The sequence below is a fragment of the Psychrobacter sp. JCM 18901 genome, from assembly GCF_000586435.1.
Lineage (GTDB): Bacteria > Pseudomonadota > Gammaproteobacteria > Pseudomonadales > Moraxellaceae > Psychrobacter.
The window spans coordinates 1-81,802 of record NZ_BAWH01000016.1 but is presented as its reverse complement, the minus strand read 5'-3'; the positions used below and the strand labels follow the sequence as shown (position 1 = coordinate 81,802).

Sequence of the window (81,802 nt, the reverse complement as noted above, 5' to 3'; positions counted from 1 at the left end):
GTTTTGGTTAGTCATTGCTTATTCTCCGGTTAGTGGATTATAAGCAGTTACACAGTTTTTAGGAAACTCCCCTTTATTGCAAAGGAATTTTCTTTTTACAGACTTCCACATCAAGCTGATAATCACTATCGGCTTTCATTCGACCTAAAATATCCAAGCGTTCGCTCAGTAACTCCACCATTATGCTGATATTGGCTTGCTGTTTTTTAACCTGTTCTAGTTTTTGCTGTGTTAGTACAAGCTGCGAATCAATATCCAAGTGACCATCGTAATAGTCGTTTAAGCTGTTTTTGATTTCAGTAAGGGTGAAGCCAATAGCTTGCGCGCTTTTGATCAGCTCTATGCGTTCGATACATTCTGGATGAAATTCGGTATATAGACGTGAGCCTGCCTGACGCTTGCGAGATTTTAGTAGGCCTAATTGCTCGTAATGGCGAACCGTATCTTTGGTCGTATTGGCTTTTGCTGCTAGCTCTCCAATCAATAGAAACGATGTATCAAGTGCCATAATAACCTCTTATTTTTTTCGCTATGACAATCATAACTCTAGTTGCCACGGCGATTCGCTATCTAGTAACGATACCGCTAACGGTTTATGAGAGTGCTTTTGCCATGGCACAGACTGGCTGCCAATCAGGTTGTCTAGCTGAGCTAGGAAATCAGCACGCGGTAAAGTAGTCGCACCTAAACTCATTAAATGATCGTTCGGTAGCTGACAGTCAACGAGTGCGACATCACTTTGCTCACACAGGCGCATCAGACCCCAAAACGCTAGCTTTGATGCATTAGATGCTCGATGAAACATTGATTCACCAAAATAGATGCCGTTTATTTTTAACCCGTATAATCCGCCAATCAGTTGACCTGCCTCGTCCCAAACTTCAATGCTATGAGCAAAGCCTTGCGCATGCAATTTGGTATAAGCTTCGATCATCTCATCATGAATCCAAGTATGCTCACCTTCGGGATGATTGTCATTAAGGCCATCACTGCGCGGTAAGCTACAGGCATGTATGACATCGTCAAAAGCTTGATTAAGCGTCACTTGCCAACGTTCGCGATTTGCTTGCTTACGTAGAGACTTGCTCGGTTGATAGGCAGAGGGGACAATCACGCAACGCGGCTCAGGACACCACCAAGCAATAGGCTCATCTTCGTTAAACCAAGGAAATAGTCCTTGAGCATAGGCTGATATCAGCGTTTCAGGCGCTAAATCACCCCCCATAGCGACAATGCCAATACCATCAGGATCTATGGAAATGGGATCAGGAAAGTCATAACGCCCAAGACTTTTTAAAGTCTCAGGCGTAATGTATTTATCGTGTTGTTGAGTAAAGTTGCCCATTTAGGCTTCTTTATCTGCAGTTAGGGTTGAATCGTAAGTGTGATCACGAGCGACGATTTTGCCCAGTGCGTCCAAGTACTTTTCAGCATCTAGCGCAGCCATACAGCCAGTGCCAGCAGAAGTGATGGCTTGACGGTAAACGTGATCGGCTACGTCACCTGCGGCAAACACACCTTCAATACTGGTCTGAGTGGCATTACCATTCAAGCCACTATTAACAATCAGATAGCCATCTTTCATGTCTAATTGACCTTTGAACAAGTCAGTATTTGGCTTATGACCAATAGCGACAAACATACCCATTGTGTCTAGTTGTTTGGTGCTGCCATCAATCATTGATTCGATGATGACGCCATTGACGCCCATGTCATCACCGACTACTTCTTTTACTTGGTGGTTCCATTCGATTTTGACATTACCATTCTTGGCTTTTTCAAATAGCTTGTCTTGCAGGATCTTTTCAGAGCGTAGGCTGTCACGGCGATGTACTAAGGTCACTTCAGACGCAATATTAGATAAGTACAAAGCTTCCTCAACCGCTGTATTACCACCACCAATCACCGCAACTTTTTGGTTTTTATAAAAGAAACCATCACAAGTGGCACAGGCTGATACACCAAGCCCTCTGAATTTGGTTTCTGACTCTAGTCCCAAGTACTGTGCAGAGGCACCAGTTGAGATAATGAGCGCATCACAAGTATAGCTACCGTTGTTACCTGTCAATTGAAAAGGACGCTCATTTAGGTTTACTTCATTGATGTGATCGTAGACCAGTTCAGTACCGAAGCGTTCTGCATGTGCTTTCATACGTTCCATCAATGCAGGACCTGTCAAATCATGCGCATCGCCTGGCCAGTTGTCGACTTCGGTAGTGGTGGTTAATTGTCCACCGACTTCCATACCAGTAACCATAACTGGCTTAAGGTTAGCGCGTGCTGCATAAACTGCCGCAGAGTAGCCAGCAGGGCCTGAGCCTAAAATAATGAGCTTTTCGTGACGTGGAGCAGTAGTGTCAGTTGCCATGAGTTGTTCCTTGCTAAATATACGAATTAAAAATGTAAGTTATAAATATAATAAAAGACGAATATCAAAAATGACTACGAATATGCTTCTTCTAATTGCTGTGTGATAATAACATAAGGGCACAGCGCACAAAGTGCAAGTTTGCTAAAACAAACACAGGTATCATTAGAATCAAAGAATAAATAACTTTGGAACATAAGTGCAAAAGCAGAGACTAGTTTATAGAATTTAGGCAATACAGCTAGCCATATTTTGCCACTCGTGTTTCGCTAACCAGCTGTTTTCTTACGCAAAGTGTCTACTGATTTACTTTCTTACACGCTTTCTTGATAAGACTGTCGCCACTGCACCTATGTATTTGTTATTATAAGAAGTTATGCCAAGTGTAGTAGGAGCCAAGCGATAACGGTTGTTTCAAGGCTCTATGATCGGCACATGCCAAACAAACACTTCGCTCGGTACATTTATGTCAACACTTTATGTCAGCATGATTAGGCTTAGTCATGCATTGGCGACCATTTAGTATTAATAACAAGGCAGATCTTACGTGATATCAGCACCGCTTATTGAGTATTTAAAAAAAGGGAATGTTTACCCTCCTTGGGTTAATACTGGCCGTTTATCTGTTTGTCATTTTGATGACTTATACAGGCAACGATCCTAGCTGGTCGCACATCAGTAGTGATATGACCACGATTAATAATATGGGCGGCGAGGCAGGCGCATGGTTATCCGATTTGCTTTATAGCTTTTTTTGGGTTTGGTGCTTGGTGGTTTTTGGCATTTGTGGTTTATGAATCTATCCTAATTTGGTGGGAAAACAAGCCAACGTTTTGGCTCATGCGATTGGTCGCTTATGTGTTTTTACTATTAAGTGCTAGCGCATTGTTTGCACAATTGGTCTCTCTAGTTCAACAAGTCACGAACCCTGACGCCATCGGCCTCGAAGGCGTCGCTGGTGGTATCATCGGGCTAGAACTACAAGCGCGTTTGGCACAGCTACTATCTCAGTGGGGGAGTGTGGTTTTCTTAGCAGTATTTGTTGTGATTACCGCTACGTTTGCCTTTAATATCCATTGGATGACGATATATCAAAAGGTTCGTGCGCTGTCGTGGCTTGGTTCAGGTGTAAAAAGTCAGGATGCTATCGACGCTACTGAACCGAGCACTGCATCACAAGATGATACCCAGAGCTTAGATGAGTCGGTAGATAAAAAAGTAGAGCATGAGCAACTGCCACTTGAGTTACAGTCTGCGGAAAATAATAGCGGTACTCAAGACGTCAGCAGTAGTGGGCGTTTCGGTAGTGTCTTGTCAGACTTTTTGGCAACATCAGGATTGGCAGATAGTGTCAAAGCCTCTGTCATCGCAGCAAAAGCAGCGGCGACATCCAATAGCTCAAAAGGTGATCAGGTAGATATCGATACAGGCTCGATTAATAACTCTACTGACAATACGGTCAACAATACAGTTCAGCCATTAGCCTCAAACTTGACTGCACCTATTGCTCGCAAAGTTGAGCCAAGCTTTGCGTGGAATGATGCCAATACGGTCGATGATTTACTTGCAAGTGAGCAGATGGCTTACAGTGCTAATGGCATGGACAGCTCGGCTATGCCTGTACCCAACTATTCCCAAACGGTACTAGTACCACAGCATCGTTAGAGAAAGCAGTACCTGCTACTATAGTAACTACCACGAAGGAAGCGGCTGCTCAACCAGTTATATATGATAAAGAACTACTAGCTCAGTCATCAGTTGATGAGTCAGTGAGTAGTAATTTAGCCAGTCAGCCAGTCATTGAATCTGCTGAGCCTAAAATCTCTACGACACATGAAACTGCGGAAGTAGATAAGTTGGCAGAAGCATGGTTGGCAGAGCATGCTGATATATCAGAACCTACAGAATCTGTTGTAGAAACGTATGAAGACTCTAAGCCTGTGCAGGAAACCGTAGCAGCTGAGCCAATAGTACAAGAGAAGACTCCAGAACCTATCGTAGAAGAGCCTATTAGCTTTGCACAGGATTTAACCAATCAATCGTCTGATACGCCTGTAGAGTTGCCACATACTGAAAAAATAGCAGTAGCCCCTGAGTCTGAAGTTGCTCCGATAACAGTAGAGACTGAGCCTGCATTACCAGATGTGTCAGATGTGTCAGACATGACACCAACCAATACGCCTCCTGCCAATCCAAAAGCAGCGCCAACGGTGGAAGTAACTAGCCCAGTCTCAAATGTACAGCCTGATCAGAAAGCGCCTGTGCAACCATCTGTTAGTTTTGCTGTCCCAGAGGGCGATAGCAGCAACCATATCACTGATATGATGCCAGAGGACGACAGTGATGACGACACCAATGTACCGGTCATGCCGCATATTAGTGATGACGCAGCCTTCAGTCAGAAATCACGCTCGATGCAAACAGCAGCTTATCGCAGCAGTCTAACACCTATTCCAGAAGTGTCTATATTGGATAAGCCTGATCCTGACCGCAAGCCTAGCTACACTGTGGCTGAGCTTGAAAAACTGTCTGAGTTGCTAGAAATTAAGCTACAAGAATTTAATGTAAAGGCCTCTGTGGTTAATGCTATCCCAGGGCCTGTCGTCACCCGTTTTGAAGTAGAGCTGGCTGCTGGAGTGAAGGCTAGTAAAGTGACAGGCATCTCACGTGATTTAGCGCGTTCACTATCGATGGCTTCTTTGCGTGTGGTCGAAGTGATTCCAGGCAAGCCTTACATCGGTATCGAAGTACCTAACAAGAAACGTGAAATGGTACGTTTGATTGAACTGCTCAACACCGAAACGTTCAAAGACCCTAAAGCGCAGATTAGCATGGCAATGGGTAAAGACATCGGTGGTAACCCAATCATTACTGACCTTGCACGTGCGCCGCATATGCTGGTCGCTGGTACCACAGGCTCTGGTAAATCAGTATTGGTCAACTCGATGCTATTGTCGATGCTACTTAAATATACGCCCAATGAGCTTCGTCTTATTTTGATTGATCCAAAGCAGTTAGAGCTTGCTAACTATAATGATATTCCGCATCTGTTAACGCCAGTAGTTACCGATATGACGGAAGCGGCCAGTAGCTTGTCATGGTGTGTGGCCGAGATGGAACGTCGCTATCAGCTAATGAGTTTGCTAAAGGTTCGTAAGCTCAATGAGTTTAATAAGAAAGTCATCGCGGCGGAGAAATCAGGCAATCCTATGCTCGACCCTCTATGGCGACCAAATGACAGCGTAAGTATTAGCCAAGCACCCAAGCTAAAAACACTACCCATGATTGTCATTGTCGCGGATGAGTTCGCCGATATGATTATGCAGGTCGGTAAACAGGCCGAAGAGCTCATCACACGTTTGGCGCAGAAATCGCGCGCTGCTGGTATTCATTTAATGCTAGCTACTCAGCGTCCATCAGTCGATGTCATTACAGGTTTGATTAAAGCAAACATTCCTGTACGTGCGGCACTACGAGTCAACTCAAAAGTCGATTCACGTACGATTTTGGATAGTGGCGGTGCAGAGGATATGCTGGGTAACGGCGATATGTTGTTCTTAGGGCCAGGGCAAATCGAGCCAGATCGTGTGCATGGGGCTTACGTTAGTGACGAAGAAGTTAACCGTGTCTGTGACGCTTGGCGTGAGCGCGGCGCCCCTGACTATATTGATAATATGGCAGGTAACTTTGAATTATCTAGCCCAGGCGGTGGTAGTACAGCCAATGCCTCTGGTGAAGATGATGATTTATATAATGATGCCGTGGCCTTTATCATGGAAACACGTAAAGTGTCTGCCTCAAGCATTCAACGTAAATTCAGCATCGGCTATAACCGTGCTGCGCGTATCGTCGACTCTATGGAAGAAGCTGGATTGGTTAGCTCGATGGGCAAAAGTGGCAAACGTGAACTATTAATGTAGGATTAATTCTTAAGTTGATAACGAAAAAGCGAGTCATGAGAATGGCTCGTTTTTTTTATGGAAGAAACTTAATAATACTTTTATAAATTGTGGGTTTAGAAGTAAGCTCTTATTATTCAGTATGTTCTAGGGCTCGAAGAGTAGATTCGTATATTGGCTCATTAATTACTTAAACCATCCAGATGACTAACGAGTCCGTTTATCAAATATCAGGCACGGTTTTTTTATACTAAACTGACAGGAGTTTATGAAAAAATAGTCATTAGTTTTAGAAAGTATGCGTGCTACATAGTCTTAATAAAATTACTCTCCAAGGAAGGTTGGTTATGTTTAAAGAATATACTCAGTATGATGGGTTAGCCTTAGCGGCATTGGTCAATTCAGGTGAGGTCAGCGCGAAGGAGTTGCTAGACGCTGCTGTCCATCAAGCCAATCAAATCAACCCTAAGCTAAATGCCATCGTGCATCGTTTTGATGAGCGCGCTTACAATGCCGCGCAGGCAGGTTTGCCTTCAGGTGTATTTACTGGGGTGCCATATTTACTAAAAGATTTGTCATTTAGCTTTGCCGACGAGCCCATTACGATGGGCAGTCGCAGCGTCAATATCATTTCAGAAAAAGACAGCGAAATCGTCAAGCGGATGAAAGCGACAGGCGTTAATACCTTTGGCAAGACGAATACGCCTGAGTTTGGTTTGATTATCACCACTGAGCCAAAAGCGCATGGCGCTACTCACAATCCTTTTAAAAAAAGGCTACAGCTCTGGCGGCTCGTCAGGGGGCAGTGCAGCAGCAGTTGCGAGCGGTATTGTCCCGATGGCAGGCGGCGGTGATGGTGGCGGCTCGATACGTTTTCCATCTGCTTGGTGCGGTACGTTTGGGTTAAAGCCAAGCCGCGGACGTAATCCAATGGGCCTAATCTTGGTGAAGGCTGGGAGGGGGCCGTGGCTGACCATGTGATTACGCGTTCAGTGCGCGATAGTGCGGCGATGCTAGATGCCACTAGCGGAGCAGAGATTGGTGCCCCTTACGTTATAGCTCCGCCAGACGGTACTTTTTTTGCAAGCGGCAATGCGTGCACCGCGAAAGCTAAAAATTGCTTTGCATCAGCAGCCTTTGATAGCCAATACGACAGTGGACAAAGAGGTGTTGGCGGTACTTGTGCAAACGGCTAAACAATTAGAGTCTATGGGTCATGAAGTAGTACCAGCCGAGCCAAAAATCAATATCGAGCAGTTTTGGCATGACTTTATCGTTGTGGTCTGCGCGCATACTGCTTTTACGATTGATAACATCGAGCGTGAATTTGGGGCTGACCAGATCAAAAACCTAGAGCCACAAACCTATAATATGGCACTGCTTGGGCGCTCACTGTCAGCGGTTGATTTGGCACATGCTAAACATGGCTGGCATCATAGCCAGTATCAAACGGGTCTATTACTAGAAGACTACGATATGATTTTGTGCCCGACCGTTCCTACGCCTGCGGTAAAGCATGGTGTGCTACCGCCTAGCCGTATGGATGAGATAATGATGCGTAGCGCCGATGTGCTTAACAAGGGCTTTAATATGGGTAGATATGCCTTTAGCTCAGGCATGATTGAGAAGCTCAGTGCCCCTGTACTAGGTAAAATGGGTTTTACGCTATTGGGTAATGTTACGGGGTTACCTGCGATGTCAGTACCCGTTGGTATGAGCAAAAAAAGGCCTACCGATTGGTATGCAGTTAATCGGGCGCATGAATGATGAAGCGACATTATTCAGTGTGGCGGGCGAGATGGAGCGTGCAGGTTTATTTACCAAACACGCTTTTGAGAAGTAGGATTGAATTCTATGGTTTGGATTGTTAGCACTCAATCAAAGCGATAGATGTCCATACCCAAACTATGATGAGCCATACTTTGATGAACGACAGAGACACGCTGACCAGTACCTAATGCAAAAAACAGCGGTAGCAAGTGCTCATCACTTGGATGAATGTCCTTGTAGTCTGGGTATTGCTGCCAGTCGAGCGCCGTGGGAATGTCTATTTTGAGCTGCTGCAACAACCATTGCTTAAACGTTTTGGCTGCTTGATCGATGCTGTCAGCTTCCCAGCGCAATGCTTGCAAATTATGCGTAATGTTACCTGAGCCAATGACGAGAATTTGCTCATCACGTAGATGTGCCAATTGTGCGCCTAATTGATAGCAGGCAATACTGTCATAATGCTGTGGCAGTGATATCTGTACGATAGGTACATCGGCTTCTGGATACAGATGTCTGAGCGGCGCCCAAACACCATGGTCACAGGCACGTACTGGATTGACACTACAAGTAATGCCACGTGCGGTCAGCTGCTGAGCAAGTGTCTCAGCCAGCGCTGGCTGGCCTATAGCAGGATACTGAATGTCGTAAAGTTCAGGCGAAAATCCTGAAAAGTCATGCCACGTCTTTGGCTGTGGATTACTACTAATCTCTAGCTTTGCTGACTGCCAGTGCGCTGACATAATGACGATGGCTCGTGGCTTAGGTAGGTTTTGACCGATACGTGCCAGTGCACTGGTCGTCGCAGACTGCTCAATTGCAAGCGTAGGCGCGCCATGCGAGATAAATAGCGCTGGTAGCTAGATGTATTCGTCGCTACATCAGACGTATTTTCCCATGCGGCAGCCGCTGTGATAGGCGTCTGCACACTATGATGGTCATCACGTTGATGAGTGGGCTTAGAGGCGTTAGGTGTCGCACGTTTTGGATATTTCATGTTGCATTTATTAGGGCGTGCGCCAGTTTTTCAATCTATTTTCGGGTTGATGTTTTAAATCAAAAAAATAGCTTAGTATTTTATTTAATTACCACGGTGATAAGGGTGATTATTGTTGATACTCATCGCGCGATACAGTTGTTCCATGAGTACGACGCGTACTAGCGGATGCGGCAATGTCAGTGCTGATAGTGATAACTTTGCATCGGCCTTTACCAATACTTCTGGTGAGACGCCATCTGCGCCGCCGATGACCAAAGCGATATCATCGCCTTGTAGCATGCCATCAGCGAGCTTATCAGCCAGTCCTTCGGTCGAAATCATCTTGCCTTTGACATCTAGCACCCATAATTGCTCACGGCTTGATGCATTATGAGCGGCTAATATAGCCTGACCTTCTTGCTCACGGTACTGTGCCAAATTAGCATCTGAAGGATTTTTTGCCCGCTTGGCTGCCGCAATCTCGACAATTTCTGTGCTTAGCATCGGTTGAATGCGTTTGTAATATTCGTCAAAACCCGTCTGTACCCAGCTAGGCATTTTATTGCCAACGGTCAAAATCCTTACTTTCATAATGCTTACATCTCGATAATTGAATTCAAGCTTATTAGGCCGTGTTCTTAATAGTTGTATCGCTCGTTCTTCATTGTCTGCAATTTACATCAGAGGATTAATCGTCTCTGATACGTTGCTACTTGCGCTTTGATCATCGTCGCTCTTATCACTTTGGCTTGGCTTTGGAATGACAGTCAGCTTTGCATCAGACTCAAAGACAATGGCTTCGACATCATCAAAGCTATTAATCCCTTCAGTACGCATGGCACATTCGATTTCTTGTCGCGTCAAGCGCTCATCACGCATGGCATCTGGCAAAAACTGCCCTTGATAAAAAACGATACGCGGCTCTGATAAAATAAAGTTACTAAATTGCGGTGAAACAGACGCATATTTGGTCACCACAAATTGCAATAGGTACAATACTAAAATAGACGATACCCCTTCAACAAAGGGAATGTCCTTGAGCAGAATTGTACTGGCACCCAACGAGCCGATCATGACCGTCACGATCCAATCGAAGTTATTGAGCTGCGACGTCGAGCGTTTGCCAGAGACTTTGGTGACTGTCACGATCAACACGTAAACCATAACAGTCGTCAAAACAATACGACCAAGCTTGTCTATGTTGTCAAAAAAGATCATGTCCATAATGTTCGCTCCTATTATAAAGGTAAAACAAGTCATCGCTAAAATACTACTTACTAGGGCGCGTCTTACTTTGTCTCATTTTTAGTACTATTCTTAAAATAATGACGCGCCCTAAACTTAGCCTAACGGATTTTACGCATTAGCAGGGGAAAACTTTGTAGCACCTTGTAGATGATGGTTTGTACTTACGTTGATTTGCGTATAGGGTCTAATAATCGATTGATAGACCATAGGCTGATTCGCGCACTGACCAGAGTGAGAACCAGCATCAGCATTAGTGATGAAAGCAGGGGCAGTGGACGCTGCATCGCCATCTCAAACAGTACCTCACGGCTTATCGTATCAAACAGCCAAAACCAGATAGCTGAAAAATAAATGACCGTAAGCATCCAGACAATCACAACCCCACCAAACATCAATTTATTAATCTCATCTCTTGCTAATGCTCGCTTCTGATGTTTGATAAATTTACTGACAGCGATATAAGCACCCACAAGAATAGAAACCACCATGACCAGTTGTGGATTGAGCGCAAGCTTGGTCTGTATCATCATAAATATGGTACTGGCAAGCATGTATCCAATCGCAAAAAAAACCAACATATCGAGCCAGTTTAGGCTGCACTTGTACAAGTGTCTGGGGTTTGTTGAGACTGGTTGTCTGGCGTAACATAAGCTAACCTTTATAAAGGTAAAAAATAGAGTATGGATGATACAACGTCTTAAAGCGTTAAAATCAGCGCTGTGCCGTCCAGTCGAGCATGGCATCTAACACGGGACGCGCTGCATAAGGATTTAATGCTTGATTAGTATTAATTATACCGACGACAACGTAATCCTGTCCTGACAGTCCTTTGACATAACCTGCCATTGAAGTGACGTTATTTAACGTGCCAGTTTTTATCCATGCGCGGCCAGTGGCTGTTGATTCAGGCAAGCGATCGCTATGGGCGGCAATAGTACCACTAACCCCAGCGACCCCTAACGAGTCGACATAGGCATCAAAATTTGGTCGACTATAAGCGTAAGTCAGTAGCTCGCTTAGGTTGGCGGCGGTGATAGTACACTCGCGGCAAAGTCCTGAGCCGTTGGTCAAATGTGGCGGTGGCGTACTGAGGTTGGTTTGCCACCATTGATTGATGGTTTGTAAGGCTGCAGGATAGTCTGTCGTAGTAGGTTTGCCAAACTGATATAAGCTATCAGTCTTTTTGCCACTAGATTTAACAGCCGCTACTTTATTATCCATCTCATTACTAGCTTTGACTTCATTACTAGCTTTGACTTCATGACTGCTTGGACTAGTCGCAGTTGTGCTAGAAGGTATTGGATGAGTCAGCCTTCCTTTATCGTAAGCGCCTATAGATAGCGCCACTTGCTCAGCCATGACATTGTTTGAGAAGTGGTTAATGTCATGAATCTGCTCGGTTAAATTCAACGACGGATAGCTGACCATAGGTAGAGGCGACATCGCGATAGCCGTAAGCCCGTGTGCTCGTTTCGTGGTCTTGGTAATCTCGTAAGGGGTTTCTTGCGAGATTACCTGCCCACTCAAAGTATTCCCCAACGCTTGCCATTTGGCAGCGATGACGTGTGCCGCAAACTCTTTGGCATTGGGATACGCCACGTAAAAAAACATGCTCGCCGCAGCTCTCTGGCAGACTGGCATTTAACACAAGCTGCGTATTTTGCCACTGCGGCGCTAGGCTATAGCTTGCTTGCCCACAACTGGCTGCACGGGTATTGATTGTAGCAGGCAGCTGATAGTCTGCTAACCGCGGCTTATAGGTCACACTTGCTTGACCATTATTTGAGGGTAAGTTTTGATACCAATGGTGCTAAAATTAACCAAAAACCCATCTGGGCTGGCGTTATAGGGACGTAGCGGTGAGTTGTCGAAGGCGGCAGGATCTTTACTAACATTATTAAAAACCGTGCTGTCAATGATGATGTCACCATCGATATGATGAATACCTGATGCTTGCACTTTATACAGTAACTGCTTTAAGCGCTCGTGGGTCATTTTTGGGTCGCCACTTCCTTGAATAATCAAGTCACCATGTAGACGGTTGCCGATGACAATACCTGTGTGATAAACCCGTGTATACCATACAAAATCCGCTCCTAAAGTGTCTAATGCGATAAAGCTAGGCACGAGTTTCATGGTACTGGCAGGCGTACGAGGATGTCAGACTGGTGATCTAGCAAAGGCGAAAATGAAATCTTTATAGAGGTTTTATTATTGCTTGCCGTATCTTGGGCTTTGGCATTCTGATCAAGTGTATGCTGAGGTTCGTCAGGGATAACCGTTGGAATGCTCTCTACGCTCTGATAAGTATAAGGGTCATCGGTATAGGTATGTATCTTTCGCTCGTGCTTCTCAATAGTGCGCTGCTCTATGGTAATTAAGACGTTCTGGTGGCTCGGGTCGCTGGTACTTGTATCCGTAGAGGCGTTCGTAACTGGGTGTTCAGATATTATAGTAGCTGCAGATTGGCTGTCAGGTTCATCACTATCAATGACTTGAATAGGAGTAGGCAGACGGCTGGCAGTCTTGTCACCTACAGGTGTAATCACGATGCTGATATCCGCTTCTGTCAGGTCGGCACGTGCCAAGGCTTTTTGAATGGCTGCTGGCAATGCTGCTTGTGCCTGTATTGGTGCGACTATAACCGCTGCCAATAACGCTAACCTAGATAGACGTTTATTAGGTTGGTTCAGCGGTCGCAAATGACGACAAAGCGTGGTGATTTTGGTTGCAGCAGTAGAGTAATAACGGCGTTTAGAAGGGTATCGCATGAGCATCTTTCATCAGGTGGCAAAAACAGCCTATGGTAACATGAGTTGCTGTTTTCGCACACGATGTCAGCAGTACAATTTTAGCAATAACAACGCCCTTATTTAGATAACTAACTCTAACTATCGATTGAACTGAGAGCATGACTTGCTGCTAACGCACATGCAAAAAAGCCATCGCCGTCATGACAGCATCGTTATAAGCATCATGCGCGCCCAGTTCAGGAATATTGTAATGGGCTAATATGCGATTTAGATGTTGGGCTTGTCCAGAAAGCCCTTGTGTGTGACCACTGATACGCCGACTGTACAGGTGCCGCAAGTCTATGACTTCGTTTGGTAGCGAGGTTCCCATATAGCGTTTGACCAATGGATTTAAAAAAGCCATGTCTAGCTGTGTGCAGAATCCAACGATTGGTCGATTACCTATGAATGGTAGTAGTAGTGCCAACATGTCATCGTAACTCATGCCATGTTCAACATCGGCGGTACGCAAGCCATGAATGACAATAGTGTCGCGGTCTGGCATGACAGGAGGTCTGCAAACTAAATGCATGCCATTACCCGTGTCGATGATATTGCCATTAATATGTATCGCTGCTACAGACAGCAGGTGATGCTTCTTGGGGTTCAATCCTGTCATTTCGCAGTCAATCGCTACCCACTGCTCAGCCGAAGGTGTCGTAAACATTGAGGCAAGCTCTGGACGCTGTAATTGCGTCTTTTGCCAAGCGCAAGATAACTGCTGTAACCAGCTCATATTAGTCGTTCATCCATATATGCTATTTTTATACTTGAGACTTTTCTGTATTTATTAAGCCTCTGTGTTAAGACTGCCACATTTATGCGATTTCTAGTTGATAGTGTTGACGCAATTGATTCTTAAAGCTTTTGACTACGGCTAGACACTCTTTTAGCAGGTCACGTTCAAGTGCAGTCAAAGTCGTTGGATCCACTTGCCGTGCATGCTTATCATCGGTTGAGATCGCCACAGATAAGCGTTGAGCCATAAAAAAACTCTAAGGCTTCAAGCAAAGTATCGGCGCGTTCTTGAGTCATAGCATTAATCTGCACCAATGCCTTTAAACGCGCTTGGTACTAGGCACGTCGAGCACATTGTTTTCTAATGCTAAAGTGCGGATGCCATGAACCAAGGGAAAGATACCGGCTTTTTTTAGGTCAATATCAGATGATGCTGATTTGCCGCCTAGTAAAGGGACAAACTTTTGCCACCATTGATTAACATCGCCAAACTGTAGCGCTGCCCGCGCAAACTGCCTGACAAACATAGGATCTGCTTGTTGATGAGCAAGCTTTAAATGCTGACGTACTTGAGTAAGCAGTGACTCATCGCCACAGACGTATTCAGCATCTAATATCGCAGACAAGTAAATACCATGCATTGGATCTGAATTTCTAAACCATAGGTTAATTTGTGCAGTGAATGGCTTGAGCGGTTGTCGCCACATAGGATTGGTCATCATAATATTACCATCACACAGTGGGTAGCCAAGCGTTGCTAAATAGCTATTAAAAGTATCAGCGAACTGTGCTAGGTCAGGGTGTGTATAGCCATCGCGAATGATGAGCGCATTGTCTTGATCGGTACGCATGATTTGCTCACCGCGCCCTTCTGAACCCATAACGATAAGGCAGGTATTGGCCATCACTTCATCAGGTACGATCAGCTGCCAGAGTTTGGTAAATACTTGCGCATTTAGCGTCTGTACCATACGACTGATATTGCCGATTTTGACACCATTGTGATGCTGTGCCCGAATATAGCGGCCGATCAGCTCAACAGCGGTATCTAGCTGATAAGTCCTGCGCCTGTTCGATTTGAATACTAATGAGCTGTGAGTGATGACCAATGTGAGCGAGCATATCGCTTTGCCCAAGCACACCAACGACATCGCCACTCTTATCAATGACTGGTAGTCTATGAATCCGGTAGCGAGTCATGGTCAGCAGCGCATCGCTAATCTCATCACTGGCTTTGATCGTACGCAGATTAAAATTAGCATAGCGCTGGCAAGGAGTAGTAGCAGGATCTTGTTTATCACTTACCGCGCGACAAATATCAGTATCGGTCAAAATCCCTAAGAGTAATCTTGTCTCAAGTTGCGCTGTTTGTGAGCTATCTAAATCATTTGAACTATTTACATCATTTAAACCCTCTAAGCTATGTATCGGTCTGACCAGCACATGTTTTAATCCAGCTTTGGTCATGATACGGGCCGCTTCGTACAAGCTGCTATTGGCATCGACGATATGCACTGGTAACAGATGAACATTTATCACTGGTTGCAGCATGATTTGCTGTACTTCTTGTTGGTTGGTATAGCTTGCAGGATCTAGCGTTTTGTTATGACGTCGTTGGCGCAATGCTTTTAATCGTTCAGGCAGTTTGTCTGATAGCATTTGGCGTACCAGATGATTTTGCGCGCTGATTTTATCGATAGCATCACCAGCGACTTGGAGCAGTAACGTCTCTTCACTGGCTCGGAACTGATAGGGTTGTATAGGTGTACTTTCAGGCTCTAACTGATTGTCCTTGGTAAGTGATTCAGGCAGGCGGCGACTATCAAACCAATCATTATTGTTCAGACCGTCAGCGTGATTGCTACCGACATAGGACGCGACAAATTCACAATCTAGTGACTGCTCAATCTGTCCTTTGATGACCACATACAGACATTGCAGCTCTTCTGCAGGCAAGCTCTCGCTTTTAGCAAGGTAGCGTATTTGGGTGTTTTTTTCTAATGCTTTGACGCTCGGCTAAGCTCAATACATCGAAAGGCGGTTGGCTAAAATCAAGATGGGGCATGGCATCATCCTTGATGGCATATTTTCGGTAGAGGCTTTACTATAGCATTAATAAACCAGAAAGCCTCCAATAACCACAATATAAATAGGGTTATTGGAGGCTTTTTGCTACTGCGACATTTATTCCAGCTACATTAGATTTTTCTAATTAGCTTTAAGCACCTAATAATTTGCGGATACGACTGATTGCTTCTCGGCTCTCATCGACACTCGCGACCAAAGCGATACGCACATAACCTTGTCCAGGATTATGACCATCAACTTCACGTGACAAATAACGTCCTGCCAATGCATGAATATTGGCTTGCTCATACAGCGCTTTGACAAAGATTTCATCATCACCATCGAACTGCTCAGGCACTTTGACCCAAAAGTAAAACCCAGCATCAGCATACGTAACTCTAGCAATTCCCCAAGCTCAGACATCCATAGGGCAAACTTTTCTTGGTATAGCGCGCGATTATGAGCGACGTGTTTTTCGTCTTGCCACGCAGCGATAGAGGCGAGCTGATGTGGTATCGGCATCGCACAACCTTGGTAAGTACGATATTGCAAATAAGCCTGCAAAATTTTGGCATCACCGGCCACAAATCCAGAGCGCAAACCCGGTAGGTTTGAACGTTTGGATAGAGAGTGGAACACGATACAGTTTTTGAAATCACGGCGACCAAGGGCCGCACAGGCTTGGAGCAATCCAATCGGAGCTGTATCAAAATACAGCTCGCTATAACACTCGTCACTGGCAATAATAAAACCGTACTGATCTGACAGACGAATAAGGTATTCCCAGTCATCCATTGTCATGACGGCGCCTGTTGGATTGTTTGGACTACAGACAAACAATAGCTGCGTACGCATCCAAACGTCTTTTGGCACCGCGCGATAGTCACCTTTATAGCCATTATCTGATGTACAAGGGACAAAGTAAGGCGTTGCCTGTGCCAGTATCGCTGCGCCTTCATATATCTGATAAAACGGGTTGGGCATGATAACCGTAGGCGATGTATCAGACGCTAAAGAATTGCTCTCTTTGTCAGCTACATCATGATCAACGACCGCTTGTACAAAGCTAAAAATCGCTTCACGTGTGCCCATTACTGGTAATACTTGAGTATTGGCATCAACGTGATTTAGAAAAAACCGTTTCTCTAACCAGTGGGCGATGGTTTGGCGCAGCTCAAACATACCGTTTGTAGTCGGATAACGACTTATTTTGTCCAAGTTTTCGCGTAGGACGTCCAGCACAAATGCAGAGGGCTCATGTTTTGGCTCACCGATACCGAGCTTTATTTCACTGTAACCGTTGGCAGGCTTGCTATCGGCAAGTAATGTTGCCATCTTGGCGAATGGATAAGGATGTAGATGCTTTAAGTTGTGATTCATAAGTGTGATAACTATAATAGACAATTAATAATAAAGTTATAAAGAAAATTTACATTAGAGCAGTGTAGCACTTCTCTAATTTTTTGTCCTTTTCTTCTTATATCGTGAATAGGCATTTACCAAGCGTAAGCTTTTTATTGTATGACTACCAAATAGGTAGTCGCTCAAAAGTCTTTTGAACCTTTCATAATTTATAACCTATAACAATATAAAAAAATGACTACATCACAAACGTGGTAGATCGTTTTAAGGATAGTTTGATATGTCTAGTGTGCTAAATAATGATGATCTCATCGCTAAAGATATCAATAATGAAAAACTTGATAACAGTTTGCAGCGCTCGAACCTGTATAAGCTGCTCAAAGAGCGTGAACAGAGCTGGTGGCAAGCGCGCCAACAACTGATCGAACGTCAAGAAAAGAAAATGTTCTGGTATGGTGAAAACAGCCTCATTATGTGGCTATTATGGCAATTGGTCGGCTACGTAGTAGTGGCAATGGCCTTGATGCTGCTCAATAATATATTTGGTATTTCATTACCGCTATGGCAATACGTCTCTTTATTTGTGATACAGACCATATTTTTTTGTCAGTGCACTTGCTGCTAAAGGCCAATTGGAAAACAAACTCCAGCGCAAAATAGACAACGACGAGCTAATGCGCGAAGAGGCGCTCAATGAGATGATTATTCTGGCAGAGGATAGCCTGTATCCTGATGTACATGCCAAGTCGCCTATCTCTTTGGAAGCGTTAGATGATTATCTAGACGGACAGTTTCACCTAGCAAGCTTGCAATGTCTGCTACAAAAAGAAGTCGACGCTGGACGATTAATCATGGAGCAGCAACCACCTGAAGTAGGTGTTTTGCCGCCAGAGCTTGCTGATGATGAACTGAATGAACATGCTAGCGAGATAACTTATAGAAGTACGCTATAGAAGCCCATGACAAATAAAAGCACGTCCTAAAACGTGCTTTTATAATACCTACCAAATAAGTTTCTAAAGCTTATAACTATCTAAAAATAGCTATTTAACTCCCCTCAACTATAAGCTAAGCTGTTATTGTCTTTCTGAACGGTAAGACTCGCTAATAGTGCTGCCTTTAATGCTTCAAGTCTATCAGGTGAGAGTGGCTTGTCGTTTTGATCACTGATATAAAACATATCCTCAGCACGCTCACCTAGAGTAGTAATACGCGCAGCATGAACTTCGATTTGCTCTTGCAAAAACACTTGTCCAACTCGCGCCAATAGCCCCGGCTGATCAAGCGTTTCTAAGCTCATGATGTGCTGGTCTGATGCTTCATTGAACTCGAAGTTAATCACCGTTTTTACTTCAAAGTGTTTTAACTGACGCGGCATACGCTTGTTCGTCAGTTTAAGTACAGTAGGGTCTTTGAATGAGTCAATTAAGCGTTGTTTTAGCTCTTGTTGACTGTCTTCATCAACAACAATGTGCCACTAGGATCTAGCAATACATAAGAATCCAAAGCAAAGTCACGGGTCGCTGTGATAATGCGTGCATCTAAAACGTCGAGATTCATCTGATCAAATACTGCCATGGTAACGGCAAACAGGTTCATCTGATCTTGGGTGTAAACAAAGACCTGTACCGCATCAAGCGCCAATTCGCGATGCTCACGCAAAACGACCAATGGTGGACTGTCAGCATTAGAAGCCAATCCAATTGGTGGGTGATTTAAAATAGCTTCAGTATGCCATAAGATATCTTCTGCAATCTCTCGCAAGAAATACTCATCGCCCAAGTCATCCCATAGACGCAATACTTCATCGCGGTTCATATGTTGGTTATTGACATTATCTAGCATCGTCAACGTTTGCTTGCGTGTGGCGCTAATCATATCTTGACGATTGGTGGGCGCATCGATATCAGCGCGCAAGATGCGCCGCGTTTGTGAGTATAGCTGTTTCATGAGAGTCGCCCGCCAGCTGTTCCATAGCTGTGGGTTGGTCGCATTCATATCAGCCACCGTCAGTACATATAGATGGTTTAGATGAGTCACATTACCAATGAGATCAGAGAAAATAGTGACTACTTCAGGGTCTGAGATATCTTTTTTTCTGTGCAGTAATCGACATGAGAAGGTGATAGCGTGTGAGCCAGCCTACTAAGTTTGCATCCGCCAAGCTCATACCATGCGATAAGCAAAACTCAATCGATTCGGTTTGACCAAGTTCACTATGGTCACCGCCACGGCCTTTAGCAATATCATGGAACATCGCTGCCAGCACCAAAATCTCTTTACGCTCGATACGCTGAAAGATAGAGCTGACTAGAGGGAACTCTTCATGGAAGGTTGGATCTGTAAATCGATGCAAGATTCTAATTAAAAATAAAGTATGCGCGTCTACCGTATAACGATGGAACAAGTCATATTGCATAAGGCCAGTAACTTGCGCAAACGCAGGAATATAGTTACCCAATACCCCATAGCGATTCATGGTACGTAGACGATGAAACAGGTAGTTTTGTTCTTTTAAATTCGATAAAAACAACGCTTTGTGCGTAGGGTTGTCTCTATATATCTGATCGATGCCGCGTGCGGCAATTTTGAGTGCGCGCAAAGTATGGGTGCGAACTTTATCGATGCCATGCTGACCCATCAATAAAAACATCTCTAAGATAGACTCAGGGTGCTGTGCAAACACTCGATGATGGGCGATGGCAATCTGGTTGCCAATACGGTTGAATCGTGCATTTATAGGCTGTTTTTTTGGCCGTTCATCGTCAGGCAGCTGCGGCTCTATGATCGTTTCATAATAATGATTGGTCAGCATCTCAGACAGTGTTGATATCTGCATCGCACAGCGATAATAGTCACGCATAAACCGTTCGACCGCAGCATTAGGCTGGTCATCAGGCTGGGTCTCGTAGCCCATTAGCTGAGCAATCTCGCGTTGATAATCGAACAACAGCTTGTTTTCATTACGGCCCGTCAGTACATGTAAGTAATGACGAATTTGCATAAGTAGCCTTCGGCAAAACTTAACTCATCAAATTCTTTTTCGGTCAAAAAAGTTCTGTTGCACTAAATCATATAGCTTGCTCACGCGAAAATAACGCTTAGTGACCCAGCCGATGATATGGATATCACGTAGCCCACCTGGCGCTGTTTTGATATTGGGCTCAAGGTTGTACTCGGTGGCATTGTGCTGCAAGTAACGCGCTTTGGACTCTTCCATTTTCACATCAAAAAAATGCGCGCGGAGACCACTGTTTATTGACGATTTGAGCGGGCATGTCTTGCAATGCTTCATTACCAATTAGGAGTCGAGCCTCTAGCTGAGCACTGGCAATCGTATGATCAAGCGCGGCCTCTAGCGCATCATTGACACTACGTACAGAGAGCGCAGGCTCTAGTCCTATATCCCATAGTAGAGCGACCAGTTTGTCGATTTTACTACTGGCATCAGTACCTATTTCACCAGGAGCCAGGAGCAAAATATCGATGTCTGAGTAGAGCGATAGTTCACCGCGCCCGTAGCCACCAGTCGCAAAAAAATGCCAAATCAGTTTTATCCAACTCAAACCATTTGAATAATGCAATCAATAGGCTGTCGATAGCGCAAGCGCGTGCTGCAACCAGTTGGCGAATATTGGTGCCGCGTTCTAGTGAGCGGCTGATATCGTCGTTGATCTGGGCCAACCATTCAGGAATGCCAAGTAGATTCTTGTCTGTCACATTTTTGGCTGATAGTGGGGATGAGTCTGTCGCCACCTCACTTGGTAGTATCGGTAAAGGCGTCAAATCAACAGAGGCGATATCACAATTAAACATGAGTGTTATCCAGTTAAGAGTTTAGAAATAGAACGTTTGAGCTGAGCGCTATTGGGCATCTAATGTACTGATGGCTAATAAAAGTCACGAATAGCAATTATCAATAAAGGTGCTGATAAATATATCAATAGAAGTTATCAGGTCATCTGAGTATAAAGACAAAGCGCCTATAAGCACAATACTCAATATGGACTAGGGCGTGTTTGATATTCACAAATAGGCACTGCTGATTGCTAAAACTGTTTTAGACAAGGCGTAAAACGACGGTAATGCTTGTGCCTTAACTAGGTTTACAACGCAGTATGGGGCAGTTTTAGCCTCAGCTCCAATATTAGTAGAAGGAGACAGGGCTATTTTTTTTGCCATTTCATTGTTAAAAATCGACGGTTAGAATGGCTAAACTTACTATTTTTAACGTCGAACTGTCTAAAAAATAGTCTCTGTCAGTGCCATGGTTGAATATCAAACACGCCCTAATTAAAGACCAAAAAAAGACCGCCTAAGCGATCTTTGATTGTACTACTGCGTCAAAAAAACTTAAATCTTCTTCGGGGCGAGTAGTAAATACCTCACAGCCATTGTCTGTTACGACCATGGTGTGCTCCCATTGAGCAGACAATTTGCGGTCTTTAGTAATCGCCGTCCACTCATCTGGCAAAATCTTAGTCTGCCACGTGCCTTGGTTAATCATAGGCTCGATGGTAAACGTCATACCTGTTTTTAGCTCAAAACCAGTGCCTTTTTGCCATAGTGCATGACTTGTGGCTCATGGTGGAATTCATCACTGATACCATGACCACAGAACTCGCGAACGATACTAAAGCGCTCAGGCTCGACAACGGCCTGAATAGCAGCGCCGACATCACCTAGGCGTGCACCGTTTTTGACCACGCTCATACCTGCGTAAAGGGCGTCTTGTGCCACTTTGCAAATACGCTGTGCCATGATAGAGCCGTTGCCGACGATCCACATTTTTGAGGTATCGCCATAGTAACCGTCTTTAATGACAGTCACGTCGATGTTGATAATATCACCATCTTTCAGCAGCTTGCTTTCAGTTGGGATACCGTGACAGACAACATGGTTGACTGAGGTACAGATAGATTTCGGAAAACCATTATAATTAAGTGGGGCAGGGATAGCCTGCTGCACATTAACAATATAGTCATGGGCAATCTGATTAAGTGCTTCGGTACTGACGCCCACTTTGACATGCTCGTCGAGCATGACAAGGACATCACTAGCGAGTTTACCGGCCACACGCATTTTTTTCTATGGCTTCTGGAGACTGGATAAGGGATTTTTTTAGTCATCATCGTATATCTTATAATTATGGGTTCATTGTAGATAGATTATACCATAAACGTACTAGTGACACTTTTACGTTAAGTGATAGTGTACCTATCATTATCATTGAAAATAATTGCTTTACAGCTTGGTAAGGGCTTATATGACTCATTAGTCAGACTAATATATTCATATTTTGACAAATTAGTTGAATGTTGCAGGATATATAAGTAATGTAATTTTGCCTGCTAACGGAATTAGCAGCAATTTTTACTGTAGTTGTGCAGTAAAAATAACCAAATCAATGATAACAAGGATGTTGTTATGACGCTTTCTTTGTACATTCGTGCAGCTCTCACACCAAAGACATTGTTACCAATACTGGGTTCAATCAGTGCTGGTGTGCTTCTAATGACCATGCAAACCACTTCTGCTCAAGCTGCAGGACAATACTATAATTGTGCCAATGCTAACGGTTGCAAGTTGGTGGACAGTAAATATTTCACTTCTAGTTACACTAAAACTCAATATCCGGTCGTCTTAGCACACGGGCTTGGCGGCTTCACAACGCTATTTGGAGTCATTGATTATTTCAACGGTATTCCAGAAGACTTGATGAAAGGTGGCTCAGAGGTATATACCACCAAAACGTCAGCGGTCAATAACAGCGAAGTTCGAGGTGAGCAACTGCTACAACAGGTCAAGACCATTGCCGCGATTTCAGGTGAATCTAAAGTCAATTTGTTTGGACACAGTCAGGGCGGTATAGATATCCGTTATGTCGCTGGCGTCGCGCCAAAGTACGTGGCTTCAGTAACCGCGGTATCAAGTCCAGAGCAAGGATCAAAAACCGCTGATTTTGTTAAAGATGTCCTTGAGCCAAATAATACTTCTGGACAGCCATCTAATGTCACCACCCAGCTAGTATCAGGCGTGTTTAATCTGATTGGTGGCTTTACAGATATTGGTTCTGGTATAAGTTTCAATCAAATTCAACAACAAGATGGCTGGCAAGCGCTCGTGGCTCTATCGACCGATGGTGCTGCTAAGTTCAATGCCAAATTTCCTGCAGCAATGCCCAAAAACTACTGTGGTCAACCGACTAGTACGGCGGTCAATGGCATCAAATACTATTCGTTTAGTGGTGTTGGGCAAATAACGAGTGCACTTGACCCTAGCGATTACCTATTGGCCGCGACGGGCGTACCGTTTGCAGGTGAGTCTAATGATGGATTGGTATCTGCTTGCTCAAGTCGTCTTGGCTATGTGATTCGTGATAATTATAGAATGAACCATTTGGATTCCGCTGATCAAGTCTTGGGTCTGACGGCATGGGGAGAGTCTGAGCCAAAATCTATCTATCGTACCCAGGTAAACCGTCTGAAAAACGCCAACCTATAAGCTGAACTACAAAACAAGAATGTTCATTGATTGAGAAATATCGTTTATGTCAAATAACCGCCGTCCAGCCTATGCAACAATTGCTATCATCGCCGTGGTTATCATTGCCACAGCGGCGGTTATTTTGTGGTTCAAGCCTAGTAACGATGTAAATTCAACTTCAACCAAACCGTCCGTCTCTGATAATGAGAGTAGCGAGTCAGTGATAACTGAGTTGGCTGCGGGACAAGTCGTAAAAGCGACAATGACACCCAGCCAGTCTCAATTTGTCACAGGATTAGAAAATTTACCACGCTCATTAAAGGGCACCCAAATTGATGGTGAAATCATCATCGATGAAAATAAACAGTTAGTCGTCACTGAAGGTCTGCGGCGTTTGTTTGATTATTTTTTATCAGCCCTAGGTGAGGAAGAAGAAGCGGTTATATTTGCCCGTGTGGAGAGTTATATTCGCCATCACACACCAGAGCCTGCCGCTAGCCAAGCGGTCACTATTTTTAATCAATATGTTGCTTATCTTAAAGCACTTCCTGAGATAGAAAAGCGCTACGGTAATCTGCAATTACAGGCGACCAAAAGTGGTGAGCTGGACTTGAACGCAGTTGCTCAGCAAAAACAAGACATCGCTAATTTACGTCAGCAGTACTTTGATAAGCCAACCATCACAGCATTTTTTTTGGCGCAGAGGATGACTACGATAACTATAGTATAGAGATGGTCAGAATTGACCAAAATAAGCAGATGTCTGACGCACAGAAACAAGCTACCCGTCAGGACTATATCAGTCGATTGCCAGAGAATGCTACTAAAAGCAATATCATGCAACAAGCCAATATTAGCGAGTTGATGACTCGCACTGAACAGATGAAAGCTCGCGGTGCAACGGCCGAGGAGTTATATAATATGCGCCGAGAGCTAGTGGGCGCACCAGCAGCAGAAAGGCTGGCACAAGTAGATCAAGAAGACGCTAATTTTAACCAACGCTTCACCCAGTATGAAACTCAAAAGAATCGCTTATTAAGTCAAGGTGTCGATGCCGCCCAAGCGCAAATTCAAATCAATCAGCTTGAACAGCAACTATTTAATGACACTGAGCGTAAGCGTTTGGATGGTTATGCGGCATTGCAACGACAGCAAGCTGTCAATAATCCCTAATTACTGTCACTAGCTATCGTCAATAACCATCAATAATCATCGTTGATACGGATAGATAGAGTGAGCAAGATTATAGTTAGCAGCTCACTTAGGTACTGGCAAGGGCAAGTAGCAAGATATTAGCAAAGTAGTACAAAATGCATTCCGAATAACTACCCAGTTTATGATGACACCTCCCTGTGAGTCATGCACAATATTGTCATTGTTTAGAGCATTAAATAAAACAATAAATGAATCATAATAAATCTGAGCTTTTACTATGTTTATTAGAGCTTATCGCCTGTCTATTAGCGCTGATGGCGCATGCAGATAGTGTGTTTAGTAAAAGTATCGGATGCAATAAAGCGAGGAGTTGATATGAAGAACACGACTAAAGTAATGATGGCCGCGACATTGGCAGTTGGTACACTTGCTGCGGGTTGTCAGACGACGAATTTGTCTGCGCCAGTCAGTCAACCAATCACTGCAGATGTCTTGCAAGCACACAACTGGCAACTAGTTGATGCCAAACGCAGCAATGGTGATAAAGTAACGCAATTATTTTTTGACCCAGCCAAGCCTTTGACGTTAAGTTTCATGAATGATAACGGTAGAGATTACGTGGCATTTATGAATACCTGCAATAACATGGGTGCTGGATATAGTGTTGCAAATGGTGAAGTCGAGATTAAAAACGGCATCAGTACTATGATGGCATGTCCTAAACCGCAAGCTAGCTTTGATACTGCTGCCTTAGCTACTGTAAAAGGTAAATATAGCCTTAGTAAGAATGTCAACAATGTGCCTATTTTGACCATTAAAAATGATGCTCAAGTCGCTTATTTTAAAGCCGTTGCGAAGTAGCTTAATAATTGAGTAAACAGTTTGACTGGTTCGTAAACTTAAACAATTGTAACTACTTTTCTAGAGTTGCTCGTCTGAAGTTACTTATTTAAAGTTACTTATTTAAAGCTACTCTTCTTGAAACGCAAAATGCCTCGCTATCAAGTGGGGCATTTTTTTTATCCAAAATTTAGTCCAGTTTAGGTTACACTAGAGTAATGTTTCTGTAATATCTTTGATTTTTTTAAATTGATGGTGGTGTCTCTGAATTTATGTCGATAACGATCGCTTTTTTTTAGATATTTATAAGACTTTTATCATCAAGCTCTGTTGGATATGACGCTATGCTGAAAACTGCCATAAATAAAACAACCATATGTAAAGGGAGTCTATCTAAATCAAACATAGATAGACTAATGATAAAAGCACCTATTGCCATCGGCGTATTTGCCGTCCTCACTGGCTGTCAGACATTACCCAATACATCAGTAAAAAAGCCAACCAGTACAGTCGAGACCAATCCGCTGACTGTACGTATGCCAGCGATTGATCGCCGAGGATATATTGCCTATGTAGAAGAGCAGGGCGCAGGTACGGCCAAAGTATCGACACTCTATAGCATTCGTCCTGACGGTAGCGATCGTCAGCTCATCGATCAGCTTAATGGCTATATCTATGCGCCAGCGTGGTCGGCAGATGGACAACTGCTTGCCTATAGCAAACAAGCCCCGCGTGAGCATCCCAAAATTTATATTTATGATCGTAGTAGCAATACGCGCAATCTAGTGGTAAATGCTGAAGGCAGCAATATGTCAGCGTCATTCTCACCCGATGGTCAAGATTTGCTTTATAGCTCTACTGTCGGTGGTAATGCTGATATCTATAAGATGCGTCTGAGTGATGGCAGTACCCAGCAGTTAACGACTCTGCCGAGTACAGAGGTACAGCCAAGTTATGCTGCGATGGTAAGAGCTTTGTCTATACCAGTGATAAAGTCCGTGCTGGACGACCGCGAATTTATCGTTATGACTTCGCTACGGGCAATGCGACAACTGTATCAACAAATGGGTATGTGGCCAGTCCTCAGCTTAGCTTAGATGGTCAGCGTATGGCTTATCTAAATGGTCGCAAGGCGGCTGTCATGACCTTGATGACTGGGCAAGTGGTCAACTTGGCAGAAACAGGGCTTGATGAACCCGCACGTCTATCTCCCTCTGGCAATTATGCCGTCTATCCAACTCGCCGTTTGAATGTGGCGGGCAAGTAGCAAGCCAAAATGGTGGTAGTCTAGTTATCCATTTGCTGTCAGGTAATATCAGCTATGCCATTAGCGGTCAAAATGGTGGAGTCGTACGCTCACCGATATGGGGTCGTTAGAGAAGTATATCTTATGCCGTGATATGTATATAAACTTATTTGTAAAACAACATAAGTTTATAAATATTAAGTGAAGAGCCTTAGCTTTTGTAGTAGGTTATTACAAATAGAAGATTAGGTTCACAAAGGGAGAACCCGCGTAATGCAAGAGGCTTTTTTTTCGTGTTCATCACCAAAATAAGTTTATATCCAACGATTGTTTTCACCGGTCTTGTGATGTTCGTTACTCTATATTGGGTGGTATCTTTACTCGGCATGGCAGATATGGACAGCGTGGATTTTGGAGAGTCAGGTAGTGATGCTGCTGTCTCTGATTTATCATTGACCGGTTTTTTTACAGGCCTCATGCTGAAGTTTGGTCTCTACGGTGTGCCTCTAGTCATTATATTAAGCTTAGTTAGTTTAATTGGTTGGTTATTGAGCTATTTGTATACCAGTTTCTTACATCAAAATTTTGACTCTGGTGTTCTGTATTACGTATTTGGCACAGGGGCACTAATATTCGTATTGGTCGTTTCTATGTGGCTGACAGGCATGATCATTTCACCCATCCGCAAAAACATTGCCAGAATCCCCAAACGTAATTCTGCTAATAATGTAGGCAAAATCGCGATTGTGCGTACACTTAGTGTGACGGACAAGCACGGTGAGGCAGAGTTGAATGATGGCGGTGCAGGTTTGATACTCAAGGTTCGTTCAGACAACAGCACTAGCTTACTGAAAAAGGGCGATAGAGTGATGTTGGTAGCATATTTAGAAGAAACAAATACCTATCGAGTCGCTCGTATCGATAAATAATTATAAATTATTTAGTCGATACGACTTTCTATCATCGCTTTTAGCATAGAGTAAACTCGAAAATTAGATAAGCGCTGATAAATAATAAACAGCCATTGAGCTAAAAAAATCTCTATTTTTTACATCATACGAACGGTTTTAAATTTAGTTATTGTTGGTTCAACTAGTTTAGATATGAGAAAGGCAAGTGAAACTGCTACATAGAGTAGTTGAGCAAACCGGACCGAACATCTGATAGATGTAGAACTGACTATAGAATGTTTCAATTAAAGGAATAAACATGGACATACTCATTATCGTCGGCGTGGTTGTGGTGCTGGCGTTTGTTTTCATTATGGCAGCACTGTTGATGCTCAAAGCCTTTTACTTCAAGGTTGAGCAGGGCAAAGCACTAATTATCAACGGTGTGAGCAAAATAGCCGTACGTTTTGATGGTGGCTTTGTTTGGCCAGTTATTAATAAAAAAAGAGCTGATGAGAATCTCGCTCATCACGTTAGAAGTTGATAGACGCGGTAAAGAAGGACTAATTTGCGCCGATAATATGCGTGCTGATATTACAGTCGCATTTTATCTACGTGTCAATGAAACCGAAGAAGATGTATTAAAAGTTGCCAAATCGGTTGGAGTTGAGAGAGCATCAGATAAAGTCGCTGTTAATGAGCTGTTTAATGCCAAGTTTTCAGAAGCGCTAAAAACAGTTGGTAAGCAAATAGATTTCGTTAAATTGTTTGAAAACCGCAGCGAGTTTCGTGACAGTATCGTTCAAGAAATCGGTAACGATCTAAACGGCTATGTTTTAGAAGATGTCGCAATCGATTATCTAGAGCAAACACCGAAAGTGTCATTGGACTCAAGTAATATCCTAGATGCTGAAGGTATCAAAAAGATTACTCAACTAACGGCTTTTCAAAACGTTATTACCAATGAGCTTGAGCGTGATGAAGAGCTAGCGGTTAAGAAAAAGAACGTTGAAACCAGAGAAGCGATGCTAGAGCTTGAGCGTCAACAAGCCGATGCTGAAGCCAAGCAAAAGCGTGAAATATCGTCAGTGATTGCCCGTGAAATGGCTGAAACTCGTAAGATTGAAGAAGAAGAGCGTAAGAAGTCAGAAACAGCCGTCATCATGGTTGAGCAGGACTTAGCGATTCAGCGAGAGAATCAGCAACGTGAAATTGAAGTAGCAGGTCAAAATCGTCTGCGTGCAGTTGTCATCGAAGAAGAGAAGGTTACGCGTGCCCGTGACTTAGAAATCGTCTCTCGTGAGCGTGAAGTTGACTTGCAACGTATCGAGGCTGAACGTGCGATTGAACTTGAGAAAAAAAAGAAATCGCCAATGTTATCCGCGAGCGTATTGCGGTCGATAAAACAGTGGCGCAAGAAGAAGAGCGTATCAAAGAAGTTCGCGAAGTTAGTGAAGCGCAGCGTTCTAAGCAAACACGCGTGCTAGCTGCTGAAGCGGATGCTGAAGAAATCAAAGTGCGTCAGGTGAAAAAAAGCCGAAGCCGAAGAGCTGTCAGCCAAGCATAAAGCCGTTGAAATCACTACGCTTGCTACGGCTAACCTTGAAGCCTCTGCCAAAGAGTCAGAAGCCAAAATCAGAATGGCTGAAGGTATTAAAGCCGAAGAGTCTGCACATGGCTTTGCTGAAGCTGCTATTCAAGAAGCCAAGTCGGTCTCTATGGAAAAAGAAGGCATTGCGAAAGCCAATGTTATCAAAGCGACTGGACAAGCTGAAGCGCAATCAGATCGTGAAAAAGGCATGGCAGATGCTGAGGTTATCGCGGCTCGTGGTGAATCTACCGCCAGAGCTGAACGTGAAAAAGGTATGGCAGATGCTCAAATCATCGCGGCTCGCGGTGAGTCAAATGCCAAAGCAGAACGCGAAGTTGGACTGGCAAAAGCCGAAGTCACTCGCGCACACTTCCAAGCCGAAGCAGATGGTCTGGTCGAGAAATTCAATGCAATGGGTAGCATGAATAAAGAAGCGCGTGAGCACGAAGAGTTCCGCATGAGTCTTGAGACAGCCTTGCAAGAAGCACTGGCATCGATCGACGCAGGTAAAGAGATTGCCAAAGAAAACGCTGAAGTATTGGCAGTGGCACTACAAAAAGCCAAAATTGATATTGTTGGCGGCGAAGCGCATTTCTTTGATAACTTTGCCAAGTCACTATCCATCGGCAAAGCATCGATGGCCTAGCGGGCAAGTCAGACACATTGAGCGGTATCATCAATGGTGTGATGGCCAGTCAAGCCATGAAATCAAACCAGAAAAATGATGATAAAACGACTTATTAATAGGGTCTAAATGACTAGCCTTAATGTGCAAGTATTAGTAAGCAAGTTTTTATCTAACAGTATGAATAAGTAATATTCTCTGAAATACAAAATCTGTCGTGTAGGCGGCAGATTTTTTGGCTAACTCAAGGTGATTCAGAACGACGAATTATGATGAGTTGGCTAATCTAAAAAAATAGCAGTGACCACTCGTTTTTTTAGATTAGCCAAGTGCTTCTTTACTTTCAATGATTCTTTATTGCCCAAAATTCTCTTATAGTGGATTCAATTTGAAAGAGATACAAGGCAACCGAGTGCAGATGTATATGTGATACTTCAAGCGAGGTTAACGCTGTAGCTCTTCTATAAAGGATTGACTATATTATGTAAAAACAGAAACGGACGAGTAACGATGGCGGACACGCAAAACCTAACCACTCCAGATAGCAATGACAACCCTAATGCTAGTCAAGCAAGCCAAACTGATCAGGCGGTTGCCTCGGGCAATGCTTACGAGCTCATCAAAAAAACGTTTGATAGAACAAGGTGCTCGTTTAGAGCAACAGACGGCCACGCTAAATACTGCACGCCTTGAAGAGTTCGGCAGTACTCAAATGCAAGTCATCGCCCGTACGCGTATCCGTACCGAACATAACTGTGTGGCGCAGGATATGGTGCAAGTAGGCGAATATCTACTGTTTGGCTACAACGTTTTTATGGGACTCAAACGTGCAAGCAATGTTAAGGATGTATTGTCGCTATATCGTTTGATTGAGCCAGTCGAAAGTGAAGAAGAGTACCAACTTGAAGAGGTCGATTTAACAGGCACTTTTTTTTGGGTCAAGATGCCTTTGTCCAAGACTTCAATGAGCTGTACCGATATTATAAGCAAACGCGCTTAATTCAAATAACGGTGAAAGATAGCAAATTGCTATTGGCGTTTCAGATTGGAGAGCGTATCACTGATATTCGAGTGTTCCGTTTCGCGCTAGATTTTAGCCAAGGCACACCAGAGTCTGCTCAAGTCGCTTACGTCGACAATCGTGGCGAGCGTGACATTGAACTGCCGCCTGCCTATGATTTTGACTGGATAGAAACCACACGCGATCAGATGATCAACGGCAAATATCCGCATATGAATATCTTGGATACGATATTTGTAGAGACGGTCGGTGGAGATCTGACCATCAAGATTGAGGATAATACGCAATCAGGGCAGGGTATCTATAGTGAGCCGGTCGAAGATCGTACTCAGTCGTTGACCGATGCCGAGATTGCTTATGCCAAAGTTGGCAGTTTAATCCTGCTCAAAATATTGCCCTATCGTGAAGAGGACTACCGTTATTTTGTTTATAACACCTTGACCGAAGCGGTATTACGTTTGGATGCGATTGGACAATCGTGTGTGCAGCTGCCAGAAGACCACGGCATCATATTTCCGGGTGGCTACTATCTGCAAACGGGCGAATATAAGCTGTTTGATGCCAATAACGTGGACGCCAAAGACTTAAAATTCAAACGCAAAATCATATCGCCAAATGGTGAAGATGTTCTATTTTTATTTTATGACAGAGACTTGGGTATCACGGGGCTGTTTCCTTATAATTTGATTAAAAAGCAATTGGCAAATCCTATCTATTGCAACGGTATGGCCTTGGCTGAGAATGGGCGTTTGGTACTGTTCAGTGACCAAAGTGAGCCATCTCGTATTCACCCGATGCAGATATGGCATACCCCTTATGCCTCACACGAGTATGTGAGTGAGCTGCCAGAAAGCACGAGCTTCTATGGCAAAATTGGCAATAAAGAACTGGTGCGTGGTATCTCAGACCTGTATAGCATTACTCGCCTGATTGACAATCAAAGCGTCTCTCAAAAGCTCTATGAAGAGTTGGCTGACAATACCAGTCGTCTCTTTGACAGCTATTATTGCTGTCTGAGCCTGAGCTGAGCGAAGTCGCCAGTAGTATTAAGGAAGTGACGGCCACGGCTGAGCTTGTCATCGATGAGTTCGCTAAAGTACAAAGTATCCAAAAGCAAACCCAAACTGCGCTAGCCGATGCTGATACGCAGCAAAGTGAGATTTTGCGGCAGATACGCGTTACTAGCTTTGAGTCTGCCAGTGATTATGTCGATCAGCTGTCAGCATTAAGACGCCAAAAAGGCCGTTTGGTTAACTTGGAGGATTTGCGCTATCTAGATGCTGATAAGTTACAAGCGCTGCAAAAGCAATTAGAAGAGGCAGAAAGCGAGCTGGCTGAAAAAAACGGTATTGTTTTTAAGTGGTGAAGAGGCACTATCAAGCTACGAAGGCATATTGGTCGATGTCAGTGAGCGCTTAAACACCGCAGAAACCAATGCTGAGCTAAAACCCGTACTAGAAAAAAATTGATGAAACAGCGCAAGGGTTAGATTTATTGACCGAGTTGCTAGGGACGCTAGATGTAGCTGATGCCACAGTGCGTACGCAAATCATCGATGACACATCGACCATTTATGCGAGCCTAAATCAGAGCAAAGCCAAGCTCAACCATAAGCGTAAAAACTTAGGTTCAGCGGAGGCCGTCGCGCAATTTGGCGCGCAGTTTAAGCTGTTTGGTCAGTCCATTGCCAACGCCTTATCCATTGCCAATACCCCTGAGAAATCAGATGAGCAAATGGCAAAACTGCTGGTACAGTTAGAAGAATTGGAAAGTCAGTTCGCTGATCCAGAGACCAATAGTGGCGATCAGTTTTTAGCCGATATCATCAGCAAGCGTGAAGAGATTTACGAAACCTTTGAAAACCATAAGCAGCAATTGCTTGATGCTCGCAACCGTAAAGCACAAAACTTGGGTGATGGCGCGCTGCGGATGCTTGAGAGTATTAAAAAACGCACGCAAAGCACAGGTGTCACAGGCTTTACAGAAGAGGAAGCGCTCAATACTTACTTTGCGGCTGATGGTCTGGTACAAAAAGTGCGCAACATCGCAAAAGAGCTGCAAGCAATGGCTTTAGCGTCAAAGCCGATGACATCGACGCACGCCTAAAAGCCATCCAAATCGAAAGCTATAAGAGTCTAAAAGACAAGTCGGACTTGTTTGAAGATGGTGGCCAAATCATCAAACTGGGCAAGCATCGTTTTTCGGTTAATACTCAGCCATTAGATTTAACCTTATTAAGTCGTCAGCAGTCAGACGGCAAGCGTGTGCTGAATTTGCATTTAACGGGTACAGATTATTATGAAGTGCTTAATAATGCTGAGCTAAACGCCTTGCGCCCGTATTGGGACATGAATATCGCCTCCGAGTCTGACAAGGTGTATCGTGCCGAGTACTTGGCCTATAGCATTATCGAAAGTGCTAAAAACAGCCAGGAGGGTTTGACTGAAGCGCGCCTATATCAAGCATACGATGCGACTGTCATTACGCTCGATGTTAATGGCGATATTGATAATGACAGTCCATTGTCCAAACTGGTCAAAGCTTATGCCACCCCTCGCTATCAGCTTGGTTATGACAAAGGCATTCATGACCATGATGCCACGCTATTATTGATGCAAATATTGCCGACACTGCGTGAAGCAGGGCTACTGATTTATACCCCGCAAGTACGAGCATTGGCGCAATTATTCTATTGGCAGTTAAAGATCGTGCAAGCGCTTGGTTTAGACAGTCTGCGTCAATTTGGTTATGAAAAATGGCTGAATGAATCAGTGCTGACACGCGCAAATAACTGCAGATAGAGCCGCGACCGCCGAGCAACTGCGCCGTACATTGGGCAGCGATACTGCGAAGTCTCTATTGGTCGAGGACATGAGCCAAGTGATGCGTCATTTTGTTATGGCTCATAATGATGACAGTCTTAGCGCTGATAAAGATGGTAGCGTTGATAAAGGCGCCCACATCTTCAAACCAAGCTACGTTCAGCTTGCGTGTGAATACTTGGTGAGCGTCATGGGACAGTCGGCTGAATCGAATGCAGGTGCATATAACACAATAAAATGGCAAACCAGCCAACAAGCACAGCAGTTGTGTGATCAACTAAGCCAAACGCTAAATAGTGCCTCAGGCAGCACGCAAAATACGGCCAGTTTTGACCAACTACAATCTTCTATCGGCAAGCTGGGTTTTCAACCAAATCAGCCTATGAGTTACTAGCCACATGGTTCCATGCACTACTTGATAAGACTTATGGTGGGACAGAATCGGTTAACGTAGCGACTGATGGCACGGATGAGGCAGGCGAGGCACTCAGTGAAGAGCAGCTTGCCGAGATTGAAACACAAAACGCGCTACGCAAGCAGCAATTAGAAAGTGGCCGTCATTATGTGCCTGAAGCCATTGCCGTCTTGCTTACCCAATTAAATGATGCCCAGCGTGAAGCTTTGGTGCAACGACTCACTGATTCAGGTGCTACTTTTAATAAAGGGGCTTTTAATAAAGGGCTAAGTGCTAAAGGATTGGGCAATCAAGGTTTAAACAGTACAGGCGCAAGTGGCACACCATCGGCCTTGTCATTTTCTGCAATCACCTCGTCGGCTACGTCATCGACTACATCATTGACCAGTATTAATAATCCGCTTAATCAAGTGCAAAGTTTTGAACGTAGCACGGGTAAAGTATCGCTTGAGATACAAGTCAATAACCTGCTGGGTGAGCATATACGTATTCATCAGCAGACCTTAACCTTTGCCGTCGATGATTTCTTAAATCGTTTGCATCATCATGATACCCAAGTTATCCCTGCCTATAGACGTTATCTGGCCATGCGCTCAGAGATATTGCATGACTCAAAAGAGACGTTGCGACTGGACGAATTTATGCCGCGTCCACTGTCTTCGTTTGTGCGTAACCGTCTGATTAACGAGAGCTATCTGCCACTTATCGGTGACAATCTTGCCAAACAGATGGGCACGGTCGGCGAGGATAAGCGTACCGATTTGATGGGTATTCTCATGATGATATCGCCGCCAGGTTATGGTAAAACCACCTTGATGGAATACGTGGCAAATCGTCTTGGCCTTATCTTTATGAAGATTAACTGTCCGTCACTTGGTCATGACGTCACCTCATTAGATCCAGAAAAAGCACCAAATGCTACCGCCCGAGAAGAGCTGAATAAAATCAACTTGGCATTTGAGATGGGCAATAACGTCATGCTCTATCTCGATGATATTCAGCATACCCATGCGGAATTTTTGCAAAAGTTTATCTCATTGGGTGATGGTACACGCCGTATCGATGGTGTCTGGCAAGGAAAAACCAAGACCTATGACATGCGTGGCAAAAAGTTCTGCGTGGTCATGGCAGGTAACCCATATACCGAAAGCGGCGAAGCTTTAAAGTGCCAGACATGCTCGCCAACCGTGCCGATATCTATAACTTAGGCGATATCATGAGTGGCATGGAAGAAGTGTTTGCGCTTAGTTATATCGAAAACTCGCTGACTTCCAATAGTGTCCTCGCGCCACTGGCCAATCGCGACTTAAGCGATGTGCATCGCTTGATCAAAATGGCAAAAACGGACAACGCCAACCTCGCCCAAGCGCAAAGCAGCGATCTAACGTATCCATATAGCACCTCAGAGATTAACGAGATTATTGCGATCTTGCGTCATATGTTTCGAGTGCAAGCAGTCATTTTGGACGTCAACCAAGCTTATATTGCTTCCGCCTCGCAAGATGATAAATATCGTGTTGAGCCGATATTTAAGCTACAAGGCAGTTATCGTAATATGAATAAGATGACCGAAAAGCTGTCGGCGGTCATGAATGAGAATGAGCTAAACCAGCTGATAGACGATCACTATTTGGGCGAGTCGCAGCTATTGACCCAAGGCGCAGAGAGCAACTTGCTCAAGCTTGGCGAGATGCGCGGCACCTTAACCGAGGAAGAAAAAGAGCGTTGGGCGCAAATCAAAGCGGACTTCTTACGTAATAAAGCCATGGGCGGTGAAGATGGTGATACTGGCGCACGTATCGTCGCCCAGTTGGTCGATTTGGCCAGTGGCTTCAATGCCATCAGTAGCCAGTTTGAGACATACTTAACGAAAAACGACCCAGAGCGAATCGCTCGCTTACGAGAAGCAGGACAACAAGCGCAACTCGATGCCCAGCTAAACGCCCAATTAGAAGCACAGAAAATACTTGCCGATAGCGTCGTTAATAATGCCAAAGTCGTCAGCGATAGCATCGATAACGGCTTTGAAAAAAAGTCTGAATCAGCTGATGCAAATATACAAGCATGATCACAACGCTGAGAAGGCAGAAGGCGAGTATCTCAAGCAAAACCAATATGCACAAAAACAGCTCATGGTGCAGCTGGTCAATGCCGTTGAACAACTGGCGCAAAAAATGGCGGATAGCCTGGTTAGCAATAATGAGAATCAAACAGCCGATAGCGATATCCCTGATATTCATCAGCAGACCGCATTGATGGCAACTGCCCTCAAGCAAGCGTTAGAGCCATTGACGATGCGGATGGATGAGAAGCTGGCGATTGATACCAGTACCGATCAATCTGGTAAGTTAATCGTTAATAGTCTCAACAGGCTTAATAAAATCTTTGACGACTATGATTAGTAGACTATAGTGACCAGTGACTAATGTAGTAAACAAACCAATGAGAAAATTATGGCGCACAAAAAGAAGAACGTCCGCAAAAAACTTTGCCCTGTCTGCGAGCGCGAGTTTAGTTGGACTAAAAAGCTGGATAAAAACTGGGAGAGCATGGTCTATTGCTCCGACCAATGCCGACGGGTAAAAAAATATGAAGGGTTAGATCATCAAAAAGAAGATAAATAGACAGTAAACATTAACCATAGATATTAGATATACGGCAGAAGGGAGCAAATAATGGCACATAAAAAAGTAAACTTACCGCAAAAAACCTGCCCCGTCTGCCAGCGTCCATTTACGTGGCGTAAAAAGTGGGAGAAGGACTGGGAGCAGGTGATTTACTGTTCTGAGCGGTGTCGGCGGGGTAAAAAGCATGGTTGACTTGAAATTCTAATTGCATGATTTAGCTACAAACTATGATTTGTATAAGGTGTGCAGCCTAAAAAGATTTGCTTACTAAACTAAAAAAAATAGCCATTGTAATCTACTTGCATAAGCCATGTACCTACTGTAGTTTTGGCTAAATTACATATTTGATACAATGGTAACAGGCTATTCAAATGTTAAAGTCCTAGCATGGATTTTTTTGAAATGAGGGACGTGGTTTAGAGTTCAAATATTGACGCAAGTTGAATATTTTCAGTTAGTTAAGTAGAGGAGTGACTTGAGTTTATTTATATTAATCTTATATATACATATCCTAATTCTGATAGAATAGCTTGGGTACTCAAGTTATAAGCGAAGAAATTCATTAAACAGGAAGTTTCTTGAGTAACTTTATCTTAGTATATATCAAACTTACACCCTACTAGCAATGCGGCTAGAGAGTTTATATTTAGATGGAAAAATCTATGAGTTTTAAGGATCTTAATCTAAGATTGTCTGATTTAGACAGTTGTATGGATGAATATTGTGAAGAGCAAAATATAAAATACAAATTAAAAAAACCAAACTAGCTCGAAAAAAAATTATGAGATTTTAAGACCAGGTCAAGAACCTGCTATGTTAACACTTCACCTTTCAAAAAAAGGTACAACTACACTGCAATACAATCAGGGGAAGAATCCTGAACTTAGCTTGCAAGTTGCCGAGCACATACGTAGAAAGCTTTGTGATTTAGAAATATCAATTCTAAATATGAGTATAGCAGGTATTGATGAAACCCTAATTGAATTTATGAAAGAACGAATAGAAGAAGTTAGAGAGTCAAATAATATAACTATTGAAGAAAAAAAATATAAATGGTGGCATTCAGTTAGTATTGGAATCACAGGTTTATAAAGATAAATTAACGATTTCTTATTATAATAATACTAAAAAACTACAAATTCAGGGAAGACCTTTATCTTGTTACAAGGAAGTTGCCTATGCATTGACTTTACAGCTTGACCTAGAAACTCTGAGTAAAGTACTTTACAAAAAAGATGAAGCTGACTGTAACATTATTAGACCTGAAATGGCGGTGGAATTAGTCAAAAGTCGCTTGCCTAATGCGTATGATAAATTACCAAAACTTATTCAAAACTTATTGGTATCTAGTAACTGTATTAGATCTGCTTCTCCAGATTTAACTGAATACTCATTATTGACCTATGCTGAATTAAGGTCTTTGGAAGGTGTAATTAAAACACATCTTTCGGAAAACGGAATCGTGCAACAGCCTAGACATTTAGGTGAAGTATTTGAGTTAAATAAGGGAAAAAAAGGCAATTGGACTGAGTGAAAATTACAAGAGCTTACATTCAGGTGAGAAGTTGAATGAGGTGCTCAATGCTTACTCTTACTATTACAAAAGAAGACATTCACTTTTCCATATTGAGCAGTTTGCAGATTCAACATTAACTGTATCTACACTTGAAGGAGCAATAAATATTTGCAATAAAGTCTATGAGCTTATTGAGGATATTTATAGTTAAAATATGTTTAAATTAGCGTTTTACAGAACAAGAGAAAATAACGACATAGTCATCTGTTCAGGAGACGACTATGTTAATCTTTTTTCATTATTGAATAATATTAAAGCAGAATGGGATTCTATATCTAGAGGCGTTCCCAAGAGATTTCTTTTCGACTTATTTTTGACTAATGGTGACGATTCAAATCGTTTTGCATACTTGGACTATGATGGTCAAAAGTTTATTCATAATAGTTACAGAGTTGTTAACCCTGAAGAACTAGACTCCGAATTATTAGAAATGCAAAATAATAAATATGTTGATTATATTTAAAGATTGGATTTCACAAAAAGACTATTTTAAATTCACAGTCTTTTTTTTGCTAAATAACTATAGTATGGATCCTGCCAATTAGTGGAATTAACTGAATTAAACGATTCCAAAAGCTATTTTATAATTTTGGCTCTAACTATGTCTTAACTACTTTTATATCCCAATTTTTATACTCAATATAACCTTCTAGTTAAACTCAACTATTTTACCAACACTAAAATATCTACCATTAAGCTTTAAGTGATAAATTTAACGCTTACTTCGCATCTCTCTTAGCAAAAATATTCGCAACCAACGCACCACTAAAGTTATGCCACACACTAAATATCGCACTCGGTAAGGCAGCGACAGGGTTAAAATAAGTCGCGGCAAGGGCAGCGCCTAGACCAGAGTTTTGCATACCCACTTCTATCATAATCGCGCGACGTTGTTTCTCCGTAAAGCCAGACAGGCGAGCGATTACATATCCCAAGGTATAACCCGTCATATTGTGCAAGGCAACCACGATAAACACGATAGCACCGCTGTCTAAAATAGTCGCTTTAGACACTGCGACCACTGCCGCGATGATAATTGAGATACCCAATACCGATATCATCGGCAATACCTCAGTGACGAACTCTATCTTTTTACCCAGAAACTTATGAAAGATAACACCGAGTAATATCGGTAGGATGACGATTTTCGTAATGGTTATCATCATACTGGCTAGGTCGATATCGATCAGCTGACCGGCAAAAATGTTTAATAGAATCGGGGTCAAAAAAGGCGCAAGCAGGGTAGAGATAGAGGTAATCGCCACACTCAATGCCACATCACCTTTTGCCAAAAATGTAATCACGTTACTAGACGTACCGCCAGGACAGCAACCAACCAAGATAACACCGACTGCTATTAAAGGATCGAGGTTGAAAATGACCGTTAATAGGTAAGCGATCAAAGGCATGAGCGTGAACTGTGCTAATAGCCCTACCAGTACAGGCTTTGGTCGTTTGACAATTTCTAGGAAATCTTCCGTTTTGAGTGTCATGCCCATCCCAAACATAATGATGCCAAGTATGGGAACGATTAAAAAAGCCAACGAGGCAAAAAATTCAGGAAAAATAAATCCCAAAACAGCACTGACCAATGCCCAAATTGCAAAAGTTTTGCCAATCCAACTAGAAAGTAATGCAATCTGATTCATAGCCTGTCTCAAAATAATAAAGTAGACAATAATCTAGCATGGTTCTTGTCAGTAAATGATAAAAGTATTTTGCTATGAACGTAGCGATAAGTTTGCTGATAACAAATAAAGGATGCGCCATAAAAAAATGGCTTACCCATATTAAATAAGTAAGCCAAAAAAATAACTATCAGGTTCTATAACTTTACTAGCCAATCGACTATAAATTTGGATTTAACCACTTCTCAGCTGTTTTCATATCCCAGCCTTTACGCTCAGCATAACTCTCTAACTGATCACGACTGATTTTTCCGACGTTGAAGTATTCACTGTAGGATGCGAGTAATAGAATCCGCTGACCGATGACGCAGGCCACATCGCATAGCTTTCGGTTAGCGTTGTACCAATTGCATCTACCGTACCGAGCCAGTCAAACAATTTACCTTTTTCCGTATGCTCAGGGCAAGCAGGGTAGCCAGGTGCAGGGCGGATACCGACGTATTTTTCTTTAATCATCTCATCATTGGTAAGTGATTCGGTTGGTTGGTAGCCCCAGTACTCTTTACGTATTAGCTCATGTAAATGTTCGGCAAATGCTTCAGCTAAGCGGTCAGACAGCGCCTGTACCATAATGGCATTATAGTCATCGCCTGCTGCTTTGTATTGCTCAGCCAGTGCTTCTGTACCGACGATAGAAACAGTAAAGCCGCCCAAGTGATCAGTGTGGGTGTCTGATGGTGAGATAAAGTCTGCCAAGCTAAAGTTAGGCTTGCCGCTTGCCTTGTCGCTTTGCTGACGTAAGTGCTCAACTGGTAGGTCGGTTTACCACCATTTTGTGGGTCATTGTCATATACAGTGACGGTATCTGCGCCAGTACGGCGCGCTGGCATCAGTTTAAACACACCTTTCGCTACGATTGATTTTTCATCAATCATCTTTTGTAGTAGCTCTTCTGCATTTTCAAACAAATCGCGAGCCGCTTCACCAACCACATCATCTTGCAATATTTTCGGGTATTTACCGGTCAGACCCCAAGAGATGAAGAATGGTGTCCAGTCAATATAAGGCAGCAGATTCGCGATTGGATAGTCATCCAATATCACTTGTCCTAGTTTATTTGGCACTGGTGGCACATAGGTTTCCCAATCATACTGAAAGCCAATCTTGACTGATTCGGCATAGGTGACTTTGGCAGCTTTTGGTTGACGCTTAGCCAGACGCTCACGCACTTTGACATACTCTTCGCGTGTCTCATCGATGAGCGCTTGACGGTGTTCTTTTGATAGTAATTTGGTCACCACACCGACTGAGCGCGAAGCATCCGATACATAGATGACGCCATCGTTTTGATATTGCGGCTCGACCTTGACGGCAGTATGCGCTTTCGACGTCGTTGCACCGCCGATCATCAATGGTAGTGTCATGCCGCGCTCTTGCATTTGCTTGGCGACATAGACCATCTCATCGAGACTTGGGGTAATCAGACCAGACAGACCGATGATATCAACTTTTTCTGCGATGGCAGTATCGAGGATTTTTTTCACATGGCACCATGACGCCCAAATCGACGATATCATAGCCGTTACAGCCAAGCACCACACCGACGATGTTTTTGCCGATATCATGCACGTCGCCTTTGACGGTTGCCATTAGGATTTTACCTTTGACTTCGCCTTCGACTTTTTCCGCTTCGATATATGGGTTTAGCCACGCAACAGACTGCTTCATCACGCGGGCAGATTTTACGACTTGCGGTAGGAACATTTTACCAGCACCGAATAGGTCACCGACGATATTCATACCGTCCATGAGCGGCCCTTCGATGACTTCTAGCGGTTTAGGGTACTTCTCCCATGCTTCTTTGGTATCCGCTTCGATAAAGGTCGTCACGCCCTTGACCAGTGCGTGGGCGATACGTTCTTCTACCGTGCCTTCGCGCCAGCTCATATCGACGGTACTGTCTTTTTTCTTACCGCCATCTTGGTAGTTTTCAGCGACCGTCATTAGACGTTCAGTCGCATCTTGACCAGTTTCACCTTGATTGCGATTGAGCATGACGTCTTCGATAGCGTCACGGGCTTCCTTTGGAATATCATCGTACAGCTCAAGCATGGCTGGGTTGACGATACCCATGGTCAGGCCGTTTTTGATCGCGTGGTATAAGAATACGGAGTTGATCGCTTCACGGATTGGGTTACCACGGAAACTAAACGATACGTTGGATACGCCACCCGAGACCATGGCATTTGGCAGGTTTTCCGTAATCCAGCGTGTGGCATTTATAAAGTCAGCACCGTAGTTATTATGTTCGGTGATACCCGTGGCAACGGCAAAGATATTTGGGTCAAAGATAATGTCCTCGCTAGGGAAGCCCACTTCGTTGACCAGCACATCATAGCTACGCTTTGATATCTCAATTTTGCGCTCGTAAGTATCAGCTTGTCCATCTTCATCGAATGCCATAACGATAATCGCGGCACCATAACGCATGCATAATTTGGCACGTTCAACGAACTCAGCATGACCTTCTTTTAATGAGATAGAGTTGACGACAGATTTACCCTGTGTACGTTTAAGGCCTTCTTCGATAATGTCCCATTTAGACGAGTCAATCATCAGTGGCACACGGCTGATATCTGGTTCGCCTGAGACCAAGTTGACGAAATGAATCATCGCTTGCTTGGAGTCGAGCATGCCTTCGTCCATATTGATATCGACGATTTGCGCGCCGCCTTCGACCTGATCGCGAGCGACATCGAGTGCTTCGGTATAGGCTTCTGTTTTGATCAAACGTAGGAATTTTTTTGGAGCCTGTGACATTGGTACGCTCACCAACATTGACAAACAAGCTATCAGAGTTGATGGTAAATGGCTCTAGACCTGATAGTCGGCAGGCAGGCGCTATCTCAGGAATGACACGCGGTGGATAGTTTGCCACGACTTTAGCGATTTGACGGATATGCTCAGGTGTCGTACCACAGCAGCCGCCGACGATGTTTAAAATACCAGCTTTGGCAAAACCTTCGAGCAGAGCAGCCGTTTCTTCAGCGGTTTCGTCATACTCACCAAACTCATTGGGCAGACCAGCGTTTGGATGCGCAGAGACAAAGGTATCAGCGATGTTTGACAATGTCTGAATATGGGGACGTAGCGCATCAGCACCTAGCGCACAGTTAAAGCCAACAGATAGAGGCTTGGCATGGCGGATAGAGTTATAAAACGCTTCAGCCGTTTGACCTGATAGCGTGCGACCTGACGCGTCGGTAATCGTACCTGAAATCATGATTGGCAACTCAAAGCCAATATCATCGAATACACCAGTGATTGCAAATATCGCCGCTTTGGCATTGAGCGTATCAAAGATCGTCTCAATCAAAATAATATCGACACCGCCTTCTATCAGGCACAAGGTCGCTTCACGGTAGTTTAGGACCAGCTCATCAAAGGTAATGTTACGAAAGGCAGGGTCATTGACATCAGGTGATATGGAGCACGTGCGTGAGGTCGGTCCCACAACACCAGCGACAAAGCGCGGTTTTTCAGGCGTCTTGGCGGTAAATTCATCAGCCGCCTCGCGCGCAATTTTGGCTGCTGTCTTATTCAGTTCAGGCACCAAGTACTGCATGTCGTAGTCAGCCATCGATAGACGCGTACCATTAAAGGTATTGGTCTCGATGATATCCGCACCAGCCAACAGATGATCGTGATGAATATCTTTAATCATGTGCGGCTGGGTCAGCACCAGCAAATCATTATTACCGCGCACATCTTGGTCGATATCGGCAAAACGCTCACCACGATAATCTGATTCTTCTAGTTTATAGGTCTGAATCTGCGTACCCATTGCCCCATCTAACATCAAAATGCGTGATGCCATCTGCTCAGTGATACGGGCGCGCGCGGTGAGCTGCTGCTCCTTATAAGGAAAGACAGCAGGTGGCGTCAAGATAAAGTCATCAGCAGATGATGCGTCAGAAGTAGTATCAGAGTGAGAAGAGGTCGGTGAGGTCATCGTTTGAGTCATAGGTGCGCTGCTTATATCATCAATATTGTAAAAGGAAGGAATAACAAACCAATAGAGTACAAAGTCTTATAAAGGAAATCGTCAAATTTGAATTATTCTAGCATGAAAAATATAGCACTTATGGATACTGCCCATTCTACTTTTACCATAGACAAGCAGATACCTATTCACTGAGCTGCTGAGCATAGCGTTAGATTGTATTTCATAAAGAATATGTGCACAAATGAATATCATTTCGCTAAGGGGTTACATAAAGCTTTTCTTTTGCAAATGAAAGCCTACGGTAATGCTCAGAAGTCAGACAGAATTTACACCCGCACCACAAAAAATTGCGCAAAGGCAGGTTGATAAAGATTGCTTACATGTTAATTTAATTTCAGAAATACAAGGTCTTAGTAAGTCCTACTTATAAATATAGGCTCATTTATTAGCAATAACTGGTACTAAGAGTATCAGTGTTAGCAGTACATTATGGTGAGCAAATGGCATTAGCAGGCAGGATGATCTGTAAGACAGTAATACCATAGTTGAAACAATACCAACGTCGAAGAAATTCAAATCATTAAGGAAAATGTTATGAAACTTACTAAAATTGCCACCATTGGTACATTGGCTATCTCAATCGCAGGTCTAAGTGCTTGTAATAATATGATGCCAGCAAAGACGGGCGATATGAAAGCACCGATGCACAGTCAGAGTATGGCTAAGATGAATGTTGTACAAATTGCCCAAAGCAATCCTGATTTTTCAGTATTGGTAGAAGCGGTACAAGCAGCAGGCCTAGTCGATATGTTGTCTGATCCTAATGCTCACTATACGGTATTTGCACCGACCAACGCCGCCTTTATGCAAGCATTGCAAGAAACAGGTATGACCAAAGCACAGTTATTTGCCAATAAGCCATTATTGACCAAAGTATTGGGTTATCACGTAATCGCGGGTGATATGGCGATGTATGCCAAAGATGTGAAGCCTGGCCACGTAATGACCGCTAGCAAAGACACGCTAATGGTGACCAAAGAAGGCAAACTAATGGATGAGAATGGTCGCACGACGAATATTGTGAAGACCGATATCGCTGCCAACAATGGTGTCGTCCATGTAATCGATAGAGTATTGTTGCCTAAATAAGTATTAACTGAGGCATACCAACTGTATTTATTATAAGACTAAGCAGCCATTGTTTATGATGATTTCATTATCAGACAATGGCTGTTTTAGACTTTAGAGCTTTATCTGTATAAGTTTCTATTTAGGTTTAAATTTTAAAACAGACATCTAAAAGTAGTCAATCAACGGCATTCTATCTCAAACGTCGCAATAACTGATATACAAGCAAACAATGCTATATACGTGATTGATACAGTGTTGCTACCTAAGTAAATACCATTTAAAAATTAAACAGTTAGACTGAGAACTATCAATATAACGGACTAAATAGTATGACTAAGTAATTGATACATTTATCAATCATTGGTCATCATTATATTTATCGAAAGTTATTAATTTAAATAAATCCCTTAATCAATTATTTATCCAAAAAGGAATTACCTATGTTAAAGAAGAACTTGTTATCTATCGCAGTTGTAACCGCAGCCATGTCACTAGCAGCGTGTAACGATACAGAGACTGTTGCAGAGCCAACTGAACCAGAAGCGACTGAAGAAATGGCAGTTGAGCCAGTTGCTGAGACAGAAGCTGTTGAAGCTGAGCCAATGGCCGAAATGGACATAGAAGCGACTCAAACTATCGCTGAAATTGCAGCAGAGAACGAAAACCTAACTATCTTAACCGCTGCGCTACAGGCTGCTGGTCTTGATACTATGCTAATGGAAGAAACTAAGCATACTGTATTTGCCCCAACTGATGATGCGTTTGCGCCAGTACTAGAAAAACTAGGCGTGACTAAAGAAGAGTTGTTGGCCAATACAGATTTGCTAAAAACGGTTCTTCCTTACCATGTACTAGCAATGGAAGTTAAAGCAGCTGATATCCCATACGGTACTGAGATCGAAACAGCGAATGGCAAAACCATTACTATCAGTGAAGATAATGTGATTACTGATGCTACTGGTAATACAGCGAATATCACTGGTACAGATATTATGGCAACCAATGGTGTGGTTCACACTATCGATGCAGTATTAATGCCTGAATAAGCTGTCTATTGACGCGTAGATTCGTAATCTACAAGTTATTTAAAGAAAGCCTAGCCATCGTGCTAGGTTTTTTTATGTCTATGAATTAAAAATAGGGGAACTGTGGTTTACCTATACTGGTACGACGACTTAATTAATATAAAGTAGTTTAATGCTAAAGCGAGCTCTATAAAGAAGACAGGCAAAATACAAAATAACAGTCAGATGTTATTTCGAATACAGATTAATTTTGAGAATAAAAGGGCAGTTTTAAGGTGTTAAATCAGTTCTTATGAACGTGGGCTTCGATGTTTTCCAGTAAGCTATTCTGTAGCGTTTTAGAAAAATATTCAAACAAAAAAGCCCGAGAACATGGTCTCGGGCTTTTTTTTATTCAATAAGATTAAATAGCAATCCTATTAAATCAACTTACACTTTATCTTTACGTAATGGGTCAGCGTTCATGCTTTTTTTGCTGTGCTAGATGACGCTCTTCCCAATACGGTGCGTTTTTGATACCAAATTTAGCAGGATCAAAACTATAGCGAGTTACGCCAGCTTTACACTGAGCTTCATAGTCTTTAAGCATAGTAAGTGTTGGACGAGCCACGATGAAGATGACAAGAATACCAACAATGTTAAGCCAAGCCATAAGACCAACACCGATATCACCAATTGCCCAGATATAACCAGCTGAGTTTAGACCACCATAAGCAACCATCGCCATGATAAGCACTTTCACTAGGAATAAACCAGTTCTGTTCGCACTACGACCGAGGAAGCGTGTTAAGTAAGCCACGTTTACTTCAGCGATGTAGTAGTAAGCCAGAATTGTTGTAAAGGCAAAGAAGAATACAGCGATTGCGATAAAGGCATTACCAAACGTACCGTATACAGATTCCATTGCCATTTGCGTGAACGCAGGAGCATTGATTTCAGTAGTAGCAGCAACGTTCTGTACGATGAACTGACCATCTGGTAGCGTACCTTGAATGTTGTACATACCAGTAGACAAGATCATGAATGCAGTAGCAGAACATACTAGTAGTGTATCAACATATACTGAGAATGCCTGAACGAGACCCTGCTGTGATGGATGCTCAACTTCAGCAGCAGCAGCAGCGTGAGGACCTGTACCCTGACCAGCTTCGTTAGAGTAGATACCACGTTTCACACCCCAACCGATCGCAGCACCAAAACCTGCTTGGGCAGTGAATGCATCACCAACGATCATACCAAACACATCTGGAATCAAGCTGAAGTTGCTGAACATGATGATTAGCGCTAGAGCAATATAACCTAATGCCATGAAAGGTACTGCAAACTCAGTAAAGGTTGCAATACGCTTAATACCACCAAAGATGATGATACCTAGCACCACTAAGATGATAGCCAAGCCGACCAAACGCATAGAGCCAACTTCTAGGCCTGCAACGTTCATGATCGTACCTTCGCCCATTACCTGTGCAAATGCACTGATAACACCGTTCGCCTGTACACCAGGTAAGAACATACCACATGATAAAATAGAAGCGATTGCGAAAAGGATACCGTACCACTTTTGACCAAGGGCACGTTCAAAGTAATAAGCTGGGCCACCGCGATATTCGCCAGTTACCACATCTTTTTCTTTGTAAATCTGAGCAAGAGTAGATTCGACATAGGCTGTAGATGCGCCTAGAAAGGCTACGATCCACATCCAGAAAACAGCACCTGGGCCACCGAAGCCGATAGCAGCAGCTACCCCAGCGATGTTACCCATACCCACACGACCAGCGAGTGAGACGGCAAGTGCCTGAAATGATGAGATACCTTGTGCACTAGATTTACCAGTGAATAGGAGTTTGATCATCTCACCGAATAGACGTACTTGTACAAAGCGCGTCATAATGGAATAGAACAGACCGGCACCCAAGCAGAGATAAATCAGCGCTGGGCTCCAGATAATTCCATTTACTAAGTTAACTAAACCTTCCATATTTATGTTCCTAGTACTGTCTCAAGGTGGCACTGTTTGCTAGGAGTAAACTAACTGGTTAACTTACTTATTTAAGTTAAGCAGTTAAAGTCTCTGCATCGACTTATTTGTTGTCTAAGTCTCATGTGCTTGGCCACCAAGAATGGACTGTAGTTGTCTGTATTTACCCGCGTATCTCTCAGTAATACGGACTATTTGCATAGCGCTTATCACTGACAATATAAATATCAGCTGCGTTTACTATTATTCTACAACCTCAACTACTGCGGTCTTCTATCATCATGTTATACATCAGATGAGTCATAAGTTGACCGGCGGATAAAACAGGCGGTTATATAATTAAATATCCATCACCATGATGGCATTCAACTTACTATGAGCTGTCTTGAATAAATACATGACTGGTATGGCGAATTAACAGTATTAAGCGATAATTTGACAGTTAATTGATGTTTTTATTAAGAAATTAACAACTCGCTAATACTAATCAAACTATAAGTCCACTACCAAATGTATTCAAACCGTACGGCTACGTAACTGCAATTTGCCATATTTTTGTACTAATTACTAGAAATTTCTTTATAGACGGTAGATATATTCGTATTTTATGTCGTAGATACATTAGCAAGATTTGCATAATATATAAATAATTGTTTGTACTTTCATAACATTTAGTCTGATTACGCCAGACTGCTAGATTTTTGCTCTATATCTATCATGATAAAAACGCGTTATCGTTGACGCTATGCGGTTGTGTTTTGGTAACGGTCAATTGTAAAAAGCCGTATATAACGCCATCATTAGGACAACTTATTTTGATATCATGCTGATAGAGTGATGCGCAGATATACAATATATAGAGCGCATGACTGCCGTATGAATACTAAGAAACTTAAAAATATTAAAAACGTGGTACTGGATATTTGTTATTTATCATTATTAGGAGAATCAACAATGACGCGTAAATCTATTATGAAGCCGATGTTGCTAGCCGCTTTATTGACAACTTCTACGGTTGGTCTAAGTGGCTGTGGCTATAACAACTTGCAAGCACAAGATGAGCAGGTCACTGCTTCATGGTCAGAAGTGGTCAACCAGTATCAGCGCCGTTCTGATTTGGTGCCAAACTTAGTCAAAGTCGTACAGCAGTATGCCGAGCAAGAGCAAGAAGTCTTCACCCAAGTGGCAGAAGCTCGCTCACGTGCAGGCGGTATCACGGTGACGCCAGAAGTACTCAATGATCCAGAAGCGATGGAGCGTTATGCAGCAGCGCAAGAGCAGATGACAGGGGCATTGTCACGTTTGATGGCAGTATCTGAGCGTTATCCAGATCTAAAATCAGATGCACTGTTTCAGGACCTGCAAGCGCAGTTAGAAGGTACTGAAAACCGTATTGCTGTGGCTCGTAACCGCTATATCCAAGAAGTGCAGGGATACAACACAACGGTACGTCAGTTCCCAACCAACATCACTGCAAAAGTATTTGGTATGGACACTAAGCCCAACTTTAGTGTGGCTAATGAAGAGGCGATTTCAACCGCACCAAGTGTTGATTTTGGCGACTCTGCAGAAAAGTCAGCTGAATAAAATTTAGAATTAATGTGACGACAGAGCAGCATAGGCAGCTCTGTTTATTTAGCTAATGGTTCAATGATGATTAGTTAGAGTCTATCAATTGGTAAAGATGTTATCTGAGGTGGTATAGATTAGATGAATAATTCAAAAGCAATCTTATCAGCATTACTGTTTACGTTAGGTGTCGTCAGCGTGCCTGCATTGCACGCTGCACCCAATGATACAGCGGTGGCGACAGATAGCACCTCGAATCTGCAAAACCGTAGTGTCGAAGAGTTGGTGGCTGTTGCTAAAGCAGGCGAGTCTAACGAAGCAATCAATGATGCTGTATTAAATAATGATGCTATCAATGAAGCGGTGCTCGGCAACGACGCTATCAATCAAAACGCAGATAACCAAAGCACAGCAAATGATACAGCTAATGCTCAAGCAACCGCTCAGCCACCTGTACGCTCCAGTGCCGAGGGTGTTGACGCTGATAAGTTGATACTCAATGAACCAGTCGTTGATCAAGCCAATATTTTAAATCCTCAAGAGAAGCTACGTCTAGAGGCGCAGCTTCGAAGTATTTATCAGCAGGGATTAGCACAAGCAGCGGTGGTTATCGTACCAACTACCAATGGCGTACCAATATTTGATTATGCCTTGCAAGTTGCTGAGAAGTGGGAATTGGGTGATGAAGCTATCGATGACGGTCTGCTAATTGTGGTCGCTGTCAATGACCGTGATATGTATATCCTAACGGGTTACGGGCTAGAAGGGGTGTTGCCAGATGCTGCGCTCAACCGTGTCATTCGCGAAGATATCACGCCGTTATTTAAGCAAAATAACTATGGTGCAGGGATAATCGCTGGCGTTGAAGCGCTTAAAACACGATTGACTGCTGATCCTGAAGTCTTAGCCCGTGCTGATGCGCAAGCTGCAGAGCGCACTGCTCAGCAAAGCTCAGACGAGTTGCCGTCACCTATTTTCTTATTTATCATGGCGATGATTTTTGGTAGCTTTATTACGAATATATTGGGCCGAGTATTTGGTTCTATTATTACCGCTGGCGGGTTTTTTGCAGGTTCGATTGCCTTAGGTGGCGGCTTCTTCATGACGCTGATTATGGCAATCTTTATCTGGATGTTTTTGATCTCACGCGGCGGTGGCGGTGGAAAAGGCGGCGGCGGTAAAGGTGGGCGCAGAGGCGGCATGATTTTCTTACCCGGTATGGGCGGCGGTAGTGGAGGCGGCTTTGGCGGTGGTGGTTTCGGAGGAGGCGGCTTTGGCGGTGGCGGCGGTGGTTTCGGCGGCGGCGGTGCAGGTGCTCGTGGTAAGTATTCCACATACGCAAACAAAATAAACTCTACATAACCATCGAAAACGACGTACTTGAGGAAATAATATAATGGTAGAAGACAACGCTTCAAACCCCAGTTTTGCCCGCTGGTGGCGTCAAGTTTTGTTCGTCCCTTTATTACATAGTAAGTGGCTAACAACAGAATCCAAGGCACGCCTAACAGATGCTGTGACACGAGCCGAGCGTGGACATCGTGGTGAGGTGTTCTTGATTGTAGAAAACCATCTGCCTATCCAAGAGGCCTATCGCATGAACTGCCGTGAGCGTGCGATTGATTTGTTTAGCGAATATCGCGTCTGGGATACCGAAGAAAATACGGGCGTCTTGATCTATGTCAATATATGCGAGCGCAAACTAGAGATTGTCGCAGACCGAGGTATCAGCGCTCACGTTAGTCCAACGGTATGGAATGCAATGTGTGAAAAGGCGGTATCTGGTATTGCTACCCAAAAGACAGAAGAGAGCTTGGCTGAACTGCTGGATGAAGTGGGGCAGGTACTACGTCAGTATTATCATTTAGAGCATGATCCAGAAGGCAATGAGCTGTCTGATACAGTCGTATTTTTAAAGTAATTTGCGCCTTATACGGTTGTACTAAGAAGGTTGCTTTTATAAGTAGCTTGTCTATACGGTCAAAGGGTTTTGTTTTAGGCTATATGCTTTTAGTGTTAAAATAACTCTTTTGGGACAGATAATGCCTTATATACAGTTTGATTATCCTACTGTGCAATATCTGCTAGGCTCGTCTCGATAACACCATCATTGGAATACTATGATTGAATTAATAAAGAAACTACCGAAAGCTGAACTTCATCTACATATTGAAGGTTCGCTAGAGCCTGAGCTGATGTTTAGACTGGCCAAAAAGAACAACGTAGAAATACCTTATAAAGATATCGAAAATGTACGCAGTGCTTATAACTTCACCAATCTACAGACCTTTTTAGATATTTACTATGCGGGTGCAAACGTCCTGCTTACAAAGGATGATTTCTATGATTTGACATGGGAATATATTCTTAGATGTGTTGAAGATAACGTCATCCACACAGAGATATTCTTTGATCCGCAGACGCATACCGAACGCGGTGTACCTTTTGAAGCGGTCATCACAGGTATCAAAGAAGCGCTTGCAGATGCCAAAGCAAAATACGGTATTACATCATGCATTATTATGTGTTTCTTGCGTCATTTATCGCAAGAAGAAGCGTTTGAGACATTAGAGCAAGCACTGGACTATAAAGATGACATTATCGGTGTTGGTCTTGATTCATCAGAATTAGGCAACCCACCATCGAAATTTAAAGAAGTCTTCCAAAAAGCCAAAGAAGAAGGCTTCAAGTTGGTCGCTCACGCAGGCGAAGAAGCAGACTTCTCGTACATCTACGAAGCATTAGACTTATTGAATATCAATAGAATCGATCATGGTGTGCAGTCTATAAAAAGCCCAGAGTTGATGCAAAGACTCAAAGATGAGCAAATGCCACTGACCGTTTGCCCGAACTCAAATATCGAGCTAAAAGTCTTTGAGACTTATAAAGAGCACAATATTAAAGAGCTTTTAGATTACGGTCTAAATATCAGCGTTAACTCGGATGATCCTGCGTATTTCAAAGGCTACGTGAATCAAAACTTTATCAATCTATATGAGAATTTACCGATTACGGAAGACGATGTTATTACATTAGTAAAGAACTCTTTTAAATCGGCATTTATTAGTGATGAGTTAAAAGAAGCTTACTTGGCGAGAGTTGATCTTGCATTGAAATAACTTTAACGAGTTTGTTGTTAGTAGCAAAGGCTTAACGGTTTATACAAATCGTTAAGCCTTTTTTTATTGTCTGTCATGCAGCAATGTTTATAAGTAGTAGCAATTATAAAGCCGTAATCTCTGCTATAAGCAGTGGCAAAACGATTCCTGCCTTTTCTGCTAGTGTGATATCGACGATAGTATTTGGTGTTGGGTCAGGGTTTATTTCAATAACTTGCGCGCCATTTTGTTTGGCTAATTGTGCCAATCCAGCTGCAGGATAAACCAAGCTTGAGGTACCGATACTGATAAACACTTCGCAATTAGCTGCAGCATCTTCGGCAGTCTGCCATGCCTGTACAGGTAGTGCTTCGCCAAACCAAACAATATCTGGTCTAATATAACCGTCGCAATGCGGACAGCTAAGCAGTGTTTCATCAAAACTCATAGTATCTTGATTATCGTATGACGCTCTCGATTGATCTTGATAAGGTATCTCACACTGACCACAGCGGTTACGCCACAGATGACCATGCAGGTGAGTCACCGCGCTACCAGCTTGCTCGTGCAAATCATCGACATTTTGGGTGATGAGTGTCAGCTGCTGATCGGAGGTTTGCGCATGATACTGCCATTGAGCCAACGCATGATGGGCTGGATTTGGCGCTTTGTCTGCGACCATTTGCCGACGCCATTGATACCATGACCACACCAGCTTTGGATCACGAGTAAACGCTTCAGGGGTGGCTAAGTCTTCGATACCGTAGTTCTCCCACAGCCCTGTTTGCTTATCCCGAAACGTTGGGATGCCGCTTTCTGCTGAAATACCAGCCCCAGTCAAAATGCAAATACGCAGTTTCGATGACAGCAGTTGTGCGGCAAGTTTTACTTCTGCTATTAACGCTGGTGATAATTCTGCTAACATGAGCCAACCCTTGCTAATAATGGATATTTTTACTTATGATAGACGGAATTTGGTGGCTTGTCATATTGTTCGCTGTCATCGCAGTTTTATGGTTTGTGGCAAAATCGCGCGGCGCAAAAGCAGGCGAAAAGCATAATGGCGCAAAATCAAAAAATGCAACACCGAATGATGCGCTGCAAAAAAACATCAGCGATATTAAAGCAGCATTTTGCTGATTATCGAGTCACGCGTAAGGCAAATCATTTGCTCGTTAGCAAACAAGATAAAAAAATTGCGATGATTACGATTGATAAAAAGATTGCTGAGGGTCAGCGCCGTTTGGGTGATGTGCCCGTGATCAATTATCACCGTATACCTAGCCGTGCTCAATTGACTGCCAATTTACAAGATGCAGAGTAATTTTGCTATATAGTCAATCCTCTATAAATTGGCTACGGTGTCAGTCTCGCTCAGTCTACTACTTGTAGTACTTTCACTCGGCTTCCTTGTATCCAAATTATACTGAATCGAGTATAGGTGAGAGCACTAGAAGTATACAAGCACAGAAAAACCGCAAACATTTTGATATGTAGGTTTGATTAGTATAGGTAGTTTAAGATAGTACTAAGGAAAGGTAGAGCGAGGTTGTAATTAGACTATAATCAGTTCAATATAATTTCGATACAAGGAAACTGAGCGCAAGTTATACATTAGTATGCTTAGCGAGGATGACGATGTAGCGGATTTATATAGACTTGACTATACCTGATGCTAGCGCATCCAAAGTACTACAAGAACAGCATGAAAAATTAGGCGATTATAGTTATTGTACTGAATGTGCTGAAAACTTAATGGAAGCTTCTGGCGGTCAAGGCAAAGTTATTATTTTTGGTTCAAAAGATGCAAAATGGGATGATGGTTATTCTTGGGGGCTTAATGAAACAAGTCCTAACTTAAATATACCTACTAAAACCACCAATAATGCTGAATATACGTATCATTCAGTTTATACAGACGGTAAGTATATATATGATCCTTTTGTATCTGATAAACCTATTCCACAAAGTGACTATACACAAATATTAAAGGATAAAAATCCTAACGGGGTATCATGGCGAATTAAAGTGAGACAGACTCACCTGATATCCCAGAGCTTAAGAAAGGAGGTTTTTAATGGAACAGGATGAAGATAGAAATATTGGTAATAGATTTAGATTTACTTTAATTCAATATGTAAGAACAGGTTGGTGGCGTATTAGTAATAAATATGGTGAAGACAACTATATTTTTTTGCTTAGTTTTCCACACTCATACAGATGATGGTGATAAAACAGAAGCACTTATTCGTCCATTACTTAACGATTTCTGGTTTTTTTGATCGTTTTGCCTCTAACCGCTTTTTACTTTGTTCAGAGTTATATCATCAACTGTCAATTATCGAGAAAAGAGATATACAGTATATTAATGAAAAATATCCCAATCTTGGTTATGAAACAGGTATCGAATTAAGAAAATTAATAAAAAGAATTGATAAAACAGAAGATAGATAAATAGCTGTCTTACTTGTGAGAATAAAAATTAAAAGATAAAGCAATGAAACGACTCAAATCAACGTTATTAACTGAACTAGATGGCAGATGGTATTACCAGCGTCAAACTTACACTGGGATTTTATTTTTTGATAAAGAAAATTACTTAATAGAAGCTTTCGAGGTTACAGATGGTGTAATAACTAAACCTTATACGCCTATTTGCCAATATAAGCCTATTTCATATCCACAAATAGATTGTAGTGATTTCTGGAATATAGATGAAGACGACTATGGTTGTGGGATGATTCCGCAACGTTACATGGGTGAACCATATCATGGTATATCTTATACTTTCTTAAATGGTATATGTAAAAGTGAATCATACACAGATGAGAAAGGACAAACTTTTAATTCAATATTATGGTATGAAAATAAAGAAGACCCTTATGAATTTGAATTAAATTATGCTAATTATGAGAGTGGGAGCTACGTATATACGGAGTGTTTTTCCTTAGAAGAAAGCATAGACTCTGGAAGCTTTTCTTATAGGAAGTATGACGAGATAGATAGTAATAAAAGACTGAAGCATATTTTCGTAAGTAATAACTTTAGATCGATAGAGTGACAGGGTTTGGTGCTGCTGGTAATGAAATTCAAGAAAAAGACTATCTTAAATGTCCTTTTTCTCTACCTAAATATTTTGAATTGCTAGAGAACTACAAGATATTGAAAATGAATAGCAATTGGTTCAGAATTTGGCTTAGCGATGATATTAATGAGTCATTAGTTAGAGAATGGATATTGAATGAATCTCTTGCTGAGACAGAGTCTATTTTGGTATTAGATATTGAACATCTTGATACCTTAATTTTTTTCAATGATAAAATTAACCTCCCATACTTGAAGAGATTAGAATTGAAAAATAGCCAGCTTGCTGGAAAAGATACTTTTGATCAAAAAGAAATGGATAAAGTTGACGCATTAAAAGCAACTCATCCACATTTTGAGGTAGTAACAAATTGATTTGCCTAATTCTAGATGTGTATTATCAAGAAACCGATGCTATTACAGCAACTGTTGCAGGTATCCGCTTCGAAGGCATTGAACAATCCCGTGTTCTAAGCGAGCATATTGTAGAAGTTAATGACGTTGCGCCTTATGAGCCAGGTCAGTTCTATAAACGAGAAATGCCTTGCTTACTGGCCTTGATCAACCAAATCAAAGAGTCTTTTGATGTCATTATCATAGACGGCTATGTATTTCTGGATAGTGTTGGCAAAGCAGGATTAGGCAAATATCTGTATGATAACCTAGCCAATAAAAAGCCAATCATCGGTATCGCTAAAAATCATTTCTATGACATTACAGAAGACTATGCCGTTTGGCGAGGGATAAGTAAGCGCCCTCTATATGTCACCAGTATTGGTATAAACATTACAATGGCGAAAGAGATGGTCAGTGAAATGGAAGGTGAACATCGAATACCTAAAATGGTCTCTGATGTAGATAAACTCGGGCGTCATTTAAAAATAAGCTAAAAAAAACGTCAGAAATAGAGCAAGATATAATTATTCAAGCCAACATACTATCTTGTTTTATCAGGCTGATTTATTCGAAGCTAATAGTACTAGTAACGACATTACTGCATAAGACGTAGTGGCACTATAAAATAGTGGTGCGCTCGGCGGGAATCGAACCCACGACCCTCGGCTTCGGAGACCGATACTCTATCCAACTGAGCTACGAGCGCATATGATAACGATATGTCTGACTGTCACGCTTAGATGCGCATGATAATTAGCATAAGGTGTCTAGAAATAAAGACCGCTTAGTCTAACAAATAAAAAGCATAAAGCCAATAAATGACAGTCGCGATTGAGGTTTTTTAAGAAAAAACAGTCAAGTCATTAAACAAGCATGGCAATTTACCTGCCTTTTCCCTTATAATGTTGGGGAGAATTCATATTTATAATCACCGATTGCAAGTGCGCTGGCACGCGGGATGGCTGTCTACTATTGAAGACTTAGAGGTCGTCAAAGGAGGACAGACGGAATGTCCGAGCCGTGCTAGTCCTTGTATACGTAATAAGAGAACGTGACGAATGAGAAAAGTAGTTATGTTATCGGCAGCTGCCATTCTAGGAATCGCTAGTATCGCGGTGAGCCAAGCTGAAGATGTTGTAGACACTCCTGTAACTGCGTCAGACGTAGCAGAAGGCCAAGAGGTCGTAGAAGCTGCTCCTGAAACGCTAGGTGACGATACCCAAGCTGCTGCAGATACGACAGATGGTGCTGCGCCTACTGACGAAGCCGCTCCAGCAGAAGGCGAAGAAACTGCCGCTGCAGCGCCTGCCGCTGATGAAGAGCCAATTCCACAAGATACGCCGCAAGTACAGAAGCTAATTGCTTTGTATCCTAATCTGATTGCGCGTATCCAGCCTGTTGCCAATATCTGTTTTGAAGATGGTGAAGCTTGTGATGTAACGGCACGCTCATCTGGCCCAGCTGCTGGCGACGGTCCTCGTGACGGTAAAGCGGTATATAATGCTGTATGTCATACTTGTCATACAGCAGGCCTGCTAGGCTCTCCTATCTTTGGTGATGCTGGCGCTTGGGGTCCACGTATTGCAAAAGGTAAAGATACGCTATATACCCATGCTATCAATGGTTTCAATGCGATGCCTGCAAAAGGTGGCGCGGATATTCCTGATGAAGAAGTTCAAAATGCCGTAGATTATATGGTCGCAGAAGCAAGCTAATCTTTGTTGATTACCTTCCAAGCTTTTACGATAGTTATCTATAAAGCGCCTATTTCAGTGATGAGATAGGCGCTTTTTCATGATGAGTATTATTAATATGGTACTTCGAATATAAGGCAGTTGAAATTCGTCATGAGTAGCCTCATTTTATGAGATTAGTTCGTTTATTACCGTACATTGTCACCTTTAGAGAGTAGAGTGTGTTGAACATTCTTATACGGCTTTTGCCTATATGATAATGATAGTCGAATGTTCAACACGGCCTATTATTCTAAAATCGCATTTTATATAAATTGATAACAAATAAAGAGGTCTTCATGTCTGATGCACCAGCACTCTCCATAAAAAACCTATCTAAAACCTACGACAATGGGTTTTCGGCATTAAAAGGGGTTGATTTAACGGTACCACAAGGTGGATTCTTTGCGTTACTTGGGCCAAACGGCGCAGGCAAATCTACCATGATTGGTATTATTAGCTCATTGTTTAAGCCAACCACAGGTAGCGTCCATATTTTCGGCACAGACCTATTAGAGAACCCTTCGATTGCTAAGCAATACCTTGGCGTTGTACCGCAAGAATTTAACTTTAATATGTTCGAAAAGGTCGAAGATATCCTGATTACGCAAGCGGGTTATTTTGGTATTCCGGCGAAAGAAGCCAAACCCCGCGCAAAAAGACTATTAACAGCGCTAGGATTATGGGATAAACGCGACAGTAAATCACGTGAGCTATCTGGTGGTATGAAACGCCGTTTGATGATTGCCCGTGCATTAATTCATAAGCCAAAGCTATTGATTCTGGATGAGCCAACGGCGGGTGTCGATATCGAGCTTCGCCGCTCTATGTGGGAATTCATGCAGCAGATTAATATCGAAGAAAACACCACTATTATTCTGACGACTCATTATCTCGAAGAGGCAGAGCAATTGTGTAAACGTATTGCGATCTTGGATCACGGCGAGATTCGAATCAATACGGAAATGAAAGAACTACTGGCGCAGTTGTCGGTAGAGACGTTTGTATTTGATTTAGATACGCCGCTCACTGAGCAGTTGGCTCTGACAGGAGTTACAGGAGTCTCGCAACCAGATGAGCAAACGCTAGAAGTTACCTTGACAGAAGGTGAGTCACTAAACGGTGTCTTTGATCAGTTGTCTGAGAAAGGTATCAGTGTGGCGAGTATGCGCAATAAAGCTAACCGACTAGAAGAGTTGTTTATGCGCTTGGTGGACAAAAATATTCAGAGTGCAGATAGCATGAAGGAGGCGGGATTATGAGTCAGGAACTAGTCGATCATAATAAAACAATGTCATTGAGTAAGAAGTGGATTGCGTTTCGTACTATTTGGTTCAAAGAAGTGCGCCGTATTTTACGTATCTGGCCGCAGACGTTACTACCGCCAGTTATCACGATGAGTTTGTATTTTGTCATCTTTGGTAAGATGATTGGTTCGCGTGTGGGTGAGATGGGCGGCGTGCCTTACATGCAGTTTATCGTGCCTGGTTTGATCATGATGTCGATCATTACCAACAGTTACTCTAACGTCGTCTCAAGCTTCTTTAGTGCCAAGTTCACGTCTAGTATCGAAGAGCTTTTGGTCTCGCCAGTATCCAAGCATGCTATTTTGATGGGTTATATCAGTGGTGGTATCTTCCGTGGACTGGCTATCGGTGTGATTGTCTCGATAGTGGCGCTTTTCTTTACCGATCTTGGTATCGAGCATTTATTTGTGACTGTATTTACGGTACTTGGCACGTCTATCTTGTTTTCGTTAGGCGGTTTTATCAATGCGGTATTTGCACGCTCGTTTGATGATATCTCTATTATCCCAAGCTTTGTACTGACGCCATTGACCTATCTTGGCGGTGTGTTTTATTCGATGGAGAATTTATCGCCATTTTGGCAAAATATCTCGCTACTGAACCCTATCGTCTATATGGTCAACTCATTCCGTTACGGTATTCTTGGCTACTCTGATGTCAATGTTTGGTATTCGATGGCGGCTATTTTTATGTTCTGTGCGATATTTTATACCATCGCTTATCGCTTGCTAAGTAACGGTTCACGTGTACGTTTGTAGTGTGTATTATTCGCTAAGCATACTATTATTTAGAGCAAATTTTAAACGGTTTAATATTAGGAAGACAGATGAGTATTCATGGTATCTTGGGTGAGCAAACCACAGACTATCCAACTGAGTATAGCCCAGAGACGCTATATCCGATTGCGCGCAGCATGGGACGTGATGCGATTGGTTGGCAAGACGACAAGTTAACCGTTGGTGTCGATTGGTGGCAGGCTTTTGAGATATCTTGGTTAAATCCGCAAGGTATCTCGCAAGTGGCTATCGCGCGCTTTAGTATTCCTGCTAGCTCACCGTTTATCGTAGAATCAAAATCGCTCAAGCTATATTTGAATAGTATTAACTTTACCGAGTTCGCCAGTTGGAACGACGTACAAGCGTTGATTGCAAAAGACTTGTCAGCTTGTTTACAAGCAGACGTACAGGTAGAATTATTTGGCTTGAATGATGATTTAAATGGTAACGAGACAGCGTTATTGATTGCTCAGCCTGAGGGTGTTTGTATTGACGAAGCATTAGCAGATAGCACGGATAAAATTGCTTTAACGGAACATCCTGATGCGTCGTTGCTGAGTGAAAACGAAGTAGAGGCTAGCGATGAAAGCGTGGCAAATGATGGTACGCAGCCGTATACCTTTTATTCCAATCTACTGCGTAGTAATTGCCCAGTGACTAATCAACCAGATTGGGGTACTTTGGCCGTATCGATTACAACTGATAAGCCTTTTGATAATGCAAATATGCTGCGCTATATACTGAGCTTCCGTCAGCACAATGGTTTTCATGAGCAGTGTGTTGAGCAGATATTTGCTGATTTGAGCCAGTATTATCAGCCAAGCGAGCTAATAGTACGGGCGTGGTATACGCGTCGCGGTGGTATCGATATCAATCCTTGCCGTGTCAGCGATATCAGTCTATTGCCTACGCCAAGCCGTTTAATCCGCCAGTAAGTTCTCGCTAAAAATACGATGTTCATAAAAATACAATGTTAAATAGTTTTTAAGCCCATAAAAAAGCGCCTATCTCATTATGTGAGATAGGCGCTTTTTGTTAAATAGTCTTTATTTACAAGACTATTTACTGCTTACTTTTGCCATGACTTCTTCACGGCTCAGCATTTGCTTTTCGGCTTCACGGCGATTGACGTACTCATACTTGTCTTCCGCCAAGTTGCGATCAGACACGACAATACGATGCGGAATACCAATCAACTCAAGATCAGCAAACTTAACGCCTGGGCGCTCGTTACGATCGTCCAGTAGTACGTTGATACCTTTAGCTTTTAACTCTTCATACAGGGCGGTTGCCGTCTGCATGACCGTCTCTTCTTTAGACTTCATCGGGATGATGGCGACTTCAAAAGGAGCGATTGAATCATCAACCGTTGGTGTTTTTGGCCACATGATGCCGTTTTCATCATTGTTCTGCTCGATAGCAGCGGCAATGATACGGCTAACGCCAATACCATAACAGCCCATCATCAAGGTAACAGGTTTGCCATCTTCACCAGAAACCGTACAGTTCATCGCTTGTGAGTATTTATCACCCAACTGGAAGATATGACCGACTTCGATACCGCGTTTGATTTTTAGGCTGCCTTTACCATCAGGAGAAGGGTCGCCTTCTTGTACATTGCGTACATCAACGATGCGAGTAATGCGAGTATCACGTGCCCAGTTCATACCGATAGTATGTTTGTTCACTTCGTTCGCACCGCAGACAAAATCTGATAACGCAGCTGCCGAACGATCAACGAATACAGGCATATCTAAATTAACACCGATATAACCTTTATGTAGGCCTGCCGCTTTTAGCTCTTCGTCAGATGCTAACGTCAATGGTACATTTGCTTCTTCGATTTTCTCAGCCTTGATAGTGTTGAGCTGGTGGTCGCCGCGCAATACGATAGCAATCAGTTGTGGCTCATCATTCTCAGTATGACCATGAACGATCAAGGTTTTAACCGTCGTTTCTAACGGGATGTCCAAGTGTTCAGCAACCATTTTACAGCTGGTCATGCCTTCGGTCAGAACGTCTTCACGCTCCATTTTCGGCGGTTGACGCTCAGCGGTGCTGACAGATTCTGCTAGCTCAACGTTGGCTGCATAGTCAGATGAGTCCGAAAACGCAATATCGTCTTCGCCGCTATCTGCCAATACATGGAACTCATGTGAAGCAAAACCACCGATAGAGCCTGTATCTGCTTGTACCGCACGGAAATCTAAGCCCAAGCGGGTAAAGATGCGTGTATAAGCGTCATACATATTATGGTAAGTCTTGGCCAATGAGGCTTGATCCACATGGAAAGAGTAAGCATCTTTCATGGTGAATTCACGTGCGCGCATCACACCGAAGCGTGGACGAATCTCGTCACGGAATTTACCTTGAATCTGAAAGAAGGTAATCGGTAGTTGTTTATAACTACGTAGCTCACCTTGTGCTAGATTGGTGATGACTTCTTCGTGCGTTGGACCAAGCACAAAGTCGCGATCATGACGGTCTTTGAAGCGCAATAGCTCAGGACCATAATCATCAAAACGTCCGGTCGTCTGCCAAAGCTCAGCAGGTTGAGTCATCGGCATTAGCACTTCTTGTGCACCGACGTTTTGCATCTCTTCACGAACAATACGTTCGACCTTTTGTAAGACGCGCAGACCCATAGGCAACCAAATATACAATCCAGAAGCAATCTTGCGGATAAGACCAGCACGCACCATCAATTGGCTTGAGGCAATGTCGGCGTCACTTGGGGTTTCTTTTAGTGTGGCAAATAAAAATTGACTGGCTTTCATAAATAAAGCGTAACCTTATCAACGATAAAAAAATAAGAAATAGTAGGATGTTGAGCGTATGGCTAATCGTTTCATTGCCGCCGCAAGCTTACCTTTATCACTTAGCAATAATCTAGGGTATTTCCTAGTTACCAATCTGCTTATATACAAAGCACATCAGTAAAAACCACTCTCATAAAAGAGAGGCAAATTTGATTTGATGTATCAATATGTCAAAAACGCAATATATTCAGGTCAAAACCCTGATAAATGCTTCAAGACTGACATTTTATTCATACAATCTGACTATGTTAGGTAAAGTTCGCCTAAGACGCAATGACTTTTTGTCTTTTCAGACCGAACGTGACGCAAAGGGTTCAATAAGGGATAAATAATTGAACTATTCATATGATTTTATAGCGAAAGTACTGCTTATTTTGGCAACAGTTTATTGAGGTGGTTGCGTAGAGGTTTATGGATAAAGTTATGTAGAGGAATGGTAGCCATTACTTGAAATTACTGCACAATAGTCGCATTTATAGACTAAGCATCTGTTCTATTTTTACAACGCTCTTAGCCTTACCAAACGATGCAACATTATAAAGGTAGCTTCTATGGATAATCCTGATATGAATAACGCTAATACCACTCAAAAGCCTGCGAAACGTCCTATTGCGACAATGTCATGGGTGATATTACTCATCGGTCTAGCAGCGATTGTCTTTGCTATTTATAGTGCGCAAAACAAACCAGAAGAAGCGTCGATAGAAACTATTACTCGCGAAGGGGTGGTTACGCAAATTCAGCAGTTAAATCGCTTACATACCGTCGCATTCAGCGTTGATACAGTGATTACGAGCGAGCGAGCCGGGAGCTGGATGAAACTATGGCAAGATGAGCAAAAAGCATTGTTTATCGCTCATGGTCGCGTAGAGGCAGGCGTTGATCTGAGTGCGTTGACGCCTGAGATGGTACAAGTAGTGCAACCTGCTCAAGCTAATGCAGATGAAGAGCAAGTAGCTGATGCCAACTCACCAGCTGCCACTATGCCGCAAATCAATATTACTTTGCCGCCCACAGAGATATTTTCAGTATATCTAGATGATATTGAGATTTACGACTGGCAGACAGGGGCTTTTGGTATGATGCAAGTTGATCCTAAGATATTGGCACAAGCACAGACTATGGCAAAAAAAGAAGTGCTTGAGCGTGCTTGCCGAGGTGATGTTATGAATATGGCACTGAAAAATGCGCAAACACAATTGCAGCAGCTATTTGCACTCACGGGAGCGGTAGTGACGGTTACCACTCAGGGTGCAGGCGCGTGCCAGTTGCCAGTCACTACCAATGGCTAGTCTGCTAGTTGTTTTCTAAAATTAAACTTCTTTTTTAAACTCAGCAATAGCCAGCTTGCGTGCCGATTTATGCTCGACCATCGGCGCAGGATAGTCGACATCGGCAAACTTACCACCTTTTGCCAGCTCTTTACGCATCTTGTCTTCGTTGTGCAAGATACCGTTAGGAATATCTTTTAACTCTGGTAGCCAAGTTTTAATAAACAGAGCTTTAGAATCGTGCGTATTGGCTTGGCTAAAGGGGTTCATAATACGGAAGTAGGGCGCTGAGTCGGTACCTGTCGACGCGCTCCATTGCCAGCCACCGTTATTGGAGGCAAAATCCCCATCTATCAGTTGCTGCATAAAGTAGCGTTCACCCAAGCGCCAATCAATCAATAAGTCTTTGGTCAAAAACATCGCGGTGACCATTCGTAAGCGATTATGCATAAACCCTGTCGCATTTAAACAGCGCATTGCTGCATCTACGAGCGGCACGCCTGTTTTGCCAGTGCACCATGCTTCAAAATCATCAGTGTTATACGACCAATTAATCTTGGTATCAGTATCTTCTTTATACGCTTTATGACGAATCAGGTTTGGTTTTTCTACTAGTACATGACGATAAAAGTCTCGCCACGCAAGCTCGCTTATCCAGCGATTGATGTCTTCATTGTCGCCATCATTGCCATGTAGTTTCTCTTGTGCTGCATTTGCCTGTAGATAGCAGAGCCTAGCTTATAGAGCCTATAGTGAGATAAGCCGATAGCTGACTGGTTGCATGCAGATGGGGGACATCACGGCTCACATCATAATTATTGATATCGTCATCGACGAATGCCTCTAGACGCTGGAAAGCGGCAGGCTCACCTGCAGGATAGGCGTCTCTTGCGCGGTCAAGCTGAGCTGTCATATCGATATGCTGCAAGGAGTCGTTCTTCTCTAATGTCTGCTGGTAGTCACTCAGCATATCTCCACTTAGTGCTTTGATATCGTCGATTGTATTGGCAAACGTTTGCGATGATGGTAGTTTGATTTTATAATCCCTATCCACTGCGGATGCTTCGTGCATTTGGATGGTGCTGACGTCCAACGTATGTCGCCATTTTTTATAAAATGCGTAAAGACTTTATACATACTATCGCCATCATTGGTTGTGATACTTTGTGGTGGCAAAATGCACTGGTCATGCCAGCACACGAACTCGATATCGTTTTTTGCAAGTTGTTTGCTTGATTGCTCATCACGATCAATCTCATTGCCTTCGTACTCATGATTGGCCATGACGCAGCTGATTTCATTGTCATTGCATAAAGTCGTGAGCGCCTCTATACAGTCAGTAAAGCTTGGGCAGAGCTGTACTGTTAAAGTGATGTTCAGTTGCGATTGCAAGTCCTTTGCTAAAATAGGTAGCGTGCGAGTAATATGATCAACTTGTACAAGGGACGTATCGTGTGCTTGCCACTGCTCAGGCGTCAAAAAGAATACGGCAGACACTAAAGCGTTGTCTTCTTTTGCACGTTCGCAAAGCGCTGCTAAAGCAGTATTGTCATGGATACGTAGGTCACGACGAAACCACATCAAGTAATGCGGTGGATTTTTGCTAGTAGCATTTTCGTCAGTATCAGTAGCGGCTGTCTGTGCAGTCTTAGACATCAAAGTATCCCTATATTAATCAATCGCAATCATAAACAAAACTAAGGATAAAAGTATGCTAGGATAAGTTTTTGGATGCAATGGCTTTGCCGTTTGGTTAACAAAACCTCATCACTCTAACGATTTATCTTTGGCTTGAACCTATCTGATGCCGCTATAATCGGTGTCATATTCAGCACCATGAAACGCAAGGTCACAAAATGCACGTCAAGTTTTGCGGGTTTACTCAGCTTAGTGATATACAGACTGCGGCACAGTTAGGTGCAGATGCAGTGGGTTTGGTTTTTTATCCACCAAGTCCACGTGCAGTCACGATAGAGCAGGCGCAAACCCTGAGCGCTGCTGTACCTGCTTTTGTCAGCGTGGTGGCCTTGGTAGTTAATATGCCTGAAGATGAGCTGATTAACTTAGCAAACAACGTCTCTTTTGATATTATCCAGTTCCATGGTGATGAAACGCCTGAGCAATGCCAACAGCTGGCAGGTATGGTCAATAAACGTTGGATCAAAGCATTGCGTATCAATACAGAGCAAGACAGTCTCGATAGCGTTCGCGCCCAAATTAACCAGTTTGCGACCGCAGGTGCCAGTAGTATTTTACTGGATGCTTATCATCAGCATAAGTATGGCGGTACTGGCGCACGTTTTGACTGGAGTCTCATTCCACATGACAGCGCACTGCCAATCGTTTTGGCTGGTGGACTCGATGCCGACAATGTTGCCGCTACATTAGATTTACCTATTTATGGCGTCGATGTGAGCGGTGGTATCGAGATTGATAAAGGCAAAAAAGACGCTGCCAAAATGCGCGCCTTTATGAAAGCGGTCAAACGAGATCGATGGCAAAGCGTGACGGTCACTGACGCCATCTAAGCGATTCATAAAGCACCTTTATCCTTGTTTGGTCGTTATTCCGATTTTCTGCTTAAATCTTATTTTTTTCGTTCTCCACTATTTATATTAAAAAATACCACTTATTACAGTAGGAATTATCATGAGTCATGTCGCTAACAAAGATTTATCAGCCACGGCACAAGCCGTCAATACTTTTACCAATCCAGCTGATGTGCAAGACTTCAATCAGTATCCCGATGCTCGTGGGCACTTTGGTGTGCATGGCGGTCGTTTTGTTTCTGAAACATTGATGGCAGCACTAGAAGAGCTAGAAGCGTTATATACCAAAGTCAAAGCCGATCCTGCATTCTGGGAAGAGTACCATAACGATTTGGTCAATTACGTCGGTCGCCCAACACCGCTTTATCATGCCAAGCGTTTGAGTGATGAGATTGGCGGTGCGCAAATTTACTTCAAACGTGAAGATCTAAACCATACAGGCGCGCATAAAGTAAATAACACCATTGGTCAGGCATTGCTTGCCAAGATGTGCGGCAAAAAAACGTATCATCGCTGAGACTGGTGCAGGACAGCATGGCGTAGCGACGGCAACGATTGCGGCACGCTTAGGGCTAGAGTGTATCGTCTATATGGGTGCTGACGATGTCGAGCGTCAAAAGATGAACGTCTATCGTATGCGCTTGCTTGGTGCAACAGTTGTGCCTGTCACTTCTGGCTCACGCACGCTCAAAGACGCAATGAACGAAGCCATGCGTGACTGGGTGACCAATGTCGATAGTACCTATTACATTATCGGTACTGTAGCAGGCCCGCATCCTTACCCGCTATTGGTTCGTGATTTCCAAGCGATTATCGGTAAAGAAGCGCGCATTCAGCATCTAGAAAAAACAGGCAAAATGCCTGATGCATTGGTTGCGTGTGTCGGTGGTGGCTCAAACGCGATTGGTTTGTTCTTTGACTTCCTAAACGATACTGAAGTTAAGATGTATGGCGTCGAGGCAACAGGTGATGGTATTGAGTCAGGTCGTCATTCAGCACCATTGGCTGCTGGTCGTATCGGCGTGCTGCATGGTAACCGTACTTACCTCATGGCAGATGATGATGGTCAGATTCAAGAGACACATTCTATCTCAGCGGGTCTTGACTATCCTGGTGTCGGTCCAGAGCATAGCTTCCTAAAAGACATGAAGCGTGTTGAGTACGTTGGCTGTACGGATAAAGAAGCGTTAGAAGGCTTCCATGAGGCAACTCGCAAAGAAGGTATCATTCCTGCGCTTGAAACTGCTCATGCCGTCGCTTATGCATTGAAACTGGCTAAAACCATGACACCTGATCAGACGATCATCGTCAACATGTCAGGTCGCGGTGACAAGGATCTGCATTCAGTGATGAAGGCAGAAGGGATTGAGATGTAGAAGGAATAGAGTGGTTTAGATGGTTGTATAAGAAAGTTTAGCAGCGTATTAACTCGATTAGGTATCATAAATCTCAATACGCTAATTGATAACTATTTTTTAATTATCGATAGTATGCCTTCATGAATTTGAACCGCTTAATACCTAGTAAGCCTAGCCAGTTGGGCAAGTATCCAGACCAAGCAGTACTAACAGCGCCAGTCACAATAAGTGTGGGTGTGCCTACTGAAAGTGTCAGTTTTTGGCAGAGCTATATTCTCTACTTAATGATGTTTGTAATAATACAAGTTACTATTATTTTATTTTTTATGAGTTGGTGGGCTAGTTTTGAGACAATGAGTCTATATGAATCAATACAAGACATTAAGGTTGTATGGATAATGTGTTGTTTAGGTTTGTTTTTACTATCTTACTGGATATATAGGATCACTAAGAATTCCGCTGTGCCAAATCCATGGATTGCTAAAAAAATGGACTTGGAAGCATATCCCCATACTTATAATCGATAAAGACAATATCCAATTGACGTCTCAGTTTTATATAGCTAATAAAAATTTTCAGCACGATAAAGTCATAAATTATGATGACGTTAAAGCATTTTATCTTAACCGAATTCAAGGAAGCACTATTGGTTTTTGGATAGATTACACAGAAATATATAGTAGAAAGATGAAAAACCGAGGGAACAGGGTGCAAGGTCTAATATTTAATAAAAATATTCCACTGTGCGAGAGGTACAATGTTTTAAACGGTCTATACTACATAGAGCAGCGTGAAATTCTAAATATTATGAATATTTTTCATAAGCAAAGAACTGATGATATTAAATATTTGTCGCAAGATAACCATGATAATTTAATGGATATTGGCTAGTAACAATAAACTTATATAAGCTAAAAATTTATTTAACAAAATTATAAGAGAACACTATGACCAGAATTGAAAGTACCTTTGAAACCTTAAAATCACAAAATAAAAAAAGCCTTGATTCCTTATGTAATGGCAGGCGATCCTAATCCGACCACTACGGTAGGTCTGTTGCACGACTTAGTGAAACACGGCGCGATATGATCGAAGTCGGTTTACCATTCTCTGACCCAATGGCCGATGGCCCAACCGTTGCCTTAGCTGGTGAGCGTGCATTAGCAGCAGGTACGAGTACTCGTGATGCACTAAAAATGGTCGCAGAGTTCCGTCAAACAGATACGCAAACGCCAATTATCTTGATGGGCTATCTCAATCCTGTTGAAATCATCGGCTATGACAACTTTGTGGCACTATGCGAGCAGTCAGGCGTTGATGGTTTATTGATGGTAGATTTGCCACCAGCAGAAGCGGGCAGCTTCACTCAGCATTTGACAGATCATTCGATGAATGAGATTTTTTTACTATCGCCAACGACGTTACCTGAGCGCCGTGAGCAAGTATTGACTCATTGTGGCGGCTATATTTATTATGTATCACTAAAAGGTGTGACTGGCTCAGCCACGCTAGATACTGACGATGTAGCAACTCAAGTTCAAGCAATCAAAGCAGAAACAGACCTGCCAGTATGCGTCGGCTTCGGTATCCGTGATGGTGCCTCTGCTAAGGCGATCGGTACCCATGCGGATGGCGTTATCGTCGGTAGTGCATTGGTACAGAATTTTGCCGATATTGATGCCAACGACGCGGCTGCGGTTGCAAATGCACAGCAGAACATCATGGCAAAAATGGATGAGCTACGCGAAGCGTTGGACAGCTTAAGTGCTTAATAGCTATTGCTTTCATATTGTGGTTACTTGAAGAGATAGTTATTTGAAGAAGTAGTTATTTGAAACGGCAAAGTCAAATTGCAGCTATTGTTTACCTAAAGACTTTACTCAAATGCTTTACGTGAAGACAATACTAAATGACTTTGCTAAAATTAGTTTACGAGTGTAAACTAACATCACTATTATATGGTGTCTGGTAGCAGTGATTTATTTGTCATTTTGATTGGCAAATACATTATCTATCAACAAGCGCATAATCAAATGACCGACATACGAGATTTATTTATCAGTATGTCGCATGACTGCTCATGTTATGACTGTATTAGACGCTTTGTTTAGATAACCATTAAACTCTCAATGACAAGCGAATGAGCAAACTTGTCAATAAGCCTTTTATGATGGCAAATAATATGACTGATACAATAACAAAACCCGATAACAATACTGCTAAAGCCGCGCCAAACAGCAATACGGATAGGCAGTCATGGTTTAATCGTCCTATTCCAGGTATCAAGCAGCATTTGACTGCGCCACTGTCCGCGGTAGAGACTGAACCATCAACCAAGTGTAGTAATTGTCATTCGATGATTACCAACACAGCGCTGATTTTTAACTGTTATGTGTGCCCGCATTGTGATCATCATTTACCGATGAGTGCTCGTGAGCGTTTGAACTGGCTGCTTGATCAAGTAGACGGCGAGACAGGACAGGAGTTTACGGCAAAAGATCCATTGAGCTTTGTGGATAGTAAGCCATATCCTGCGCGTATGAGTGAAGCACAAGAAAAAACAGGTGAGTCTGAGGCGTTGGTTGCTATGTATGGCAAACTGCGTAACCTTGATATCGTTGCCTGTGCTTTTGATTTCCGCTTTATGGGCGGGTCAATGGGTTCAGTCGTTGGCGATCGTTTCGTCCAAGCAGCTGAAAAGGCGCTAGAGCAAAAAGTACCTTTGGTTTGCTTTGCTGCTTCTGGCGGCGCACGTATGCAAGAAGGCCTATTGTCATTGATGCAAATGGCACGCACGGCAGCAGCGATTGAACGTCTAAGAATCGCTGGGATTCCTTATATTGTGGTATTGACCAATCCTGTGTACGGCGGCGTAACTGCATCACTAGCGATGCTGGGTGATATCCATCTAGCAGAACCAAAAGCGATGATTGGTTTTGCTGGTAAGCGTGTGATCGAGCAGACCGTACGCGAGACGTTAGAAGAGCCATTCCAGCGCGCTGAGTTCTTATTAGAGCATGGCGTAGTGGATGAAGTGGTACATCGTCATCAGCTAATCGATACGATATATCGTCTACTTGCAAAACTATGCCGCGTACCAAATGTAGATGCTCAGTAAAATGAGATGCTCGATAAGGTAAATGAATCATTTATTGAGTGCATAATGACTTAGCTGCGTGCTAACATCTACTACATATGCAAGACCCCTAATAGCATTTATCGTCATTGCACGGTAAGTGCTATTTTTGGTTTTAGCCAACACATATATTTTTATTTCTTATTAAATTTTATATAGGTTTTATCCATGTCTGACCTTTTAGCATCTGACCTTCGCAGCCCTAATGCCCATAGTCCTAATGAAAGTGCTAGCCTAACTGAATGGCTTGATTATATGCAGCAGATTCATGTATCTGCAATCGATATGGGGTTGTCACGTGTATTGCCTGTTGCAGAAGCGTTAGGCGTGGTGCAGTCAGCTAAAGATGACGCTTATGTATTTACTGTGGCAGGTACTAATGGTAAAGGCTCTACAACTGCTGTCATTGCCGAAATGTGTAAAGCCGCAGGTTATAAGACGGCACTATATCAGTCGCCACATCTTAGCGCTTTCAATGAGCGTGTACGTATCAATGGCGAGATGGTCAGCGACCAGACGCTGATTGGGGCTTTTAGCAAAGTAGAGGCAGCACGCTTACAGTGCGATTTGACGTTGTCGTTCTTTGAGATGACTACACTAGCAGCACTATTGATATTCGCTGAAGCAGACTGTGACGTGTGGGTATTAGAAGTGGGACTGGGTGGACGGCTAGATGTGGTCAATATTATTCATCCTGACATGGCAGTTATTACCAATATCGGTATCGATCACGTTGACTGGTTGGGTGATAATGTCGAGGATATTGGTCGCGAGAAAGCAGGTATCTTGCGCAAAGGCATTCCTTTGATTTACGGTGCTACTGAGATGCCATCCAGCGTGCAACAAGCCATCGATACCCAGCAGGCAACTTGTTATCAGATTGGACAAGATTTTAGCTACCGCGATATTGATTCAACGACTTGGCAATATAGTAATGCAGCGGTTACCTTGCAGTTACCACGTCCTGCGTTATCGTTGACTAACACCGCCAATGCACTATCAGCAGTATTAGCAAGTCCATTAGATGTCGGTATCAAAGCCATTGAGCAAGCACTACAAACTGTCAAACTGGCTGGACGTTTTGATTATCGTGAGAACCATAGCCGCCATTGGTTGTTTGATGTGGCGCATAATGAGCAAGGCGTTGAGTTCTTATTATCGCAGCTATTACCATTTTGGCAGCAGCATGTAGCCAAGCAAAATAATCAAGATAGCTCAGCGGATATCCCTACACCAAAGATAAAGATGCTATTTTCTATGTTAGGTGATAAAGACATCGATAAAGTGGTGCAGCGCTTAACTCAAGCAGGCTTACCAGTTAGTGATTGGTTTGTCGCTGAGATTGATTACCCTCGTGCCGCGACTACTGAGCAGCTGCAAGATGTATTGGCCAAATATATTGATAGCACCAATATATATGAGTTTGATGGTTTGCATACAGCGACCCATGCAGTGATAGAGGCGAGCCAACCGCAAGACCTTATCGTCGTATGTGGCTCGTTTCATACGATTGGGGAAGCGTTAAGTGCCCTTAGCGTATGATAATTTAAGTTAAAGTAGTGCCTGTTTAATGTTAATCTTAGTCATAGCCTGATAGCAGACAGCATGAAAAATATGCTTTATAATCAAAATGATTTGCCAGACCAGTAGAAGATGGGCGGTATAAATTTTGAACCCTGATGGCATTAACTGACAGTAACTGGCGGTAAGAGATCATGATTAAAGCGATTGGACATACTGCTTTGAGATAGTCGCTGCACCGCTCAATCAACCTTATTACCAACTAAGAGACGTAAACGGATGAACTTTTCGAGACAAGCCTTATTGGGCATTGGGATGATTATCGGCGGTAGCGTGATGCTATACGCATGGTGCAACAGATTGGCGATAGCGATCAACCGGAGCCGATGTCAGCGATGGTCGACAAACTAAGCTCGGAGCAAGAATCTCCGCAGCCGCTCACAACTGATATCGAAACAGAAAAACGTATCCTTGCGCAAAAGCAAAAAGAACGTGCAGCCCGCGTTGCAGAGCAAGAAAAACGTGCAAAAGAGTTTCTGACAGAGCAGGAAGTTGCTGAAGCAGAAGCGTTGGCAAAGGCACGTGCTGAGAGCCAGCAATATGTTGATAATAGTGCGCCAGCTATTGATGACACCAGCAGTACAGAGTCTACAAAAGATGTTACTACAGATCTGACCGTTCAGCCTCGTACTGAGAGTCAGTCTGCTACTGATACTACAAAGTCTAGCGAAGCCGAGAAGCAAAAAGCGGTTCAAGAGCAACAAGAAGCCCAAAGGCAAGCTGCTATAAAAGAGCAAGCAGCCGCCAAAAAAACTTGCCGAGAGCAAAAAACAAGCGGAGGCAGAGAAACTAGCCGAAGCAAAAAAGCAGGGGGAAGCCCAAGCAGCGGCTGAGAGAAAAAGAGAAGCAGCTGAAGCGGCAAAAAAACGAGCCACCAAAATCGCCTTCTGAATATCAGATTAAGAAAGGTGACGGACTCATTAAACTGGCAAGACAATACAATATGCCTGTAGAAGTATTGGCTCAAGCCAACAACCTATCACCATCGGCAGCGCTACAACTGGGTCAGAGCATCACCATCCCATCGAGCAAACAGGTACAACGTCTAGAACGTGAAGCGGCTGCCGCTGAACAAGCGCGTGAGAAGAAGCGCCAACAAGAAGAAGCGCTGGCGAAGAAATCTGCCGATGCAAAACGTGAAGCGCAGCAAAAACTGAGTGAAGCGCGTAAAGAGGTCAAAGAAACAGACGCTAAGGGTAGCTTTGGGGTGCAAGTAGCTTTAGCAAATGACCAAGCCAAAGCCGATGAGTTAGCGAAGAAGTTCCGAGCAGCAGGTTATCAAGTTAAGACAAGTGCGACTAGCCGCGGAGTTCGTGTCGTGGTTGGGCCTGAACGTGGCAAAGTCGCAGCATTGGCACTAAAAGATAAAATCAATAGTGACCCTAAGGTAAATACGACTAGCGCTTGGGTGCTTTACTGGCGTTAAGCTATAGCGTTTCTAACGGTCTCAATTCGGCTTTTATCTACTTTATATGAAAACACGACAGTATTTGTCGTGTTTTTCGTTTTATAGATTGCTGATTGGCGCAGCCTTAGTTAAGATGAGCGCCATTTTTATAATCCGTTTTTGTATAACCTGTCAGCCTATATAGGTTGCCTTGTCGTGGTTGGCTCATTATTCATTGCTATTAATAATGACAATTAGCCCATCACTCTCATATTGTATAAGGTAGAACCATGTCGTTTGGTGTTATATTTTTAATATTGGCCGTTGGGTTTTTGGGGCTGATTACGTTACCGAAGCTATTAGCAAAACGCCCTGTCGTCGAGCCTGATCCAAAACCTGTGCGCGGTGATGAGCTAGCGATCTGGCCATTTGCGCCGATGCCAATCATGACCGATACGGAAGTGATATTTTTTTAATAAGTTAAAAAAATGCGCTGCCGGAGTATCACATATTTGTCCAAGTACAGCTGTCACGGATCATTGAAGCCAATAGTAGTGAGACATCAGAGCGTAGCTTTTGGTTCAATCGTATTTGCCGTCAGAGCGTTGACTATGTGATTGTGGATGTCGATGCTCAGACCACATTGGTGGCTATCGAGCTTGATGACTGGACGCATAGTAGCAAAGCCCGTCAAAAAGCGGATGACAAGAAAGACAAAGCGCTTGCCAGTGCAGGTATTGCGATGGTGCGCTTCCATGCTGAGCGTATGCCGAGTGCCGATATGCTTAGATATGAGCTAATGCAAGTGATTGAGAGCTATTAAGCATTCTGTGAAAGCTGTCCGATTGTTAAGGCTAAAACATTATCTAAGCAGTTTCATCTTAAAAGTTTAGGTTAGCTAAATTTATTCATCGATTTGGTCTGACTGTCTGGGGTAAATAACGATTGGTCGGTTACCTTCAAAATATAAACCTGTCTTAGGTAGCTCGCTATCTGACCAAACTACCGGCTGCTGGTGACCATCATGAGCAGTTCGCCCATCATAAAAGTCGCGCTTGGTGAACCACTCAATATAATGCGCGGCTCGCAAAGCTTTAGTGTCAATCGTTGCAAGACTTGCCATGTCTCTTTTATCACACCACTCATGTATCGGAAAGCTCGGCGTTAGCCAATATGGCCAATCATAATCGCCGCAATCAGTTGTATTAATCGGTAAAAAGAATCGCCCTTTGATCACGCCATAACGCTTATCAATTTTTACCTGTCCATGATTTTCCGTATCTACCCACACGGCTCGAAACTGCTTGGTTTGCATATGTGTCATTTTGCGCTGTAGATTATCATTGGAGTTAATCCCAACCCAGTTCACAGGTTCAAAAGGTGCTGATCCCATAAAAAAAACTTAATGGCTAGCTCCCAATGCTCAACCAGCTGTTCTGCATGGTTATACAAGATCAAATCAAGCTCGCCAGTTGTCTGCTTACCATTATAGAGCTGCACATTGCTAGCCAGTGTCTCATACGGATGCAGCTTGCGCACAAATCCATCCTCTAACCAAAATGACAGTAAGCCTTCAAAATGAAACCCCAGTCGATTGGGGCTAGGGCGTTTGAGTAAATAGCGAGTCAGCTCTTGATAGGCGGCAGTGGTATCTAGCTCTGTTAATCGTTGCTCATATGCCTCAAACTGTGTCTGCCAAAATTGTGCGCTATGCACGGCAACCGTATGTGTACTCTGATGCGGCGCAAAGTCTAGCCATTGTGTCAAAACATTGGGACATGCCAACACATAAGCCAAATCGCGCACATAGGGTCGGCGGTAACGTTCCCAAGGTGAGTTAACTATGAGGCGATTAGGTGTGGGCTGATTGACAAGATCGGACATAGGATAAACCAGTGTGAAGGTGTAGAATTTACCCTAACGGCTCGCTCTATAAAAGTCTATAGATGACAAGTATCAGCTAAGGTAGTGCTAAGCTTTTTGGCGCTAAAATATGATATTAATGTGATGGATATGAATACTGATATCAGGCGGTGATAGCAGGTAGGGTAATAGGATGCTAACTACCGCTTTAAGTAGAGAGAGCTGCCATTTAGGCTGATATTGAGATGGCTTCTGTTTTGGCTTAGTTGGGATATGATTTCTCTGTTTCATGTATCTAGCTCCATATTTGCCGTAACTTGATTGTACGGCTTATGGTTGCTAGTTTATGGAGTAAGGTTGTCCGATAGTTCTAATTAGAAAAACAGGCCTTCTAATTAGAAGCTAGTTAGAATTAAATAGTGTTTTCATGGGCAAGTTTTAACCAATCTGCAATAACATCTTTACTAACTGTATTACCTTGTTTCTCAATGGCCGCCATTATTTTCCCATTACTGTCATTAGCAAATGGCTGTGTTAAGTCCATATGTAAAAGTTCACTAGCAAGAGCTGCTATTATTTTGCTAGCATTATTAGCAGTTCTAGGGTGCATGGGTTTATCATTAAGTGATATGGGTTTTTGCTCTAACAGCCCCACTTTACTGATTAAATCTTTGATCTCATCATCTTTTTTTGCTAACTGATCAATAGCAATATCATGCATATTAGGATCAATACTTTGACTTCTAGAAGCTTTTTTTTGTTCTGCTGCTAATCTCTCTTTAAATTCCTTTCTTTCTCTAATATAGCGAAGTGTAGCACTAGAAGAGCTATTTAATGCTTCGTAGCATTCTTCAAAAGCATTAAAATCTAACCCTATTTTGGATATACAATCTAATGATAGGACATCTTCAATTTTCCAATATTTGTTATCGAAGATGTTTTCTACATGGTCATCTAAAACTTGCTCTAAAAAAAATTCTGTTGGATATTGCTCTTCATTGCCACAGTCATCATATTTTTGCTTATGAAATCCATATTTACTAATTAGCTCGTCTAAGTTTGGGATCTCATGTAAAGAGAAACTTCCATCTTTGTTATACGGTATTTTAGGATTTGCTACTTTCGAAAAAAAGGAGTCGTAAATATAGTAATCTAGCTTCAAAAAATCATCATCGCCTATAAGGTAGTTAGCAACCATTTTTTTCGCTATCATCTCCATATAAAGCAATAATAATTATGAACTCGTAAAATAGAACGTAGCTTTCGTGCTCATTATCATCAAAGACTTCTTTTTCACTTTCTTCCATTTTACGCATCATTTCGTAAATAATACCCACAGCACACACCTCTACACACTATTAAATCAAAGTAGATATAAGACAAGCTAGCCTAAAGCTATATGAACGACTGGCTTTCGATTGTTTATCATGCCTTGCAAGATTTTTATTATTATTTGCTCAATCAAAACATCATACAATTACCAGCCAAATTTAGCACAAAAAAAGCCAACCATTGAAAACAATGATTGGCTTTTCTCTATTACTGCTATGTTTGGTCGGAACGGCAGGAGGTAAAATAAGGTCTGTATTTCTTATTGTGTATATGTTTGAGATTTATTAAATAAAAATATACCGCATTATACAAAAGTCACTTATACTACATTAGTCATTTAATTATGCAGAATTGCTAATAAAACAATATCGATAGCTATTAATTAAAGTCAAAACCTATTTCACCTTTGAAAACTCTTATTTGCTTTCTACCAGTGATCTTGACATCAGCTACAGTCTCTATTGCTAAAGCTTGTACATCCTCTAAATAACCAGGAATTCTTGTTTCATTTTTAAAATGCACTTTAGCTTTTTCGATTGCTTCGTATTCGTCTCTAGCAATGTAGCTAGCATAAAAGCTTGTTGTTAGCTCAAAATGAACTTCACTTATGCCTTCTAAGTTTGGTTCACCTCTACTGATTATCTTCAGTCTTGGATCTCTTGTCCAACTTATCAGATACCCATATTCTCTTATAGAATACAAAGACTGTTGGATAGATGAATAAATTTTTTTCTTCTTCAGTTAAATCACCTAGATTTTTTGTGTCAAATTTAAAGTATGCGGTAATGACCATTTGTAAATCTGTATCGAACACATCGACAAGCTTTGACTCAACTTCGTACTTAGAGGTTTTAGGAAAAAAATTATTCCAAATATCTTTGAACATAAATCACCTGTTAGTTTTCTTTGAGAGATTCATCATAAATCAAATATTCTAGCTTATATATGATCAGTTTTGTAACATACGACCGTGTCTTACATTCAAAAAATTAATAATACTCTTTGATATAAGCATAAGCCCGATCGAATAGCTCCTGATCCTTATGTAGCTTGTACTTCAAAAGTGCTTTACGCAGAGATTTTTGTACTTCACGCTCGCCGGCGCTAGTAGTTTGCCAGCCAGGAAAGCGAACGATTCTTACAATGGCATCGATATCAGCCACAATGCGCTCGACCACCGCCGGTGTTTGATCCGTTTTTAGCTCTAAAAATAATTCAGACAAAGCCGCTGTAGGTGATTTCTCTTGAACATCGATTTCTAGCTCTTTCTCTGCTTGTACTGTTTCTTTGGCGATCTTACAAAGCTCTTTTACAAAATCAATTGAAGCTACTAATCCTTTCTCAGCTTTATCACGTAAAGCTTCAAGTCGTTCACTCAGAGACTTAAATGTAGGCAGATCTCCGGCTCCTTTGAAGCGCTCAATTAAAGCTTTTTCTAGTTGCTTTACTTTTTTTGGACTAGGATTATTAAAGATGTCCTCGATGATATCTGCGTCCATAACAAATTCATCTAATACATGCACGCTGCCCACATGCACGTTGTCATGAATCAATTTGGTAGTTTGTGCACCCAGCGTCAACCAAAGCAGTTTCCCGGTACTGTCGGAAGCAGGCTTAACCGATTCATAAACCTGAGCCAGCCATTTATAGTCTTGGTTATATTCATTCAACACTGAGTCCGGTGATAATGACTCCCAAAGCTTAAATAGAAACTTAAAGTCCAATGCGAAAGCATCTTTCTTTTCATTAGTGGCTATAGCGTTCTGTGCTGCTTCTAAGCCTTCAAAGCCCTGCAAAGTTCTATCTACGCCTTCAAAGTGCGACAAAGCATTTGACATGGCTTGTGGTAGCTGTTCGCGTAGCTCTGATAGGTTAGTAATGATTTGCTGAGCACCTAACTCATCGAACTCAAGCGCTTTTGCTGCATCATCAAATACACCAAAGTAATCAACAATACAGCCAAAGGTCTTGCCTGGATACAAACGGTTGGTTCGGCAAATTGCTTGCAGCAAGGTATGGTCTTTCATGGACTTATCTAAGTACATGGTCTGACAAATAGGAGCATCAAAACCTGTTAAAAGCTTAGCAGTAACGATAATAAATTTAAGCTCTGAGCTAGCATCATTAAACTCATCAACAACTTTTTCTTGTTGGCTCTTGTCGATACCCCATTTCTTTTTAAACTCATAATCATCATTAGCGGTAGTGGAGATAACCACTTTACTGGCCGCTTCAGGGAAGTGCTCATCCAATGCTTCTTTATATAGTACACAAGCATGACGATCTGGCGTGACTATCATTGCTTTAAAGCCATGAGGCTCTACTTTCTCCATAAAGTGGATAGCAATATCTTCAGCTATTTTCTCAATACGCTCAGGCGACTTTAAAAAGGCTGCCATTTTGGCTGACTTTTTATTTAAGGCATCGGCGTCTTCATCACTTAGGGCCTGGCTTTCTTTAAAGTCAGCGAAGGCTTTATCAAGCGATTCTTTATCAATATGAACATCAACTAAGCGTGGCTCAAAATGTAAGGGTAGAGTGGCTTCATCACGAATGGAGTCATGGAAGGTATAGCGACTCATATAGCCGCCTTGGTCTTCCTCGGCACCGAATGCCCAAAACGTATTCTTATCCGCTTTATTGACAGGCGTACCTGTTAAGCCAAAGAGAAATGCGTTAGGTAGGGCCGCGCGCATTTGACGGCCTAAGTCGCCCTCCTGTGTACGGTGGGCCTCATCTACCAGTACGATAATGTTATCGCGGGTATTCATATTAGGCTTGGCGTCACGGAATTTATGAATAGTAGAAACGATTATCTTACGGGTATCACGCTCAAGCATTTGCTGTAATTCTCTAATGCTTTCAGTGCTTTCTACGTTAGCAATATCCGCCGCATTAAAGATGCCGCTTATCTGAGTATCTAAGTCGGTTCTATCTACCAGCACAATAACGGTTGGGCTTTTTAGCTTTGCTTCACGGCGCAATTTTTGTGCGGCAAACACCATCAATAAAGATTTACCTGAGCCTTGGAAGTGCCAGATTAAGCCCTTTTTGATCTTACCTTCAACGACGCGCTCAACGATTTTATTAGCACCTTCATACTGCTGAAAACGCGGTATTATCTTCATGCGCTGTTTTTTTCTTATTACTGCTGAACAGTGAGAAGTTACGCATGATATCGAGCAGGCGTGTAGGATTTAGTAAATCTTTTAGCTCTTTACCGACTCCACCTAAACCAAAGCTTCTGGCGATAGCATCGTCATCGTTACTTAGACGCCAAGGTGCCCAAAATTCTAATGGACAGCGTACAGAGCCATAAAAGAACTCTTTGCCCTCGGTAGCAAACGACAGAATATTAGGCACAAATAACTGTGGCACAGCGTTTTCATAAATATTATGTATTTCGTGCGCACCGTCTAGCCAGCTAACAGAGGGGCGAATAGGGGTTTTGGCTTCACCAACGACGACGGGGATACCGTTTATCATCATCACGATATCGGGTATTTTGGTTTCTCTATAATGAATACGAAACTGATTAGTAATGACGTACTGGTTATTATCAAGATTTTCAAAGTCGATTAGACGAATAGACACATGGTGATTATTCTCACCAAAAGGCATGGTTTTTTTCGCCCGTTAGCCACTGGAAAAACTCTTCGTTAGCTTTGACCAAACCAACCTGGTTCACCGAAATTAGGATAGCGCGTAAAGCATGAATGACTTCATCAGCCAATGCAGGATTAGCTTGAATCTCAGGGTTTAGGCGTAATAGAGCTGCTTTAACTTGCGGTTCAACCAACACTTCATTGACACTACGACCAAGCTGTTCTGCGGATTGGAACTGCCACTGGGTACCATACTGACTGCGAGGCTCGCTAATCTGGTTGTTTGCTTGAGACACGTTTAAGTTAACGCCACTCATTTGATTGATGATGTAGTGTTCGACGCTATTTAATTCGGTGAAGGACATTTAAAAGACCTTGTTTAGAATAGAGTTTTCGAGTTCCTTAGACTTATTAAAACTCTCTTGACTATCAGATATTGATTTCTCTAATTTATTTATCAGATTCAATAGGTTTTCCTGATTACTTAATGGAACTAAAGGGATTTTCGTATTTCCGACTATTGTTGTATTGAGGTTTCCTTGTGTTCCCACTTGACGTTTTGAAACAAAGTATTCTTCAGAAAACCATAGGATATAGTAGAGTATTTCAGGCATTATCTTATTCGATTTAGGTTGAAATAAAACGAAGCCATCATG

At 42.8% G+C, this 81,802-nt stretch carries 91 protein-coding genes, 1 tRNA gene and 8 pseudogenes; 61 read left to right on the top strand and 39 right to left on the bottom strand.

Features of this window, described 5'->3' with window-relative positions:
- Positions 1–73 precede the first annotated feature (73 nt).
- The 3 genes from TT11_RS11910 to trxB are packed head-to-tail and all read right to left on the bottom strand — an operon-like array spanning position 74 to position 2,368.
- Complete coding sequence (locus TT11_RS11910) at positions 74–508, bottom strand: MerR family transcriptional regulator (protein ID WP_101204974.1); 435 nt, start codon at positions 506–508, stop codon at positions 74–76.
- 30 nt (positions 509–538) lie between these two features.
- Positions 539–1,345, bottom strand: coding sequence for a leucyl/phenylalanyl-tRNA--protein transferase (gene aat, locus TT11_RS11905; RefSeq protein ID WP_261870598.1), 807 nt, complete (start codon positions 1,343–1,345; stop codon positions 539–541).
- Positions 1,346–2,368 carry a thioredoxin-disulfide reductase gene (gene trxB / locus TT11_RS11900; RefSeq protein ID WP_261870597.1) on the bottom strand — a complete coding sequence of 341 codons (1,023 nt, stop codon included), beginning with the start codon at positions 2,366–2,368 and terminating at the stop codon, positions 1,346–1,348.
- 587 nt (positions 2,369–2,955) lie between these two features.
- Between trxB and TT11_RS11895 the strand changes: the two genes are divergently transcribed.
- The 7 genes and pseudogenes from TT11_RS11895 (at position 2,956) to TT11_RS11865 (ending at position 8,034) form a co-directional block, all read left to right on the top strand.
- Positions 2,956–3,165: a DNA translocase FtsK 4TM domain-containing protein gene (locus TT11_RS11895; RefSeq protein WP_261870596.1), complete on the top strand. Its 210-nt coding sequence runs from the start codon at positions 2,956–2,958 to the stop codon at positions 3,163–3,165.
- Positions 3,155–4,033 (top strand): DNA translocase FtsK 4TM domain-containing protein, encoded by an 879-nt coding sequence (locus TT11_RS11890; RefSeq protein ID WP_261870606.1) that lies wholly within the window; start codon positions 3,155–3,157, stop codon positions 4,031–4,033. Before TT11_RS11895 ends, TT11_RS11890 begins: the two co-directional genes overlap by 11 nt.
- A 257-nt stretch (positions 4,034–4,290) precedes the next feature.
- Positions 4,291–6,288, top strand: a pseudogene (locus TT11_RS11885) (DNA translocase FtsK); the annotation flags it as partial.
- Positions 6,289–6,614: 326 nt separating this feature from the next.
- Positions 6,615–7,121 (top strand): amidase family protein, encoded by a 507-nt coding sequence (locus TT11_RS11880; RefSeq protein WP_305079984.1) that lies wholly within the window; start codon positions 6,615–6,617, stop codon positions 7,119–7,121.
- The gene (locus TT11_RS17340) at positions 7,105–7,248 is read left to right on the top strand and encodes an amidase family protein (protein WP_370587841.1); all 144 of its coding nucleotides are present in this window, start codon (positions 7,105–7,107) and stop codon (positions 7,246–7,248) included. The genes TT11_RS11880 and TT11_RS17340 overlap by 17 nt, the downstream gene beginning before the upstream one ends.
- Positions 7,233–7,463: a hypothetical protein gene (locus TT11_RS11870; RefSeq protein ID WP_261870607.1), complete on the top strand. Its 231-nt coding sequence runs from the start codon at positions 7,233–7,235 to the stop codon at positions 7,461–7,463. The genes TT11_RS17340 and TT11_RS11870 overlap by 16 nt, the downstream gene beginning before the upstream one ends.
- Entirely contained in the window at positions 7,360–8,034 is a 675-nt protein-coding gene (locus TT11_RS11865) for an amidase family protein (protein ID WP_261870605.1), read from the top strand. Before TT11_RS11870 ends, TT11_RS11865 begins: the two co-directional genes overlap by 104 nt.
- Before the next feature lie 107 nt (positions 8,035–8,141).
- Here TT11_RS11865 and TT11_RS11860 read toward each other — a convergent pair whose 3' ends face one another.
- The 12 genes and pseudogenes from TT11_RS11860 to dapC form a co-directional block, all read right to left on the bottom strand.
- On the bottom strand, positions 8,142–8,852 hold the full coding sequence (locus TT11_RS11860) for a class III extradiol ring-cleavage dioxygenase (RefSeq protein ID WP_261870604.1): 711 nt from the start codon (positions 8,850–8,852) through the stop codon (positions 8,142–8,144).
- A complete protein-coding gene (locus TT11_RS17335; protein ID WP_261870595.1) occupies positions 8,747–9,031 on the bottom strand; it encodes a hypothetical protein in 285 nt (94 codons plus the stop codon). Before TT11_RS17335 ends, TT11_RS11860 begins: the two co-directional genes overlap by 106 nt.
- An 84-nt stretch (positions 9,032–9,115) precedes the next feature.
- Complete coding sequence (rlmH, locus tag TT11_RS11850) at positions 9,116–9,604, bottom strand: 23S rRNA (pseudouridine(1915)-N(3))-methyltransferase RlmH (RefSeq protein ID WP_261870594.1); 489 nt, start codon at positions 9,602–9,604, stop codon at positions 9,116–9,118.
- 84 nt (positions 9,605–9,688) lie between these two features.
- A complete protein-coding gene (locus tag TT11_RS11845; RefSeq protein ID WP_261870593.1) occupies positions 9,689–10,237 on the bottom strand; it encodes a DUF421 domain-containing protein in 549 nt (182 codons plus the stop codon).
- Between the two features lie 185 nt (positions 10,238–10,422).
- The gene (locus TT11_RS11840; protein ID WP_261870592.1) at positions 10,423–10,839 is read right to left on the bottom strand and encodes an ABZJ_00895 family protein; all 417 of its coding nucleotides are present in this window, start codon (positions 10,837–10,839) and stop codon (positions 10,423–10,425) included.
- Positions 10,840–10,972: 133 nt separating this feature from the next.
- Positions 10,973–11,872: a D-alanyl-D-alanine carboxypeptidase gene (locus tag TT11_RS11835; RefSeq protein ID WP_261870591.1), complete on the bottom strand. Its 900-nt coding sequence runs from the start codon at positions 11,870–11,872 to the stop codon at positions 10,973–10,975.
- A gap of 150 nt (positions 11,873–12,022) precedes the next feature.
- Positions 12,023–12,397: a D-alanyl-D-alanine carboxypeptidase gene (locus TT11_RS11830; protein ID WP_261870590.1), complete on the bottom strand. Its 375-nt coding sequence runs from the start codon at positions 12,395–12,397 to the stop codon at positions 12,023–12,025.
- Positions 12,394–13,032, bottom strand: a complete 639-nt coding sequence (locus tag TT11_RS11825; protein WP_261870589.1) for a hypothetical protein — start codon at positions 13,030–13,032, stop codon at positions 12,394–12,396. Before TT11_RS11825 ends, TT11_RS11830 begins: the two co-directional genes overlap by 4 nt.
- Before the next feature lie 151 nt (positions 13,033–13,183).
- Positions 13,184–13,789, bottom strand: a complete 606-nt coding sequence (locus TT11_RS11820; RefSeq protein WP_261870588.1) for a 3'-5' exonuclease — start codon at positions 13,787–13,789, stop codon at positions 13,184–13,186.
- An 82-nt stretch (positions 13,790–13,871) separates the two neighbouring features.
- Positions 13,872–14,762: pseudogene (locus tag TT11_RS11815) on the bottom strand (DUF294 nucleotidyltransferase-like domain-containing protein).
- A gap of 64 nt (positions 14,763–14,826) precedes the next feature.
- Positions 14,827–15,747 (bottom strand): cyclic nucleotide-binding/CBS domain-containing protein, encoded by a 921-nt coding sequence (locus TT11_RS11810; RefSeq protein ID WP_261870587.1) that lies wholly within the window; start codon positions 15,745–15,747, stop codon positions 14,827–14,829.
- Positions 15,748–16,017: 270 nt separating this feature from the next.
- Positions 16,018–17,238, bottom strand: a complete 1,221-nt coding sequence (dapC, locus tag TT11_RS11805) for a succinyldiaminopimelate transaminase (protein WP_261870586.1) — start codon at positions 17,236–17,238, stop codon at positions 16,018–16,020.
- Between the two features lie 262 nt (positions 17,239–17,500).
- On the opposite strand from dapC, the gene TT11_RS11800 reads away from it, so the two are divergent.
- Together TT11_RS11800 and TT11_RS11795 are read left to right on the top strand one after the other, a co-directional pair.
- Positions 17,501–17,845, top strand: coding sequence for a DUF2458 domain-containing protein (locus tag TT11_RS11800; RefSeq protein WP_261870585.1), 345 nt, complete (start codon positions 17,501–17,503; stop codon positions 17,843–17,845).
- 7 nt (positions 17,846–17,852) lie between these two features.
- The gene (locus tag TT11_RS11795) at positions 17,853–18,173 is read left to right on the top strand and encodes a hypothetical protein (RefSeq protein WP_261870584.1); all 321 of its coding nucleotides are present in this window, start codon (positions 17,853–17,855) and stop codon (positions 18,171–18,173) included.
- Between the two features lie 104 nt (positions 18,174–18,277).
- Here TT11_RS11795 and TT11_RS11790 read toward each other — a convergent pair whose 3' ends face one another.
- From TT11_RS11790 to map, 7 genes and pseudogenes are all read right to left on the bottom strand, one after another.
- Entirely contained in the window at positions 18,278–18,598 is a 321-nt protein-coding gene (locus TT11_RS11790) for an ACT domain-containing protein (protein ID WP_261870583.1), read from the bottom strand.
- Positions 18,599–18,657: 59 nt separating this feature from the next.
- Positions 18,658–19,218, bottom strand: coding sequence for a hypothetical protein (locus tag TT11_RS11785; RefSeq protein ID WP_261870582.1), 561 nt, complete (start codon positions 19,216–19,218; stop codon positions 18,658–18,660).
- A 76-nt stretch (positions 19,219–19,294) separates the two neighbouring features.
- Positions 19,295–19,477, bottom strand: coding sequence for a hypothetical protein (locus tag TT11_RS11780; protein WP_261870603.1), 183 nt, complete (start codon positions 19,475–19,477; stop codon positions 19,295–19,297).
- Positions 19,478–20,089: 612 nt separating this feature from the next.
- Positions 20,090–20,440 (bottom strand): annotated as a pseudogene (locus TT11_RS11775) (bifunctional uridylyltransferase/uridylyl-removing protein); the annotation flags it as partial.
- A 7-nt stretch (positions 20,441–20,447) separates the two neighbouring features.
- Entirely contained in the window at positions 20,448–20,786 is a 339-nt protein-coding gene (locus TT11_RS11770; protein ID WP_261870581.1) for a nucleotidyltransferase domain-containing protein, read from the bottom strand.
- A complete protein-coding gene (locus TT11_RS11765) occupies positions 20,728–21,036 on the bottom strand; it encodes a hypothetical protein (RefSeq protein WP_261870580.1) in 309 nt (102 codons plus the stop codon). Before TT11_RS11765 ends, TT11_RS11770 begins: the two co-directional genes overlap by 59 nt.
- Before the next feature lie 499 nt (positions 21,037–21,535).
- Positions 21,536–22,330: pseudogene (gene map, locus TT11_RS11760) on the bottom strand (type I methionyl aminopeptidase).
- Between the two features lie 317 nt (positions 22,331–22,647).
- Between map and TT11_RS11755 the strand changes: the two are divergent.
- From TT11_RS11755 to TT11_RS17330, 24 genes and pseudogenes are all read left to right on the top strand, one after another.
- Entirely contained in the window at positions 22,648–23,724 is a 1,077-nt protein-coding gene (locus TT11_RS11755; RefSeq protein ID WP_057758519.1) for a triacylglycerol lipase, read from the top strand.
- A 46-nt stretch (positions 23,725–23,770) separates the two neighbouring features.
- A complete protein-coding gene (locus tag TT11_RS11750) occupies positions 23,771–24,436 on the top strand; it encodes a hypothetical protein (protein ID WP_261870579.1) in 666 nt (221 codons plus the stop codon).
- 2 nt (positions 24,437–24,438) lie between these two features.
- Positions 24,439–24,879, top strand: a complete 441-nt coding sequence (locus TT11_RS11745) for a lipase secretion chaperone (protein WP_261870578.1) — start codon at positions 24,439–24,441, stop codon at positions 24,877–24,879.
- A 357-nt stretch (positions 24,880–25,236) separates the two neighbouring features.
- A complete protein-coding gene (locus tag TT11_RS11740) occupies positions 25,237–25,722 on the top strand; it encodes an META domain-containing protein (protein ID WP_261870577.1) in 486 nt (161 codons plus the stop codon).
- 395 nt (positions 25,723–26,117) lie between these two features.
- Positions 26,118–26,798: a hypothetical protein gene (locus TT11_RS11735; RefSeq protein ID WP_261870576.1), complete on the top strand. Its 681-nt coding sequence runs from the start codon at positions 26,118–26,120 to the stop codon at positions 26,796–26,798.
- A complete protein-coding gene (locus tag TT11_RS11730) occupies positions 26,774–26,968 on the top strand; it encodes a hypothetical protein (RefSeq protein WP_261870575.1) in 195 nt (64 codons plus the stop codon). The genes TT11_RS11735 and TT11_RS11730 overlap by 25 nt, the downstream gene beginning before the upstream one ends.
- A 272-nt stretch (positions 26,969–27,240) precedes the next feature.
- Positions 27,241–27,876, top strand: a complete 636-nt coding sequence (locus TT11_RS11725) for a hypothetical protein (RefSeq protein ID WP_261870574.1) — start codon at positions 27,241–27,243, stop codon at positions 27,874–27,876.
- Positions 27,877–28,156: 280 nt separating this feature from the next.
- On the top strand, positions 28,157–28,381 hold the full coding sequence (locus TT11_RS11720; protein WP_261870573.1) for a hypothetical protein: 225 nt from the start codon (positions 28,157–28,159) through the stop codon (positions 28,379–28,381).
- Positions 28,350–29,324 carry a hypothetical protein gene (locus TT11_RS11715; RefSeq protein ID WP_261870572.1) on the top strand — a complete coding sequence of 325 codons (975 nt, stop codon included), beginning with the start codon at positions 28,350–28,352 and terminating at the stop codon, positions 29,322–29,324. Before TT11_RS11720 ends, TT11_RS11715 begins: the two co-directional genes overlap by 32 nt.
- Before the next feature lie 153 nt (positions 29,325–29,477).
- Positions 29,478–30,074, top strand: coding sequence for a hypothetical protein (locus TT11_RS11710; protein WP_261870571.1), 597 nt, complete (start codon positions 29,478–29,480; stop codon positions 30,072–30,074).
- Positions 30,075–30,600: 526 nt separating this feature from the next.
- The gene (locus tag TT11_RS11705) at positions 30,601–31,053 is read left to right on the top strand and encodes a DNA repair ATPase (RefSeq protein ID WP_261870570.1); all 453 of its coding nucleotides are present in this window, start codon (positions 30,601–30,603) and stop codon (positions 31,051–31,053) included.
- Positions 30,987–32,102, top strand: a complete 1,116-nt coding sequence (locus TT11_RS11700) for a DNA repair ATPase (RefSeq protein ID WP_261870569.1) — start codon at positions 30,987–30,989, stop codon at positions 32,100–32,102. Before TT11_RS11705 ends, TT11_RS11700 begins: the two co-directional genes overlap by 67 nt.
- Positions 32,081–32,440 carry a hypothetical protein gene (locus TT11_RS11695; RefSeq protein ID WP_261870568.1) on the top strand — a complete coding sequence of 120 codons (360 nt, stop codon included), beginning with the start codon at positions 32,081–32,083 and terminating at the stop codon, positions 32,438–32,440. The genes TT11_RS11700 and TT11_RS11695 overlap by 22 nt, the downstream gene beginning before the upstream one ends.
- Positions 32,441–32,568: 128 nt before the next feature.
- Positions 32,569–33,180, top strand: a complete 612-nt coding sequence (locus TT11_RS11690) for a hypothetical protein (protein WP_261870567.1) — start codon at positions 32,569–32,571, stop codon at positions 33,178–33,180.
- Between the two features lie 47 nt (positions 33,181–33,227).
- Positions 33,228–33,875 (top strand): hypothetical protein, encoded by a 648-nt coding sequence (locus tag TT11_RS11685; protein WP_261870566.1) that lies wholly within the window; start codon positions 33,228–33,230, stop codon positions 33,873–33,875.
- 31 nt (positions 33,876–33,906) lie between these two features.
- Complete coding sequence (locus TT11_RS11680) at positions 33,907–34,290, top strand: hypothetical protein (protein WP_261870565.1); 384 nt, start codon at positions 33,907–33,909, stop codon at positions 34,288–34,290.
- A gap of 170 nt (positions 34,291–34,460) precedes the next feature.
- Positions 34,461–35,519 carry an ATP-binding protein gene (locus TT11_RS11675; RefSeq protein ID WP_261870564.1) on the top strand — a complete coding sequence of 353 codons (1,059 nt, stop codon included), beginning with the start codon at positions 34,461–34,463 and terminating at the stop codon, positions 35,517–35,519.
- Positions 35,477–36,379 carry a hypothetical protein gene (locus TT11_RS11670; RefSeq protein WP_261870563.1) on the top strand — a complete coding sequence of 301 codons (903 nt, stop codon included), beginning with the start codon at positions 35,477–35,479 and terminating at the stop codon, positions 36,377–36,379. The genes TT11_RS11675 and TT11_RS11670 overlap by 43 nt, the downstream gene beginning before the upstream one ends.
- Positions 36,360–36,713: a hypothetical protein gene (locus TT11_RS11665; RefSeq protein WP_261870562.1), complete on the top strand. Its 354-nt coding sequence runs from the start codon at positions 36,360–36,362 to the stop codon at positions 36,711–36,713. Before TT11_RS11670 ends, TT11_RS11665 begins: the two co-directional genes overlap by 20 nt.
- Positions 36,714–36,764: 51 nt before the next feature.
- On the top strand, positions 36,765–36,935 hold the full coding sequence (locus TT11_RS11660; protein ID WP_010196547.1) for a DUF2256 domain-containing protein: 171 nt from the start codon (positions 36,765–36,767) through the stop codon (positions 36,933–36,935).
- A 51-nt stretch (positions 36,936–36,986) separates the two neighbouring features.
- Entirely contained in the window at positions 36,987–37,130 is a 144-nt protein-coding gene (locus tag TT11_RS11655; protein ID WP_261870561.1) for a DUF2256 domain-containing protein, read from the top strand.
- Positions 37,131–37,709: 579 nt separating this feature from the next.
- Positions 37,710–38,030: pseudogene (locus TT11_RS11650) on the top strand (hypothetical protein); the annotation flags it as partial.
- Positions 38,011–38,472: a type II toxin-antitoxin system RnlA family toxin gene (locus TT11_RS11645; protein ID WP_261870560.1), complete on the top strand. Its 462-nt coding sequence runs from the start codon at positions 38,011–38,013 to the stop codon at positions 38,470–38,472. The pseudogene TT11_RS11650 and the gene TT11_RS11645, both read left to right, overlap by 20 nt.
- A 196-nt stretch (positions 38,473–38,668) precedes the next feature.
- Positions 38,669–38,977 carry a type II toxin-antitoxin system RnlB family antitoxin gene (locus TT11_RS17330; RefSeq protein ID WP_370587840.1) on the top strand — a complete coding sequence of 103 codons (309 nt, stop codon included), beginning with the start codon at positions 38,669–38,671 and terminating at the stop codon, positions 38,975–38,977.
- Positions 38,978–39,233: 256 nt separating this feature from the next.
- Here the strand turns inward: TT11_RS17330 and TT11_RS11640 are convergent, their stop codons facing one another.
- Positions 39,234–40,163, bottom strand: a complete 930-nt coding sequence (locus TT11_RS11640; RefSeq protein WP_261870559.1) for a bile acid:sodium symporter family protein — start codon at positions 40,161–40,163, stop codon at positions 39,234–39,236.
- A gap of 199 nt (positions 40,164–40,362) precedes the next feature.
- Positions 40,363–44,019: pseudogene (metH, locus tag TT11_RS11635) on the bottom strand (methionine synthase).
- A gap of 723 nt (positions 44,020–44,742) precedes the next feature.
- On the opposite strand from metH, the gene TT11_RS11630 reads away from it, so the two are divergent.
- Positions 44,743–45,297, top strand: coding sequence for a fasciclin domain-containing protein (locus TT11_RS11630; RefSeq protein WP_261870558.1), 555 nt, complete (start codon positions 44,743–44,745; stop codon positions 45,295–45,297).
- A gap of 422 nt (positions 45,298–45,719) precedes the next feature.
- Positions 45,720–46,325: a fasciclin domain-containing protein gene (locus tag TT11_RS11625; RefSeq protein ID WP_261870557.1), complete on the top strand. Its 606-nt coding sequence runs from the start codon at positions 45,720–45,722 to the stop codon at positions 46,323–46,325.
- A gap of 433 nt (positions 46,326–46,758) precedes the next feature.
- Here the strand turns inward: TT11_RS11625 and TT11_RS11620 are convergent, their stop codons facing one another.
- Positions 46,759–48,282: a sodium:alanine symporter family protein gene (locus TT11_RS11620; protein WP_261870556.1), complete on the bottom strand. Its 1,524-nt coding sequence runs from the start codon at positions 48,280–48,282 to the stop codon at positions 46,759–46,761.
- Positions 48,283–49,236: 954 nt separating this feature from the next.
- On the opposite strand from TT11_RS11620, the gene TT11_RS11615 reads away from it, so the two are divergent.
- From TT11_RS11615 to TT11_RS11600, 4 genes are all read left to right on the top strand, one after another.
- Positions 49,237–49,869: a LemA family protein gene (locus TT11_RS11615; RefSeq protein WP_101204949.1), complete on the top strand. Its 633-nt coding sequence runs from the start codon at positions 49,237–49,239 to the stop codon at positions 49,867–49,869.
- A gap of 123 nt (positions 49,870–49,992) precedes the next feature.
- Complete coding sequence (locus TT11_RS11610) at positions 49,993–51,213, top strand: YgcG family protein (protein ID WP_261870555.1); 1,221 nt, start codon at positions 49,993–49,995, stop codon at positions 51,211–51,213.
- Between the two features lie 34 nt (positions 51,214–51,247).
- Complete coding sequence (locus TT11_RS11605) at positions 51,248–51,772, top strand: TPM domain-containing protein (protein WP_102078696.1); 525 nt, start codon at positions 51,248–51,250, stop codon at positions 51,770–51,772.
- 199 nt (positions 51,773–51,971) lie between these two features.
- The gene (locus TT11_RS11600; protein ID WP_261870554.1) at positions 51,972–52,970 is read left to right on the top strand and encodes an adenosine deaminase; all 999 of its coding nucleotides are present in this window, start codon (positions 51,972–51,974) and stop codon (positions 52,968–52,970) included.
- A gap of 103 nt (positions 52,971–53,073) precedes the next feature.
- Here the strand turns inward: TT11_RS11600 and TT11_RS11595 are convergent, their stop codons facing one another.
- Positions 53,074–53,874, bottom strand: a complete 801-nt coding sequence (locus TT11_RS11595; RefSeq protein WP_261870553.1) for an NAD-dependent deacylase — start codon at positions 53,872–53,874, stop codon at positions 53,074–53,076.
- A gap of 35 nt (positions 53,875–53,909) precedes the next feature.
- Between TT11_RS11595 and TT11_RS11590 the strand changes: the two genes are divergently transcribed.
- The 7 genes from TT11_RS11590 to TT11_RS11560 all read left to right on the top strand — a co-directional run bounded on the left by TT11_RS11590 (position 53,910) and on the right by TT11_RS11560 (position 56,923).
- A complete protein-coding gene (locus TT11_RS11590) occupies positions 53,910–54,089 on the top strand; it encodes a hypothetical protein (protein WP_261870552.1) in 180 nt (59 codons plus the stop codon).
- Between the two features lie 28 nt (positions 54,090–54,117).
- Complete coding sequence (locus TT11_RS11585; protein ID WP_261870551.1) at positions 54,118–54,273, top strand: hypothetical protein; 156 nt, start codon at positions 54,118–54,120, stop codon at positions 54,271–54,273.
- Positions 54,274–54,608: 335 nt separating this feature from the next.
- Positions 54,609–55,040 (top strand): hypothetical protein, encoded by a 432-nt coding sequence (locus TT11_RS11580; protein WP_261870550.1) that lies wholly within the window; start codon positions 54,609–54,611, stop codon positions 55,038–55,040.
- Positions 55,027–55,173 carry a hypothetical protein gene (locus TT11_RS11575; RefSeq protein ID WP_261870549.1) on the top strand — a complete coding sequence of 49 codons (147 nt, stop codon included), beginning with the start codon at positions 55,027–55,029 and terminating at the stop codon, positions 55,171–55,173. The genes TT11_RS11580 and TT11_RS11575 overlap by 14 nt, the downstream gene beginning before the upstream one ends.
- A 273-nt stretch (positions 55,174–55,446) precedes the next feature.
- Entirely contained in the window at positions 55,447–56,010 is a 564-nt protein-coding gene (locus TT11_RS11570; protein WP_261870548.1) for a hypothetical protein, read from the top strand.
- Positions 56,007–56,408, top strand: a complete 402-nt coding sequence (locus tag TT11_RS11565) for a hypothetical protein (RefSeq protein ID WP_261870547.1) — start codon at positions 56,007–56,009, stop codon at positions 56,406–56,408. Before TT11_RS11570 ends, TT11_RS11565 begins: the two co-directional genes overlap by 4 nt.
- Positions 56,405–56,923 (top strand): endonuclease V, encoded by a 519-nt coding sequence (locus tag TT11_RS11560; RefSeq protein WP_261870546.1) that lies wholly within the window; start codon positions 56,405–56,407, stop codon positions 56,921–56,923. Before TT11_RS11565 ends, TT11_RS11560 begins: the two co-directional genes overlap by 4 nt.
- A gap of 135 nt (positions 56,924–57,058) precedes the next feature.
- Here the strand turns inward: TT11_RS11560 and TT11_RS11555 are convergent.
- A tRNA-Arg gene (locus TT11_RS11555) sits at positions 57,059–57,135 on the bottom strand.
- Positions 57,136–57,487: 352 nt separating this feature from the next.
- On the opposite strand from TT11_RS11555, the gene TT11_RS11550 reads away from it, so the two are divergent.
- The 4 genes from TT11_RS11550 (at position 57,488) to queF (ending at position 61,180) form a co-directional block, all read left to right on the top strand.
- Positions 57,488–58,144, top strand: coding sequence for a cytochrome c5 family protein (locus TT11_RS11550; RefSeq protein ID WP_101204943.1), 657 nt, complete (start codon positions 57,488–57,490; stop codon positions 58,142–58,144).
- Between the two features lie 317 nt (positions 58,145–58,461).
- On the top strand, positions 58,462–59,424 hold the full coding sequence (locus tag TT11_RS11545; protein ID WP_057758608.1) for an ABC transporter ATP-binding protein: 963 nt from the start codon (positions 58,462–58,464) through the stop codon (positions 59,422–59,424).
- 29 nt (positions 59,425–59,453) lie between these two features.
- A complete protein-coding gene (locus tag TT11_RS11540) occupies positions 59,454–60,227 on the top strand; it encodes an ABC transporter permease (protein WP_261870602.1) in 774 nt (257 codons plus the stop codon).
- A 68-nt stretch (positions 60,228–60,295) separates the two neighbouring features.
- Positions 60,296–61,180 carry an NADPH-dependent 7-cyano-7-deazaguanine reductase QueF gene (queF, locus tag TT11_RS11535; protein ID WP_261870545.1) on the top strand — a complete coding sequence of 295 codons (885 nt, stop codon included), beginning with the start codon at positions 60,296–60,298 and terminating at the stop codon, positions 61,178–61,180.
- A gap of 123 nt (positions 61,181–61,303) precedes the next feature.
- Here the strand turns inward: queF and TT11_RS11530 are convergent, their stop codons facing one another.
- Positions 61,304–63,022 (bottom strand): proline--tRNA ligase, encoded by a 1,719-nt coding sequence (locus TT11_RS11530; protein WP_261870544.1) that lies wholly within the window; start codon positions 63,020–63,022, stop codon positions 61,304–61,306.
- Between the two features lie 593 nt (positions 63,023–63,615).
- On the opposite strand from TT11_RS11530, the gene TT11_RS11525 reads away from it, so the two are divergent.
- Positions 63,616–64,356, top strand: coding sequence for a DUF4230 domain-containing protein (locus TT11_RS11525; protein WP_261870543.1), 741 nt, complete (start codon positions 63,616–63,618; stop codon positions 64,354–64,356).
- A gap of 21 nt (positions 64,357–64,377) precedes the next feature.
- Here the strand turns inward: TT11_RS11525 and TT11_RS11520 are convergent, their stop codons facing one another.
- The 3 genes from TT11_RS11520 to TT11_RS11510 all read right to left on the bottom strand — a co-directional run bounded on the left by TT11_RS11520 (position 64,378) and on the right by TT11_RS11510 (position 65,991).
- On the bottom strand, positions 64,378–64,989 hold the full coding sequence (locus tag TT11_RS11520) for an FAD-binding domain-containing protein (protein ID WP_261870601.1): 612 nt from the start codon (positions 64,987–64,989) through the stop codon (positions 64,378–64,380).
- A 79-nt stretch (positions 64,990–65,068) separates the two neighbouring features.
- Complete coding sequence (locus tag TT11_RS11515) at positions 65,069–65,305, bottom strand: hypothetical protein (RefSeq protein WP_261870542.1); 237 nt, start codon at positions 65,303–65,305, stop codon at positions 65,069–65,071.
- 8 nt (positions 65,306–65,313) lie between these two features.
- Positions 65,314–65,991 carry a deoxyribodipyrimidine photo-lyase gene (locus TT11_RS11510; protein ID WP_261870541.1) on the bottom strand — a complete coding sequence of 226 codons (678 nt, stop codon included), beginning with the start codon at positions 65,989–65,991 and terminating at the stop codon, positions 65,314–65,316.
- 170 nt (positions 65,992–66,161) lie between these two features.
- On the opposite strand from TT11_RS11510, the gene TT11_RS11505 reads away from it, so the two are divergent.
- From TT11_RS11505 to TT11_RS11460, 10 genes and pseudogenes are all read left to right on the top strand, one after another.
- Positions 66,162–66,863 carry a phosphoribosylanthranilate isomerase gene (locus TT11_RS11505; RefSeq protein WP_261870600.1) on the top strand — a complete coding sequence of 234 codons (702 nt, stop codon included), beginning with the start codon at positions 66,162–66,164 and terminating at the stop codon, positions 66,861–66,863.
- Positions 66,864–66,984: 121 nt separating this feature from the next.
- A pseudogene (trpB, locus tag TT11_RS11500) lies at positions 66,985–68,260 on the top strand (tryptophan synthase subunit beta).
- A gap of 522 nt (positions 68,261–68,782) precedes the next feature.
- Positions 68,783–69,133 carry a hypothetical protein gene (locus tag TT11_RS11495; protein ID WP_261870540.1) on the top strand — a complete coding sequence of 117 codons (351 nt, stop codon included), beginning with the start codon at positions 68,783–68,785 and terminating at the stop codon, positions 69,131–69,133.
- A gap of 176 nt (positions 69,134–69,309) precedes the next feature.
- A pseudogene (gene trpA / locus TT11_RS11490) lies at positions 69,310–70,014 on the top strand (tryptophan synthase subunit alpha); the annotation flags it as partial.
- 398 nt (positions 70,015–70,412) lie between these two features.
- Complete coding sequence (accD, locus tag TT11_RS11485) at positions 70,413–71,360, top strand: acetyl-CoA carboxylase, carboxyltransferase subunit beta (protein ID WP_180952657.1); 948 nt, start codon at positions 70,413–70,415, stop codon at positions 71,358–71,360.
- Positions 71,361–71,546: 186 nt separating this feature from the next.
- On the top strand, positions 71,547–72,920 hold the full coding sequence (gene folC / locus TT11_RS11480) for a bifunctional tetrahydrofolate synthase/dihydrofolate synthase (protein ID WP_261870539.1): 1,374 nt from the start codon (positions 71,547–71,549) through the stop codon (positions 72,918–72,920).
- 326 nt (positions 72,921–73,246) lie between these two features.
- On the top strand, positions 73,247–73,792 hold the full coding sequence (locus TT11_RS11475; RefSeq protein ID WP_261870538.1) for a hypothetical protein: 546 nt from the start codon (positions 73,247–73,249) through the stop codon (positions 73,790–73,792).
- A gap of 110 nt (positions 73,793–73,902) precedes the next feature.
- On the top strand, positions 73,903–74,385 hold the full coding sequence (locus TT11_RS11470) for an SPOR domain-containing protein (RefSeq protein WP_261870537.1): 483 nt from the start codon (positions 73,903–73,905) through the stop codon (positions 74,383–74,385).
- 251 nt (positions 74,386–74,636) lie between these two features.
- Positions 74,637–74,822, top strand: coding sequence for a hypothetical protein (locus TT11_RS11465; RefSeq protein ID WP_261870536.1), 186 nt, complete (start codon positions 74,637–74,639; stop codon positions 74,820–74,822).
- 17 nt (positions 74,823–74,839) lie between these two features.
- The gene (locus TT11_RS11460; RefSeq protein ID WP_370587842.1) at positions 74,840–75,169 is read left to right on the top strand and encodes a DUF2726 domain-containing protein; all 330 of its coding nucleotides are present in this window, start codon (positions 74,840–74,842) and stop codon (positions 75,167–75,169) included.
- Positions 75,170–75,250: 81 nt separating this feature from the next.
- Here the strand turns inward: TT11_RS11460 and TT11_RS11455 are convergent, their stop codons facing one another.
- The 8 genes from TT11_RS11455 to TT11_RS11420 all read right to left on the bottom strand — a co-directional run.
- Entirely contained in the window at positions 75,251–75,739 is a 489-nt protein-coding gene (locus TT11_RS11455; protein WP_261870535.1) for a hypothetical protein, read from the bottom strand.
- On the bottom strand, positions 75,712–76,230 hold the full coding sequence (locus TT11_RS11450) for a DUF1853 family protein (protein ID WP_261870534.1): 519 nt from the start codon (positions 76,228–76,230) through the stop codon (positions 75,712–75,714). Before TT11_RS11450 ends, TT11_RS11455 begins: the two co-directional genes overlap by 28 nt.
- A gap of 391 nt (positions 76,231–76,621) precedes the next feature.
- Positions 76,622–77,422 (bottom strand): hypothetical protein, encoded by an 801-nt coding sequence (locus TT11_RS11445; RefSeq protein ID WP_261870533.1) that lies wholly within the window; start codon positions 77,420–77,422, stop codon positions 76,622–76,624.
- A 497-nt stretch (positions 77,423–77,919) separates the two neighbouring features.
- Complete coding sequence (locus TT11_RS11440; RefSeq protein ID WP_261870532.1) at positions 77,920–78,243, bottom strand: hypothetical protein; 324 nt, start codon at positions 78,241–78,243, stop codon at positions 77,920–77,922.
- Between the two features lie 287 nt (positions 78,244–78,530).
- Positions 78,531–80,669, bottom strand: coding sequence for a type I restriction endonuclease subunit R (locus TT11_RS11435; protein WP_261870531.1), 2,139 nt, complete (start codon positions 80,667–80,669; stop codon positions 78,531–78,533).
- Entirely contained in the window at positions 80,638–81,162 is a 525-nt protein-coding gene (locus tag TT11_RS11430) for a type I restriction endonuclease (RefSeq protein WP_261870530.1), read from the bottom strand. Before TT11_RS11430 ends, TT11_RS11435 begins: the two co-directional genes overlap by 32 nt.
- Positions 81,149–81,511 carry a hypothetical protein gene (locus TT11_RS11425; protein ID WP_261870529.1) on the bottom strand — a complete coding sequence of 121 codons (363 nt, stop codon included), beginning with the start codon at positions 81,509–81,511 and terminating at the stop codon, positions 81,149–81,151. Before TT11_RS11425 ends, TT11_RS11430 begins: the two co-directional genes overlap by 14 nt.
- On the bottom strand, positions 81,512–81,802 hold a 291-nt coding region (locus TT11_RS11420; protein ID WP_261870528.1), incomplete at its 5' end, for a restriction endonuclease subunit S. It lies immediately after the preceding gene.

Excerpts from the sequence above, each read along its gene's own strand:
- TT11_RS11910 (WP_101204974.1), bottom strand. The coding sequence starts at position 508 with ATGGCACTTGATACATCGTTTCTATTGATTGGAGAGCTAGCAGCAAAA.
- aat (WP_261870598.1), bottom strand. The coding sequence starts at position 1,345 with ATGGGCAACTTTACTCAACAACACGATAAATACATTACGCCTGAGACT.
- trxB (WP_261870597.1), bottom strand. The coding sequence starts at position 2,368 with ATGGCAACTGACACTACTGCTCCACGTCACGAAAAGCTCATTATTTTA.
- TT11_RS11895 (WP_261870596.1), top strand. The coding sequence starts at position 2,956 with ATGTTTACCCTCCTTGGGTTAATACTGGCCGTTTATCTGTTTGTCATT.
- TT11_RS11880 (WP_305079984.1), top strand. The coding sequence starts at position 6,615 with ATGTTTAAAGAATATACTCAGTATGATGGGTTAGCCTTAGCGGCATTG.
- TT11_RS17340 (WP_370587841.1), top strand. The coding sequence starts at position 7,105 with ATGGCAGGCGGCGGTGATGGTGGCGGCTCGATACGTTTTCCATCTGCT.
- TT11_RS11865 (WP_261870605.1), top strand. The coding sequence starts at position 7,360 with ATGCGTGCACCGCGAAAGCTAAAAATTGCTTTGCATCAGCAGCCTTTG.
- TT11_RS17335 (WP_261870595.1), bottom strand. The coding sequence starts at position 9,031 with ATGAAATATCCAAAACGTGCGACACCTAACGCCTCTAAGCCCACTCAT.
- rlmH (WP_261870594.1), bottom strand. The coding sequence starts at position 9,604 with ATGAAAGTAAGGATTTTGACCGTTGGCAATAAAATGCCTAGCTGGGTA.
- TT11_RS11845 (WP_261870593.1), bottom strand. The coding sequence starts at position 10,237 with ATGGACATGATCTTTTTTGACAACATAGACAAGCTTGGTCGTATTGTT.
- TT11_RS11840 (WP_261870592.1), bottom strand. The coding sequence starts at position 10,839 with ATGTTGGTTTTTTTTGCGATTGGATACATGCTTGCCAGTACCATATTT.
- TT11_RS11835 (WP_261870591.1), bottom strand. The coding sequence starts at position 11,872 with ATGTTTTTTTACGTGGCGTATCCCAATGCCAAAGAGTTTGCGGCACAC.
- TT11_RS11830 (WP_261870590.1), bottom strand. The coding sequence starts at position 12,397 with ATGAAACTCGTGCCTAGCTTTATCGCATTAGACACTTTAGGAGCGGAT.
- TT11_RS11825 (WP_261870589.1), bottom strand. The coding sequence starts at position 13,032 with ATGCGATACCCTTCTAAACGCCGTTATTACTCTACTGCTGCAACCAAA.
- TT11_RS11820 (WP_261870588.1), bottom strand. The coding sequence starts at position 13,789 with ATGAGCTGGTTACAGCAGTTATCTTGCGCTTGGCAAAAGACGCAATTA.
- dapC (WP_261870586.1), bottom strand. The coding sequence starts at position 17,238 with ATGAATCACAACTTAAAGCATCTACATCCTTATCCATTCGCCAAGATG.
- TT11_RS11800 (WP_261870585.1), top strand. The coding sequence starts at position 17,501 with ATGTCTAGTGTGCTAAATAATGATGATCTCATCGCTAAAGATATCAAT.
- TT11_RS11790 (WP_261870583.1), bottom strand. The coding sequence starts at position 18,598 with ATGCCGCGTCAGTTAAAACACTTTGAAGTAAAAACGGTGATTAACTTC.
- TT11_RS11785 (WP_261870582.1), bottom strand. The coding sequence starts at position 19,218 with ATGAATGCGACCAACCCACAGCTATGGAACAGCTGGCGGGCGACTCTC.
- TT11_RS11780 (WP_261870603.1), bottom strand. The coding sequence starts at position 19,477 with ATGTTCCATGATATTGCTAAAGGCCGTGGCGGTGACCATAGTGAACTT.
- TT11_RS11765 (WP_261870580.1), bottom strand. The coding sequence starts at position 21,036 with ATGTTTAATTGTGATATCGCCTCTGTTGATTTGACGCCTTTACCGATA.
- TT11_RS11755 (WP_057758519.1), top strand. The coding sequence starts at position 22,648 with ATGACGCTTTCTTTGTACATTCGTGCAGCTCTCACACCAAAGACATTG.
- TT11_RS11750 (WP_261870579.1), top strand. The coding sequence starts at position 23,771 with ATGTCAAATAACCGCCGTCCAGCCTATGCAACAATTGCTATCATCGCC.
- TT11_RS11745 (WP_261870578.1), top strand. The coding sequence starts at position 24,439 with ATGGTCAGAATTGACCAAAATAAGCAGATGTCTGACGCACAGAAACAA.
- TT11_RS11740 (WP_261870577.1), top strand. The coding sequence starts at position 25,237 with ATGAAGAACACGACTAAAGTAATGATGGCCGCGACATTGGCAGTTGGT.
- TT11_RS11735 (WP_261870576.1), top strand. The coding sequence starts at position 26,118 with ATGATAAAAGCACCTATTGCCATCGGCGTATTTGCCGTCCTCACTGGC.
- TT11_RS11720 (WP_261870573.1), top strand. The coding sequence starts at position 28,157 with ATGGACATACTCATTATCGTCGGCGTGGTTGTGGTGCTGGCGTTTGTT.
- TT11_RS11715 (WP_261870572.1), top strand. The coding sequence starts at position 28,350 with ATGAGAATCTCGCTCATCACGTTAGAAGTTGATAGACGCGGTAAAGAA.
- TT11_RS11710 (WP_261870571.1), top strand. The coding sequence starts at position 29,478 with ATGGCTGAAGGTATTAAAGCCGAAGAGTCTGCACATGGCTTTGCTGAA.
- TT11_RS11705 (WP_261870570.1), top strand. The coding sequence starts at position 30,601 with ATGACAACCCTAATGCTAGTCAAGCAAGCCAAACTGATCAGGCGGTTG.
- TT11_RS11665 (WP_261870562.1), top strand. The coding sequence starts at position 36,360 with ATGCAAATATACAAGCATGATCACAACGCTGAGAAGGCAGAAGGCGAG.
- TT11_RS11660 (WP_010196547.1), top strand. The coding sequence starts at position 36,765 with ATGGCGCACAAAAAGAAGAACGTCCGCAAAAAACTTTGCCCTGTCTGC.
- TT11_RS11655 (WP_261870561.1), top strand. The coding sequence starts at position 36,987 with ATGGCACATAAAAAAGTAAACTTACCGCAAAAAACCTGCCCCGTCTGC.
- TT11_RS17330 (WP_370587840.1), top strand. The coding sequence starts at position 38,669 with ATGTTTAAATTAGCGTTTTACAGAACAAGAGAAAATAACGACATAGTC.
- TT11_RS11640 (WP_261870559.1), bottom strand. The coding sequence starts at position 40,163 with ATGAATCAGATTGCATTACTTTCTAGTTGGATTGGCAAAACTTTTGCA.
- TT11_RS11630 (WP_261870558.1), top strand. The coding sequence starts at position 44,743 with ATGAAACTTACTAAAATTGCCACCATTGGTACATTGGCTATCTCAATC.
- TT11_RS11625 (WP_261870557.1), top strand. The coding sequence starts at position 45,720 with ATGTTAAAGAAGAACTTGTTATCTATCGCAGTTGTAACCGCAGCCATG.
- TT11_RS11620 (WP_261870556.1), bottom strand. The coding sequence starts at position 48,282 with ATGGAAGGTTTAGTTAACTTAGTAAATGGAATTATCTGGAGCCCAGCG.
- TT11_RS11615 (WP_101204949.1), top strand. The coding sequence starts at position 49,237 with ATGACGCGTAAATCTATTATGAAGCCGATGTTGCTAGCCGCTTTATTG.
- TT11_RS11610 (WP_261870555.1), top strand. The coding sequence starts at position 49,993 with ATGAATAATTCAAAAGCAATCTTATCAGCATTACTGTTTACGTTAGGT.
- TT11_RS11605 (WP_102078696.1), top strand. The coding sequence starts at position 51,248 with ATGGTAGAAGACAACGCTTCAAACCCCAGTTTTGCCCGCTGGTGGCGT.
- TT11_RS11600 (WP_261870554.1), top strand. The coding sequence starts at position 51,972 with ATGATTGAATTAATAAAGAAACTACCGAAAGCTGAACTTCATCTACAT.
- TT11_RS11595 (WP_261870553.1), bottom strand. The coding sequence starts at position 53,874 with ATGTTAGCAGAATTATCACCAGCGTTAATAGCAGAAGTAAAACTTGCC.
- TT11_RS11590 (WP_261870552.1), top strand. The coding sequence starts at position 53,910 with ATGATAGACGGAATTTGGTGGCTTGTCATATTGTTCGCTGTCATCGCA.
- TT11_RS11575 (WP_261870549.1), top strand. The coding sequence starts at position 55,027 with ATGGAACAGGATGAAGATAGAAATATTGGTAATAGATTTAGATTTACT.
- TT11_RS11570 (WP_261870548.1), top strand. The coding sequence starts at position 55,447 with ATGAAACGACTCAAATCAACGTTATTAACTGAACTAGATGGCAGATGG.
- TT11_RS11550 (WP_101204943.1), top strand. The coding sequence starts at position 57,488 with ATGAGAAAAGTAGTTATGTTATCGGCAGCTGCCATTCTAGGAATCGCT.
- TT11_RS11545 (WP_057758608.1), top strand. The coding sequence starts at position 58,462 with ATGTCTGATGCACCAGCACTCTCCATAAAAAACCTATCTAAAACCTAC.
- TT11_RS11540 (WP_261870602.1), top strand. The coding sequence starts at position 59,454 with ATGTCATTGAGTAAGAAGTGGATTGCGTTTCGTACTATTTGGTTCAAA.
- queF (WP_261870545.1), top strand. The coding sequence starts at position 60,296 with ATGAGTATTCATGGTATCTTGGGTGAGCAAACCACAGACTATCCAACT.
- TT11_RS11530 (WP_261870544.1), bottom strand. The coding sequence starts at position 63,022 with ATGAAAGCCAGTCAATTTTTATTTGCCACACTAAAAGAAACCCCAAGT.
- TT11_RS11525 (WP_261870543.1), top strand. The coding sequence starts at position 63,616 with ATGGATAATCCTGATATGAATAACGCTAATACCACTCAAAAGCCTGCG.
- TT11_RS11515 (WP_261870542.1), bottom strand. The coding sequence starts at position 65,305 with ATGCTGAGTGACTACCAGCAGACATTAGAGAAGAACGACTCCTTGCAG.
- TT11_RS11510 (WP_261870541.1), bottom strand. The coding sequence starts at position 65,991 with ATGTCTAAGACTGCACAGACAGCCGCTACTGATACTGACGAAAATGCT.
- accD (WP_180952657.1), top strand. The coding sequence starts at position 70,413 with ATGGCAAATAATATGACTGATACAATAACAAAACCCGATAACAATACT.
- folC (WP_261870539.1), top strand. The coding sequence starts at position 71,547 with ATGTCTGACCTTTTAGCATCTGACCTTCGCAGCCCTAATGCCCATAGT.
- TT11_RS11475 (WP_261870538.1), top strand. The coding sequence starts at position 73,247 with ATGGTGCAACAGATTGGCGATAGCGATCAACCGGAGCCGATGTCAGCG.
- TT11_RS11470 (WP_261870537.1), top strand. The coding sequence starts at position 73,903 with ATGCCTGTAGAAGTATTGGCTCAAGCCAACAACCTATCACCATCGGCA.
- TT11_RS11465 (WP_261870536.1), top strand. The coding sequence starts at position 74,637 with ATGTCGTTTGGTGTTATATTTTTAATATTGGCCGTTGGGTTTTTGGGG.
- TT11_RS11455 (WP_261870535.1), bottom strand. The coding sequence starts at position 75,739 with ATGGGATCAGCACCTTTTGAACCTGTGAACTGGGTTGGGATTAACTCC.
- TT11_RS11450 (WP_261870534.1), bottom strand. The coding sequence starts at position 76,230 with ATGTCCGATCTTGTCAATCAGCCCACACCTAATCGCCTCATAGTTAAC.
- TT11_RS11445 (WP_261870533.1), bottom strand. The coding sequence starts at position 77,422 with ATGATAGCGAAAAAAATGGTTGCTAACTACCTTATAGGCGATGATGAT.
- TT11_RS11435 (WP_261870531.1), bottom strand. The coding sequence starts at position 80,669 with ATGAAGATAATACCGCGTTTTCAGCAGTATGAAGGTGCTAATAAAATC.
- TT11_RS11430 (WP_261870530.1), bottom strand. The coding sequence starts at position 81,162 with ATGCCTTTTGGTGAGAATAATCACCATGTGTCTATTCGTCTAATCGAC.
- TT11_RS11425 (WP_261870529.1), bottom strand. The coding sequence starts at position 81,511 with ATGTCCTTCACCGAATTAAATAGCGTCGAACACTACATCATCAATCAA.